This window comes from Rhizobium sp. RCC_161_2, from assembly GCF_041355235.1.
Taxonomy (GTDB): Bacteria; Pseudomonadota; Alphaproteobacteria; order Rhizobiales; family Rhizobiaceae; genus Rhizobium.
In genome coordinates, this window is the sequence record NZ_JBFUPL010000002.1 from 681,027 (window position 1) to 769,019 (window position 87,993).

Below are 87,993 nucleotides of genomic sequence, written 5' to 3' on the forward strand. Positions count from 1 at the left end.
GCGTGAATCATCAGCCTTGATCGAAATCCAATAGGTGCCGCCGCGCCGGAAAAATGTGTTGAACCCGTAAGCGCCATTGCGCTCCCATACCCAACCCGCTGCGCCCATCGTTACCAGCAATATCAAGATAGAAATGGCGATAGAAAACTTAAATCTAAAAGACATAGCGACCATCCAAAAAATCACGAAATTTATCGGTTGCAGTACTGACCGATGTAGATCGATATTTATTGAGAAATGGCGATAATTGGGGCGCGAATGGCGAATTCTGCTGGAATAATAATTCTCTAATATTGCAGCATTCAGCGCCTACAGGGTCTTTTACTGCCTAAGGCGCCTTGGCTGCATCCGTAACACGCAGCTGGACACGGCGGTTGCCCTGCCAGTGGTCAGCGCCGAGCGTGCCGGCGACGTGGATCTGTGATCCGCGCGACGACATCAGGAGCTCGCCGAGTGGTGTCTCTGCGGCGCGGAAGGCGATGCCGTCGAGGCGGCCGCCGTCCTGTGCTTCCAGCGTGATCTTGATGTGCGACTGGCCGACGAGGCGCGAATCGCGCAGGCGATGGCTCGGCAGGGCGAAGATCGGCTGTGGATGGCCGGAACCATAGGGACCGGCGGTTTCGAGCTGGTCGATCAGATCCACGGTCGCGCCGCTGGCGCCGAGCGCGCCGTCGATCTTCAGCGTTTCGTTGGCGACGAGGCCGGGCACCTGCCTCTCCGCCTTCTCGGTGAAGAAGGCACGCAGTTTCCCGAGATTGCCGCGCTCGACCGTCAGGCCCGCCGCCATGGCGTGGCCGCCGCCCTTGACCAGCAGACCGGCATCGACGGCGGCGCGCACCATGCGGCCCATGTCGAAGCCATTGATCGAGCGTCCGGAACCCGTGCCCTTGCCGTTGGGATCAAAGGCAATCGCGAAGGCCGGGCGGCGGAACTTGTCCTTCAGCCGCGAGGCGATCAGGCCGACAATGCCCGGATGCCAATTCTCGCGCGCCGTGACGATGATCGAGGCGCCGTCGCCATTGCCGTATTCCGCCAGCGCCTCGGCTTCCGCCTCCTGCAGCATGGCGGCTTCCATGGCCTGGCGCTCACGGTTCAGCTCGTCCAGCTTCTCGGCGATCGTCTCGGCTTCGCTGCTATCCTCGAGTGTCAGCAAGCGCGCGCCAAGCGCCGCATCGCCGATTCGCCCGCCGGCATTGATGCGTGGACCGATCAGGAAGCCGAAATGATAGGGCGTCACAGGGCCGCCGAGCCCCGCCTTCCGGAAGAGTGCCGCAAGGCCGGGATTGCCCTGATGACGGGCTGCGATCAGGCCCTTGACGACATAAGCGCGATTGAGCCCCTTCAGCGGCACGACATCGCAGACCGTCGCCAGCGCGACGATATCAAGCCAGGCCAGCAGATCGATGGAGCGGACGCGGGCATCGCCTGCCTCGCGCAGCTGCCGCAAGGCGGCGACCAGAACGAGAAAGACGACCCCCGCGGCGCAGAGATGCCCCTGCCCCGACAGATCGTCCTCGCGATTCGGATTGACCAGCGCATGGCAGTGCGGCAGCTCATGCGCAACCTGATGGTGGTCGATGACGACGACGTCGATATTGCGGGCTTTCGCCGCCTCCAGCGATTCGAAGCTGGTGGAGCCGCAGTCGACGGTGACGATCAGCGTCGCGCCGTTGTCGATGAGCTGATTGATGGCGGCAGGGTTGGGGCCGTAGCCTTCGAAGATGCGGTCGGGAATATAGATGCTGGCCGGCACGCCGAAATGGGTGAGAAAGCGGTAGAGCAACGCGGAAGACGCGGCGCCATCGACGTCGTAGTCGCCGAAGATCGCGACGGTCTCTCCAGTCTTGACGGCACGCAGCAGGCGCCCGGCTGCTTTTTCGCAATCGGTCAGCAAATAGGGATCCGGCATCAGGCTGCGGATGGTCGGATCGAGAAACGCCATGGCCTCGTCGACGCCGACGCCGCGGCCGGCAAGGACGCGGGCGATCAGATCCGGTAGACCGTGGGTCTGGGCCATGGCCAGCGCCCGGTTCTGGCCGGCCTGGTCGAGCCGGGAGACCCAGCGATTGCCGGACACGGAGCGTTCGACGCCCAGAAATGCCCGCTGCACAGGATCTGCCGGTTGTTCCACCATGTCTCCCAGAATTGAGCGGTCCCGCTCCGCTTTACCGGAACGAGCCGCGTGTCTGATTATTCCTTCGGCCGCTCGATGCGGATGACCTGCGGCTCGCCGACGAGATAGCCCTCGGTCTTGATCGCGGCGACTGCCTTGCGCACCGAATCCTCCATCGTCGCATGGGTGACGAGGATGATCGTCTGGTGATGGGACGGCGACAGGTGCTGTGTCGAGCGCTGCACGATCGATTCCAGCGAAATGTTGTTTTCCGCCATGCGGGTCGCAACGCTGGCGAAAACGCCGGTGCGATCGAGAACGGTCAGACGGATGAAATAGCCGCCCTCATGGCTCTGCATCTGCGCCTTGCGATAGGGCTCCAGCGCCTTGGCCGGGTGGCCGAGCACCGGCACGCGCTGCGCACCCGGCTGGCTCTTGGCGATATCGGCGATATCACCGAGCACGGAGGAAGCTGTCGCATTGCCGCCGGCGCCTGGGCCGACCATCAGCAATTCGCCGAGGATGTCGGATTCGATCGCCACCGCATTGGTGACGCCATCGACCTGGGCAATGACCGAATCGAGCGGCACCATCGTCGGATGGACGCGCTGTTCGATGCCGGTCTCGGTGCGCTGGGCGACACCGAGCAGCTTGATGCGGTAACCGAGGTCGGCAGCCGCGCGGATATCCTCGATGGAGATGTTGGTGATCCCCTCGAGATAGATGTCGTCGGCCGCGATGCGATTGCCGAAGGCGAGCGTCGTCAGGATGGCGAGCTTGTGGGCGGTGTCATTGCCTTCGATGTCGAAGGCCGGATCGGCTTCGGCATAGCCGAGACGCTGGGCTTCCTTGAGGCAATCGGCAAAGGACAGGCCTTCCTTCTCCATCCGGGTCAGGATGTAGTTGCAGGTGCCGTTCATGATGCCATAGACGCGCGAAATCGTGTTGCCGGTCAGGGATTCGCGCAGCGCCTTGATGACGGGAATGCCGCCAGCAACCGCCGCTTCGAAGTTGAGCAGCGCGCCCTTCTCTTCGGCAATCGTGGCAAGCTCGACGCCGTGATAGGCGAGCAGCGCCTTGTTGGCGGTGACGACGTGCAGGCCACGCGCAAGTGCCGCGCGCACGGCGGCGTTGGCAGCCCCTTCGGAGCCGCCGATCAACTCGACGAACACATCGATATCGGCCTTCTGCGCCAGATCGACCGGGCCACCGAACCATTCGATATCGGTGAGGTCGATGCCGCGATCCTTGGTGCGATCGCGCGCCGTGACGGCGACAATCTTGATCGGGCGACCGCAGGTGACGGCAAGCTCGTTGGCGCGGCTCTGAATGATACGAACGAGCGAGGCACCAACGGTGCCCAAGCCCGCAACGCCGATTTTGAGGGCATCTGCCATGGATAGTTCCTGATCAATGTCTTGGGGCACGGCAGCCGTGGAAACGGCTGCCGTGAAAAAATTAAGAACGATGAGCGTTCAGCGAAACCACATTATGCATGGTCTCATCCGCAGTCGAGAGGAAGCGCTTCAGATTGCGCGCCGCCTGACGGATGCGATGCTCGTTCTCGACGAGCGCGATACGAACGTAATCGTCGCCCATTTCGCCGAAGCCGATGCCCGGTGCGACTGCGATATCGGCCTTTTCGACCAGAAGCTTGGAGAACTCCAGCGAGCCGAGATGGCGGAACTTCTCCGGGATCTTCGCCCAGGCGAACATAGTTGCGGCCGGCGGCGGCACCTCGAAGCCAGCCTTGCCGAAGCTGTCGACCAGCACGTCGCGACGACGCTTGTAGATGCTGCGCACTTCCGCGATGTCGGAACCGTCACCGTTCAACGCATGGGTTGCTGCCACCTGGATCGGCGTGAAGGCGCCGTAATCGAGGTAGGACTTTACCCGCGTCAAGGCGGCGATGAGGCGCTCATTGCCAACCGCAAAGCCCATGCGCCAGCCGGGCATGGAGAAAGTCTTCGACATCGAGGTGAACTCGACGGTGACGTCCATCGCGCCCGGCACTTCGAGAACCGACGGCGGCGGGGTATCGTCGAAATAGATCTCCGAATAGGCGAGATCCGACAGCACGATGATGTCGTGCTTCTTGGCGAAGGCGACGACTTCCTTGTAGAAATCGAGCGTCGCGACATAGGCCGTCGGATTGGATGGGTAGTTGATGATCAGCGCCAGCGGCTTCGGGATCGAGTGGCGCACGGCGCGCTCGAGCGGCGGGAAGAAGCTGTCGTCCGGCTCGACCTGCATCGAGCGGATGACGCCGCCTGCCATCAGAAAGCCGAAGGCATGGATCGGATAGGTCGGGTTCGGGCAGAGGATAACGTCGCCGGGCGCCGTGATTGCCTGCGCCATATTGGCAAAGCCTTCCTTGGAGCCGAGGGTGGCGACCACCTGCGTATCCGGATTGAGCTTGACGCCGAAACGGCGGGCATAATAGGCGGCCTGCGCGCGGCGCAGACCGGGAATGCCCTTGGAGGAAGAATAGCGATGCGTGCGCGGGTCCTGGACCACTTCGCACAGCTTGTCGACGATCGCCTTGGGGGTCGGAAGGTCCGGATTGCCCATGCCGAGGTCGATGATGTCGGCCCCGCCCGCTCGCGCGCTGGCCTTCAAACGGTTGACCTGTTCGAAGACGTAAGGCGGCAAACGCCGGACTTTATGAAACTCTTCCATTTATTTCCCCATGGGACAGCGGCCCTTGCAACCGCAATGAAGTTCGTCGATCTCCCGGTGACCCGCGACACGAACTCCGGAATCGCGGCACCGCACTCAAGCTGACACGAAGGATACGGTGAATCTTGGGCGGTGACGAACGCAAAGCGTTCTCAACCAGGAAGAAACATCGAAATTCGGCCTATCCGAACGCTTTGCGTCCAAATCGCCTGAAACGCAAGGCTAATTCTGCGTCTGGCCGGGCTGCGCGCCCTGTTGCTGAATTTCCGACAGCGTATCCTGGCCGTGTTCGGCGGCAAGCTTGCGCATGTCGGCAACGCGCTTCTGGTATTCGGCCTCCGAAATCGTGCCGGCCTTGCGCTGCGCGCCGAGTGCTGTCAGCTGCTTGCCGATGTCGGATGCCTGCTGGTCGTTGATCTGGACATTCGCCGCGGTCGGCGGAGCGTTGAAGGAGGGATAGCCATCCTTATAATGCTGCTGCGTGCTGCCCTCATCGACGGGCTTGCCATCGACGGATCTCACCACCACGGCTTGCGGCGCCTGCTTGCGCTTGGCAAAGGCCGCCTTCTCCTCAGGGGTCGAGCAACCGGCGAGCGCCAGCGCGAGAATGCCGAACAAAGCACCGCTAAGTACGGAATACCGGTTTAGTCTTGCCACCATGCCGCCGCCCATATTGTCGTCCTGCCCTATTCCCTTGCTGTGGGATGCGACTGTTAAATTTGTCGCAGCGGCAAAGCAAGAGCAGGGTTGCGTTTCATTCGACTTGTATTCCTTTTCCCGCAAGATGTACAAATGGAAAACAAAAGAGATTTGCCGCCGGGAGGATGATGCGTGACCGACAGCAAGCGGGATAAAAGTGAAGGCAACGGCGCCTTTCCCGGTTTCGATCCGAAATCGGTCGAACCCTATATCGTCAGGGATCCTGAGGCGATGGCCGTGAACTTTGCCCGCGCGCTGGAAAACCTCGGCAAGGCCGCCTCCGCTTGGCTTGCACCGCGAGAACGCGGCGAAAAGGTCGATACCGTCGCCGACCCGGTTACCGATATGGTCAAGACGCTCTCCAAGATCGGCGAATACTGGCTTTCCGATCCTCGCCGGACGCTGGAGGCGCAAACCTATCTGCTGTCTGGCTATTTCGGCCTGTGGACGAAAACCATGCAGCGCCTCAGTGGCGATTCGCCTGCCGTGGCTGAAGCCGAGCCGATCAAGGACAAGCGCTTTGCCGACGAGGACTGGCAGAAGAACCCCTTCTTCGACTTTCTGCGTCAGACCTATCTGCTGACCGCCGGCTGGGCGGAGAAGCTGGTCACCGACGCCGAGGGGCTGGACGAGCACACGCGCCATAAGGCTGCGTTCTACACCAGACAGATCACCGCGGCGCTGTCGCCGGCCAATTTCATCGCCACCAATCCGCAGCTCTACCGGGAAACGGTCGCCTCCAATGCGGAGAACCTGGTGCGCGGCATGAAGATGTTTGCCGAGGACATCAGCGCCGGCCAAGGCGAACTGCGCGTGCGCCAGACCGACATGACGAAGTTCGTCGTCGGACGCGATATGGCGCTGACGCCGGGCAAAGTGATCGCGCAAAGCGATGTCTGCCAGGTCATCCAATATGACCCGGCAACGGAGAAGGTGCTGAAACGACCCCTGTTGATCTGCCCGCCCTGGATCAACAAATTCTACATTCTCGATCTCAATCCGCAGAAATCCTTCATCAAATGGTGCGTCGAACAGGGTCACACCGTCTTCGTCATTTCCTGGGTGAACCCGGATCGCCGCCACGCAGCCAAGGACTGGACGTCCTATGCGCGCGAAGGCATCGACTTCGCGCTGGAGACCGTCGAGAAGGCGACCGGCGAGACGGAAGTCAACGCCGTGGGATATTGCGTCGGCGGCACGCTGCTCGCTGCCACGCTCGCCCTGCATGCCAAGGAAAAGAACAAGCGCATCCGCACGGTGACATTCCTGACGACCCAGGTCGATTTCACCTTTGCCGGCGACCTTAAGATCTTCGTCGACGAGGAGCAGATCGAGGCGCTGGAAGAGCAGATGAACGCAATCGGCTATCTCGAAGGCTCGAAGATGGCGGCGGCTTTCAACATGCTGCGCGCCTCGGAGCTGATCTGGCCCTACTTCGTCAACAGCTATCTGAAGGGCCAGGATCCCCTGCCCTTCGATCTCCTGTTCTGGAACGCGGATTCCACGCGAATGGCCGCCGCTAACCATTCGTTTTATCTACGCAATTGCTATCTCGACAATGCGCTCAGCCAGGGCAAGATGGTGCTCGACGGCAAAAAGCTGTCGCTGAAGGACGTCAAGATCCCCGTCTATAATCTGGCGACGCGCGAGGATCATATCGCGCCGGCCAAATCCGTCTTCGTCGGCAGTCACTTCTTCGGCGGGCCGGTGGAATTCGTCGTGACCGGCTCCGGCCATATCGCCGGCGTCGTCAACCCTCCGGACAAGCACAAATACCAGTTCTGGACCGGCGGTCCGATCAAGGGCGAATACGATCAATGGCTGACAGAGGCTCAGGAAACCCCCGGTTCCTGGTGGCCGCACTGGCATGCCTGGATCCTCAAGCAGGACAGCCGCATGACCGATGCCCGCAAGCCTGGCGGCGCTGCCCTCAATGCTCTCGAGGAAGCACCCGGCAGCTTCGTGATGGAGCGCGCCTGAGCGGCATACCCATGCTCTTCAACCCGCCCCTCGTTCCCGCGCGGCTGATCGCCCGCTACAAGCGCTTTCTCTTCGACGCCGAGCTGGAGAGCGGCGGGATCATCACCGGTTCCTGCCCGAATACCGGCTCGATGCAGGGCCTGACGACGCCTGGGTCCCGGATCTGGCTGTCGGAGCACGACAGTCCAAAGCGGAAATACCGCCATGTCTTCGAGTTGATCGAGGCGGATGGCACCACGGTCGGGGTCAACACCGCGATGCCGAACCGCACGGCGGCGGAAGCCATTGCGCTTGGCCAAATCTCCGATCTCGGCGACTATACGACGGTGCGGCGCGAGCAGAATTACGGCCGCAATTCGCGCATCGACCTGCTCTTGACCGAGCCGCTCAGGACAACCACCTATGTCGAAGTCAAGAACGTGCATTTCATGCGCGAGCCGGGTCTTGCCGAATTTCCCGATACGGTCACGGCGCGTGGCGCCAAGCACCTTGAAGAACTGGGCGATATGGCGGATGCGGGGCACCGCGCCGTCATGCTGTTCGTGATCCAACGGCACGATTGCGACCGCTTTCGCGTCTGTGGCGATCTCGATGTGGTCTACGCCAACGCGTTCCAGCGGGCCTTGAAGCGCGGTGTCGAAGTCTACGCGCTGAAATGCAGGGTCTCGCCCACGGAAATAACGCCCGCAGGGTTGATCCCGATAGACGAACCCGGCATAGCTGCATTAAATAGCAAGTATAAAATTTCTGCTGAAGGCTGATCATGGTGAACTACATTGAGGCGGCGACCGCGCCGGCGAAAAATACGGGCGCAATCCGCCTCTACGGACCGGATGCCTTTGCGGGGATGCGCAAGGCCTGCCAGCTCACCGCCCGCTGCCTCGACGAACTCGCCGCGATCGTCGCGCCCGGCGTGCCGACCGATGTCATCGATCGCTTCGTGTTCGAATTCGGCATGGACCATGGCGCCTATCCGGCGACATTGAACTATCGCGGCTACACGAAATCCTCCTGCACCTCGATCAATCATGTGGTCTGCCATGGTATCCCCAACGACAAGCCACTGCGCGACGGCGATATCGTCAATATCGATGTGACCTATGTGCTCGATGGCTGGCATGGCGATTCCAGCCGCATGTATCCGGTCGGCGAAATCAAGCGCTCCGCGGAGCGGCTGCTGGAAGTGACCTACGAATCGCTGATGCGCGGCATTGCCGCCGTACGTCCCGGCGCCCGGACCGGCGCCATCGGCGAGGCGATCCAAACCTTTGCCGAAGCGGAGCGCTGCTCCGTGGTTCGCGACTTCTGCGGCCACGGCGTCGGCAGCCTCTTCCATGATTCTCCGAACATTCTGCATTACGGCCGTGCCAGCGAAGGCCCGGAGATGCGCGAAGGCATGATCTTCACCATCGAGCCGATGATCAATCTCGGCCGGCCGCATGTGAAGGTGCTCGGCGACGGTTGGACCGCCGTCACCCGCGACCGCTCGCTCTCGGCGCAATACGAACACACCATCGGCATCACGGCCACGGGCTGCGAGATCTTCACCCTGTCGCCCGGCGGTCTCGACCGTCCCGGCCTGCCGCCGCTGCGGGCATAGTTCATGGCGAAACGCCCCGCTCCTTCCTCTGGACATGGTGACATGCCCTTCGATGGCGGCGGGGCAACGGATGAGCTTGAGGACGCATCGCTTTTCGACGAGCGACTGTTCTTTGCTCCTCAGGCCGCCAAGTCCACCCGAAGCGATAAACCGGCGAAACCGCCAAGCGCGCCAACTACGCCCGAGGCCCATTATCACGGCCATCGCGAGCGCCTGCGCAATCGGTATCGCGATAGCGGCGATACGGCGCTCGCCGATTACGAAATCCTCGAGCTGCTGCTCTTCCGACTCATTCCGCGCCGCGATACCAAGCCGATCGCCAAGGCGCTGCTTACGCGCTTCGGCACACTCGGCGGCGTCTTCGGTGCATCGACCAATCTGCTACAGGAGGTGAACGGCGTCGGCGAAGCCGTGGCGCTGGACCTGAAGCTGGTGGCAAGCGTTGCGCAGCGCATGCTGAAGAGCGAGCTGACGGGCAAACCAGTGCTCTCCTCCTGGAAGGCGCTGATCGATTATTGTCACACCGCGATGGCGCACGAGACGCGCGAACAATTCCGCATTCTGTTTCTCGACAAGCGCAACGCGCTGATCGCCGATGAGGTGCAGGGCATGGGCACGGTCGACCACACACCGGTCTATCCGCGCGAGGTGGTCAGGCGAGCGCTCGAACTCTCTGCCACGGCCGTGATTCTCGTCCACAACCATCCTTCGGGCGACCCGACGCCCTCGCGCGCGGATATCGACATGACGAAGACGATCGTCGACACCGCCCGCCCCCTGGGTATCGCCATTCACGATCATATTATCATCGGCAAGAGCGGCCATGTCAGTTTCAAGGCCTTGCGATTGTTCTAAATCGCCTCAATTTTTCATAAGAATATACATCAGAATATTATTACATACTATTGTTTATAATCACATTTCGTCACGCAAATAGCGTCGACTGGATGGCGCGGAAAAGGGCGTCAACACGATCACAGATAGGATCGGACGGGAGCGCCTTGCCTGTGAAATCAAACCGAGAAGATCCTCGAATGGATACAGCCGATTTATGAGCGCCGTGCCTGGTCGATGGTGGATCAAAATCGAGTCACCGCAGAGTCGAACTCCGCCGTGTGCCTATACGGGATCACGGGCTCTACGCTGGCGGAAAGATACGTCATCTGTGGCACAGCGAACCAGGGCAAGTAGCCGGCGAGACATGCTCCTTCCGATGTATGGTCTTCCCACAATACGCCTGTGACTGCGTTCGACTTAGCGACGGGATCGACTGCACCTTTGCGTTGACTGATTCTGCCCTGGAAGATGCTCGCCCGTAAACTTGCCTTCACCTGTCGAAAGCCTCGCATGCCGTGTGGAATACGGTGAAATCCGCATTGTTGCTAATATACAACATATGATTGAATAATGATTTCATAATGCTCCATCTTAAGAATTTTCGAAAATAGAAAATTGCCTTTCAAGTCGCTTCCGATAGTACTGTTATCGAGTTGAGGGGCGTCAGCCAAAATATGGGCCGACAAGTACAAGAGCAACTTCCTGCTTTTTTGCAGTGGAGCGCGCTCGGTCTTTGGGTTGGGCAAATGAAAAGCGAAGAGAAGCTGGACACTGGACCTGCCGGAAGTGAACCGCGGCTTGGGGGCGAAGGTTTAATCTCGCGAAATGACCTGGTCAGAGTTCAGATGCATTGGATAATGCAGATGGCGGGACTGACCTCTAAAGTAGCCACGAAGTCAATAAGTGCCATCGCATACGCTCATACGTTGCTGTTCAAGATCGCGCTGCTTACTACTTTATTCTGCATTGGTTTCTCGCTGGCAACTCCGGGCATGGCTTACGCTGCTTGCTCCACCTTTAATTTCCCCGATGCGCATACGACGCCTTCAACAAGCCCAATGCTCGCTGGAAGTTCGATTAACGTCAACATCGGCTCTCAGTGCGATGCCTTTGGCCTTAATCCCATTACCGACCCAAGCGTAACCTCTCCGCAGCATGGCTCGATAAGCGCCTTCAACGCCTCTGCCGGGACGTTCACCTACACAAACAATGGCGACGGAGCCACCAGCGACCACTTCATCCTGGTAGATGCGAGCGGAAATCCTTTCACAATCAACGTAGCCATTGCGTCAAGCGTGGCGCCACCCGTTAGCGGTCCAGTCAGCCTGATTGTGAACTACGGCAGCAGTGCAAATCCGGTTACGCTAAACCTGTCGGGAGGAGCCGCTTCGTCCGTAGCCGTTGCGACCCAAGCGTCGCACGGAACCGCTTCGGCCAGCGGCACTTCAATCACCTATACCCCGACATCAGGCTATGCCGGCGCGGATAGTTTCACCTATACCGCGACCAATGCCGGCGGGACGTCCGCTCCGGCAACGGTGACGATAACCGTCAACGCTCCAACAATCTCGGTTAGCCCATCGACACTGCCAGCTGGGGCTGTCGGGTCTGCCTATAGCCAGACCGTCAGTACCGCCGGCGGCGCCGCCCCCTATACTTATTCGCTTACCGCCGGCGCTCTTCCGGCCGGTTTGAGCCTGTCGACGACGACCGGCGCACTCTCCGGCACGCCAACGGCAGGAGGCACGTTCAATTTTACCATCAGATCGACGGATAGCTCGACCGGAACAGGCGCGCCATTCTCCGGTTCCAGGGCCTACAGCCTGACCATTGCGGCGCCGACGATCACGATAGCACCGACGACCCTGCCGGCTGCGACCGTTGCGGCTGCCTACAGCCAGACCGTCACGGCATCCGGCGGCACCAATTCCTATAGTTTTGCGATCACCGCCGGTGCCCTCCCCGCAGGTCTCACCTTGTCTTCGGCCGGCACTCTGACCGGTACGCCAACGGCAGGGGGCACCTTCAACTTCACCGTCACTGCAACGGACAGCTCCACCGGGGCTGGACCATTCACCGGTTCAAGAGCTTACAGTTTGAGTGTTTCCGCGCCGACGATCACGATCGCGCCGACGACCCTGCCAAACGGCACGGCCGGAACCGCCTATAGTCAAACAGTCACAGCCTCGGGAGGCACCGGTTCCTACACCTATGCGATTACGGCCGGCACCCTACCAACTGGCCTGACGTTTTCCTCGGGCGGCACCCTCTCGGGCACGCCGACGGCCTCCGGAACGTTCAACTTCACTGTCACGACGACGGACAGTTCCACGGGTACAGGTCCCTTTACGGGCACGCAAACCTATAGCGTGGTAATTTCCGCACCGACGATCACGGTCGCACCGGCAACGCTGCCGGCCGGCACAGCCGGAACCGCCTATAGCCAGACCATCACGGCCTCGGGCGGCACCGGCCCTTATAGCTATAGCCTGTCGTCTGGCGCCCTTCCCGTTGGCGTGTCGTTTTCCTCGGCCGGCGTGCTCTCCGGTACACCGACGACGTCCGGGACCTTCAACTTCACCGTCGTCGCGACGGACGATAACGCGTTTACCGGCTCCAGAGCCTATAGCGTAACCATCGGCGCGCCGACGATCACGATCGCACCGGCAACGCTGCCGGCGGCGACCGTAGCCTCGGCCTACAGCCAGACCATCGCGGCTTCGGACGGCACCGCTCCCTATAGCTACGCGATCAGCGCCGGCGCCCTGCCGGCCGGCCTTACCCTATCGTCAGCCGGCACCCTTTCCGGAACGCCGACGGCATCGGGCACATTCAACTTCACCGTCACCGCGACGGACAGCTCGACCGGAACCGGCGCCCCATTCACCGGCTCCAGGGCCTACAGCCTGGCGGTGAGTGTCCAGCCTCCGATCGCGGGCAGTGTTACCGCAACGGTTGCCGCCAACTCATCGAACAATCCGATCACCCTCGACGTCACCGGTGGAGCTGCGACCTCGGTCGCGATCGCAACTGGAGCCGGGCATGGAACGGCGACCGCATCGGGAACCTCGATCACCTATACGCCGACGCCGGGCTATGCCGGCGCGGACAGCTTTACCTATACCGCAACGAATGCCTCCGGCACGTCTGTGCCGGCAACGGTCAGCATAACGGTTTCCGCGCCGACGATCTCACTCGGCCCGTCCTCTCTGCCCGCGGGTACGGTCGCGACCGCCTATAGCCAAACAGTCACGGCCTCGGGCGGCACCAGCCCCTATAGCTATGGTGTTACCGCGGGTGCCTTGCCGCCCGGCCTGACGCTCTCATCCACGGGCGCCCTTTCCGGCACCCCGACGGCGGCGGGCACGTTCAATTTCACTATCGCCGCGACAGATAGCTCGACGGGGACGGGACCATTCACCGGGTCCAGAGCCTACAGCGTGGCAATCAGCGTCCAGCCTCCGATCGCGGGCAGTGTTGCGGCAACGGTTGCGCCGAATTCGTCGAGCAATCCCATCACGCTCAATATCACGGGCGGAGCAGCGGCCTCGGTTGCGATCGCGACCGGAGCCGGGCATGGAACGGCAACCGCCTCAGGCACATCGATCACCTATACACCGACGCCAGGCTATGCCGGCTCAGACAGCTTCACCTATACCGCAACGAACGCTTCCGGGACGTCGGCGCCGGCAACGGTCAACGTGACGGTATCCGCGCCGACGATCTCGCTCAGCCCATCCACATTGCCGTCTGGTTCGGTTGCCACTGCCTACAGCCAGACCGTCACGGCATCCGGCGGCACCAGCGCCTACACCTATGCTGTCACTGCCGGCGCACTTCCAACGGGCCTGACGCTGTCGTCCGCGGGCGCTCTCTCCGGCACGCCAACAGCAGGCGGTACGTTCAACTTCACCGTCACGGCAACCGACAGCTCGACCGGGACGGGACCGTTCACAGGGTCCAGGGCCTATAGCCTGGTCGTTGCCGCCCCAACGATCTCGATCTCGCCTGCAACGCTTCCGGGCGTCGCGTTGAACAGTGCCTACAGCCAGACAGTCACGGCCTCGGGAGGTCTGGCTCCTTATAGTTTCTCGGTCACCGCAGGCGCACTTCCGGCCGGTTTGACACTGTCATCGGCCGGTACGCTATCCGGAACCCCGACGGCGGCGGGCACCTTCAACTTCACCGTCACTGCGACAGACAGCTCGACGGGTACGGGACCGTTCACCGCGTCCAGAGCTTATAGCCTGGTGGTGACGGCCCATCCGCCGATCGCGGGTAATGTTACTGCAACCGTTGCGCCGAATTCGTCGAACAATCCCATCACCCTCAACATCACGGGCGGGGCTGCAACTTCGGTTGCTGTTGGCACGCCGGCGAGCCACGGCACTGCAACTGCCTCGGGCACCACCATCACCTATACACCGACACCAGGTTATAGTGGTTCGGACAGCTTCACCTACACCGCCGCCAATGCCGACGGCACGTCGGCGCCTGCGACGGTCAGCGTAGCGGTATCCGCACTGACGATCTCACTCGGTCCATCCTTTCTACCAGCGGGCACGGCGAGCACAGCCTACAGCCAGACCATCACCGCATCCGGTGGCACCAGCCCCTATAGCTACGCGATCACCGCCGGTGCCTTGCCGGCTGGCCTCACTCTATCGCCAGCCGGAACCCTCTCCGGTACGCCGACGGCGGCAGGCACGTTCGACTTCACCGTCACCGCGACGGACAGTTCGACGGGCGCGGGACCGTTCACCGGGTCCAGAGCTTATAGCCTGATCGTGAACGCCCAGCCCACTGTTGCGGGCGGTGTTACGGTGACGGTTGCGCCGAATTCGTCGAACAATCCCATTACCCTCAACATCACGGGTGGGACTGCGACCTCGGTTGCTGTCGGCACGCAAGCGAGCCATGGGACGGCGACCGCATCGGGCACGTCGATCACCTATACGCCAACACCAGGTTATGCCGGCTCGGACAGCTTCACCTATACCGCCAGCAATGCCGCCGGCACGTCTGCGCCGGCAACGGTCAGCGTGACGGTATCCGCACCGACGATCTCACTCGGCCCATCCTCCCTGCCGGCGGGCGTTGCCGGGGCAACCTATAGCCAGACCATCACGGCCTCAGGCGGCACCAGCCCCTATAGCTATAGCATTACCGCAGGCGCTTTGCCGGCCGGTCTCACACTGTCATCCGCAGGCACTCTCTCCGGAACGCCGACGGCAGGAGGCGCCTTCAACTTCACCGTCAAGGCCACGGACAATTCAACCGGAACGGGCGCCCCGTTTACCGCCTCCAAAGCCTACAGCCTGACGATTGCCGCACCGTCGATCACAATCAGCCCGTCCGCATTACCGTCTGGGTCGGTTGCGGCGGCCTACAGCCAGACCATCACAGCCTCGGGCGGCGTCGGCTCCTATAGCTATGCGGTTACGGCGGGGGCACTTCCGGCCGGTCTGACGCTGTCCTCAGCCGGTATTCTTTCCGGCACGCCAACTGCGGGCGGGACCTTCAACGTCACCATCACGGCGACGGACAGTCTCTCGTTCACCGGCTCGCAGGCCTACAGCGTAACCATCGGCGCGCCGACGATCACGATAGCACCGGCAACACTGCCGGCTGCGACCGTAGCCTCGGCCTACAGCCAGACCATCGCGGCTTCGGGCGGCACCGCTCCCTATAGCTACGCGATCAGCGCCGGCGTCCTGCCGGCCGGCCTTACCCTGTCGTCAGCCGGCACCCTTTCCGGAACGCCGACGGCATCGGGCACATTCAACTTCACCGTCACGGCAACCGACAGCTCGACCGGGACGGGACCGTTCACCGGTTCGCGCGCCTACAGCCTGGTGGTCAGCGCCCAACCTCCTATCGCGGGCAATGTCACGGCAACGGTTGCGCCGAATTCGTCGAGCAATCCCATCACGCTCAATATCACGGGCGGAGCAGCGGCCTCGGTTGCGATCGCGACCGGAGCCGGGCATGGAACGGCGACCGCCTCAGGCACATCGATCACCTATACGCCGACGCCGGGCTATGCCGGCGCGGACAGCTTCACCTATACCGCAACGAATGCCTCCGGCACGTCTGTGCCGGCAACCGTCAGCATAACGGTTTCCGCGCCGACCATCGCGATAGCGCCGGCAACGCTACCGGCTGCAACCATAGCTGCTGCCTATAGTCAATCCATCACAGCATCCGGCGGCACTAGCCCGTACACCTATACGGTCACTGCCGGCAGTCTTCCCGCCGGTTTGGCTCTCTCATCCGCGGGTATCCTGTCGGGCACGCCAACCTCGGCGGGCTCGTTCAACTTCACTGTCACGGCGACGGACAGCTCGACCGGCTCCGGACCATTCACCGGTTTGCGCGCCTATAGCCTGGCGGTCAGCGGCCAACCTCCTATCGCCGGCAATGTTACGGCAACGGTTGCGCCGAATTCGTCGAACAATCCGATCACGCTCAATATCACAGGTGGGGCTGCGATTTCGGTTGCTGTCGGCACACAGGCAAGCCATGGGACGGCGACCGCATCGGGTACGTCGATCACTTATAGGCCGACACCAGGTTATGCCGGATCGGACAGTTTCACCTATACCGCAACGAACGCTTCCGGCACCTCCGCACCGGCAACGGTCAGCGTAACGGTTTCCACGCCGACGATCTCGCTCAGCCCATCCACATTGCCGTCTGGGTCGGTTGCCGCCGCCTACAGTCAATCCATCACGGCGTCCGGCAGCACCGGCCCCTACACCTATGCGGTTACCGCCGGCGCACTTCCGACCGGTTTGACGCTCTCATCCGCGGGCGCCCTGTCCGGCACGCCAACTTCGGCCGGCTCGTTTAACTTCACCGTCACCGCGACGGACAGCTCGACCGGGGCCGGCGCGCCGTTCACCGGGTCCAGGGCCTATAGCCTGACTGTTACCGCACCGACGATCACGATAGCGCCGGCAACGCTTCCGGCTGCTGCCGTTGCTGCGGCCTACAGCCAGACCATTACGGCGTCCGGCGGCACCGGCGCCTACACCTATGCGGTCACTGCTGGCGCACTTCCGGCCGGTCTGACACTCTCGTCAGCGGGTGCTCTGTCCGGCACCCCGACGGCGGCGGGCACCTTCAACTTCACCGTCACCGCAACCGACAGCTCGGCCGGTTCGGGACCATTCACGGGGTCGCGCGCCTATAGTCTGGCGGTCAGCGCCCAGCCTCCGGTCGCGGGCAATGTTGCAGCAACCGTTGCCGCCAATTCATCGAACAACCCCATTACCCTCAACATCACGGGTGGAGCAGCGATTTCGGTTGCGATCGCAACCGGAGCCGGCCATGGGACGGCGACCGCCTCGGGAACATCGATCACCTACACGCCGACGCCAGGCTATAGCGGTTCGGACAGCTTCAGCTATACCGCCACAAACGCCTCCGGCACGTCTGCACCGGCAACGGTGACGATTACGGTCACTCCGCCGACACTTTCATTGTCGCCGGCGAGCGGCGCCTTGTCGGCCGGCATGGTCGGCACGGCGTATAATCAGACCGTGACCGCTTCGGGTGGAACCAGCCCCTATAGCTACAGCGCCACCGGCACGCTGCCGGCCGGGCTGACGCTTAACCATTCGACGGGTGCGATCACCGGTACGCCAACGACGACGGGCAATTACAGCTTCTCCGTCACAGCGACCGACGCCAACAACGTTACCATCTCGGCGGCCTATACGATCGCGATTGCACCGCCGCCAGCGACCTTCGTGTTCAGTCCGTCCGGCGGGGCTCTGGCCGACGCCATGGCGGGTGAAGCCTACAGCCAGCAGATCTCGGCAACCGGCGGAACCGGCGTCAAGATCTACAGCCTGGCCTCCGGCAGCCTGCCGAACGGCATGGTGCTCAATATCTCGACCGGTCAGCTGACCGGTCCCCTCGCAAGCGGCACGCAAGGGGACTACAGCTTTACAATCGGGGTCCGCGACAGCAATGGCGCAACCGGCACGGCCTCCTATACGCTGAAGGTGAAGACCCAATCCGTCACCGTTCAGGATCAGGTCGTCAACGTGCCGGGCGGATCGACGCCGGCCGACGTCTATCTCAATCGCGGTGCGACAGGCGGTCCTTTCACCAACGCCATCCTCGCCTTTGTGGAACCTGCCAATGCCGGCACGGCGACGATCATCCGGGGTCAACTGGCGCAGGCAGGACCTGCCACGGCCCCCGCCGGCTGGTATCTCCACTATACGATGAACCCGGGCTATTCCGGACAAGTCCGTGTCGGCTTCAAGCTCGTCAGCGCGCTCGGCACCTCGAACACCGGCACGATCACCTATAATATCAGCTATGACGCCGGCAAAGTTGCCGAGGATATCGACAGGCTGGTGCACGACTTCGTGCAATCTAGGCAGAACATGATCGCCAACACGATCGAGGTGCCGGGCCTTCTCCAGCGCCGGCAGATGCAGAAGGCGACCGATCCCATCACCGCACGCATGATGCCGTCGGAAGAGGGCATGACGCTCGGTTTCTCCACCAGCCTGACACAAATGCGTGCGGCCGGTGGCGATCCGGATGCGGCCTCGGCGCCGTTGAACGTCTGGATCGACGGCGCATACCTCGCCCATAGCGACAAGAGCAAGGACGACCGCACCAACAAATGGGGCAGCTTCGCCATGGTCAGCATGGGCGCGGACTATCTGCTCTCCGACAAGGCGCTGATCGGCCTTTCCTTCCACTATGACCGCATGACCGACCCGACCGACGAGGATGCCGAGCTGACCGGCAATGGCTGGCTTGCCGGACCCTATGCCTCGCTGGAGATCGGCAAGGGCGTATTCTGGAACGGCAGCCTGCGCTACGGCGGCTCGAACAACACTATCGACACCCAATTCTGGGACGGCACGTTCAAGACGACACGCTGGATGGCCGACACCTCGATCGAAGGAGAATGGTATCTCGACGAGGCGACAACGCTCTCGCCCAAATTGCGGGCGATCTATTTCTCGGAAAAGGTCGACGATTACAGCGTCAAGAACAGCGCCGGCGATACAATCGACATAGACGGCTTCAACGAGGATCAGTTCCGCGTCAGCTTAGGTGCGGAAATCGCCCGGTCATTCATGCTGGAGAACGGCACCAGGCTGACGCCGAAGCTTGGGCTCACCGGCGGTTTCTCCGCCCTCGACGGCGACGGCGCCTTCGGTGCGGTCAAGGTCGGGCTGAGCATGCAGACCACAAACTTCTGGATGCTCGACACCAGCATCCTCTTCAATATCGAAGGCGATGGCCAAAAATCCGTCGGTGCGAAAGTCGCCGCATCGAAGAAGTTTTAGAAGATGCCTCAGAGCTCCGCCGGGTCGATCAAATCATGGCGGAGCGAGTTGAGCGGACCGGCTCAGCTCCCCGATATTCGGTGTGAATGGATTGTCCTGCTCGCCATGAGAAGGGTCTCCCGCGCCCTTCGGTGAAAACCTTCCGATCTGATCACGATGGAGCATCGCGCTAGGCAAGCATTTAGGGAGTGCTGATTGAATAGATTATGCTCGCGACGATGAACAATGAACCTATATACGGGACGATTGGCCATCCCCGATTGTACAACCCGATCACATCGAAGAGCCCCGGAGCATCTTCGTCTCTGTGTTTAAATTTCAGCAACCACTTAACCGAATGATATTTTATTGTTTTTCTAATTTTTCTCAACCAATCAGCAATTCTTGGTTTTTTTAAAAATTGTAAGAACTAGCTACGAACTTTTATACCTAAGATGGTCAAATTTGTTCTTGATTTTAGCGTACTGATTGTATGATGATGTAATTTAAGATAATTAGAATATTCAGGAGCATGGTATGTCAGAAGTCTTTCTCGGCCAGATTATGCTTGCAGGATTTTCGTTTGCGCCCAAGGGCTTTGCCCAGTGCAACGGCCAGATTCTTCCCATTAGCCAGAACCAGGCCTTGTTCTCATTGTTGGGCACCATTTACGGCGGAAATGGACAGACGACTTTTGCCTTGCCCAATATGCAGAGCCGCACGCCAGTCGGATTTGGGGCGTCTTCCGATTCCGCGTGGCAGCCTACGCCTTACCTGATGGGTGAAACCGGCGGCGTCGAAACCGTGACGCTGCTCACGCAGCAATTGCCCCAGCACATTCATCTGGCGACCGGAACGACCAGCAACGGCACTATCCGCAATCCGGGCAATGCGCTCTATGGGACCAACAGCGCCAATATCTACGGTGCGTCCGGTGGCGCCCAGGTTGTGCTGTCGAGCCAGACCGTAACACCAGCCGGCAACGGCCAGCCTCATGACAATATGCAGCCTTACGACGTGATAAATTATTGCATTGCGCTGTCCGGAATTTATCCGTCCCGCGGCTGATCATCTCTTATCAACCTATTGTTCGGAGGATCAACGATGAGTACTCCCTATGTCGGAGAAATCCGGTTGTTCGGCTTTTCCCGGGTGCCCACCGGGTGGCTGCCCTGCAACAATTCTTTACAACCGATTTCCGAATATGAAGTACTGTTCATGCTGATCGGGACGACGTATGGCGGCGATGGACAAACCACGTTTGCGACCCCCAATCTTAGTGGACGCGTACCGATGCATCAGGGCACCGGGCCAGGCTTGTCGACCTATGTGATCGGTCAATCCGCCGGTAGCGAAAACATCACGCTTCTGCCCACACAAATGCCGGCACACACACATCCGTATCTTGCCACCACAGGCCCCGCGAACGCTACAGCCGTAAGCTTGTCCGTCGAGCTCGCTGCAATTACCGGGGATACGATGTACGCCACGGACATTAGCGGCGCCACCCCGATCAGAACATCGCAGGCTGCAACACAGACAGCCGGGTCGACGATCATGCATGACAATACGATGCCGACGCTGACGGTGCAGTATTGCATCGCATATGCCGGTATCTTTCCCACGCAGAGCTGAACCGCGCCTCATCCATCAAGGACATTGCTATGACACAACCTTTTCTTGGCGAGATCCAACTGTTCGGTTTCAACTTCCCTCCCCAGGGTTGGGCGTCATGTAGCGGTACGACGCTCCCGATCCAGCAGAACAGCGCGCTGTTTTCTCTGCTCGGCACCCAGTATGGCGGCAATGGCACTACAACATTCCAGTTGCCCAACTTTGCCAACCGTGCTGGTTGCAACCAAGGTCAAGGCGCGGGTCTGACACGACGATCTATCGGCGAAACCTTTGGCAGCAACGCCATAACGCTGACGCAGGCGGAGATGCCGGCACATATGCATTCCTTGACCATCTATAATCAGGGCGACTCCTCCAAGCGCGCTGCCTCGCCCAGTGCCGGCGACGCGCTGAGCGTGCCGAATTCGAGCAGTCCGTTTCTCCCCAATGCCCAACCAAACACGCAGTTTGCACAAAACGTTATCGGCGTTGGAGGTGGGAGCCAGCCGCATGAAAACCGTCAGCCCTATCTCGCGGTCAACTTCAGCATCGCGCTGAACGGCGTATATCCATCCTTCGGCTGATGACCGGCGCAGTGACAGGCCAGCTACCGGATTTTCCTGCTCGAGCAGGTCACGATCAGGTCTGCGTTCCTGCATGCATCCTGCGTCCCGCAACGCTGGACGATCTTCCATTTCTACGCCGGCTTTACCATTCGTTCCGGAAGGATGAACTGGCTCAGATACCGTGGTCGCAAGACGAAAAACAGGCATTTCTGGACCAGCAATTTAATCTCCAGCATCGCTATTACATTGCCGCCTTCCCGCAAACGGACTTCCTGATCATCGAGAAGGACGGCATCCAGATCGGCCGCCTTTACATCGATATCGGCGCGGATATCTGGCATATTATCGATATCGGCTTTCTACCCGAATGGCGCCGTCTGGGCCTGGGCTCCGCGACACTGAAAGCCATTCAAGATGCGGCAACCGCCGGGAATAACCGGGGGATCGTCCTGCATGTCGATCGAAACAACAGACGCGCATATGACCTTTATCGGGCCTTGGGATTCAATGACATTGAATCCACTGATACCCACATACGCATGGAATGGCTCTCGCACCAGCTCCTGTCGGAACTGAGGAGTGAATCGTCAGGCGTCAATTGAAGACTGCCTGATAGATGATCCCGTCCTTGTCTCTGGCGACCGGCACCAGGAAGATGTCGAGAATTCCAAGTGTGGCGTTGTTCAGCCTGTAAATCTGTTGTGGCAACAGAACTTTTGAGCCACTGCGGAACAGCAATGAAAATGGCGCTCTCATCATTCCCGTGAAACCCTGTTCGGGCAAGGGCCGCGCCTCGGTCAGCGTCAGAACAAGGGACCCTGTCCCCATATCGATCTCGAACCCCTCCCCGACAGAGCGGGCGAAATGATCCAGCGTTACAATCGCCATCCCAACCCCAATTGCTTGTTCACGCCCCGATCGCATGACTTTATGAGTCATGTCTTTAATTCAAGTCTATCAAGAGATAGGGGAGAAGCAAGCAGCCACTCCCCGAGACCAGTGTCTCCGCAGCGGATTTCCAATGCTGCCGAGGATGAGGTCCAACCACCTGGGAGACCAGGATGTCCTCGTCCCGCCCTTCGACAGGTTTTCAAACCGGATCAGCCGCCACAGCTTGACGCCTGACGGCTGACCATATCCAAACTCCCGGCAATCCTGGAAGGCTCAGGTCTTCAGGGCCTTCAGAAGATAATCGAACTGCCACTTCACGATCGTCTTTTCCCTGGCGGTCCCGGCGACAGCCAACTGTCCGCAGGAGGCCGCTTGAACCAGTGCGGCACCGGTGTTCATGTAGACGCAGGCAAGAATTGCCTCGATCGCCGCGACTTTCGTTCCATCAACAGATGAGGCTCGGCCGTTCAGCATCAACACCTTGAATCGTTCGAGCTCATCGACGAGTCTTGTCAAGATTTTTGAGCTGCCGCCGGGATACTTCTTCAATTCTTCAATGGTCTCAACAGCAACGCCATAGGCCTCAGCATTGGGCTTCAGCACATCGACAACATCATTGGCAAAATCAACCGCGACGAGAAACGCGGTCTGACTGGGTACGATATTGGCAAGGCCCACGAAACGGACGACATCTGCCTTGTTGACATTCGCGGGAGCCGCAGTGAGGACATCGAGAGCAGTTGCCTTGGTCTTTCCATTGAAGATCTTGACCAACTCAGGCCCCGGGATGGCGCCACAAGAGATACTCCGTGCTGCGGTGACGATATCAATCCACGGTAGTTCGACGGCTTTTTTCGCGTTAAGTCGCCGCTCGATGGAGGCTGAGAAGTCAACCTCAACCACCGCTGCATTACTTGTAGCCAGCCCGATTGCGAAATAAGCCGTGACGGAACTGCCGGAACTAGGAAAGGAAACGACATTCACATAACCGTCGTCCGTTTCCTGAGCACTATAATTGCTCATCCCGGGGCCGGACATATTAAGCCCACCGGAATTTGCGCCGGTGTAGGGAATATCGAAGTTGATCGTCAGATATGTCTGATTATCGCTGAAGTAATAGACGACCGAGCCCTGGGTTCCCGTGGCCGAGCCTTTGGCCCCTTCGGCATAGAAGGTGGCGGTCTGACCACTGGCAATCTGAGTGGGAGGATTGTTGCCCCACTTTCCCCAGGAAAGATTGTTAGAATTCAAGGTCAGTATACCACTGGTCGTGTTTTTCACATTCATGTGGCATTGCATATTCTCAGACATGATTGCCTCCTCGTGTGTGAATCAATCGCCTCAGGACTGAACCCGGTTTCTCCGATCGGAGCGGCGCTCTTCCGTCGGTATGCGGAAACGTTTTTTCATGCGCCATGCCGGAAATGATCAGGTTGTATTGGCTGCCATCTGGTCTGCGAGCCTGCCCAGACTGGAGCGCCCGAGAATGTCACTTAAGGGAAACTCTCGTCCCCAGCGCTCCGCCAGGAGAAGCTGCAGTTCAACAGCCATGAGTGAATCGATGCCCTTACGCGCCAACACGTCTTGCTCGGTAAACGTAGAGACAGGCAGGCCGGAAATCTGCGCGGCGCAATCAGCAAGATCCTTAAATGCCAGCCGATAGCGTTCCGCCACACTGAGAGTGGCCCGTTCTTTTGGGGAGATGACAGCTGCCTGCTTCAACCGGCGATCATCCGGAAGCAGGGACTGAAACATCCAGACTTGCCGCCGGTGGCTCTGCGCAAACTTGGCCCAGTCGATGCCGGCGCAATACAGCATGCTTTGCGGGCGGCTGACGAGATCCGCCAGAAGAAGCCTCCCCTCCTCCGGTGTGATGGGCAACAACCCATGAAGAGCGAAAAACTGCGCGAGACGATCGCTTGCCGCCATGCCGACGGACCATGGCCCCCAACCGATACTGAGAGCCGGAATGCCCCGCATCTCAAGTTGCCGGACAAATGCGTCCAGATAGCAGTTCGCAGCCGCATAAGCCGATTGACCATAGGCCGGAAACAGACCGGAAACCGAGGAATGCACCAGACATAGATCGAGTTTGGCATCGTCGGAATAGACGGCATCAAGGGCGTCGATCACGTTCAACAGGCCCAGAACCTTCGCGCCGAAAACATGGTCGAAATCGCGCTGACGCGTTTCTCGAAGCGGACGGTCGGAAATCGCACCGGCGGCGTGAACGATGCCCCGAATGGCGGGAAATCCTGCCTCCGATAAGCTGGCCAAAGCGATCCTGCAGGCCTCAGCGTCCGCAAGGTCGAACCCCAACGGCAACACCCTGACGCCTCGGGCCTCAAGCTCATCCAGCCAATCGATCCGTTCACGCAACACTGGATCGGTCTCCTGCTTCCAGGTGGAGCGCGGTGGCAATGGCGTCTGCCCGAACAGCACCAGGAACCGAGCACCGCGATCGACCAGATACTCCGCGCTCGACCAGCCGAGCGCGCCGAAGGCGCCCGTTACGAGATAACTCGCATCGCGCCGCAGCCAAACCGGACCTCCGCCTTCCGTTGCCGGTGCTCGAACGAGATCGGGCGTCCACCAAAGGCCTTCACGACGCAGGAACTGGGTCTGTGCCGGCCGCGTGTTCACAAGATTGAGAAGCGCTTGCGACCAACTGCCAATGTCCGTGTCTTCAAGATCGACCAGTCCCCGCCACATACCATCGCCTTCGGCATCGATCAGGGTTCGACCAAGCCCCCACAATGCGGCCTGGACCGGATCGGCAGCCGCCGGTCCATGGGCGCCGCGCGTGATCAGCCAAAACTCGGATCCGCCTGCAGCCCTCTCCGCCTGCTCGGCGCAATGCCGTCCGAAAAGTGCCAAGGCCTGGAGTTGTTCGATCGGCCCGAGGGTCCGCCAGTCGAGAGCCTGGAAATCCACCACCGCCAGGGGTTCGGCCGCGTCGGACGTCTGGAGCCGCCGATAGGCATCGACAACGGACACGGCGGCATCCGCCAGAAGGACATTCTCCCCACGCCCGGCCAAATACGCGCCGAACGCCGCGGCCACACCGCCGCGATCTCTCCAGATCAGCCACCGTCTTGGCTTGACGGCAAGCAAAGGGAAAGCACGGTCGTCCACCGGCTTCCATTCAAGAGAGACGACGAGATCCCTTGGTTGTTGTCCGCCACGAAGAGCAGACGGTACAGGCACTGTTTGAGCGGTAACGGCACTGAGCCGAACAATGAGCGCACCACCAGCGGCGCGAATCTCGAGGTCGGCAACAGATTCACAGGCATCGCGCCTGACAAGGACGGCTCTAGCCGTAAGGGGAAAATCGGCGTCACTAACGGCACGATCAAGGGTTACGTCGGCGATCGAAACCGGAAGGCGCTCGCGCCTTTCCTCCAACCCCTCCTTGTGCCGAGAGGCAAGCTCCAGGGCCAGCATGACCTGCAATCCGGCATCCAGAACCGCAGGCGGAATAAAACACCCCTCGACCGCCATCCCATCAATCAATCCGACAGCGCCGGCAGGTCCGATCCTGACCCAGCGCAAACGTCGAAAGGCCGGACCATAGTCAAATCCGAGAGCGGCCAGATTCTTGTAAAATTCGTTTGCGTCCTGTCTCACCTCGTCCGGGCTCCCGTCGAGTTGAGACGACCGTTCTTCACCTGGATCACTGTTGAGGATGCGTGGACGCAGCGCAACGCAGTGCGCTTCGGCCACCAGAGCGCCCTGCCCACTCCAGATGCTTACCATCCCGCTCTTTTTATCGAGCCGAGTCGTCAGCCGGGCATCGGCCTCACCTGAGAGGATGACGCCACGATGCAGGCGCAGACGCGACAGGCCAACCGTTCCGTCCGGCATGGATTGCCGCAGCGCCGCATGCATCATCTCGATAAAAGCAGCCATCGGCATTCGTGGCTGCCCCAGAACAACATGATCCGTAAGCGCAAAGGAAATCAGATCGGCCTCATCGACATCCCAGACATCAGGAGTTTCCGACCGCGCATATCCAAGGAAAGCAGAAGCTGGCACTGCAAGTCGCAGATGCTGTTTTTCGCTGCTTTCCGCCCAATAGCGGGCTTTGCGCCATTGGAATCCCGGAAGAGGTGCCGGCATGGATCCCGGCTCTGCAGGACTGCCGAGCAACGCCGACCAGTCCGGCTGCGCAGCGCCACTGACCTGAACCCGGCCCAGGCATTCCGCGAATGCCAATGTCTCGGAATAGTGACGGCGCAGCGTGCGGATCAGGCTGATTTTTGAAGATCCCAACGTTTCCTGCATATAGGCGGAGAGAACCGGATGGGCGCTGATTTCCAGCACGGCACATGTATCCTCCGACACCAACTGGCGGAAGGCCGGAAGAAAGGCCACTTTTTCGCGCAGGTTACGCCACCAGTATTCGCCGAACTCAAGCGCCTCCACTGTTTCGAGCAATCCCCCGGTTACGGTGGAATAGAGAGGCAGGCGCATGGAGCTGAAGCGAAGATCTTTGATGGCAGCGCGAAACTCCGCCTCCAGTTGCTCCGTCAAAGCGCTGTGATAAGGCACATCGACATCGAGCATCCGCGCATGGATGCCTTCCCGTCGGAGGTCCTCCAGCAGCGCGGCAATCTCCAGATTATCGCCCGATACCGTAACCGCGGAGGGGCTGTTGATTGCTGCGAGGCACACGCCCCGAGCCTGTGCGAGTGGAGCAACCACCTCCTCGCCAGCGCTGACAGCCGCCATGCCGCCGCGGCCGGAGAGTTTTCCAAGCAAACGGGCCCGATGGAAGATCAGCGTGATGGCCGTCTCCAGATCGATCGCTCCGGCTATGTGAAAAGCGGCGATTTCGCCGACGCTGTGCCCACAAACTCCCCCGTCGGGATGCAGCCCAAAGGACATCAGCAAGCGGGCAAGAGCGATCTGAAAGAACAGATTGATAGGCTGCGCCAGGCGGGCCGGCAACCCATCTGCGTCCCCCGGATAGGCAGCGACTTCGGCAAGAAGCGACTGTCCTGCCACCCGCCGATAGAGACTGTCGCATTCTTCAATAACCTCAGCGAACACGGGAAAGGCTGCCGCAAGTGCGGTTCCCATCCCACGCCATTGCGGCCCCATGCCGGAAAAGACCCAAGCGGTCCCGCTCGCCGCGACGTCCCGCGCGCCCTGGATCCAGGCCCGGGCCTCGGGACGATGGCAATAGTCCCGTAGCCGTGCGATCAGCTCGTCACGGGTTTCAGCAGCAATGGCGAGGCCGTAACCGCTCCAATCACGCTGGTAGACCATAGCCGAGCATGCCGCCGCGGCATCGAACTGTTCGGATTGTGCCTCGAGAAAATCGGCAAAGGCACTGGCCTGCAGCGGAAGATGCTCTTTTGTCGGCCCGGACAGAAGTGCAACAAGCGGCAATTTCCCCCGTGGGGCAGGCTGTAAGCGCGAGGGTCGGTATGGCGAAGGAGCACGCCGCGCTGGCGCCGGACCAAGAATGACATGGGCATTCGTACCGCCGAAACCGAAAGCACTGACGCTTGCATAGGGCTGATCATTCGGCCACTCGGTCGTCTCCAGCGGCAGTCGCAGACCCAGATCGTCCAAGGACAGATCCTCCGGGCTGCGCTCCCAGTGCAAATGACGCGGAATCATGCGCCGCCGCATACTCAGGACCGATTTTATCAGTCCGGAGATCCCTGCGGCCGCCTCGGCATGACCCATGTTGGTTTTGACCGAGCCGACCAATAGCGGCCCCTTGCGACGCTGACGCCCCAAGGTCTTGCTGAGGGCAAGAAGCTCGGCCCGATCTCCCGCTTTGGTTCCCGTCCCGTGGGCTTCGGCAAAACCAATGGCATCCGGGGAAAGACCCGATCGATCCAGGTTGCCGGCAATCAGGGCCGTCTGCGCATCGGCACTGGGGAATGTGACACCAACCGATCCGCCATTCTGGTTGACCGCGGTTGCCTCGATGACGGCGAGCACCGGCCATCCCTCCGCAAGAGCTCGCTCAAGGGGTGCTAGCAGCGTCAGACCAACCGCTTCGGAACGAACGTAGCCGTTGGCCCGATGATCGAAAGCCCGGCAACGACCGTCCGGCGAGAGGAAACCGCCTCGGCTTTCCAACGCTGTGTAGTAGGGCGAAAGCTGCAGCTGCACCCCGCCAGCAAAGGCCAGCTCGCTCTCGCCGGCGGCTAGGCTGTTGACCGCCAGGTGGAGCGCGACCAGCGACGACGAACACGCCGTGTCGACCGTCATGCTTGGGCCTGTGAGCCGCCAGCAATAGGACAACCGATTGGATAGAAGCGTCTGGGTTACCCCCGTCGCACTGTGAACCGTCGAAACCGTGTTTTCGCGGTCGCCCAACTGCAGCAACAAATAGTCCTGCGTAAAGGCGCCGACAAAAACGCCGACAGGACGTCCAGCCCAATGGGAAGGCCGAAACCCTGCGCCTTCCCAACAGCGCTGCGCCGCCTCTAGCAACAGCCGCTGAGAGGGGTCCATAGTCTGGGCTTCGCGGGGAGATATTCCGAATGCGACTGGATCGAACAGATCGATCTGATCCAGGAAGCCTCCCCATGAGGATATATGCGTCACCCCCCGTGCTGCGCCGGCGTGATGATAACGTTCGGCTCGCCAGCGACTGGCAGGGACCGGTTGTATCAGATCGCGCCCCTGCACAAGGGCCGTCCAAAGCGCTTCCAAGTCACCAGCCTCGCCAGGAAAGCGTCCGTCCATGGCGATAATGGCGATCTTTGGCATGACGGCATCCTCTAAGGCTCGACCAAGAATGTCGACGCCAATAGCAACGCATCAGCCTCAGCATCCTCATCCCCTCCCGCCGTCGTCGTGGTGGTTACCACCGTATTGGTGGTCACGGACTTGGCTCCTGTGGGTGCCACCACAGTCGGCGGCACAGTTGGCGTCGCGCCGTCGGCGGGGACCGGGAGGCCGTTTTCTGCTACAAGATTTTCTGTTTGCCGCGCCTGGGACTGGACCGAGTTTACCGGACCAACAACACTGGAATTCGAGGTACCGGGAGCGGGTGGCTTCGGATCAATGAGGCCTTCAGGGTCGCTAGCACGATTACTGGAATTCTCGAGGTCGTCGGCTGAACGAGAATTCCGATTTTCAACATTCTCCCGATTTTCGACATTGTCGTTATTCTGGTCACCATTTTGTTCGGCGCGCTGATTGTTTTCAACTCGGGACGAAGCGTTATCATTTTGATCGCCGTTAAGGTTGGGCCGCAGCGGTGACGGGCGTTCAACTATTGCCTCCGGCTCCGACACGTTCGCGGCGCTTCTCGCATTCGCATAAGCTTCTCCGATGTTGATGGCGCCACAGATGGTCCCGACAACACCTCCGCCAATTCCAAGCGAGACAGCCAATGTGTTATGCTTGTACGCGGTTGATACCCCAGCTGCGATAGCAGTACCCCCCGCCGCCATCCAGCACACCCCTCCGGCCACACCGATCGGGACATGTCCGCTGGGATCGATATAGCTTGCGGGACTATTGAAGACATATGCATTGTCGTTCAACGCGTCCTGCCGCAAGGGCGACCCAGCCAATCTGTCGTCAGCGCGATTGAAGCGCCCGTAGATCGGATGGAAGCTGCGGCTTCCCATCCAGTAGAGGCCCGTATAGCTATCCAGCTCCTTGCCAGTATAGAGATAATAGGGCGAATTCACTCCGCCGGTGGCAGTAACCTCTCCCAACGGCGAGTAGGCGAAGCTTGATACCGGCGTGCCCGACGCATCCGATGTCAGAAGCGTACTGAACTGATCGTCTGTGTGGAGATAGACTTGGCCACCTTGACTGGCGCTGCTTCCCCATTGTGCGAAAGCCATTTGCCGGGCGGAAAGTGTCTTGATCGGGGATGATGTCCCGTTGGCGATGACATCCATATACCAGGGCGATACGTAAATCTTACGCGACCCGTCAGGCATGATCGATGCGATATGCCGCCCGGCATAATCATAGCTGTAACCGGCGCCTACCTGATCTCCGGTCTTCAGAGCATTGGTCATTTGGCCGCGTATATCGAACGCCATGGTCATAGCAGACTGCCCGGAAGGCGCAAGCGTGGTCATATTTCCCATCGTGTCGTAGGCTGCGGTAAAGCCGTTCGTGCCGACAGCGGAAAGAGCCTTGCTCCCTGAATAGGTATAGGAGCTTCCCTGATAGCCGGTCATGTTGCCGGCATCGTCATATGAAAAATCAGTCGTGTTGCCCGTCGTGGCATCGGTGACGCCTGCCAGGCGCAACCCGGAATATTCATAGGAAAAAAGGGATTTCGGTTGGCCGTTGGTCGTATCATCGACCGCCAGCAACTGGCCCAGCTTGTTCCATCCGAAGCCGCGCCCGAGCAAAACGGACTTGCTCGCATCGGTGACGGTCAAAGCAAGGATCGTTTGATCGATGCTGCGGGTATAGTTTGTCGTGACGCCGTTGCCATATGCCACGGTGTTGGCCGCTCCCGTCGCCGAATAGTTCGAGAAAGTCGCCGAGGCCCCGTTTGCGAGGCTGACTGTTGAAAGCCGCGACCCCGAAAAGGTATTGGTGATCACGCTGCTATCGGGATTGGTAACCTGGGTAAGTCGCCCCAGCGGATCGTAGACTTGCTCAGTATTATAAGCGCTCGCAACGCCTGCGACCTGCAGCTTCGTCTGGGCCAGCTTGCCGTAGGCCGTGTAGGAATAGCCGTATTGGCTCTGAACTGTTTTGGCACTGTCCTGAAGCGAAGCACTGGTCAGATGGTTCTGGCCAAAGGCGACCGTTGGATCATCATAAGTATAGGACCGTTGGTGGCCGTCGGAATCGATTGTCGTCAGGGGACGGCCGATCCGGTCGTAGGAATAGGTGAAGCTTCCGTTCGGCTGCGTCTGGCTTCCGAGAAATCCGGATGTCAGATAGGAGCTTGTCGTGGTTCCGCTTGTGGGATCCGTTTGCGTGATCACGCGGCCAAGCGAATCATAGCCCATGTTGTAATTCAGCGTCGTGCCATTCTGCGTGACCGGAGATGTAAGGCCGGTCTGCTGCCCGATCAGATTATATTGGAACGTCGCCTGGCTAGCGATCCCCTGGAAGGCGGTGGCTACCGGAAGCGACCTGTTCTTGGCATAGGCATAGTCGACCGTCACGGCGTTAGCATATGGCGTCCCCGCCGCCGAGGTGGTCACGACCTGCGAGCCGGTGGTGGTCGCGGTATAGCCCTTTGTCGTTGCGACCTGGTCGGTACCGTTTGCACCGAATGGCTGCGTCGTTTGCAGCGGCCGTCCCAGGACATCATATTCATTGGCGACAAACTGCGCCGTATCTCCCTTGAAATAGGGAACCGCGGCCATTTTTATCTTGTTGCGCTCGGCATAGGCGAACGCACCTATGATTGTCTGGGTCTCGCCCGGATTGGCCATGACACCGACACTTCTGCGTCCCAACCCATCAAATGACCAGCCGCCCGACACAGTGTTGCGTTCGGAGCCCGTCGGCCAGTCAGTGAGCTGGCTAAGGTTCACGACGGGAAGTACCTCTTTGAACCAGACATGGGAATAAGCTCTCAGCGTCAACACGTTATTCGAAGGCGCTTGACCCACGACAAACGATGAGGCGCATGGCGTATCGAAATTGCCGGTCGTCCGGTTATCCGGATATGGCCCTTGTTCTGCGGATAACCGTCCAAAGTCGTCGAAGCAGGTGACCCTGGTGACATTGTTGGGATCGGTGGAAACCGAGACCTTGCCGAAACGAGGATCATAACCGTATTGCCACGTCAGCGAATGAGACGAACTCGTCGTGGTCGTCTTGATGACAGGATAGGTTTCGTAAGTGGTATCATAGGTGGTTGTCGTCACGGCGCCGGCGGGCGTCGTCGCAGTCAGCTGGTTTCCGAAACCGTCATAGGTATAGTTGTTGGTGAGAAAGATGTTGTTCTGATCGTCCCAGCTTCCCGATGAAAGAGGATTGTAGTTCGCGTCGTACGTCGTGCTCGACAGAGAGAAATCTGTTCCGTTCTTGAATTGACTGATCGTGGTTAGATCGTTGCCCGACGAGATTTTCACATATGTCGGAACCCCCAAATGCCATTTGGTGGTATCGTTGATATAGGCCCCAAGCGTATAGACGACCTTCGAAGGGTCGACTGGATTGCTGCTGGCATCGACCAGATTCTGCTCTGCCTTGACTGTGACATTGCCATAGTCGTCATAGCTGTAGGCCGTGCCGATCTGATGCGCAATCGAGCACTGATTATAGGCAATCTTCTGATTTTCGCTCTTGTTGATCAACCAAATCGGCGTCGCCTGCTGCGAGCTGCTGGTGGCTGTCTGGACCTTCTGATAGCTGCTTGCCCTGCCAGCGAAAGGCGTTCCGTCCGTGCCACAGGTGGTGCCGCTTCGATCGTAAACCGTTGAACCCGCACTCTTACCCGTGAAGGGAAAGACCTGAAGGTAGGAATGAACCTTACGTCGATCGCCTGAGCCATTATCGACCACGGTTTTTGCAAATCCCATCCAGCCGCGTCCGCTGGTGTCGAAAAGCCCATTCTGATAGGAAAACTGGCTTACGTAGTCGAATGCGAGGGCCCTCGGCACCTCCGGATTATCCTTCACCTCCATAGAACTGACGACATGATAGAAGCCGCCAAGCTGTGCCGCCGATCGGAATGTCGAGACGCTGCCACCTTGCTGGATCGGAGGATAATTCTGGAATTGGCTAAGAGCAGTCGGCTTCGTCTCCTGGTAGACCGCCGCATCGGACAGCGGCGCATAGGAGATATTGTAGCTGCCACCGGCGGAACGCAGCGCACCCGTCATCATGTCGGGCATCGGACCACCGGCAATACCCACATAAACGTTAGTATCGCCAATTCCGACCATATCCGTCAGCCCATCGGCATTGGCGTCACCCATAAGGCGGGTTGTCGTCGTTGCCCCTCCGCCACCGGTATTTGGCCAGGGCAATGAGTTGTTGTTCCAGACGTTGTCGATGAAGCCGTGGCCATTGGAAATCGACGCGATGACACCGTTTACCGTAACCCCGACAAGGTCGGCCAGACCATCACCGTTGACATCGGCCAACATGCGTTGGTTAGAAGCGCTCCAGTTGCCTCCTGCGAAGGTGGTGTTCCAGACCTCGGTGTTGTCGAAGCCGGCTCCCGTCGACAAGGTCACATAGACCTTGTCGCAAAAGGCGATGATGTCGGACAGGCCGTCGCCGTTGACGTCGGAGATCATGATCGGCGTCGTCGCGGTGACCGGTTGCTTTTGGCATAGGGCGCCGTAGTTCTGAGTTCCCCAGCCGCTCGTGTCAAAGCTCGAGCCCGTTGAAAGTGCCACTTGAATAGCCTGATTGTTGCCGATAACGATCAGATCGGCACTTCCATCGCCGTTCATATCCGTCAGCTTGGAATTGCCGCCGGATACGCCGAAGCCGGTGATCCATGGTTGCTGGGCCGAAAATGTCCCGTCACCCGCTCCCAGCGCCACCCAGGCTGTCCCATTCTTGACGCCAACGATATCCATGATGTGATCACCATTGACGTCACCGAGCATCACCGGATCATTTGCCGTCCACCCCTGGGACGAGCTGAAATAGGGAAGCGTGGAGCCAGTCATGTTGAAACTCGTCCCGTCGGATAGGGCCGAAACCACGCCTGTGCTCGAGAATGCGACGATATCGGCAAGACCGTCGCCATTGATGTCGGCGACCATTCTCTGGCTGGTCGACCAGCCTTGACTGGCCGAAAAATTGTTTATCCATTGTGTCGGAGCGCTGAATGACGAGGCGCTGCCCAGCGAGACCTGCACTCCACTGGAAGAGCTGAAGCCGACGATATCGAGAAAGCCGTCGCCGTTGGCGTCAGCGACCGTGAACGGCGCCGATGTGCCATTCCAACCCTGGGCCTTGCTGAACGCATTGGCGAGCCAGTCTTGCTTGCCGCCCGTATAGGCAAGTGCCCCATCGCTGTAGGTGAATGTCGTCGGCGACAGCGGCACGGCCGAAGTCAACGAGTAGCGGGCAACCGATATCAGCCGCGAGCGATTGGTCGCTGCGCTGGTGTCATAGGTCAACCGATAGTCGCTGACGAGGCTCTCGCCCACGAAGGTCTGTATATGACTGACGCGGGCGCTCATCAGCACGACCGAACCGCCGATATATATGCGCTGCGCTTCCGGATTTGCCTCATAGGTGAACCGGACGAAGCGATCGGCCTGATGCGATCCATTGGCCGTATAGGCAATCTGCAGCGGATAAGCCCGATAGTCGGAATTTCCGCTCTGAAGCGGATCGGTCGTGTAACTGAAATCGATGATGTTGCCATTGGCATCGGTCTTGCGGTTGATGGCCCAGGACCGCACATCATCTCGGTCTTGAGCAAGGATGCGACTGTCGCTGGTGTCGCCAAATTCCATCACGCTGCCGTCCGAGGCCTGCACGGAAAAGGACTGGGGCCCGCTTCCTGCGGTGCCGCTCGCCGTCGCGATCTGCCAGCTCTCGAGTTCGGTCCGGTAGACGCTGCCGACCGCACCATAATCCCCGTTGGTCACAATGAGACGCTGTCCCTGAAGCGCAAAGCGGTCATTGCTGTTATAGGCTATCGTACCGTTCACCCCGTCGATCGCAGCGATCCGTTTGGTGCGTTCAATGGTCGGCAATCCAGCGAGCGCCCAGCCAACACCGACTATACCACTCTGCTGCTGGCTATTGTAAGTAATTGCAATTTTGGGCTGTGATCCGTTGATCCCAGGCGGCAGTTCGATCGGAACGCTAAAGTTGAAGGCGCCATTCTGATCGACGTTCGTCTTCTCCCTCATTGTACCAGGTACCGAGGATTGCGCCGTAGCCGGCATATAGCTGGCGAGCCCGAACGTCAATGACATTAGACCCGAAATCACTAGCCGGATCAGATATATACGATATGAATTTCTCTTTCGAAGGGGGAGTTTTAGGCCAATATGCGAATCGCTTTTGATTGCGGATTTGAGCATCTCATCCCCCCAAAGCGCGTGCTTCATTCAATTTAATATATAATATTACTAATATTAGATACAGACATGAATGTCAATAATCATATTCTATCGTCGGATGTAATTTTCTTAATCTCTTCACACCCGGCTTATCGGCACGCGCGCCAAGCCAAACCACCCACAATAACGTGGCCTAGCCGCGCGGATTGCGCTGCATCGCACTGTCGCCGACGCACGGATTGGATATTGATTGCTCTATCTCGGAATTGGCTGCTGACAAGATTGGAACTTACGAATTTCAACTTCGATTCAGAAAGTTCGCCACCATGCCGCCTACTGGTGACAACAGTCCGCAGGCACCACCCGCCCCTTGGGTATTGCCGTTCACGATCATATTATCATCGGCAAGAACCGCCACATCAGCCTCAGACGCTGCGATTGTTCTAAATCGCTCGTCTCAGCACAAGAAAATACTCATATCATTTTATTTTATTTGACGTTTTCCTTGTGAATAGCGCCACCGGATGCTGACTGCACCCTTCCATCTCGAATCCACGATCTCCGTCTGCGTTTTTCAGGTAGGCGTCAGGATGATCTGACAAAAGGACAATGCCTCCAGATCGGCATGCCTGCCGAAGGAAGCCGTTGTTTTGATTGCGCCTTATCATTCCTGGTTCGACGCTCACGGAGATTACATGCTGAAGACCTCATCGCCGCTTATTCGTCGCTTGCGCCGTATTGGCCGCGGTGTGACCCTCGCACTCTCCCCCTTCGCGCTGATAGCCGGCGGCTTCTACGCCCATATGCTCTGGACGACGAACTTCCATCCGGTCATCGCGGGCGAGGTCTACCGCTCATCGCAGCCGTCGGCGTCGACAATTGCCGAATTGCAGAAGCAATATGGCATCAAGACCATCATCAACCTGCGCGGCAACAATACCGGCCACGCCTGGTATGACAGCGAAGTCGCCCAGGCCAAGGAACTGAATATCGATCACATCGATTTCCGCATGTCCTCCGCCCACGAACTGACGCAGGCCCAGGCCGCCCAATTGGTCGAGATCATGCGCAACGCGCCGAAGCCGCTGTTGATCCACTGCCAGGCGGGTTCAGATCGCACCGGACTGGCTTCGGCCCTCTATCTCGCCGCGATTGCCAAGACCGGCGAAGCGACCGCGGAGAGCCAGATGTCGATCATTTACGGGCACCTGCCGTTTTCCTTTACCCGCGCCTATGCGATGGATCGGACGTTTGAAAAGCTGGAGCCGTGGCTCGGCCTTTCAAACTCCTGAGTATCGGGCCTTTCCCGTTAGATAATCTGTAACATTGAGCAGCTACCGGTTGACGGACAGCATGTTGCATTGCGACATTGATTCCGTAATCAAACATCCGAGGCTTCCCGATGGACCAATTCGATCTCCTCGTCGTGGGTAGCGGCCCTGCCGGCCGCAGAGGCGCTATTCAAGCCGCCAAGCTCGGCAAGAAGGTGCTTGTGATTGAACAGGGCAAGCGTGTGGGCGGCGTTTCCGTTCACACCGGCACCATTCCGTCAAAGACGTTGCGCGAGACCGCACTCAACCTCTCCGGCTGGCGCGAGCGCGGCTTCTATGGCCGCGCCTATAGGGTCAAGCAGGAGATCAGCGCCGAGGACCTGCGCCGCCGCCTGCTGATCACGCTTGATCATGAAGTCGAGGTGCTGGAGCATCAGTTCGCCCGCAATCGCGTGCAGCACATTCGCGGCAAAGCGAGTTTTGTCGATTCCCAGACCATGCAGGTCGTCAAGGACGATGGCGAAGTCATTCATGTCACCGGCACCAGCATCCTGCTTGCGGTCGGCACCAAGCCATTCCGTCCGGACTACATGCCCTTCGACAACAAGACCGTTCTCGACAGTGACGAGCTGCTGGAGATCGAGACGCTGCCCCGCTCGATGGTCGTCATCGGCGCCGGCGTCATCGGCATCGAATATGCGACGATCTTCAGCGCGCTCGACACGCAGGTGACGCTGATCGATCCGAAATCAACCATGCTCGACTTCATCGACAAGGAGATCGTCGAGGATTTCATCTACCAGCTTCGCGACCGCAACATGAAGCTGCTGCTCGGCCAGAAAGCCGAGAAGGTCGTCCGCCAGGACGGCAAGGTGGAGCTGACGCTCGACAATGGCCGCCGCCTTGTTACCGACATGGTGCTGTTTGCCGCCGGCCGCATGGGCGCGACCGATACGCTGAACCTTGCCGCCGCCGGTCTCGAGGCCGACAGCCGCGGCCGCCTGAGCGTCAATCCGGAAACCTTCGCCACCAACGTGCCGCATATTTTCGCGGCAGGCGACGTCGTCGGCTTCCCGAGCCTTGCCTCCACCTCGATGGAACAGGGCCGCATTGCCGCCCGCGTCGCCGTCGGCGCCATCGCCAAGGAGCCGCCGAAATACTTCCCCTATGGCATCTACGCCGTGCCGGAGATCTCCACCTGCGGCCTCTCCGAGGAAGAGGTCAAGGAACGCCACATTCCCTATGAATGTGGCATCGCCCGTTTCCGCGAAACATCGCGCGGCCATATCATGGGCCTCGACACCGGCCTCCTAAAGCTGATCTTCTCCCTAAAGACCCGCCGCCTGCTCGGCGTCCACATCGTCGGCGAAGGGGCGACCGAACTCGTCCATATCGGCCAGGCCGTGCTGAACCTCAAAGGCACGGTCGAATATTTCGTCGAAAACACCTTCAACTACCCGACGCTTGCCGAAGCCTACAAGATTGCCGGCCTGGATGCTTGGAACCGGATGGGTGATATCAAGTCGGAGCTTTGAGAGGGGTTGCGGAAATTGCAGGGTAGCCCTCTCCCCGTTTTACGGGGAGAGGGAGTTTTTCTTTTCCCTTATCAACTCAACAGAAAAGGCCCCGCCGCGAACGGCAGGGCCTGATTTCATTGCAAAATAGAACCGATTATTCGGCGCTGTCTTCAGCAGCCTTCTTCTTCGGAGCAGCCTTCTTCTTCGGAGCGGCGGCTTCTTCGCCTTCGGCAGCGGCTTCCGTTGCTTCGGCCTTGGCAGCCTTCTTCTTCGGAGCAGCCTTCTTTGCAGCCGGCTTGTCTTCGGATTCGTCGTCAGCCAGCAGTGCTTCCTTGGAAACGGTCTTGTCGGTGACGTCGACTTCGGTCAGCAGGTGGTCGATGACCTTTTCTTCGAAGATCGGCGCGCGCAGGTTGGCGGAAGCGCCAGGCGTGTTGCGGAAGAAGTCCAGGATTTCCTTTTCCTGGCCCGGGAACTGCTGGAGCTGAGCGTAGAGCGCGCGCTGCAGTTCGTCTTCGCTGACTTCGACGCCGGCCTTTTCGCCGATTTCGGAGAGAACGAGGCCGAGGCGAACGCGGCGTTCAGCCAGCTTGCGGTACTCTTCGCGAGCCTTTTCTTCCGTCGTGTCTTCGTCTTCGAAGGTCTTGCCCGATTCGGCGAGATCGGTCTGGATCTGGCGCCAGATACTGGCGAATTCGGCATCGACCAGCTTCTGCGGCGTGTCGAACTGGTACATCTCGTCGAGCTGGTCGAGGATCTGACGCTTGACCTTCTGGCGGGTAACCGAGCCGTACTGGCTTTCGATCTGGCCGCGAACGATTTCCTTCAGACGGTCAGCCGATTCGAGGCCGAGCTTGGAGGCGAGTTCGTCATTGATTTCGACTTCGCCGGGAGCTGCGACTTCCTTGACGGTGATGTCGAAGGTGGCTTCCTTGCCGGCTAGATTCTTGGCCGGGTATTCAGCCGGGAACGTCACGGTGATGGTCTTCTCGTCGCCAGCCTTGACGCCGACGAGCTGCTCTTCGAAGCCCGGGATGAAGCGGTTGGAGCCGAGAACCAGCTGGGAATCTTCGTCCTTGCCGCCGTCGAAGGCAACGCCGTCGACTTTGCCGAGGTAGTCGATGGTGACGCGGTCGCCGTCGGCGGCCTTGCCCTTCTTGGCTTCGTAGCTGCGAGCGCTTTCAGCGATCTTCAGGATCTGCTCGGTGACTTCGTCTTCGCCGATCTCGGCGACTTCGCGGGTGACCTTGACGCCCTTGACCGACTTCAGTTCGATCGCCGGGATAACTTCGTAGGAGAGCGTGAATTCGAAATCGGCTTCAGCGGCGAGGATCTTTTCAGCCTCGTCCTTGTCTTCCGTCATGGCGACTTCCGGCTGTGTTGCCGACTTTTCGCCGCGCTCGGTCAGGATTGCCGGCGGCTGGTCACGAACGATCTCGTTGACGAGGTCGGCCATGATCGACTTGCCGTAGACCTTCTTCAGATGCGCGACCGGCACCTTGCCCGGACGGAAGCCGTTGATACGGACCTTGTCCTTGACCTCGGCCAGGCGCTCGTTCATCCGGCCTTCCATGTCCTTGGCGGGGATGACCACCTTGATTTCGCGCTTCAGCCCTTCAGCGAGCGTTTCGATAACCTGCATTGTCCTACCTTCATTCATGGCGGCCGTGCCCAGACAGCCGTTCGTTTCAGTGAGCACGACGCCGGAAAATCCCGAGCGTGGCTTGGATGCAATTCCTTGTCATTCTGCTAGAGCACCGCGCGTTCGAACGAACGCGCAAAGGCCGCTCTACCTCTTTGAATCCGGAACATCTTATCCGCTTTCAATTTGAAAACGGGATGTTCCAGGCAGAATGGCGCTTCCAACAGCGGGCCAGGAGACAGGCCGTTAAGCCTCTCCCGTCCACAAGGCAGCCTTGGTGCGGGTAGAGAGACTTGAACTCCCACGCCTTGCGGCACCAGAACCTAAATCTGGCGTGTCTACCAATTTCACCATACCCGCGTTCCCAAAACCGCATGGCAATGCCTGCTCATGGGGCCTTCCGGAGCGCGGCGTCTCTATATCACCCGTTTCAAACCACGCAAAGGAAAAATGACGGTTCCACGACCGTCCGCAAAGGTTGTTCGGTTTTATAGTGCAAGCCGGTCAATAAAGCGGCTCTTCATACAGCGGTTCGCCGTCGAGAAGCAGGCTTCTGATGTGGGCAGCGCCATCGGACGAGATCCGGGCCGCGATGGCGACGCGACCGTCATTGCGTGCACTCTCGATATCGCGCCCCTGGCCTTCGGGCACGTAATAGCGCTCAATGCCATAGGTGACCCCGATCATCGCTTGCGACGGATCGGTCGGCTCGCCATCGAAAACATAACCGACGAAAGGCAGGCTTTTGAGCACGACCGTGTCAGGCTTCGGATCGAGCGCTGCGAATGATGATTCGACAATGCCCCAGTAACCGTCGTCCTGCTTCTTCAGGCGAACAGACAGGATCGGAGCATTCACGCCCTTCTTCGGCGGGCCGTCGACCAGCGTCGAGACGGGAACCCGTGAAATGTCGTAGTTCAAGGTAACGTAGTCGCCCCGCAGAAGATCGCGTGGATCGACAGGCGCGGTTTTCAGGAGGACCTCGACACCGCTTCGCAGCCCCCAGGCCCTCTCACCGACCATATAGCCGAGCACGGCGGTCTGCAGGGCGGCAACGATGATCGCGGCGATCCACATGCGACGCGTGAAATTGCCTCCAGCGGCTTTCGTGTCAGCGATCAATGTCATGCCTTGTCCCCCTGCCCGTCACCATGGGAAAATCGCCGCTCCAGCCGGATGACCAGCCAGGCGGCAATCGCAACCAACACGCCGCTGACCAGGAAAAAGCCCGACGTACCGATGATCGAGCCGACCGTTTCGCTGGCGAGATAGAGGATCTCGCAGGCAAAGACGAAATAGGCGAGATAACGCAGGGCACCATTGTCGCGACCACCGAGAATGATCGCGATGATCGCGCTTGCCAACGTTATGAAGGCGAGCACGACGAGCGGCAGCTTGTTTTGAACCCAGATGTCATTCTCAAAAAAACCGCCGGCAATCTCTCCGTGGATCGCCAGGAGGCCGATGGCGGCAATGAGGAAGGCGTAGAAGGCAGGTGCCGCGCCAGCAGTCCGGGCAATCCGCGCCAGGGGTGAAACCGGAAGACTGACCGCCAGAAAGACAATCAAGCCGGCGGCAGCCAGCAGGACGGCAGCCTGCAAACTCTCATATTGCGCGAAAACCCATGTCAGCCAGCCGACGAGCACGATATAGGCGAGATGCCGCACACGGGGCGCATCGACGTATCGCACAAGAGCGATAATGATCGCTGCCATGATCGGCGGTACCCAGGGCATGACACCGTACCACTCACCAGAGTGATCCGAGAGATAGAAGCCGCAGAAGCCCCAGGCGAGAAAACCGGCAAGAGCTGCCTGGGCAGACGAACGAAACAGCGCCGTGGCAATAGCTGCTGCCGCGAACCAGACGATCATCATCGTCAGCACATCGCCGGATATATTGTACATCTGTCCGACCAGCGACATGGCGCCGCCGAAGGTCATCGTCCCAAGAATCAGCAGTGCTGTCGCAACAATCGAGCGTCCGCGCGTCAACAAATACGCGCCGCCAAGATAAAAGGCCCAGATGAGCGCCACGAGCCCAAGGAAGCGAACGATCCTTGGAATCGCTTCCCAATTCGAGGCAACGAAGAGCAGGATCGCCGCACCGACCAAGAGCGCCGCCATGACGGCCAGCACGCGACCGGCGCTGAAGCTTGCGGGCCGGCTGTCATATTCGCCGAGGATTGCCGAGGCCGCCGGCGCGTCGACCAGCCCTTTGTCGACCCAGATCTTCAGATCACGCTCAAGCCTACCCCGATACATCGCGCGCTCCCGACTGCGATTCCCTTACCACAACGTGTCCCATCCCATAATGGAATGCAACCGAGGCCACATGCCCGCATTCCACCCCTTAAAAATTGTCGGCGAGCTGTATCATATTAATGCAGCATTAAGACTCCATTCGCCATTATGCCCAGTGGCGGTTCAATGCCCGACAAAGACATGCGCAATCAACATGCCTCCCATGAAATTATTGCGTTGCACAAATTCAAAAGTCATACTATTTATATCTGACAAGGGACGGCGGTGGCACGCCGCTTCGGCGAAAGCTGGAAAGAGCCTGGGGAATGATTTTCCCATAAGGAATTCGGAGCCGCACACTCCTCCTCCCAGTGCGCTCCGATAGATTGACGACACTCCTCCTCCCAGTCGTCAATCACCACAAATGACGCCCACCGCATCCTCCTCCCGCGGTGGGCGTTATTTTTTTACCCCGATTAAATCGTTTAATCCCCTGAAGATCATCAGTTCTCGCCTGCGTGTCATTTTTTATCGTAACGATGCAAGGCAAGCTGACGCGAGAGCAACAAGAAGCGAGATTTTCGTCGACCCGCCCTCAGCGATCTTTTCGACACAATACGGCTCGAAAGAGATTAAGGATCATGGCAGGACGCGGACAATATCCGGGCAATTGCCCACCAACCGGGCGTAAGTATTTATATTTGGTCGAATAAATGATTCGAGAGCCACCATCACACCGCCGTGATGTGCCCATAAAGCAGCCATCATCTTAGGCAGAACGCTCTTGAGGGTTGCGCTTTATGCATAGGTGACATGAAGCATTCGCGCTTTTAGTTTTCGCGCCGCAGCATATATTTAAATCCATTAGATCGAGGTCGGAACCATTCGCGGAACCGCCGATCTCCAAACCTTCGAAAGGGAATTACGATGAACCTGACCCGCTCCTTCAACAACTGGCGCAAGTATCGTCAGACCGTTACCGAACTCGGCCGCATGAGCACCCGCGAACTGCACGACCTCGGCATCGACCGTTCTGACATCCATCGCGTAGCTCGCGAAGCCACCGGCCGCTAATCGCCGGACTGGCTTCGCCCAACAGCGACAGCCTCACAACGCCCGTTGCGGACAACCGCGACGGGCGTTCTTTTTGCGCGCTATTCGCACCTGCACAATTGGCAGGCTGCTTCCAAGCCATTCGCCACGCGCATGCCGGATAAAATTTAGGCGCTGATGGCTTTTTAGGCGTCACATTGCACAAATGCATAGCAGATGCTTTTTATTCGCACTGCAAAATCAGCGCCCTTATGTATATATGTATCTCAAGCGCTGAGGCGGCAATCGCGCCGCTCGCAACTGACTACTTGAGGACAAGACCATGAACCCGATTCGCATTGCCAAGAACTGGATCAGCTACCGCCGCACTCTGAACGAGCTTGGCAACCTTTCCAGCCAGACCCTGTCGGATATCGGCGTTAGCCGCTACGAAATCCGCAACATCGCTTCCCGTTCTTTCCGTTAATCACAACGGACTGAACGGACTGCCTCAAGACGGCGCCTTTCGGCGCCGTTTTTGATTCCGGGCCTTGCGTAAAGCAATTGGATCATCGGCCTGCCCGTGATAATGACGCGCCCATGACAAAGACCAGCTCCTTTTCTCCCATCCATGTAATCGGCGGCGGCCTTGCCGGCTCCGAAGCCGCCTGGCAGATCGCCCGCGCCGGCGTACCGGTCATCCTGCATGAAATGCGTGGCGTGCGCGGCACCGAGGCGCACAAGACCGACGATCTCGCGGAACTCGTTTGTTCCAATTCATTCCGCTCCGACGATGCGACCAGCAATGCGGTGGGCGTCATCCATGCGGAAATGCGCCTGGCGGGTTCGTTGATCATGACCTGCGCCGACAAGCACCAGGTTCCGGCCGGCGGCGCGTTGGCAGTGGACCGCGACGGGTTTGCGGCGGCGGTCACGCAAGCGGTCGAAAGTCATCCGCTAATCACCGTGGTGCGCGAAGAAATCGAGGGCCTGCCGCCCAGCGAATGGGATCAGGCGATCATCGCCACCGGCCCGCTGACGGCACCTGGGCTTGCCAGCGCCATTCAGGCCGAGACCGGCGCGGATGCGCTTGCCTTTTTCGACGCCATCGCGCCGATCGTCTATCGCGACAGCATCAATATGGACATCTGCTGGTATCAGTCCCGCTACGACAAGGTCGGGCCGGGCGGCACCGGCAAGGACTATATCAACTGCCCGATGGACGAAGCCCAATACAGTGCCTTCCTCGACGCGCTGATCGCCGGCGATGCCGTCGGCTTCAAGGAGTGGGAAGGCACGCCCTATTTCGACGGCTGCCTGCCTATCGAGGTCATGGCCGAGCGCGGACGCGAGACGCTGCGTCACGGACCGATGAAGCCGATGGGCCTGACCAATGCCCATAACCCGACCGTCAAGGCCTATGCCGTGGTGCAGCTGCGCCAGGACAATGCGCTCGGCACGCTCTACAACATGGTCGGCTTCCAGACGAAGCTGAAATATGGCGCACAGGCCGAGATCTTCCGGCTGATCCCGGGCCTTGAGAATGCCGAATTCGCGCGCCTCGGCGGCCTGCACCGCAACACCTATATCAATTCACCAACCCTGCTCGATCGCTCGCTAACACTGAAGTCCCGGCCGGGCCTGCGTTTCGCCGGCCAGATCACCGGCTGCGAGGGCTATGTCGAGAGCGCCAGCATCGGCCTGCTCGCCGGTCGCTTCGCCGCCGCTGAGCGCAAGGGCGAGGCACCGTCCGTACCGCCGGCCACGACGGCGTTGGGCTCGCTGCTGAGCCATATCACCGGCGGCCATATCGTGTCCGACGAAGAGCCCGGCAAGCGCTCCTTCCAGCCGATGAACATCAATTTCGGGCTATTCCCGGAGCTGGAACCTGGTTCGATCGTCAAGCCAGAAGGCGTCAAGCGCTTCCGCGGCAAGGATAAGACGATCATGAAGCGACAACTGATCGCCAAGCGGGCGCTTACCGATTGCGCGGCATGGCTCGGCGTTCAAGCACCAGTCTTCCCGTCGCCTGCGGTCGCCGAGAGCGCCTAAAGCCTTCTCAAGCCTTTGCCGTCGGCATCATTGTCGACGGCTTGGGATTTTCGCCAGCGACATAATTGCCGAGCAGCCAGAGCGACACTTCGGCCGCCTCCGCGGGCGTCACGAATTCAAACGTGCCGTTGTGATGCGGGGCATCGAGGAAATCGATCGTCAAGCCACGGCCGCTCCCCGAATCCTTGGCGCGTGCCCTGCCCGGCTCGATCAGATGAACGCTGTAGTGATTGCGCAGGCTGCGCATGAAACCGGCCTTGTCGTCATGCAGGCGCACGAACACCGCCTGGCCATTGGCCGTCGTTTGCAGTTGCCGGATCGCTTCCGTCGGAAAGGCGCGCCCGAATTCGAGAATGGCAAGACCAGTATCGTGCAAACCGTCTTCCTTATTCTGCGACGTCATGCGCGCTATAAAGAAGGCAAAGAAGACGACGATCGCAAAGAGTGTGCACCAGACGATAATGCCCATGGCGGCTTCTCCAGGAATACGGGCGGCAGTTCGGCAATCTCCATAAACCTCGAGACTTGCGCGAACTTGGTCGATTTCAGATTTTCTTCGTCATGGCAGCAAGCGCCATACGCATCTGCCGGCGCCATTGCGGCGGCTGGAAGGCTTGATCGAACACCCCGACACCCAGCTTCTGCGCGCGTTTCAGCACCGGTTCAGCCAGAACTACCGGCAGGAAGGCTGGAAATACCGCTGGCGCAATAGGGCCAGCTGCCCTTGCCTTCGCCAGATGCTCGCGCCCGAGACCGGCGAAAGCTTCGATGGCCGCCGATATCCGCACCTTGTCCTCACCGGCGAGGAACGTGTCGCGATCGAGACCGGTCGCCGTCAGGATTTCCAGCGGCAGATAAAGCTGCCCGCGACGACGGTGCAGCGGCATAAGCAGCAGCAGTCCGGCAATCGCCTGCGCCACCCCGGCATGGCCCGCGGCATCAGCGGAACGACGGGCGTCGTCCGCCGACAATACCAGGCTTGCAAGCTGGATCAGCGCAGAGGCAGTCTCGCCGGCATAGCCTTCCAGCGTGCCGCGCGTTTCCATCGGATCGTCGTAGAGATCGAAAATGTGCGCATCGATCATGTCGATCAGCGTCTGCGTTGGCAGGCGGTATTGGTCGATCGTTGTGAGCAGTTCAGCGGCGACCGGATTGGCCGCGCTCGATCCATGCGCCTGCCCTTCGAGCAGATCGCGCCAATATTGCATGCGTACCTCGCCCGGCAGCGGCTCATGCACAAGATCGCGGATGCGCGCCAGTTCGGCGTTGAAGGCATAGAGTGCTGCAAGAGCGCCGCGCTTGTCCTCCGGCGCCAGAAGGCAGGCGAGATAGCGGTCGCGATCGGTGTCGCGAAGCGTCGCCAGGCAAAGATCCTGGTTGCTACGGGGCGCAGCGTCTGTCGTCATGCTTGGCCGATCTCTGGTCAAACGGCGATCAGCGCCGCGGCCACGGCGCGCGACTCAGCCAACATGATGTTGAAGGTGCGTACCGCCGCCCCCGTGCTCATCGGATCGGAGGAAATCTGCCTGGCACGCAGCGCCGTCTTCAATTCCGCCGGCAGCGGGCGCAGCTCCGTACCGGTGCCGACCAGAAGCACTTCGATCTGAGCGGCTTCGTCGAGCACCCTCTGAAAATGCGCCGGCGTCAGCGCATCCTCCATCGTCATGTCCCAACCATAGATGCCGGAGGGCAGGCAAAGCAGCGAGCCGCGATGCGACATGTCCGCAAAGCGAAAGCCGCCATTGCCGTAAGCGTCGATCGGCGCGCGGCCGGGAAAATGCGCGCTTCGGATTTCTATACCTTTTGCCACTCTGTCACACCGCTGGTTTTTCTGATTGCATGTCGCTCCCTGCCTGACCCTTGCTTTCGCCGCCGGCCTGGAACTTGTCCGGGCGCAGCTTGAAGACGATCAGGACCGGCGCCGCAATATAGATCGACGAGAAAGTGCCGACCGCAACGCCGAAGAGCAGGACGAAGGTGAAGGAGCGGATCACCTCGCCGCCGAATATATAGAGCGCAAACAGCGCCAACAACGTCGTTGCCGATGTCAGAACCGTGCGCGACAAGGTCTGATTGATCGAGGCATCGATCAGGATCGGCAACGGCATCTGTGAGTAACGCTTGAGATTCTCGCGCATACGATCATAGACCACGACCGTGTCGTTCAGCGAATAGCCGACGATGGTCAGCAGTGCCGCAATGCCGGTCATGTTGAATTCCATGCCCGTCAGCACGAAGAGGCCGAGCGTCAGGATCACATCATGCAGCGTCGCGATGATCGCGCCGACTGCAAACTGCCATTCGAACCGAAGCCAGATATAAATGAGGATCGCCACCAGCGCCGCCAGAACGGCGAGCGACGCTGTCCTGGTGATCTCGCCGGAAACCGAGGGGCCAACCACTTCAACGCGGGAGAAGTCGTAATCCTTGCTCAGTTCATCGCGAACAAGGGTCAGGGCGGATTGTTCGGCATTCTCGCCGCCCTCCTGCGCATGCACCCGGATCACCGCCCCTAGCCGGTCATCCAGCCGCTCGACCTGAACATCACCCGGAATAGTCTGCTGCAAACGCGCCTGAATATCGGCGATGTCGGCAACGCCTTGCTTGGCGCGCACCTCGATGATCGAACCACCGGTGAAATCGATGCCCAGATGCATGCCGACCGCCGCGAAGGCGAGCAAGGTCGCCACGGACAATGCCGCCGATACCGTGAACGTATAGCGGCGGATGCCCATGAAGCGGATATTGGCGCCATCAAAGATGCCGCTGCGAACACCGGCCAGCAGCACGCGCGGCTTGCGATGCGAAATCCAGGCATTGACGAGCGACCGCGTGACGAAGCAGGCGGTAAAGAAAGTGGTGAAAACGCCGACGATCAGCGTCGCCGCGAAACCCCGCACCGCGCCGCTGCTGACATAAAACAGGATGGCAGCAATCATGAGCACGGTGAAGTTGGCATCCGCAACGGTGGACACTGCCCTGTTGAAGCCATGGCGCAATGCGTCGACGAGAAGATGGGTCTTCTTCTCTTCCTCACGGACGCGCTCGTAGATCAAGACGTTGGCATCGAGCGCGATCCCGATGATCAGCACAATGGCGGCAATGCCCGGTAGCGTCAGCGTGATACCGAACACCCCCATGACCGCCAGGACCATGACGATATTGATGATGAGCGCGATCGTCGCGGCGACGCCGAGCAGCCCATAAAAGCCGATCATCAGCGCCGCGACGAAGATAGCTGCAATGATACAGGCGATGACGGCGGAGCGCATCGTTTCGCCGCCGAGACCGGGCTCGATGGTCCGCTCCTCGACAGTGGTCAGCGTCGCCGGCAGCGGCCCGGATTTCAGCATGACGGACAGGTCCTGCGCACCCTGGGCCGTGAAATCGCCGGGAATATTGATATCGCCGGTGGTGATCGCGTTTTTCAGCGAAGCGGACGAAATGACCTGGCCATCAAGCACCACCACAATGATCTTGCCGAGATTGGCGGCCGTTGCCTGGGCGAAACGGCTGGTCGCCTCCGGCGTCAGCCTGACAGAGACATTACCGTCGTTATTCTGGGTATTCGACACCGCCGCGGCATCGGCAAAGTCGATATTCGAAAGAAGGGGCTGCTTTTGCAGAAGATAGCCGGCCGGCGGATCATCCTCGGAAAACACCACCTCGGAACCTGCGGGCGGACGGCCGTTCATAGCGTCCTGCACCGACATCGATGGATCGACCAGGCGAAAGCTGAGTTCGGCGGGCTGGTTCAGAAGGTTCTTCAGGCGCTGCGGATCGCCCAGACCCGGCACCTGGATCACAATACGGTCAGCATTCTGCCGGCGGATCAGCGGTTCGCCGACGTCAAGTTGCGCGATGCGATTGCGGATGATCTTGAGCGACCGGGTCATGGCGGCAGACAGACCGTCTTTGATGCCGGCGTCGGTGATATCAATGGTAAGCGCGCCATTGTCGCCCTGCGACAAGGTCGCTTCCGGCTTGCCGGAAACCGCATCGGTGATCGGCTTCAAGGCATTCACAGCAGCCTGCACCCGGGCAGGATCATTAATGCGCAACTGGACCTTCTGACCGGTGCCCGTCAAACCAGAATAGGGAATATTGACTGTGCGCAGTCTGGCGCTGATATCGCCGACGACAGTCTCCAACCGGTTTCTGACGACGTCATCACGCTCGATCTTGAGCATGATATGCGAGCCGCCCTTGAGATCGAGCCCAAGCTCCACCTTTCGTTGCGCAAACCAGTTCGGGAAAGACGCGAGCCGCTGGCCGTCAAGCAGATTGGGCACGACAAGGACAACGCTCAAGAGAACGGCGAACCAAATCAGGACGGTCTTCCACCAGGAGACGTGCAGCATCGCTCTCTCGAGTTTGGGCTTTTCCTACTGCGCTCCGCATGCACCGAAACACGCCAAGGACACAGTAACACCTTGAATTTGCGCATAATCGCTTCCAAAAGTCGATTCCGATTTTCGAAGCCATGCGCAAGAAAGGCGGGTCTTCTGGCCCGCCCTCTCAACTCAAGTCCTTATGCGGCGTCAGCCTTGACCGGTTCGCCCTTGACGCGCACTTCCGAAATGGCGCTGCGAACGACGCGGATCTTGACGCCCTCGGCGATTTCCACTTCCAGTTCCTTGTCGTCGACAACCTTGGTGACCTTGCCGACGATGCCGCCGCCCGTGACGACCTGATCGCCGCGGCGAATGTTCTTCAGGATTTCGTCACGCTTCTTCGCCTGCGCGCGCTGCGGACGGATGAGGAGGAAATACCAAACGACCATCAGCGGCACGAACAGGATGATCATTTCAAAGCCCGAACCGCCGAAGACGCTCGCGGCTGAATCTGTTGCGCTCTGCGCATATGCGTTGGTGACAAACATCGAAAACTCCCTTGAACTCCTTGCGGGAACGGGCCCCGCGTCAGGTGGCCGGAATATAGTTGCGATCATAGCGATTGCAACAAAAACAGCCGCTAACCGTACCGTTTTCCCGGCCTCTTAGCCTTTCAGCCCCAGAGGGAGCATGATACCCGACAGAACGAGGTGCATTTTACAACTTTCTTGACTAACGTTCTGGAGGAAAATCGGTGATCGAGAACCAAAACGCCCTGATCCTTGCGGAAGTCCGCCGTCTCGCCGACGCGCTCGAACGCCTTGCCGGCCCGCCGCCGGCTGTCAACGACTGGAGCGCCGCCGACTGTTTCGTCTGGTCCCCTACCCGGCTACATTTACAACCGGTTTCCCGGCCGAACCGCGTGGCGCTGACCCTCATTCGCGGCGTCGATCATGTCCGTGATATCCTCCACGAGAACACGCTGCGCTTCGCCGAGGGCTTCGCCGCCAACAATGTCCTGCTCTGGGGCGCGCGCGGCATGGGCAAATCCTCGCTCGTCAAGGCCGTGCATGAGGACGTGCGCCGCGCCACTGGCATTTCGCTGAAGCTGATCGAAGTGCACCGCGAGGATATTTCCTCGCTGCCCGTGCTGCTGGATATGCTGAAAACCGCACCGCATCGCATCATCCTCTTCTGCGACGACCTCTCCTTCGATCATGACGACACCGCCTACAAGTCTCTGAAGGCGGCTCTCGATGGCGGCGTCGAAGGGCGGCCGGACAATGTGCTGTTCTACGCGACATCCAATCGCCGACACCTGCTCCCGCGCAACATGATGGAGAACGAGCAGTCCACGGCTATCAATCCGTCGGAAGCCGTCGAGGAAAAGGTATCGCTCTCCGACCGCTTCGGCCTCTGGCTCGGCTTCCACAAATGCAGCCAGGAAGACTATCTGCAGATGATCGATGCCTACGCCGATCACTTCAAGCTCAGCCTCGACCGCGCCCAGATGCACCATGAAGCACTGGAATGGGCCACTACCCGTGGCGCACGTTCCGGGCGCGTGGCCTGGCAATATATCCAGGACCTGGCCGGCCGGCAGAGGATCGTGCTCGAGCGGGACTGATCGCGGTTCCCTGAGCCTCAAACGACAAAAAGCCCGGTGGTGACCGGGCTTTTTGCAGACTCCTTGAGACGCACTACCTATTCAAGGAAGGTCATTGGGTTGACCGGGGCCGAATTCTTGCGGACTTCGAAGTGAAGCTGGGGCTGCTTGACGTCGCCGCTCATGCCGGAGGTGGCAAGCGTCTGGCCACGCTGAACCTTCTGGCCGCGCGCGACGCTGAGAGCGTCAGCATGGCCGTAGACCGTGACCGTGCCGTCGTCGTGGCGCACGAGAACCGTGTTGCCAAGTTCCTTCAGACCGTTGCCGGCATAGATGACGACGCCGTTTTCGGCAGCCTTGATCGGTGTGCCCTCGGGAACCGAGATATCGATACCGTCGTTGCGGCTGCCGTTGACGTTGGAGCCGTAGCCGGCGATGACCGCACCACGAACCGGCCAGCGATATTTGCCGATACCTGTTGCTTCCGGCGCGTCGGCGGAGACGTCGGATTTGGTCGCGGCGTCGCTGACGGACTGCGTCGGCGCAGCACTTGCAACAGCCTGCGGCTTGGCCGCATCCGGTGCGGCGTCAGCAGCAGCCTTGGGCGCTGCTTTTGCTGCCGTTTCAGCAGCAGCAGCCTTTGCGTTCGCCTTCGCAGGCGCCTCGGCGACTTCCTTCTGTTCGGCGAGCGACTTCGCGGCAGATTTCTGCGGCTCGATGGAGGCAGTCTTGATCGAATCTGCGCCACCAGCAACACCATGCGGCAGCTTCAGGGCCTGTCCGACACGGACGCCCTCACCCGACTTCATGCGGTTTGCCTGCTTCAGTTCTTCGACACTGACGCCAGTGTTGCGGGCAATCTTGGCGAGCGAGTCACCCGGCTTGACGACATAGGTTCCGTCGCCCTTCGGCAACGGGCCCTTGCCATTGCCGGCTGCGAGCTTGCCGGGGTCGGCGAGCCCAGCCTGCGACTTGCCCCGCAACTGGCCATTGGCCGGCAGCACGACAGCGTCCTGCTCGGGAGCCTTGGCCGGACCCGGCATCTTGCCACCGCGCGAAAGATCGGTCGCTTCCGAAGCAACCTTTGCCGGGCTCGAAACCCCTGCGCCGTTCATGGTCGGGATAATGATCTGTTGGCCGGGCTGGGCGCCGGCACTGGTTCTCAAGCCGTTGGCACGCAGGATTTCCTTTGCCGGAACACCGTAACGACGCGACAGGAGATCGATGTTTTCGCCCTGTTGCAGGGTCACGCTCGGAGCGTTGACGGTCGTCCAGCCCAAAGAGGTTGTCGAAACGGAAGCCGTCTTCAGCGTACCGGCCGACATCGAATCCGGAGCCAGACCCGGCTCAGTGCGGGACGCCGCCGTCCTGCCATGCGACGATGGGAAGGGCTGCGCGGCCATCTGATTTTCGGAGCTGGGGACGCCACGCGAGCGACCGGGCGCGGCCGAAGCTGTTGGGGCAGCCAGATCGGACCGCTGGATCGCAACCGGAGCGGTCGATGCGCGGGCGCTGGAATAAGAAGGATTGTAGCCGGCCGGTGAGTTCGGATAGGTCCGCGCCGCAGGTGCGTTCTGCCGCGAATAATCCTGCTGCTGATTATAGCCGCCGCCCTGGGCAACATCGGCCCTCGGCACGGCGCTATCATCGAGGTTGCTCATCCCGCCACGATTGATGGAACCTGTCGTCGTCCGATCCGGCGAGCCTGCAAAAAGGCCGCCGAAGCGCGTCGTGTCTGAACTGCAAGCTGTCGCGGTGCTCGCCAGGAGAATGGCCACCAGGACTTTCCCTGCCGATTTACCGAAGTTTGAAGAAAGACTGAAACTCATGACTCGACCCACTTGAGACGCAACTGTTTATGGGTCGATTAAAGCGCGTTAATCTTACCATGCGGTTAAAGCACTGGCACCACATGTGTTTTTTTGAGGAATTGCTAACCATAGAAAATGAATTCGCCGCGCATGCGGAATGCGCGGCGGCTATCGATCCAAATTTGGTCTTAAAGATAAGAGGCGAGCATTGGCACGATCGGCTGATACGGAACCTCGAAGAGTTCCTCGCGCTCGAAGCGGCTGCCGGTCTTGGTGAGGCGCACCATGCGGCATTCCGTCTCCGAAAGCATCAGCGGCGCGATCATCGATCCGCCCGATACCAGTTGTTCGGCATAGAAGCGCGGCATGGCAGTGAAAGCCGACGTCACCAGGATCCGATCGAAGGTGCCCTCGCCCGGCAGGCCGACGCTGCCGTCCGCCTGGCGGATGATGACGTTGCGCAGGCCAAGCGCATCCATGCGCTGCTGCGCACCCGTCGTCAGGGTCTTGTAGCGATCGACCGTCAGCACCCGCTCGACGATACGCGCCATGACGGCGGCTGTGAAGCCGCTGCCGGTCCCGATTTCGAGAACGCGGTGGCCCGGCTTGATCTTCAAACTGTGCAGAATGCGGACCACGAGATCGATGCCCTCCATGAAGGCACCGCATTCGATCGGGATCGTCCGGCTGGAATAGGCGTCATCGGTAAATTGCAGCGGCACGAACGGCAGGCGCGGCGTCTGCTCGACGGCCGTCATCAGATCGATGTCCAATATGCCTTCGGCCCGCAGTCGCAGCACAACGGCTGCGAAGCCTTCCTTCTCGACCAAACGAGGTGTCAATCCGCTACTCCATGCCCGAGCGCCCGCGCCACGCGGTCTTGCACCGAATAATCCGTCAAATCGAGTTTCAAAGGAGTTACCGAAATACGATTTTGTTTCAGTGCGTGGATATCCGTGCCGGGGCGAAAGATGCCGCTGCGCTCGCCGAAGCGCAGCCAGTAGTAGGGAAAACCGCGTCCGTCGGCGCGCTCGTCGACCTGCAGATTGAAGGCGAGATTGCCCTGTGCCGTCACTTCGGTGCCGGAGACTTCGTCCGGCCGGCAGTTCGGGAAATTCAGATTGAGGAAGGTGCCATCCGGCAGGTCGATGTCGATAAGCTTGCCGAGGAGCGCCGGCGCATGCGCTTCGACCACCTCCCAGGGAACGACGCGGGTGCCATTCTCATACACATAGGCCTGACTCAGCGCAAAGGAACGCACGCCCTGCAGCGTGCCCTCGATCGCGCCGGCGATAGTTCCGGAATAGGTGACATCATCGGCGACGTTGGAGCCGGAATTAACGCCCGACAGGACCAGATCAGGCTTGATGTCCATGACCTGGCGGATGCCCATGATGACGCAATCCGTCGGGGTGCCGCGCAGCGCATAATGCTTGTCGGAGACCTTGCGCAGGCGCAGCGGCTCGGAAAGGCTCAGCGAATGGGCAAGCCCGCTCTGATCCGTCTCCGGCGCAACGATCCACACATCGTCCGACATGGTGCGGGCGATACGCTCCAACGCTGCCAGCCCTTCGGCGTGAATGCCGTCGTCATTGGTCAGAAGTATCCGCATCGCCCCACCAGTAAATTATGCTGCTTTTTCGATCCTCGTCAGACCACCCATATATGGCAGCAGTGCGTCCGGCACAGTCACCGAACCATCATCATTGAGATAATTCTCAAGAACGGCGATCAGGCAGCGGCCGACCGCGGTGCCGGAGCCGTTGAGCGTGTGCACGAATTTCGTGCCCTTGTCGTCCTTGCCGCGATAGCGCGCATTCATGCGCCGGGCCTGGAAATCGCCGCAGACCGAGCAGGAGGAGATTTCGCGATAAGTATCCTGCCCCGGCAGCCAGACTTCAAGATCATAGGTCTTACGGGCACCGAAGCCCATATCGCCGGTCGACAGCGTCATGACACGATAGTGCAGGCCGAGACGCTTCAATACTTCCTCGGCGCAGGCGGTCATGCGCTCATGCTCGGCAATCGAGCTTTCGGCATCGGTGATCGACACGAGCTCGCATTTCCAGAACTGGTGCTGACGCAGCATGCCGCGCGTATCGCGCCCGGCGGAACCCGCTTCCGAGCGGAAGGACGGCGTCAGCGCCGTGAAACGCAGCGGCAGCTTCTCCTGGTCGAGGATATCGCCGGAAACAAGGTTGGTGAGCGTCACTTCGGCGGTCGGGATCAGCCAGTGGCCACCCGTGGTCCTGAACGAATCCTCGGCAAATTTCGGCAACTGGCCGGTGCCGAACATCGCCTCGTCGCGCACCATCAGCGGCGAGCTGACTTCGGTATAGCCGTGCTCGCTGGTATGCAGGTCGAGCATGAACTGTCCGAGCGCCCGTTCCAGGCGCGCGAGCTGCGAGGTCAACACGGTAAAGCGCGAACCGGAGAGCTTGGCTGCCCGTTCGAAATCCATGTAGCCGAGCGCTTCGCCGATTTCGTAATGCTCTTTCGGCTTGTGGTTCCAGGTCGGCTTGGCACCCCAGGAATGCTTGACGACATTGTCGTGCTCATCCTTGCCGACCGGCACGTCATCAAGCGGAATATTGGGAATGCGCGACAGGGCGTCGTTGAGCTCGGCCGTCAGCACGCGCTCTTCCTCTTCCGCAGCCGGAAGCGACGTCTTGATGTCGGCGACTTCGCCCTTCAGCTTCTCGGCAAGCTCGGTGTTCTTCTGCGCCATGGCCGCGCCGATCTCTTTCGAAGCGGTATTACGGCGGGACTGCATATCCTGAACGGACTGGATGATGGAGCGGCGCTTCTCGTCGAGCGCGATGAGGCCTTGCGACAAAGGCTCGGCACCGCGCTTGGCAAGCGCTGCATCCAAAACCTCGGCATTCTCACGAATCCATTTAATATCAAGCATCGTCGTTCCAGGTCGTTAGACATGACTACAGCTCCGACCGAGATTTCGGTCGGAGATCGAATTGGCAAACCCTTATGGAAGGACGTTTCCGATCCGCCGCTCAGACACTATCCGTCTTGGCGACATCGGAATTCTCGTCATTCTCCTCAGCCGTCTGCCGGGCACGCTGGCGTTCCACGAGTCGCGCCGCGTAGATGGAAATCTCGTAGAGAATGATCGTCGGCACTGCAAGGCCGATCTGGGACATCGGATCCGGAGGCGTCAGCACGGCGGCAACGATGAAGGCGAAGACGATCGCGAATTTGCGTTTTTCCGCCAGCCAGGTCGATGTCAGCAGACCCACGCGCGCAAGCAGCGTGGTGATGACGGGCAACTGGAAAACGAGACCGAAGGAGAAGACCAGCGTCATGATCAGGCTCAGATATTCAGAGACCTTCGGCAACAGCGCAATGCCCACCTGACCGTCTGCCGGCACCTGCTGCATCTTCAGGAAGAACCACATGACCATGGGAGCGAAGAAGAAGTAAACCAGCGCCGCGCCCAACAGAAACAGAATGGGCGACGCAATTAGGAACGGCAGGAAGGCGCCGCGCTCATTCTTGTAGAGACCGGGCGCCACGAACTTGTAGATCTGCGCGGCGATGACCGGGAAAGCGATGACCAGCGCGCCGAACATGGCGACCTTCACCTGCGTGAAGAAGAATTCCTGTGGCGCGGTGTAGATCAGCTCGGCCTTGGAGACGTCGAGATGGGCCCAGACAACGGCCCATTTATAGGGGTAGACCAGATAGTTGAAGAGATGCTTGGCAACGGCGAAGCAAGCAATAAAGGCGATGAAGAACGTCACCAGTGACCAGATCAGCCGCGTGCGCAGTTCCATGAGGTGTTCGATAAGCGGCTGCGGCTTATCGTCAATATCACCCGTCATGCCTTGTCCTTCGTTTTAGGCGTTGTCTTGGCAGCCGTTGCGGCCTTGGCGACCGTTACACGCTTTTTTGGGGCCGCGGCGACGGGAGCCTCGGTGGTAACCGCAGCGACCTTGCGCGGCGCACGCTTCGGCTTTTCCGCGACGACTGGCGTTGCGACCACCGCAGCAGCGATCTCATCCGTCTTGGCGGCCACCTTTGCTCGCGGCTTGCGCACGACCTTCGGCTTTACGGGTGCTTCCTGAGTGGCGACAGCCGGTGCAGGCGCGACCACCGAAGAAGCTCCGCTTATCGCGGGAGCAACTGGCAGCGTTTCCGGCAGTCCCATTGCTGGCTCGGAAACCGATTCAGCGGGGGTCGAGGTTGCGGCAGGCTTGTCCGACGTCGTCGAACGCTGCAGATCCGCCTTGATATCGTTGCCCATCTGCCGCAACGGGTTCATTGCTTCGCGCAACGAGTTGACCGGATTGAGCTTCTGGGCATCGGAAATCGTCTGGCGCACATCGTCCAACTCCGCCTCGCGCATCGCTTCATCGAATTGCGAACGGAACTCACCTGCCATTTTCCGGGCACGCGCCGTCATCTTGCCGATCGTCCGTAGCGTCGCCGGCAGTTCCTTCGGGCCAATGACCACAAGCGCCACCACAGCGATAATCAGCAGCTCGGACCAGCCTATATCGAACATAAAAAGGCTCCTGGGCCGACAGCGAGCATTTCAGCCCCCGACGTACCCGACATGATTACTTCGATTCGTCGGCCTTGTGTTCGACGGTGCGGGACGAGGTCGTCTGCGCCGGCGGCGTGGTCTCTTCGTCGTCGTTCATGCCTTTTTTGAAGCTCTTGATGCCCTTGGCGACGTCACCCATCAGCTCCGGGATCTTTCCACGGCCGAACAACAACAGCGCGATGGCCAGGACGATCAGCCAGTGCCATATGCTTAGAGAACCCATTGCGATAACTCCGATTTCAGTGTCTTCCCGATGTAAGACGTTTGTGAATGTTTTTCAAACACCAAAATGTACTGCATCGACGCTTATGGGGATAGCGAGCGACAATGCAATACCTAAACGTCTCCCAGCCGGAGAATGACCTCCATATTCGCATCCGCTAGTGGCGAAACCGAGGCCTGGGCAATTGTTTGGAAAAAAGCTTTACAGGCCACCAAGCAGCTCAAAACATGTCGAGAGTGCCGATTGTGGGCTCAATCGTCCGAAGCGCCGCCCGGCGCCAGGAGGCCGAGCTCCTCCAGATCCATCTGCGTGATCGGATCCTCGTCCTCGGTCAATTCATCGCTCATCAGCGGTGACGGCACGTTGAAATTGGCGGGGATACGGCCGGAAAGCAGTCCCGCCCCTTTCAATTCTTCAAGACCGGGCAGATCCCGCAACTCTTCCAGACCAAAATGATCGAGGAAATCCCTTGTCGTGCCCAGCGTCACCGGTCGGCCAGGCGTGCGCCGGCGGCCGCGAAAACGAACCCAGCCGGCCTCCATCAGCACATCGAGCGTCCCCTTGGAGGTCTGCACGCCCCTGATGTCCTCGATCTCGGCGCGGGTCACCGGCTGGTGATAGGCGATGATCGCCAGGACTTCGAGGGCGGCGCGCGACAGCTTCCGGGCCTCATTGTCATCACGGCGGATAACGAAGGAAAGATCGGCGGCCGTGCGAAAGGCCCAGGCGCCGTCGACCTGGACGAGATTGACGCCCCGCATTGCGTAATCTGCCTTCAGCCGCTGCATGATGGAATTGATATCGACGCCCAGTGCCACGCGCTCGGCGATAAAGCTCTCGGATACCGGCTGGGCGGAGGCAAAGACCAGTGCTTCGGCGATGCGTTCCGCTTCGCGCAAAGCGCGCTCATCGATCGCCGGCGCCCCTGGCGTGGCCGCATCATCATTCACATGCTGATCCTTATAATGACCACTCACACCCGCACCTATTCCGCAGCCTCAAGCTCATCGACATCGTGCTTCGGCCCGCGCCGCATGTAGAGCGGCTGGAATGCGCCCTCCTGACGAATTTCCAGCTTGCCCTCGCGCGCGAGCTCCAGCGAGGCAGCAAAGGCGCTGGCGATGGCGGTGACGCGCTCGCTGGGACTGGTCATATAGCGCAGCAGATAGTGTTCCAGGGCTGTCCAGTCGGTAATCTCGCCGATCATCCGGTTGAGGATCGTACGGGCATCACCCAACGACCAGACCAGGCGTCGCTCGATGGTCACTTGCGTAACTGCCTGACGTTGGCGCAGGCCGGCATAGGCGGTCAGAAGATCGTAGAGGCTGGCATCATAAGCGGACCGTCGCCGATCCGGAATATGCTCCGGCGCACCGCGTACGAAGATATCGCGACCGAGACGGTTGCGGTTGACGAGACCCGTCGCCGCATCGCGCATGGCTTCGAGGCGCTTCAGGCGGAAGGCGAGCGTCGCCGCCATTTCCTCGCCGCTCGGGCCGTCTTCCTTGCTCTGCTGCGGAATGAGCAGCTTCGACTTCAGATAGGCAAGCCAGGCAGCCATGACGAGATAATCGGCCGCAAGCTCGATCCGGATTCGCCGGGCGGTATCGATGAACAACAAATATTGCTCAACCAGCGCCAGCACGGAGATGCGTGACAGATCGACCTTCTGGGTGCGGGCAAGATGCAGCAACAGGTCGAGCGGGCCTTCGAAACCGGCGATATCGACAAGCATAGTGGGCTCGTGCATGCCACGCTCGGTACCATTGTCCTGCCACAGCTTGTCCATCGGCGCTGCCGCCTGTTGGCTCTTTTCCGTGCCGCTCACCTTGTTCACCCGTCAGATCCTCGGAGTTCGGTCTACGCCACCGCAAACATTGCATCAAATTCGGCGCGAATCGAAACTTCATCCGCGCCATCATTATAGCCGAAAGCCGCTTCCACCGCTTTCGCCCGCTCCAGTGCGGCACCGCTCAGGACCGGCACGTTACGCACCACCTGCTGCATCTCGTCCATGACGCCGTTGCAATGCAGCACGATATCGCATCCGCCGGCAACAATATTCGCGGCCCGCTCGCCGATCGTGCCAGCCAGCGCATTCATCGAGCTATCATCCGAGAGAAGCAAGCCCTTGAAGCCGATATGGCCGCGGACGATCTCCTCGATGACCTTGCGCGAGGTCGTCGCCGGATTGGCGGGATCGATGTGGGTAAAGACGACATGGCAGGTCATCGCCATCAGCTCGTCCTTGAGTGCGACGAAGGGGGGAAAATCATGGGCTTCCAGTTCGGCGCGGGATACGGTCACGACCGGCAATTCGTGATGGGAATCGGCAAAGCCGCGGCCATGGCCGGGCATATGCTTCATCACCGGCAGGACGCCGCCGGCCTTGAGCCCCTCGGCGGCGGCACGGCCCATCTCGGTCACTGTGACAGGATCACCGCCATAGGCGCGGTTGCCGATAACATTGCTCGACCCTTCGACCGGCACGTCGAGCACCGGCAGGCAATCGGCATTGATGCCGAACTTCAGAAGATCGAAGGCATGGAGCCTCGACATCAGCCAGGCCGCGCGCAGGCCCTGCTCGCGGTTTTGACGATAGATATCGCCCAGCGCCTGGCCAGAGGGATAATGCGGCAGGATCGGCGGACGGATGCGCTGCACCCTGCCGCCTTCCTGGTCGATGAAAACCGGCGCATCGCGACCGACGCTATCGCGCAGGGACGCGACGAGATCGGCAATCTGCGCCGGTTCGGAAATGTTGCGTCCGAAAAGGATGAACCCCCATGGCTGTTCCGCCTGATAGAAGGAGTGCTCTTCGGGTGTGATGGAATGGCCGCTACAGCCGAGGATCATGGATTTTGATTCGGTCATGTCCGAATCATAGCGGCCGCTTCGCGAAATGCGAAGCACGTCAAGACGAGATACATAAAAAGAAGCCGGTTCAAAGGAAAACGGCGGGCTTTCGCCCGCCGTTTTCAGCTGATGTCAGGTGCTTTGATCTCTTATTTCGAGATCAGGCAGGTGCCGCCTGCGGCGCGTAGGCGTACGCAGAGGTCGGCAGCATCGTCCTTGGAACCGGCGACGACGCGGACGCGATAGTACGTCCCCTTGCCGGCAATATCGGCCTTGCGGATTTCGAGCGGATGGCCGCCGATAACGCTGGCGAACTTGGTCTTCAGGTTTGCCTGCGACCGCTGTGCTTCGGCCTCGGAAGGCAGCGAAGCGATCTGCACGCCGTAGGCGCCCCCAGCGCTTGCCGACGCGACCGGAGCTGCCTGCGTTGCGGCCGGGCTTGCCGAAGCAACCTGCTGCGGCTTTGGCTGGGCCTGTGCCGGATGGGCGGCAACGCTCTCGGTTGCCGCAGCCGTCGGCTTGGCGGGCTGCTGTGCCGGCCGCGTGGTCGGAACCGGGGCCGTCTTGACGACACGGATCGGGGTGCTTTCGGCACTGGCAGCATCGTTATCGGCGGGTGCCGGCTGCGATGCCTGCGTATCCGTGGTCGCCGGGCGAAGATCGGCGGAAGCGACCTGGCTGTCGGTTGCCGGCTTGGCCGGGGTGGTCTTTGGCGCCAAAGCCGGAGCCGCTGCCGTCGTGGTCTTGTCGACAGCCGGCTCTTCGCGGGCAACCAGCGAGCCGTCCGGCTTGACGATCATCGTGCGTACCTTGCGCGGCGAGACCGACGGAACCTGTCCATCGTCATTGGCGGCCACATCGGCACTATCGCCATTCTGGCTCGGCAGCAGCCTCGGATCCTGGGTTTCGCCGACCGGCGTCGGCGTGACCTGGTCGGCACTGCCGTCATCGGGCGAAACCGATTCGGGGATCAACGTCTTCTGGACGACATCCACCGGCTGCTCGTTGGAGGACACCAGCTGCTTCTGCTTCGGTGCGGCGGTGCCGTCACCGGCGACGCGGTCATAGACGGCCTTGTCCTGATTTGGAACCACGGTGCCGCCCGGATTTTCCGGAGCAACCTTGACCGGATCAGCATCGGCCGTGATCACGCGCGGCTCACCAGAGAAGCTCGAAATCGGCGAGCCGTGACGAACCCATCCGTAGACCCCATAGGCACCAAGACCGAAAACCGCGATGAGAGCGGCGGCGGTCGCGATGCCACGGAACGAGCGCACCGGACGCCGAACGGCCTGCACCGCCGGATTCAGCGTCATGCGAGCGACATTCTCGACAGGATTGGATGCTTCGCGATAGCTGCGGCGGAAATCTTCTTCCAGAGCCCGCTCGAATTCGTCGAACTCTTCGACAGGCTGCCTAGCGGCTGCGGAAGCAGGCTGAGCAGCTGCATTCTTGGACCAGGAGGCAGCAGCCACAGCAGCACCGCCGAGAGCGGCGGCGGCTGCGGGCTTGATCGGCTCGGGAGCAGCTTCCTTGGCGGGCGTGCCGAACATGCTCGCCATTTCAGCATCGATATCGAAATCATATTCCGAGGGAACCGCGATCGGCGCTTCCGGCTCGACAGGCGGCAGGTTCGGAACATGCGAGCCCTCGAAGGTCTCGACACGATCTTCCGTATCGGAGATTTCCGATGGGTCGAAAGGCAAAGCCTGATCGATATCAAGCGTCGGCGCGGCCTTTGCAGCGATCGGCGCGGCCGCAACGACGGGCGCCTGAACCGGCTCCGGCCGTGAGGTCTCTGCGACGAACGGCACGGCAGCGGCAGCCACTGGAGCGGCCGGAGCCGGCACGACGGGTGTAGCCCTGGAGACAATCGGCACGGGCTGTGGTGCTACGGCCGGCGCGAGCGTCGGCGGCGTAACAGAAGCAGACATCTTCGCTTCGGCGAAATCAAGCTCGGCGAGCTCCATCTCGATATCAGCGAGATCGAATTCGAAGTCCTCACCAGTGAAGGGGTCTTCATCTCCCAACGCGATCGGCTTCGGCTCCTCACGCTGCAAGGCGGCGGTGGCCACCGGAGCGACGAAAGCGTCGACAGCCGGCTTTGCGGGCTGCGAGGTGAAAATATCAAAATCCGGCTCAACCTTCGCCGCCGGCTCACTGCCTCTGGCGGGGACGGGATAGCGGTCGACATCGGCCAGCAGATCGTCGATCTCCGCGGAAAGAGCCGCCGCGTCAAAGCTTGTTGGCGTGACCGGTTCCGGCGCCTTGGCGACCGGCTGAACCGCGACGGGCTCGACACTCCGAGCATCCCCCATCGTCGGCAATTCAAAATCGAGCGCCTCAATGATGGGCTGCTCTTGAGCGACCGGGGCAGCCACGGGAGCCGGGACGACCAGCGTTGCCTGTGTGGACGGAGGCGCCACGGTAAAATTCGCAATCGGCAAACGCACCGTGGCCGCAGCGTGCTGCGGCGTCGGCTTGACGACCGGCGGGGCAACAGGTTGCGGGACCGGCTGTGGAGCTGGGGCGGCCTGCAATGCCGGCGCGATCGACATTTCAAGTTCGTCGATCAGGTCGCGTGCACCGATGGTCGGCTTGATTGCCGGCGCGGGCTGCTGCAATTCGACAGGCTGAGGTTCGGTGATCGCCGGCTCGGCGGGACGCGACAGCTCGGCCTCACCCGCGAAGGGCTGATCTTCCGGCAAGACCGGAATGTCATTCGCAGGACTCAAACGAGGCGCATCATAGCGCTCGAATTCCCGGAGGAGTTCATCTTCGAGATCGAAGGCCGGCTCTTGCCGCTGAGCCGCAGGTGCCGCCTGGGCGGCAGGCCGCGGCTCGAAACCGACGATGCGGGCGAGTTCGGCAAGCGGATCATCATCCGCAAAGAACCCGTCGTTTCCGCTTGCGCGATACGCCAACTGTTTTTCTGCCATCACCCAATCCACTCGCAAACGCTACAGTTAAATGCCAGTGTAATGTGGGCAAACGGTGACGTTTATCGCATTTCATCCGGTGCGGCGGTCCCGGTTATACCAAGACCCGACTTCAAAACCGACGCGACAGCGTGCACCAGCCCAAGTCTGGCAATGCTCAATTCTCGGTTCTTATCGTTAACAAATCGTAATTCAGGTAAATCTTTACCTTTGTTCCAATGTCCGTGGAAGGAACTTGCCAGATCGTAAAGATAAAAGGCGATGCGATGAGGCTCCTGAGCCTGCGCCGCAGCTTCGATGATTCGCGGGAATTCCGCAATCTTCGCGATAAGCTGCAACTCGGCCGGATCGGAGATCACACCGCCGACTGCCTTCGCCAGATCGAGCGAGGCAATATCGAGATCCGGAAAGGCTTCCTGGGCCTGCCGGAAGACCGACATGCAGCGCGCATGCGCATATTGTACGTAGAAGACCGGATTGTCCTTGGACTGTTCGGTGACCTTGGCGAAGTCGAAATCCAGCGGCTCCGAGCTCTTGCGATAGAGCATCATGAACCGCACGGAATCGCGGCCGACCTCGTCGACCACTTCGCGCAGCGTGACGAAATCACCGGAACGCTTCGACATCTTCACCGGTTCGCCATTGCGGAACAGCTTGACCAGCTGGCACAGCAGCACGGTGAGCTTCGCCTTGCCTTCCGAGACGCCGCGCGCAACAGCTTCCAGCCGCTTGACGTAGCCGCCATGATCGGCGCCGAGAATATAGATCATCTCGTTGAAGCCACGGTCGTACTTGTTCTTGAAGTAGGCGACGTCGGCGGCGAAGTACGTGTAGGAGCCGTCCGACTTGATCAGCGGGCGGTCGATATCATCCCCCACTTCCGTCGAACGGAAGAGTGTCTGCTCGCGATCCTCCCAATCCTCCGGCAACTGTCCCTTCGGTGGCGGCAGCGCGCCCTTATAGACATAGCCTTTGAAGGTCAGGTCGTTGATCGCGGTGCGGATCAGGGCCGCGCCGTTGGCGTGCAGCGTCCGCTCCGAGAAGAAGACGTCGTGATGGACGTTCAGCGCCTCCAGATCGGCGCGGATCATCACCATCATCGCGTCGATGGCGCGTTCCCTGATAATCGGCAGCCACTGCTCTTCCGGCATGCCGCGAAGCTTGGTTCCGAATTCCTTGGCCAGCGACTCGCCGACCGGAACCAGATAGTCGCCGGGATAGAGGCCGGCCGGGATTTCGCCGACCTGTTCGCCGAGCGCTTCGCGGTAGCGAATGAAGACAGACCGCGCCAGCACGTCGATCTGCGAGCCGGCGTCGTTGATATAATATTCCTTGGTGACGTCGTAAGCGGCGAAACCGAGCAGGTTCGCCAGCGTGTCGCCGACAACGGCACCACGGCAATGGCCGACATGCATCGGCCCCGTCGGATTGGCGGAGACATATTCGACATTGACCTTCTGCCCGGCGCCGACCGTCGAGCGGCCGAAGTTCTCGCCTTCGGAGATCATCGTCGCCAGCAGGCGCTGCCAATAACCGACAGACAGGCGAATATTGATGAAGCCGGGACCAGCCGCCGAAACCTCGGCAACATCAGCGTCTTCCTTCAATTTCGCGATGATGATTTCAGCGAAAGCGCGCGGGTTCATACCGAGCGGCTTCGACAGCACCATGGCCGCATTCGTAGCGACATCGCCATGACTGGCGTCTCGCGGCGGCTCCACGCCGATACGTCCGAAGTCGAGTTCGGATCGCTTTTCCCGCACAATATCAATTTGCTCGAGAGCGTTCTTAATTCTTACTTCGAAGTCGGTGAAAAGGTTCATCATAGTGTCCACGCATAGCTTGGGCGGGCCCTCTCGGCCCACGCCGCCGCTGCCTACCGCAAATCGGGAGTCTGGTCAAACAGACGCCTGTGGGCGCTGATGGCATAGGTATCGGTCATGCCGGCCAGATAGTCCCCCACATGGCGCGCCTTGGCGGCGACGGCAAGGCCGGCGATATGGTCAACCCAATAATGGCTCTGCATCTCCTTGGGATTGTCCATATAGGCACGGAACAGATCGGTGACGATCTGCGCGGCGCCGGTGCGGATACGCATGATATCCGGATGGCGGTAGATGCGCTTGAAGAGCATCTGCTTGATCAGTCTGTCCGTCTCCGCCATTTCGGGAGAAAAGGTGGCAATGACGCGACCGGCAGCGCGGATATCGGCAACGCTGCCCGGTCTGACCTCGCTCAGCGCCTGCTGGGCAACGGAGATGACGTCCTCCACCATGCGCGTGATCTGGCGGCGCATGATCTCATGCGTGAAGCGGCTCGCCTCCAGATGCGGATAGCGTGCCCTCACCTCGGCCATCAACTCCGAGAGAAACGGTATCTCTTCCAGCATGTCGAAGGTCAGATAGCCCGAGCGCAGGCCATCGTCGATGTCATGGGTGTTGTAGGCGATATCGTCGGCGATCGCCGCGACCTGCGCTTCCAGGCTGGCATAGGTGGCAATCTCCAGATCGTGGATTTCGCAATAGTCGAGGATCGGCTGCGGTACCGGGCCACGCGTATCCTTGCCATCCGGCGTCAGCAGCGGGCCATTGTGCTTGACCAGCCCCTCCAACGTTTCCCAGGTGAGGTTCAAGCCATCGAATTCGGCATAGCGTCGCTCGAGTTTCGTCACGATGCGCAAGGACTGCGCATTATGGTCGAAACCGCCATAGGGAAGCAGCATCTCGTGCAGAGCATCCTCGCCGGTATGACCGAACGGAGTGTGGCCGAAGTCGTGCACGAGCGCCACGCCTTCGGCCAGATCCTCGTCGAGCTTCAAGGCGCGCGCCAAGGCACGGGCGACCTGCGCCACTTCGATCGTATGCGTCAGGCGTGTGCGGTAATGATCGCCGTCCTGCGCGATGAAAACCTGCGTCTTATGCTTCAACCGCCGAAAAGCGGTCGTGTGCACGATGCGGTCGCGGTCGCGCTGGAAATCGGAGCGCGTCGGGCTCGATCCCTCATCGTAGAGTCGTCCGCGCGATGTCCAGGGATCGCTCGCATAGACCGCCTTCTCGCCATAACCGAAACCCAATGCATGCCTGTCGATCGTCATCATCCATCCATTCCGGCATCAGCCCATTGACGCCGCTTCGTCGCCTTCATACCTATACCGAACACAAACAGCAAAATGGTGCATGGCTCAACCGTAAAACCATAGCTGTCACCCGCCCCACTTTCATGATAAAGGCTATTGATATCAGCCGTTTGAAAGTGGAACGGCCCATTGGTTCTCTCCGGATCTTGACCCCGGCAGGAGGAAAGCATGACTGAGACGAGTGTAACCCTATCGGACGCAGCGGCAAAGCGAATCGCCGCGATCGTCAGCGCCGAGGCGGGCAAGCGGGCGCTTCGCGTTGCTGTCGAAGGCGGCGGCTGTTCGGGCTTCTCTTATAAGTTCGATCTGGCCGAAGGCCCGCAAGACGATGATATCATTGTCGAAAAAGGCAATGCCACCGTGTTGATCGACCAATTGTCGCTGGTCTATATGGCCGGCTCCGAGATCGATTTCGTCGACAACCTGCTCGGCCAGTCCTTTCAGATAAAGAATCCGAATGCGGTCGCAAGCTGCGGATGCGGAACAAGTTTTTCGATCTGACGCTCCCGCTTTTCCACAGATTGATCGCCGGCCGGAAGCCCTCGCTCCCGGCCGGTTTTCATTTCGACGTGGTCAAGGCCGATTGCCGCAGATAAAAGAAGGCGAAGCAGAGGAGCCGCCCGTCATGAAGATCGCCACCTGGAACATCAACGGCGTCAAAGCGCGTATCGAAAACCTCTGCCAATGGCTGAAGGACTCCGATCCCGATATTGCCTGCCTGCAGGAGATCAAGACGGTCGACGAAGGCTTTCCGCGCCTGGAGATCGAGGCGCTCGGCTATCACGTCGAGACGCATGGGCAAAAGGGTTTCAACGGCGTCGCGATCCTCTCCAAGACGAAGCCCGACGAAGTGACGCGTGGCCTGCCTGGCGACGACAGCGACGAACAGGCCCGCTTCATCGAAGCGGTGTTCTCCGTGCCGGACCATGGCGCTTTGCGTGTCTGCTGCCTTTACCTGCCGAACGGCAATCCCATCGACACGGAAAAATATCCCTACAAGCTCGCCTGGATGGAACGCCTGCGGAAATTCGCGGCCGACAGGCTTGCCCTGGAAGAGCCGATCATCCTTGCCGGCGACTATAATGTCATCCCGGAGCCGCATGACTGCTTCGATCCGAAGGTCTGGGAGAATGACGCGCTGTTCCTGCCGAAGACCCGCCAGGCATTCCGCCAGCTCGAACATCTCGGCTTTACCGATGCGGTGCGTGCCACGACGGATGCGGTCAAATTATATTCGTTCTGGGATTATCAGGCCGGCGCATGGCCGAAGAACAACGGCATCCGCATCGATCACTTGATGCTGTCGCCGGAAGCGGCCGATCGCCTGACCTCCACGGCCATCGAGAAACATGTGCGCGCCTGGGAAAAGCCGTCGGACCACGTTCCGGTGATCGCGCATCTCGATTTTCAGAATTAGCGCAGGGTCAACATCGCGCGCCCGGCGACAATCGGTCTGATTTAAAGACCTTTACTCGGCGCCGGCGACATCCAGTTGATGCGACATGGAGACGGCAACACGGCGGTCGTTCTCATTCGCGACCGAGAAGGCCTGCTCCTGCAGGTCTTCCATCCAGCCGCAGTCCTTCGGCTTGCACTTGTCGAGTGCCGCCGTCATGAAGGCGAGGCCGCGGACGGTCTGGCCTTCCTGGAATAGAACATTGCCAAAAACGGCCATGGCGCCGGGATGGCCGCTCTTGCGGGCCTGATTCAGCCACTTCTTGGCCTGCTGCACGTTGGGCGAACCGCCCTCGCCCGACAGCATCATCTGCGCGAGCTGGAACTGCGCTTCGGGAACGCCGAAGGTCGAGGCAACCTGGAAATAGAGCTGACGCGCCTGATTGAGATCGGTCTTGACCGGGCTGTTCTGAATGCCGGTCTTGTAATAATTGGCGAGCGCAAGCAGCGCATTGATGAAGAAACCGGTATCTTCGGAGCCGGGCTCCACACCCTGCTGGGCGATCTCGCTATAGATCTTAAAGGCCTCGAAATCATCCTGCGTCACGCCATCGCCATCGGCATACATATTGGCCAGCGCCCAGCGCGAACCGGTATGGCCTTTCTCGGCTGCGTAACGATAGGCTTCGACGGCCTCTTCCTTCTGGCCGTTCTTGTAGGCGCGAAAGCCGAATTTGAAGAGATCGAAAGGACCGGATTCCTTGGTGACGCCGGCATTGATATCGAATGCCCGGCACTGGCCTGTCAGGACCACGAAGGTGGCAAGCGACAGGCTGAGTAACATTACTCTCGCTGATATGAACTCGGACTTAAACATAACAGTCGACTTCTCTCGCTCCATCCGCATTCGTCACGGCAACCCCATCTGCGCCGCAAGGTCTGCGAATGTATTCCCTACCAGCGCGCGAACCAGCGAAGCCTCCCGTCAAGGAGGTTCGCGCGACATCGGCCAAATGCCGTTTGCCACATTTGCGAGCATAATTCGAAATTATGTCCAAACGAGCATTCTTGCCGCTGCGTTCGCACGTCGCTGCCGAAACAGCACGCCATTCCACTGCTCCAAAAGAGAGGCTTGAGAACGAATGATTTTCGGATTCCCCCGAGAAATAAAGCCATTCCGGGCGCATCGAAAACGTCAACGTTCCGATCGCGGATTGCTCATTCTGCCGAAGTGAAAACTGACCCATCAACCGTTTACACACTCTCTACGAGGCTTGCCCCTGTGCCCGTATAATCGCTGCTCCCCATTTGTGGCGGGAAATGGACAATTTAGGCATCGGACATGCGCTCGTAAGCTGTTGAAATAGAGTGTTGCGGATTCATCACAAAGAGATTGCAGATCTTGCAGGTTTGTTAACCATGAAGCCGATATGCGGGACTGTTTTGTGTGTCACATCTACAAATGACTTTGCGCTGAACTTCATATGGAAACGCCGCGAGACCAAAAAGGACTCGCGGCGCGGGAATCACCTGAAGTAACGATAATAAGCTCTTGAAACTTACTTCAGTTCAATCGGTTAGGATCAGAAGCTCACCTTCATCGACGTCGACAGAGCGGCTACGAGGTCGTTGCCGTAGCTGTAGTTGACGTCATTGCCGAAGGTAAGTCCGTTATACTTGACCTGGCCGGATTTGCCGCTGGTCAGCAAGCCAAGCGCGCCGCCGAAGGTGAACTGGACATGTTCGGTTGCCTTGTAGTTGACGCCGGCTCCGAGCGTCCAGGTATCGGAGTTCATACCGTAACCCTGGCTGGTGCCGCGATCCCAAGTCAAGCTGAGCGCGCCGCTCCATTTGTCATTGAACTTATGCCCGATACCACCGGAAATCGTCCAGCCGTCGCGATAGAGCAGGTCAAGCGAGGTGAGTTCGGTCGCGCCACCCGGACGGCAGGAAATGCCGCGCGTGGAGGTCGGGCAAAGCGCGATGCTCTGCAGAAGGCTCCAGTTGGTCCACTTGACCGACCCGAAGGCCAGCCAGTCCGGAGCGATACCGGTCTGCACTTTCCATTCCAGCGAATCCGGCGCATCGGCCGAGCCGAAGACGGACGTAGTCTTGCCGAAGAATGCACGGATCGGCGGCAGCTCCGTCAGATCGACCGTGCCCTTGAGGTTGTCGTACCTGACGCGGCTGTTATAGACGAGGCTGGTACGGAAAGCATATTCCTCGATCTCATAGGCAAGACCAGCGCGCCAGCCCCAACCGTGGCCGTCGACGTCCAGCGAACCGACACCGTCATAGACGGCGGAAAGCGGAGCGGGAATGGCCGAGACCAGGCGGGACTTGTAGCCGGTGACCTCCTGGTAGAAACCGCCGCCGATCAAACGCAGTTGACCCGGACCGGCATCGAACTTGTAGGAGCATGTCGCCGCATAATTATGCGTGCGCAGCTTGGTCTCGATTTCATTGTTGGCACCGGCCCAGTTCAGGCCCGGATTGCTATGACCGCCGAACGGTTCGGAATAGTCAGCCATGCAATCGAGGTCATCGGTGATGCCGATCTTGAAGCCGATATACGGGATGGCATAGTTCTCGGTGACATCGGTGGAACTACTGCGCCCGTTGAGATTGCCGTCAGCCGCAATGGTATCCTTGGCATTCTTGAACTTGCGACCGGGCATGACATAAGTCACACCGGACTCGAAAGCGTAACGACCCTTGTCGAAGAGCAGATCGATATCGTAACCGCCGCGATCAAGCCCACCCGCGAATGCGGCGCTTGCAAACGACGATGTGATAACGAGTGCGAACGCACCCTTCAACGCAATACGAAATGCCATTGTGTCTCCCCCACTTGTGCATCTATGTGTCTGATTGTTGCGACGATCATCCGAATTGGCAATGCACCGCTGATCCTCCAAAAGCTCGCGACATAGTGACTGATTTACGTAAGAAAATGAGCTACATGCTCCATTACGGTTCGCGTTAGATATTTTTTTCTTCTTCAAAAACATTTTATGCCCCACATAGATTAATATTCTCTACTGAAACAATTCTGTTACAATCTGACAACAGTTTCGCTTTTCGAGAAAGCTATCGATTTAGGGGTAATTGTTTTTACCTGTGCGAAGCTGGCGATCGGCGAGATCGGCTGTTTTGATGATTCCGTCGAATCGATGGCGCAATAAAAAAGGGCACGCGACCTTCGTCCGCGTGCCCCTTTTATTTGGATTATTTGTGATTTCAGCCGGCTTCGCTAACCCTTGCGAGAGCGACCTTCAGGCTAGCAAGCTGCCCCTGGAGTTCATCCAGACGCTCGCGCTCGGCGGCAACCACATCCGGATTGGCATTAGCGACGAACTTCTCGTTCGACAGCTTGCCGACGATGCGGGCCATTTCCTGCTCGTTCTTGGCGATCCCCTTCTCCAGACGAGCCTTCTCGACGGACAGATCGATCAGACTGCCGAGCGGCAGGCAGGCGGTCGCTTCGCCGACGACGATCTGCGCCGCACCCTTTGGCGCGGTATCGGAAAGCGATATTTCCTCGACGCGGGCCAGCCGCTTGATCGCCGCATCATGGCGGAACAGACGTTCCCGGGTGAGGCTGTTGGCGCCGACGATCACCAGCGGCGCGGTAGCAGCCGGCGGCACGTTCATTTCCGAGCGAACGGAGCGCAGGCCCGAAACCAGGTCGATCAGCCAGTTGATCTCGTCAGCCGCGACGTCGTCGGCATAGGACGGCGCCGGCCAATCGGCGTGGCAGAGCAGACCGTCGCGTTCCTTACCCTCACCTGCCGTATGCGCCCACAGCTCTTCGGTCATGAAGGGCATGAAGGGATGCAGCAGCTTGTAGGTCTCTTCGAGAACGTAAGCTGCGCAGGATTGCGCTTCCGCCTTGGCGTTCTCATCATCGCCGCTGAAGATCGGCTTCAGGAGTTCAAGATACCAGTCGCAGAACTGGTTCCAGATGAAGCGATAAAGCGTGCCGGCGGCATCGTTGAAGCGATAGGCTTCAATCGCCTCGGTGACGTCACGTTCTGTCCGAGCAAGTTCGGTCAGGATCCATCGATTGATGGTGAGCTCGGCTGCTTCCGGCACGAAATGCGGATCGCTCTTGGCACCGTTCATCTCGGCAAAGCGCGTGGCGTTCCACAGCTTGGTGCCGAAATTGCGGTAGCCGGCGATGCGGGCCGGATCGAGCTTCACGTCGCGGCCCTGGGCGGCCATGATCGCCAGCGTGAAACGCAGGGAATCGGCGCCGTACTGGTCGATCAATTCGAGCGGATCGATGACGTTGCCCTTGGACTTCGACATCTTCTGCCCGTTTTTGTCGCGGACCAGGGCGTGAACATAGACCGTGTTGAAGGGCTCGACCGGATCGCCGTTCTCGTCCTTCATGAAATGCAGGCCCATCATCATCATGCGGGCGACCCAGAAGAAGATAATGTCAAAGCCGGTGACAAGCACGTTGGTCGGATAATAGCGTGCCAGTTCCGGCGTCTCATCCGGCCAGCCGAGCGTCGAGAACGGCCAGAGCGCCGACGAAAACCAGGTGTCGAGCACGTCTTCGTCGCGCGTCAGGATTTCGCCCGGCTTGAAGTTTTCCAGCAGGTCCTCGACATAGGCCTTCATCGGGCCCTCATGCGACAGATAGTGCTGGATCGCTGCCTGCAGCGCTTCTTCCTCGCTCTTTTCGACGAAGACCTGACCGTCCGGCCCATACCAAGCCGGAATCTGATGGCCCCACCAGAGCTGACGGGAAACGCACCAGGGCTGGATGTTTTCCATCCAGTCGTAGTAGGTCTTGTCCCAGCTCTTCGGAACGAGCTTGGTGCGGCCTTCGCGAACGGAGGCGATCGCCGGCTCCGCGAGCGTCTTGGCATCGACATACCATTGCTCGGTCAGGCGCGGCTCGATCGGAACGCCGCCACGGTCGCCATGCGGGACCATATGCTTATGCGGCTCGATCTTGTCGAGCAGGCCGGCCTCTTCGAAGATGCGGACGATGATCTTGCGCGCTTCGAAACGATCCGTGCCTTCCAGCTCATCCCAGGCGCCGTGCAAGGCTGCGGGATTGTCCAGACCTTCGAGGAAATCCTCGTTGTCCTTGATGGTGATGGCGGCTTCCGGCGTCAGAATGTTGACGACGCGCAGACCCCGGCGCTTGCCGACATCGAAGTCGTTGAAATCATGCGCGGGCGTCATCTTGACGGCGCCGGTACCAGCGGTCGGATCCGGATATTCGTCGGCGACGATCGGGATGCGGCGGCCGACGATCGGCAGAATGACATGCTTGCCGACGATCGCCTTGTAGCGCTCGTCGTCCGGATTGACGGCAATGCCGGTGTCACCCAGCATCGTCTCCGGACGAGTGGTGGCAACGACCAGATAGTCGCGCGTTTCCCACTCCGTCGCCTTGCCTTCCTCGTCGAAGGCAATCGGATGCTGATAGGTGACGCCTTCTTCCAGCGGGTAGCGCAGGTGCCAAAGGTGGCCGTTGATCTCGTGCTGCTCGACTTCGATATCCGAAATCGCCGTCAGCATCTTCGGGTCCCAGTTGACCAGCCGCTTGTCGCGATAGATCAGACCTTCCTTGTAAAGCGTGACGAAGACTTCAAGAACGGCTTTCGACAGGCCCTCGTCCATGGTGAAGCGTTCGCGAGACCAGTCACAGGAGGCGCCAAGACGCTTAAGCTGATTGAAGATCAGCCCGCCGGACTCTTCCTTCCACTCCCAGACCTTGTCGATAAAGGCCTCGCGACCCATGACATGACGATTAGGCTGCTGCCTTTCGGCAAGACGCCGCTCGACCACCATCTGCGTGGCGATGCCGGCATGGTCCATGCCCGGCTGCCACAGCACATCCCTGCCGCGCATGCGCTCGAACCGCACCATGATGTCCTGCAGCGCGTTGTTCAGCGCATGGCCCATGTGCAGCGAACCGGTGACGTTCGGCGGCGGGATGACGATGGTGAAGGTTTCAGCGCCAGGCTTGGCGTTCACACCGGCGCGAAAGGCGTCGGCCTCATCCCATTTCTGGGCGATCTTCGGTTCGACTGCGGCGGAATCATAGGTTTTGTCGAGCATTTTAGGACCGGATCTCTAGGGTTCGGTGATGCGGGTTGTAAATAGGATGGTCGCGGGCAAGTCAATAAAAAAGCCGCCCCGGAAGCCGGAGCGGCGGATCCTCTACCCGAAGCTCAGGCTGTCAGCGGCGCGGGCCGCGGGCCACTCGTTCGATTTCTTCACGCACGAGACGTTCAACCAGCGTCGGCAGGTTGTCGTCCAGCCAATCCTGCAGCATCGGTCGCAGCATCTCCTCGGCGATCTCATCCAGTGACCGGCGCTCGCTACCGTCGATCGCGGCGGCAAGCTCGCTAAAGGACCGTGCAACCTGCGCACCGGCAGCCTCGGACATCAATGAAGACGAGAGTTCGGCCTGGACTTGCGGCAGAAAACGATCAGCGGTGGCCGCTGCCGGCTGTTGTGGCGGCGGATTGAAAACGGGCGTTTCGACCGGTTCGGCTGCGTGAGCGACGGCGGCTGGGCGCTCTTCCGCCTGTTCCGGTTCGGCTTGCGCTTCGACCTTTGCTGCATGCAAGGCAGCCTCGGCGAGAAGTGCCGCCGTCGGCGCGGTTACGGCCGATGCCGGCGCTTCAGTGACGGTATTACGCAGCGGCACGCCAGCAAGCGGCTCGACCCGGGCTTCGGCGAGGCGCGCGACCATGGCCGGCGGCAACTCGCGCGGCTGCGGTGCTTCACGGCCCGGGTTCAGCTGCGCGGCATTGCGCTCGGAAGCGGCGCGGACACGCGCGGCGACATCGGCAAGCGACAGCGTGCGACCTAGCGCTTCCGGCTCGCGCATCGGCACCTGCGAATTGGCGGCAACGAAACGCGGTTCGGGATCCGTGGCTGTGGTCGGCGATACATTAGCCAAAGCCAGGTCAGCGGCGGCGAATTCTTCATCGACCGTCAGGTGGATATCGTCATCACGCTCATCGTCGGCGGTGGTGTAGACAGCAGGCAGGGATGGCGAAATGGAGTTGGCGGCGCCGGGCTCGTTGCTCTCGATAATCCGGCGGATGGACGCCAGGATCTCTTCCATGGATGGTTCACGCACTACACTTGGCTGAGCCATATTCATCCCCGTTTTCCCAGATACAACGACCGGAATCCCGTCAAAGGAGCGCCCGAATCAGCGCCACCCTAGAATACTACCCTTGGGAAAAAAATCACCGCGAAAGCACTAAGCCCGCTGATGCACAGTTTTGTTACGGTCGGCGCGAATCGCGTGCGATTGCCAATTTCATTACTGGAGAGCCCAACGAAAAACGGGCGCCTGAAGCGCCCGTCTCAAAAGGATCATTCGACCATACTGCCGATCAGAACACGAATTCCTTGGCCTTGGCAAAGCCCGGCAGCGGCTTGATCGACGCATTGAAGAAGACGTTTTCCGAAAGGGCGCCGCGCTCGCGCATGAAGACGGTGGCGCAGGCAGCGTGGCCATAACCCAGCACTACGATCAAACGGCCGCCTTCGCCAAGCTGGTCGAGCAGTGCCTGCGGCACTTCCTGAACCGAACCATCGACGAAAATGACATCATAGGCGCCGCTGGCGGCATAGCCCTTTTCCAGCTCGCCGGTGACGACGGTGACATTGTCATGGCCGAGTGCTGCGAGATTGGCCTTTGCCGTCGCGGCCAGTGTCTCGTCGGATTCGAGCGCTACAACCTTGCCGGCCAGGATCGACAGGAGTGCTGAGACGTAACCCGTGCCGCAACCGACATCGAGAACCTTGTCTTCCTTGCTGATCGCGCCGAGCTGCAGGAGCTTTGCCAAAGGCGAAGCCTCCATCAGGAAGCGCGCCGGCGTACCGGAAGCCGCCGGACAGACCTCGATATCATTGTCGATATAGGCCAGGAGCTTCGACTTCTCCGGCACGAAATTCTCGCGCGGCACCGTCAGAAACGCATTCAACACGGAATGGGAGGTGACATCCGTCGTGCGGATCTGGTTCTCGACCATCTTCACGCGTGCTGCTTCGAAATCCATCATATCCTCTCGCGCCCGAAGGGCTAAGCCGGTTTTGCTTTTATGCTCTGCGTGTCTTAATCGTGTGCAGCTGCGCTTTCAAGGCGTTGCTGCGGCAGACGCAGAGATTCATGACGATGCGTCGCGCCGCAACAACAGCGGCTTTCGGGAAACACGGATCAGACCGCTCTTTTTTATTGATAGCAGCAATATTTCCTCAAATGCTTTGCCGCGACCTCCGGCTCGTGAAAAGGCCCCAACAGAGGCCAATCGACAAGTTATTTAATCATCCGCCTCGATAGGTCTTGCACTCTCCTGAGATTCGTTCTAAACGCCCGCCATCACTCGCCTTTACTAAATCGGATGGCCTCGTGGCGGAGTGGTTACGCAGAGGACTGCAAATCCTTGCATCCCGGTTCGATTCCGGGCGAGGCCTCCATTTATTTCCCATGATGAAATCAGCTGTTATGCGATAATTAGGCCGGCAAATTTGCTGGCTTCATGTTGTGGTCTGCCATCAATGGGGTGATCCGGGTTTGATGTTTGCGCATGCTGGGTCTGAGCTTCGAGTTGAAGCTCTTGCAATAGGTGTTTTCCCAGGGCTGCCCGGCATGACGTAAGCCGTTTTGGCAGCGACCATTGCAATCCATTCCCTGAGCACCGTGGCAATGAATTCCGGGCCGTCATCGGAACCAAAGCGAGCCGGCGCCGTTTTTAGCAGGCAGTTTTGCGCCACCCAATCAGGAGAATACCATGGCCGACATCTCGGTGGACAGAGACATCAACGCTCAAATCGAAGACCTTCGCAACCAGGTCAGCAAGCTTTCGTCGCAGCTGGCAGACAGGATTGATGTCGCCGCGGAGCGCGCCGATGAAGCCCTTTCATCCGCTAAGGCGAAGGTTTCCAGCGTAACCGATCAAGCACGATCGGAAGGCAAGAACGTCATTAAGGCCGCCAAAGAAAATCCAACGGCAACGGGCTCCGTTCTCGTGACTACCGCTCTCCTCGGCGTCTTCGCCGGCATCTTAATCGGTAGGCTCTCAAACTGAACCTTCCTCAAAGAAAGCCCGACCAGCCGTTATGCCGATCGGGCTGATCAGTATGACGGGTCTGGTTTCTGCTCAGGCATACTGCCTCTGCCGCTGCTTCAAGGTCCAACTTTGGCTTTCGTCGTCGTCACGATCCTCTGCGGGGAGGAATGAGGTGCCTAGTCGCAACTCGAGGATCGTATCTTGCTATCCCGCCCTCCTCGAACGAAACCGCCTCGCCAGACAAAATGAATCGGCCTATGAGACGAACGATAAGCATCCACAAGTTCGAGGATTTCCGGTGACACACAGAAAATGGAGCAAGGCGGTCACGATCGCTCTCGAGAAACCGGAAGAGTGGGTGACCATCGATACGACTCAAGCGGCAAGCTGGGCGCTTATCGAGGATTGGCCGCTTGAGGAGGCGACCGCGCTGGATCACGCCTTGTCTGTCTGCTCCGACGTGATCAGCGGTAAGCGCACTCCCGAGGATGCTCGGCTGGCGTTCATTGCTGCGGTCAAGGAAGCGAAGATCCCGATGAAGGACGACTGAGGCCATCTTGCGATCCCGGAACTTTCCATCGACCCACATGTTATTGGTGCGGAGGAGTTGGTCTCATGAAAAATCAAATGTGGGCTAAGCCGGTTGTTGTCGAAACTCGTAAGACCGGCGAGAGAATTGGAATCGGTAGCACCGAGCACGCCTCGAAATTCATGCTGAACGAATGGCCGACGCTGGAAGACGGACAGGCGTTCAGGGCTGCCAAGCAAGCAATGCTGGATGCCGTTGAAGGCAAGATAGATTCCGAACGGGCCAGACAAGCATTCCTTGCTGCGCTTGAAGAAGGCGACGTCTATGTGTTTGAAAAGTGAGATCATGCAACTCCCCTGATCTGCCGGTATTCAGCATCAAGTAATTCTCGAAAGGATCAGCCAGCCCAGCGGTTTCCATCGCCTGAGCGCGGGTGATCAGCGAAAGCTCATCCGCCCGCGCAGTCGCGATTCGAAGAGTTCGGACCGAGCCGGAGCGGCTGGCGATTCTTCTTGTCGGCCGCTCCGTTACCCTTGGCCGGTAACGTCTTCTGGATGAGGAGCAACGTCGGCGTCATGTCTGATCCCGTCGGCGAAATTTGAGGCGCGTACCGGGGAGCTGCTGAGCCGTGACGCTGCCTGCTTGGCTGACGCGAACGCCTTGGTATCGTTATCTAACGAATGCAGTGCGGCAATCAAATTCGGAACAATCACGCTGACGACGACGTTGAGATACCTGCAGATGAAGAGGAGTATTCTTATGCGTCACGTTATAGGCTTCGCGAAGAAGGTTACGGAACAACCGTTCCACCTTGTTGAGACTGACAGTCAGGTACCTCAGTTCACTGTTGGCCAGGCCGTGAAAATTGAACCATCCGATAACTGGCTTCAGATTTACCAAATCGGAACGCGGGTCTATCCAAACGAGCTATACACAACCGTCATCGTCGGGGACCTATCGCCCGCCGGAGCTCTCAGCGATGGCGAAAATTGGTCTGGCGCTCCTGACTGGGATAAGGGGCCGTGACCTCCTACGCCGTCCCTTTCGCGTTGTTTCCATCCGAAGCTTTAATTGCTCTGGCCCGCTTCACGTTCGCGCCGGCGGTTCTGCTCATCCAGCCTTGTCGTTGAGGCGACAAGGGGTGACGAGACATCAGAGCCATGTAATCTCGTGGCGCTCGCAATGGATGTCACCAACGCTGAACCCATGAGATTGCCCGATTCCATCGACATCCCCTTCCCACACCCCTTCCTCAGGTTACAGATACGCCCCCTCCGCAACCACCGGAAAGCCTATAAAGCCAGCCAAACCAGTGATTTGCGTCATTTTTGCAACAAAGATTTTTTTCGAGTAGTGTACATATAGTTCGTCAATCTTAGTAACTTGCCAAATCAGCGAAGCAGGTTCACCAAATAGTTCGTGAAGCTTACTACTTCGCACCTACTGATAGGGAACATGAACGGGATGGGGTCGGGCACGTCGTTTTCTGGCGTGATATCTCATGCCCAATCAGGAACAGATTGGAGTTATTATGAACATCAAGAGCCTTCTTCTTGGCTCCGCTGCCGCGCTGGCAGCAGCAAGTGGTGCACACGCGGCGGACGCTATCGTCGCCGCCGAGCCGGAGCCGCTCGAATACGTTCGCATCTGCGATGCCTACGGTCCAGGCTACTTCTTCATTCCAGGCACCGAAACCTGCCTCAAGGTTGGCGGCAAGGTCCGTACGGAAGGTGAATGGTATAATGCCTATAACCGCGCCAGCAGCCAAGGCACGCTCTGGCACACCCGCGCAGAGTTGAACGTCGATACTGCAACGGATACCGAATATGGTCCGCTGAAGACCGAGACCATTGTCCGCTGGGACTGGAACGACGGCGGCTCGACGAGCACGAACCTGCTGTGGTCGTATATCAGTCTCGGTGGCTTCACCGTCGGTAAAAAAGACTCGGCCTATAACCTTTACATCGGTTACGCCGGCGACGTCATCAACGACGACGTGATCTATGACGGCCCGTACGAACTCAACCAGATCACCTACAACTATGATGCCGGCAACGGCTTCACGGCTGTGGTCTCGGTCGAAGACAGCAACTCCAGCGGCTCCGGCGCATCCTATGGCGCAAGCTGGTGGACGGATGACAAGGAAAACCACTACGCTCCGGACGTCGTTGCCGGTGCTGGCTACAAGGCTGGCGCATGGTCCTTCAAGGTCGTCGGTGGTTATGACTCGATCGTTGAAGAAGGCGCCATCAAGGCTCGTGTCGATGCCGACTTCGGTGCTTTCTCGGCCTTCTTGATGGGCGGCTACAATACGGACGGCGACAAGCTGAACAAGTATGCCGGCACCAACCAGGACGTCTCCGCTTGCACGGCGCCGAACGGCACCGTCAATGCCTCCAAGTGCGGCTGGGGTGATTGGGCAGTTTGGGGTGGTGTTGGCGTTCCGTTCAACGACAAGCTGAAGTGGAACGTTCAGCTCGCCTACACCGACTCGAAGATCTTCGAAGCAACGACGAACCTGAAGTTCAATCCGGTCAAGGACCTGCTGGTCGAGCCGGAACTGACCTATGTTCACTACGACTATGCCAAGGACGATACGGTTTCCGGTATCCTCCGCTTCGAGCGCAACTTCTGACCTGATCTGACTTGACCTCCGATCAGAGAAGAGAGGGGCCTGGCTTTCCCTGCCAGGCCCCTTTTCTATGCCTGATCCGAACCTGCCGGCCGCGGCGGCCGATTGCACCATTCCCCGGCTGCCGCAAATCCTCGCGCCACAATCGCATTGCGTGTTTCCGTTGGAACCATATCAACCCTAAAGTGGAACATTACCGCGTTCGCAGCGTTTACTCACCGAAAAGGGATATGATTCAAATAAGGAGTTGGTGCTTTGAGAAAATTTGCTTCGATTGCCCTGGCCGCGTCACTCACTGTCGGAACAGTGCTGGCCGCCATGGTGCCGGCAACGGCGATGCCGTTGACCAATTCACCCTCGGCGAGCGCTTCCGGCATCGTTCTGATTCAGGAGCGTGGATCGCGGCGCTATCTGGACAACGATCGCGGACGGCGGGAGTATTGGCGTGAGCGTCGCCATGACCGCCGCGATTGGCGAGAGAGCCGAGATCGCCGCGACCGCCGCTGGGATCGTCGCCGCCATTGGGATGACGACCGGCGCGACTACCGTCCACGCCGCGGCGGCGTCATCTTCGAAATCCGCCCGTGATCCAGGATACAGGTATGACGGATTTCGCTAGCGATTGATCGATAGGACGACGATCGCGAGTGCAACCTCCCTCAATACCCTAGAAACATTCCGGCCGCTGTCGAATTCCTATCGACAGCGGCCGGTTTCGTTTGCCGCCGGTAAGCGCCACCGGCGTACATGCTGATTGCCGAATTAACGGCAGACGCGTTCCTTGCGAATGACCCAATGGCCGTGAACCTTGTGCTTCACCGTCTTCACGAAGCAATCATGATGATGATGACGATGCATCGGAGCAGCCTGAGACGGAGTGCTGACGGCGGCGAAGGATGCCAGGGCAACGGCGGAAGCGAGAATCAGGTTTTTCATGTCGAACCTCTAAAGCATTGGGGGATTATGCTGCGCGATTGCGCCCGCCCTTGATGCGCCGATTCGGATTAACGGTACATGAATGTATCCTCACGTTTTCGAGAGCGGTTATACCCCTGAGATCGAAGGTGCCGGAATGACGGAGATCAACACCGTCGGCGAGGATGCCGGCGGCTTATTTCGCCCATGTGACCTGCATCTGGAGATCTCTGAAATATGGAAATCTACTTCCGGCGGCGATCCCGCAATGCATCGATTAATCGGTGCACCTTCTCGGTCGCGTAAACGATATCTTCCCTGGGCAGATGCACGGTGATCTCGATCTCTTGCCATCGCCCGCCTTGATCTTTTGCATAGCGGACGGCGGCTTTGAGGGAATTGAATTCAACGGCAGGAGCGCCGGCAATCCAGAACTGCACGGTGCATTTCGCTTCACCATAGTCTGAAAGGGCTTTGAGTGGGTCTAGGGCCATGCCGCGAGCTTTACACCGTTGGCGGTTCGTTGGCTACCGCGGATGAAACCGCTGGCTTCTTCCTGTTATGGTGGAGCGATCAGCCGTCACCGATCTGGCCGAACGTCAATTATGCACAGGCTAAAAGGAAGTCTAAAAGCGGGAAGAGAAAGAGGCGAAATAAGTGCCTGCTACCGAAAATATCAAGATAACAGGCACCTAAGTCTGAAAATGGCTCCCCGGGCCGGATTCGAACCGGCGACCTGTCGATTAACAGTCGAATGCTCTACCGCTGAGCTACCAGGGAATACCGCTTGGCGCGGTGTGAGTGGGCTAATACAAATGCTTTCCCGATTTGCCAAGCGATTTTTTCAAAAAAGTTCATTTCCCTTGTATTATTTTGTCGCTTTACCATCTCCTGTGGATGACCAATCCAGACGGAACCACAGAAAATAGCGGTCGCAACGAGGGCAAAAAGGCCCGTCGTTTCGGCATAGACCCCGGCACAGGCGAGCTTGTCATAGGCTCCATCCGCATTCCGCTCCCGCGGTCGCGGCTCGCACGCGTCGGCCTCGGCGTCGCGTTGATTTTCGGCGGACTGCTCGGCTTCTTACCCATACTAGGTTTCTGGATGCTGCCGCTTGGCTTCGTCGTGCTGTCGCATGACCTGCCGCTGGTGCGTCGCTGGCGCCGACGCTTTGCCGTATGGTGGACGAGACGCCGCCGTCCGGCGAATTAATCCCCGCTTTCCTATTTTGAAGGCAGAGCCTTGGCCGGATTACCGACCACGGTTGCGCCCGCCTCCACGCTCCTGGTAACCACCGCACCTGCCCCGACGATCGCGCCATCGCCGATCGTCACGCCGCCGAGGATGATGGCACCGCCACCGATCCAGACAGCCTTGCCGATCTCGACCGGCCGCGCGAGTTCCAGCCCGGTGCGCCGTAGCACTGGATCCCTGTGATGTTCCGGGCAATAGATCTGGACGCCCGGTCCGAGCATGCTGCCTTCGCCGATGCGCACCGCTGCGCTGTCGAGAATGGTGCAGCCGGCATTCAAATAGACCCTTGGGCCGAGCCAGATATTGATGCCGTAGGAGCAGTGAAACGGCGCCTCGATGAACACGCCCTCGCCGGCGCCGGCAAAAAGCGTCGATAGCGCCGGGCCGAAATTGCCGCGCTGGACGGGCGGCATCATATTGTGCTGATGCACGGCATTGCGGGCAGCCGCGCGCAGACCCTCCAGCTCGGGATCGAGGCAGCAATACCATTCGCCCGCCCCCATCTTCTGTCGCTCGCTCTGATCCATAGATTCGCTCCCCAACGCTTCCGTCTTTCTATCCGCCTGATCATGCATCAAGGCACGGCTAGCCGGCAAGGAAAGCCCGCCAGCGCCATCGACATTCTCCGATCGCCCATATCAGCGGGCCGAGCATGATCAGGGCAAGTATAGCCATGATCAGGAACAGCTCCTTCATCATATAGCACACGATCCCCACAAGACATGGGGTCGACGACGCATGTGCATCCCGTTCGAGATCAGCAATATTAGACAAACATCAAGTTACGCCTGCCGCACCAACTGCCTTGTCCTTCCGATTCATCCGCAACAGGTCTTCGAAAGCGCTTGTAGAGACGAAAAACTGCCGTGGAGCGGGAGATTCGCACCCACAACAAACTGTCACACAGCATGTCTATAACGCCGCTACCGCGGGCTTGCCCAAGACCACCGGTTCCAAGCTTTCAAGAGGGAAATAGGATTATGTCGACACTTAAAAACTGCATTTCGGCTGCCGCCGCCGGTGTCATGAGCTTAGCGCTGGCCCTGCCTGCTGCTGCTGCTCCGACCAAGTTCGAGTTCTGGTACGGCCTGTCGGGCGACCTGGCGCGCGTCGTTGATACGATGTGCAAGAACTTTAATGACTCGCAGAAGGACTATGAAGTCTCCTGCGTCAGCCAGGGCAGCTATGACGCCACTCTGCAGAACACCATTGCCGCCTTCCGCGCCGGCAAGCAGCCGGCAGTCGTTCAGGTTTACGACGCCGGCACCGCGACCATGATGCTTTCCGGCGCCTATTATCCCGCCGGCAAGCTGATGTCCGAAAATGGCTACAAGATCGACTGGAACGACTATTTCCCCGGCATCGCCCGCTACTACGCAACGTCGAAGGGCGAGCTGCTCTCCTTCCCGTTCAACTCTTCGACCGCCCTGCTCTACTGGAACAAGGACGCCTTCGCCAAAATCGGCAAGACTGCCGCTCCGAAGACCTGGGAAGAAGCCGCCGAAGACATGAAGGCGCTCAAGGGTGCCGGCTATGATTGCCCGATGGCCATCAATATCTCCGGCAACGAAAGCTGGCAGCTGATGGAGCAGTTTTCGGCGCTCCACAACCAGCCGATCGCCACCAAGAACAACGGCTATGACGGCCTCGATGCGCGCCTGACCGTCAACAAGACCTCGTTCGTCAAATACGTCACCGACCTCAAGAGCTGGTACGATCAGGGCCTCATCAAGATCAAGTCCAAGGATCTCGGCCAGGATATGGTTCAGGCCTTTGCATCGGGCGATTGCCAGATGATCATGACCTCCGTCGGCGACCACGGCACGGTCGGCAAGACGCAGAAGGCCGGCATGAGCTGGGATGTCGCCGAGCTTCCGGTCTACGCGGGCACCGAGCGCAAGAACTCCCTCGTCGGCGGCGCTTCGCTCTGGGTTCTCTCCGGCAAGTCGGCTGACGAATACAAGGGTGCTGCTGCGTTCCTGAACTTCATCCACGACCCCAAGACCGCTCTGTTCTGGTCGACCAACACCGGCTACATCCCGGTCACGAATTCCGGCTTTCAGTTCATGAAGTCCTCCGGCTTCTATGACAAGGCTCCCTACAAGGGCCGTGAAGTCGCCATCGCCAGCCTGACCGCCTCTGAGCCGACACCGATCACCCGCGGCATCCGTCTCGGCAACTTCACGCAGATCCGCGCTGAATTCGGCAACCAGATGCAGGCGATCTTCGCAAACAAGGTCGGCGTCCAGGAAGGCATCGACAATCTGGTCAAGAATAGCGACGCCGTTCTCGAGCGCTTCGAAGCCACCTACAAGGGCAAGCAGCTCCCGTAAGCCGCAAGCCGCGACAGATAGCGTCCGCCGGGATCCCCCGGCGGACGTTTGTCATGATCGAGAATGGCATCAGACCAAAGCCGGAAGAAGCAATGGAAAAGCGTACGACGTTCAGCAAGTGGAGTATCGGCATCCTGTTCGCAGTGCCGCAGCTGCTCCTCATCTTCACCTTCTTCTATTGGCCGGCCGGCCAGGCGATCTACTGGTCGCTGACGCTGCAGCAGCCCTGGGGCGGCGGCAATATCTGGGTCGGACTCGACAATTTCAGATCGATTCTTGCCAGTGCCGATTACTGGAACTCGGTCACGATCAGCATCACTTTCGCTGCCATCAGCACCAGCATCGCCATGGGCGTCGCGTTGGTACTTGCAGCGCTGACCGACCGGCAGCTTCGGGGATCTAAATTCTACAGCGTCGTGCTCATCTGGCCCTACGGCATCGCAGCTCCCGCATCGGCGATGGCCTTCCGCTTCATCCTGGCACCGGAAGCCGGCCTTATATCCGTGGTCAACCAGTGGTGGCCAGGGATATGGGACCCGGGCCTCAACGGCGCCGACGCGATGGCTTGCATCATCGCCGCCTACTCGTGGAAGTATATCGGCTATAGCTTCATCTTTTTCCTTGCCGCCTTCCAGGCCATTCCGCGCTCGTTGATCGAAGCGGCTGCCATGGACGGCTCCAGCGTGCTGCGCCGCTTCTGGGATATCCAGTTCCCGTTGATCACGCCGACGATCTTCTTCCTGCTGGTCATCAACATCACCGAGAGTTTCCAGGATTCGTTCGGTATCGTCGACATCATGACATCAGGCGGGCCGCACAACTCGACCAACCTCATGGTCTACAAGATAATTTCCGACGGCTTCAAAGGCCTCGATTATTCCGGCGCGGCGGCGCAGAGCATCATCCTGATGCTGCTGATCATCGTGCTCACCATTTTCCAGTTCCGCTTCATCGAGCGGCGCGTTCATTATCGTTGAGGCTGACATGGTCGAGCGCACCCCAATCCTGAATTTTCTCACCCATGTGATCCTCTTCCTCGGCTTTGTCGTGGCAGCAGCGCCGATTGTCATCGTGGCGATCGCTGCTTCCCACAATATGGCCGACGTCAATCAGGTGCCGATGTCGTTGATCCCCGGTACCGATTTCTGGGCCAACATGAAGACGGCCTGGACCACCGCCGATCTCGGCCCGAAGCTGCTGAACAGCCTGATCTTCGCCAGCGGCGTGGCGGCGGGCAAGGTGATCCTTTCGGCACTCACCGCCTTTTCGCTGGTCTATTTCCGTTTTCCCGGCCGTAACGTCATCTTCTGGCTGGTCTTTGTGACGCTGATGCTGCCGCTGGAAGTACGTGCAGTGCCGACCTACGCGGTCGTCTCCAATGCGCTGTCGCCATACCAGGCGATCCTCGACGTCACTGGCATCAGCTGGCTCATCGAGAAGGTTACGGGCATTCAGGTGTCGCTGAACCTGGGACTGCTCAATTCCTATCCCGGCCTGATCCTGCCCCTGGTCGCAACGGCAACCGGTACGTTCCTCTACCGCCAGTTCTTCCTAACGATACCGGACGAACTGACCGAGGCCGCGCGCATGGACGGCGCCGGATCGCTGCGCTTCTTCATCGACATCCTGTTGCCGCTGTCGCGCACCAATATGGCGGCACTCGGCACCATCATGTTCCTCTGGGCCTGGAACCAGTATCTGTGGCCGTTGCTGGTCACCACCGATCCGGCGCATGCAACCGCGGTAACCGAACTCAAACAGCTTATCCCGAATGTAGGCGGCGGCCTTCCCGAGTGGCATATCGCCATGGCCGGCACGCTGATCGTCATGCTGCCGCCGCTCCTCGTGGTCGCCCTGATGCAGCGCTGGTTCGTCCGCGGCCTCATCGCCACCGAGAAGTGATCGAAGCCTGCCGCGCCTCATTTGTAGGCGCGGCAGTTAGCGACGCGGGCGGTGTTAACGAAATCAAATCCGCCGCCTTGTTGACATCAGCGCTGCCGTCGTCGGATCGCTGCATGTCCAGGCCCTATCCCCCGATGACAAAGCGTCTCAAATAGAGGCACCGACTTAAGGGCAACGGCGTTTCGCTGAGGCGGCCGGCGATGGGTGCCCTGCCGATGTTCGATTAGTACAATTATTTGCTTGAAAAATGCATTGTGACGCTCCTCTGTTGCCGGCATTTTTCCCTGACTCAATCGGGTGGAGAGGATGATTGGGGAGTCGTCAAGCTTCAGCTAGCTGCATGTTTTCGCCGTGATCTCGCCACGCGCCCCATAAGCGCGGCGGTTTCCGTGACGAAACGAAGCAGCATGCGCGAAATTTCCAAAGCGAACACCGGCATTCGCTGGGGCGACAAATCCGGCCGTGCGAGCGCATCGAAATTGCAAGGAGGAGGATGCAATGAGACTTTGGCAATTGATCACGGCGAATGCAGTGCTTGTCTTGAGCGCAGGGATTTGCGCTGCTCAAGACATGCCGACACCGGAAGAAGCGCATTGCATGGCTCTGCGGGGGATGTTGATTTCTCCGGACAAGATCGGGGAGCCGGCTCGTCGGGCCGTCGTCTATTCCGCCGATCTCGTCAAAGGCGACCAAGCCGCCGGCAATGGTTTCTGCAAGGTGCTTGGCGGGATCGAACCCGTTGATCCCAAGGCGCCGAACATCAATTTCCAAATCAATCTGCCGCTGACCTGGAACGACAAGATTATCCAGTATGGCGGCGGAGGCTATGACGGAACCTTGATCGAAGCGGTCAAGAACGTTTCCTTCGGATCTGACGCGGTCCAGACGCCTCTGCAGCGCGGCTATGTTACCTTCGGCAGCGACAGCGGCCATCAGTCGCCGTCGGTGCTCGACGGCAAATTCCTCCTGAACGATGAGGCCTTGGCCAATTTCGGCGGGTTGCAAATCAAGAAGACCCACGATGTCGCAATGACGGTAGTCGCCGACTATTATGGCAAGAAACCGCAGAAGATCTATATTCAAGGCAATTCGCAAGGCGGACATGAATCCCTGATTGCGATCCAGCGCTGGCCAGCCGACTACGATGGCGCCATCGTTACCCATCCAGCCAACCCCTTTTCGGCGTTGCAGCTTTCCGGCAATCATCTCGCAAAGGCTTTCTACCGGAAGGGCGGCTATCTGAGCCCTGCCAAAGTCGAGCTGCTCAATTCTGAGGTCACCAGGGCATGCGACAAGCTCGACGGTGTCGAAGACGGCCTCATCTCGAATACCGCCGCCTGTGACACGACCTTCAAGGTGGAAGACCTTCGTTGCGGAAGCGGAAAGGATGAAGGCGACACATGCCTTTCAGACGCCCAGATCGAGGTGCTGAAAACGATCAACACGTGTTGATTTCCACTGAGAGCTGACCCGGCACAGCCTGATATTTCCATTGAGAATTGACCCATGTTTCAACCGTCCCT

At 59.5% G+C, this 87,993-nt stretch carries 65 protein-coding genes, 3 tRNA genes and 1 pseudogene (1 of these 69 cut by a window edge); 28 read left to right on the forward strand and 41 right to left on the reverse strand.

Annotated elements, in window-relative coordinates; genetic code table 11:
- From AB6803_RS07475 to AB6803_RS07495, 5 genes are all read right to left on the reverse strand, one after another.
- Positions 1–165: the beginning of a phosphodiester glycosidase family protein gene (locus tag AB6803_RS07475; protein ID WP_371108262.1), read on the reverse strand. 813 nt of this gene lie to the left of the window's left edge; only the first 165 of its 978 coding nucleotides appear in the window; the start codon lies at positions 163–165; the stop codon falls past the left edge of the window.
- 163 nt (positions 166–328) lie between these two features.
- Positions 329–2,134 carry a single-stranded-DNA-specific exonuclease RecJ gene (gene recJ / locus AB6803_RS07480; RefSeq protein WP_371108263.1) on the reverse strand — a complete coding sequence of 602 codons (1,806 nt, stop codon included), beginning with the start codon at positions 2,132–2,134 and terminating at the stop codon, positions 329–331.
- A 56-nt stretch (positions 2,135–2,190) separates the two neighbouring features.
- Entirely contained in the window at positions 2,191–3,510 is a 1,320-nt protein-coding gene (locus AB6803_RS07485) for a homoserine dehydrogenase (protein WP_371108264.1), read from the reverse strand.
- A 61-nt stretch (positions 3,511–3,571) separates the two neighbouring features.
- Positions 3,572–4,792, reverse strand: coding sequence for an LL-diaminopimelate aminotransferase (locus AB6803_RS07490; protein WP_007690997.1), 1,221 nt, complete (start codon positions 4,790–4,792; stop codon positions 3,572–3,574).
- Between the two features lie 222 nt (positions 4,793–5,014).
- Complete coding sequence (locus tag AB6803_RS07495) at positions 5,015–5,464, reverse strand: hypothetical protein (protein WP_371108265.1); 450 nt, start codon at positions 5,462–5,464, stop codon at positions 5,015–5,017.
- 159 nt (positions 5,465–5,623) lie between these two features.
- On the opposite strand from AB6803_RS07495, the gene AB6803_RS07500 reads away from it, so the two are divergent.
- The 9 genes from AB6803_RS07500 to AB6803_RS07540 all read left to right on the forward strand — a co-directional run bounded on the left by AB6803_RS07500 (position 5,624) and on the right by AB6803_RS07540 (position 21,992).
- Positions 5,624–7,471, forward strand: coding sequence for a PHA/PHB synthase family protein (locus AB6803_RS07500; RefSeq protein ID WP_371108266.1), 1,848 nt, complete (start codon positions 5,624–5,626; stop codon positions 7,469–7,471).
- An 11-nt stretch (positions 7,472–7,482) separates the two neighbouring features.
- Positions 7,483–8,232: a DNA/RNA nuclease SfsA gene (gene sfsA / locus AB6803_RS07505; RefSeq protein WP_371108267.1), complete on the forward strand. Its 750-nt coding sequence runs from the start codon at positions 7,483–7,485 to the stop codon at positions 8,230–8,232.
- Between the two features lie 2 nt (positions 8,233–8,234).
- Positions 8,235–9,071 carry a type I methionyl aminopeptidase gene (map, locus tag AB6803_RS07510; RefSeq protein ID WP_371108268.1) on the forward strand — a complete coding sequence of 279 codons (837 nt, stop codon included), beginning with the start codon at positions 8,235–8,237 and terminating at the stop codon, positions 9,069–9,071.
- A 3-nt stretch (positions 9,072–9,074) separates the two neighbouring features.
- Positions 9,075–9,926 (forward strand): DNA repair protein RadC, encoded by an 852-nt coding sequence (gene radC, locus AB6803_RS07515; RefSeq protein ID WP_371108269.1) that lies wholly within the window; start codon positions 9,075–9,077, stop codon positions 9,924–9,926.
- A 1,277-nt stretch (positions 9,927–11,203) separates the two neighbouring features.
- Entirely contained in the window at positions 11,204–19,231 is an 8,028-nt protein-coding gene (locus AB6803_RS07520; RefSeq protein ID WP_371108270.1) for a putative Ig domain-containing protein, read from the forward strand.
- Positions 19,232–19,747: 516 nt separating this feature from the next.
- Positions 19,748–20,278: a phage tail protein gene (locus AB6803_RS07525; protein WP_371108271.1), complete on the forward strand. Its 531-nt coding sequence runs from the start codon at positions 19,748–19,750 to the stop codon at positions 20,276–20,278.
- 36 nt (positions 20,279–20,314) lie between these two features.
- Positions 20,315–20,845 carry a phage tail protein gene (locus tag AB6803_RS07530; protein ID WP_371108272.1) on the forward strand — a complete coding sequence of 177 codons (531 nt, stop codon included), beginning with the start codon at positions 20,315–20,317 and terminating at the stop codon, positions 20,843–20,845.
- A 29-nt stretch (positions 20,846–20,874) separates the two neighbouring features.
- Complete coding sequence (locus tag AB6803_RS07535; RefSeq protein WP_371108273.1) at positions 20,875–21,408, forward strand: phage tail protein; 534 nt, start codon at positions 20,875–20,877, stop codon at positions 21,406–21,408.
- Positions 21,408–21,992, forward strand: coding sequence for an N-acetyltransferase family protein (locus AB6803_RS07540; RefSeq protein WP_371108274.1), 585 nt, complete (start codon positions 21,408–21,410; stop codon positions 21,990–21,992). Before AB6803_RS07535 ends, AB6803_RS07540 begins: the two co-directional genes overlap by 1 nt.
- Here AB6803_RS07540 and AB6803_RS07545 read toward each other — a convergent pair.
- From AB6803_RS07545 to AB6803_RS07560, 4 genes are all read right to left on the reverse strand, one after another.
- A complete protein-coding gene (locus AB6803_RS07545; protein ID WP_371108275.1) occupies positions 21,985–22,329 on the reverse strand; it encodes a hypothetical protein in 345 nt (114 codons plus the stop codon). The two genes, AB6803_RS07540 and AB6803_RS07545, sit on opposite strands and share 8 nt — an antisense overlap.
- A 225-nt stretch (positions 22,330–22,554) precedes the next feature.
- A complete protein-coding gene (locus AB6803_RS07550; protein ID WP_371108276.1) occupies positions 22,555–23,592 on the reverse strand; it encodes a hypothetical protein in 1,038 nt (345 codons plus the stop codon).
- A gap of 117 nt (positions 23,593–23,709) precedes the next feature.
- On the reverse strand, positions 23,710–29,016 hold the full coding sequence (locus AB6803_RS07555) for an SDR family NAD(P)-dependent oxidoreductase (protein ID WP_371108277.1): 5,307 nt from the start codon (positions 29,014–29,016) through the stop codon (positions 23,710–23,712).
- A gap of 11 nt (positions 29,017–29,027) precedes the next feature.
- Positions 29,028–35,072, reverse strand: a complete 6,045-nt coding sequence (locus tag AB6803_RS07560) for an FG-GAP-like repeat-containing protein (RefSeq protein ID WP_371108278.1) — start codon at positions 35,070–35,072, stop codon at positions 29,028–29,030.
- Between the two features lie 848 nt (positions 35,073–35,920).
- Here AB6803_RS07560 and AB6803_RS07565 point away from each other — a divergent pair.
- Together AB6803_RS07565 and sthA are read left to right on the forward strand one after the other, a co-directional pair.
- The gene (locus AB6803_RS07565; RefSeq protein WP_371108279.1) at positions 35,921–36,517 is read left to right on the forward strand and encodes a dual specificity protein phosphatase family protein; all 597 of its coding nucleotides are present in this window, start codon (positions 35,921–35,923) and stop codon (positions 36,515–36,517) included.
- A gap of 110 nt (positions 36,518–36,627) precedes the next feature.
- Positions 36,628–38,031, forward strand: a complete 1,404-nt coding sequence (gene sthA / locus AB6803_RS07570) for a Si-specific NAD(P)(+) transhydrogenase (protein ID WP_371108280.1) — start codon at positions 36,628–36,630, stop codon at positions 38,029–38,031.
- Between the two features lie 136 nt (positions 38,032–38,167).
- On the opposite strand, the gene tig is transcribed toward sthA, so the two are convergent.
- From tig to AB6803_RS07590, 4 genes are all read right to left on the reverse strand, one after another.
- Positions 38,168–39,655 (reverse strand): trigger factor, encoded by a 1,488-nt coding sequence (tig, locus tag AB6803_RS07575; protein ID WP_371108281.1) that lies wholly within the window; start codon positions 39,653–39,655, stop codon positions 38,168–38,170.
- Between the two features lie 275 nt (positions 39,656–39,930).
- Positions 39,931–40,015: transfer RNA gene (locus tag AB6803_RS07580), tRNA-Leu, on the reverse strand.
- 144 nt (positions 40,016–40,159) lie between these two features.
- A complete protein-coding gene (locus AB6803_RS07585; RefSeq protein ID WP_371108282.1) occupies positions 40,160–40,783 on the reverse strand; it encodes a GDYXXLXY domain-containing protein in 624 nt (207 codons plus the stop codon).
- On the reverse strand, positions 40,780–41,919 hold the full coding sequence (locus tag AB6803_RS07590) for a DUF2157 domain-containing protein (RefSeq protein ID WP_371108283.1): 1,140 nt from the start codon (positions 41,917–41,919) through the stop codon (positions 40,780–40,782). Before AB6803_RS07590 ends, AB6803_RS07585 begins: the two co-directional genes overlap by 4 nt.
- A gap of 906 nt (positions 41,920–42,825) precedes the next feature.
- Here AB6803_RS07590 and AB6803_RS07595 point away from each other — a divergent pair.
- From AB6803_RS07595 to trmFO, 3 genes are all read left to right on the forward strand, one after another.
- Positions 42,826–42,972: a DUF1127 domain-containing protein gene (locus AB6803_RS07595; protein WP_007690983.1), complete on the forward strand. Its 147-nt coding sequence runs from the start codon at positions 42,826–42,828 to the stop codon at positions 42,970–42,972.
- Positions 42,973–43,273: 301 nt separating this feature from the next.
- Entirely contained in the window at positions 43,274–43,417 is a 144-nt protein-coding gene (locus AB6803_RS07600) for a DUF1127 domain-containing protein (protein ID WP_007690982.1), read from the forward strand.
- A gap of 113 nt (positions 43,418–43,530) precedes the next feature.
- Complete coding sequence (gene trmFO, locus AB6803_RS07605; RefSeq protein WP_371108284.1) at positions 43,531–44,982, forward strand: methylenetetrahydrofolate--tRNA-(uracil(54)-C(5))-methyltransferase (FADH(2)-oxidizing) TrmFO; 1,452 nt, start codon at positions 43,531–43,533, stop codon at positions 44,980–44,982.
- A 7-nt stretch (positions 44,983–44,989) separates the two neighbouring features.
- On the opposite strand, the gene AB6803_RS07610 is transcribed toward trmFO, so the two are convergent.
- The 5 genes from AB6803_RS07610 to yajC form a co-directional block, all read right to left on the reverse strand.
- Entirely contained in the window at positions 44,990–45,451 is a 462-nt protein-coding gene (locus AB6803_RS07610) for a hypothetical protein (protein ID WP_371108285.1), read from the reverse strand.
- A 76-nt stretch (positions 45,452–45,527) separates the two neighbouring features.
- Positions 45,528–46,388, reverse strand: a complete 861-nt coding sequence (locus tag AB6803_RS07615; protein ID WP_371108286.1) for a phytoene/squalene synthase family protein — start codon at positions 46,386–46,388, stop codon at positions 45,528–45,530.
- 17 nt (positions 46,389–46,405) lie between these two features.
- Positions 46,406–46,792: an Mth938-like domain-containing protein gene (locus AB6803_RS07620; protein WP_371108287.1), complete on the reverse strand. Its 387-nt coding sequence runs from the start codon at positions 46,790–46,792 to the stop codon at positions 46,406–46,408.
- 4 nt (positions 46,793–46,796) lie between these two features.
- Positions 46,797–49,343 (reverse strand): protein translocase subunit SecDF, encoded by a 2,547-nt coding sequence (secDF, locus tag AB6803_RS07625; RefSeq protein ID WP_371108288.1) that lies wholly within the window; start codon positions 49,341–49,343, stop codon positions 46,797–46,799.
- 170 nt (positions 49,344–49,513) lie between these two features.
- Positions 49,514–49,864, reverse strand: coding sequence for a preprotein translocase subunit YajC (yajC, locus tag AB6803_RS07630; RefSeq protein ID WP_007690971.1), 351 nt, complete (start codon positions 49,862–49,864; stop codon positions 49,514–49,516).
- Between the two features lie 206 nt (positions 49,865–50,070).
- Here yajC and AB6803_RS07635 point away from each other — a divergent pair, with 206 nt between their 5' ends.
- Positions 50,071–50,943, forward strand: a complete 873-nt coding sequence (locus AB6803_RS07635; RefSeq protein WP_371108289.1) for an ATP-binding protein — start codon at positions 50,071–50,073, stop codon at positions 50,941–50,943.
- Between the two features lie 77 nt (positions 50,944–51,020).
- Here the strand turns inward: AB6803_RS07635 and AB6803_RS07640 are convergent, their stop codons facing one another.
- From AB6803_RS07640 to AB6803_RS07700, 13 genes are all read right to left on the reverse strand, one after another.
- Positions 51,021–52,751, reverse strand: a complete 1,731-nt coding sequence (locus tag AB6803_RS07640; RefSeq protein ID WP_371108290.1) for a peptidoglycan DD-metalloendopeptidase family protein — start codon at positions 52,749–52,751, stop codon at positions 51,021–51,023.
- A 170-nt stretch (positions 52,752–52,921) separates the two neighbouring features.
- Complete coding sequence (locus AB6803_RS07645) at positions 52,922–53,575, reverse strand: protein-L-isoaspartate(D-aspartate) O-methyltransferase (RefSeq protein ID WP_371108291.1); 654 nt, start codon at positions 53,573–53,575, stop codon at positions 52,922–52,924.
- A complete protein-coding gene (gene surE / locus AB6803_RS07650; protein WP_371108292.1) occupies positions 53,572–54,345 on the reverse strand; it encodes a 5'/3'-nucleotidase SurE in 774 nt (257 codons plus the stop codon). Before surE ends, AB6803_RS07645 begins: the two co-directional genes overlap by 4 nt.
- Positions 54,346–54,360: 15 nt before the next feature.
- Positions 54,361–55,644, reverse strand: coding sequence for a serine--tRNA ligase (gene serS, locus AB6803_RS07655; RefSeq protein ID WP_371108293.1), 1,284 nt, complete (start codon positions 55,642–55,644; stop codon positions 54,361–54,363).
- Positions 55,645–55,744: 100 nt separating this feature from the next.
- Complete coding sequence (gene tatC / locus AB6803_RS07660; protein ID WP_371108294.1) at positions 55,745–56,572, reverse strand: twin-arginine translocase subunit TatC; 828 nt, start codon at positions 56,570–56,572, stop codon at positions 55,745–55,747.
- A complete protein-coding gene (gene tatB, locus AB6803_RS07665) occupies positions 56,569–57,255 on the reverse strand; it encodes a Sec-independent protein translocase protein TatB (RefSeq protein WP_371108295.1) in 687 nt (228 codons plus the stop codon). Before tatB ends, tatC begins: the two co-directional genes overlap by 4 nt.
- Positions 57,256–57,310: 55 nt before the next feature.
- Positions 57,311–57,520, reverse strand: coding sequence for a twin-arginine translocase TatA/TatE family subunit (locus AB6803_RS07670; protein ID WP_371108296.1), 210 nt, complete (start codon positions 57,518–57,520; stop codon positions 57,311–57,313).
- A gap of 251 nt (positions 57,521–57,771) precedes the next feature.
- Positions 57,772–58,470 (reverse strand): SMC-Scp complex subunit ScpB, encoded by a 699-nt coding sequence (scpB, locus tag AB6803_RS07675; protein WP_371108297.1) that lies wholly within the window; start codon positions 58,468–58,470, stop codon positions 57,772–57,774.
- Positions 58,471–58,505: 35 nt separating this feature from the next.
- The gene (locus tag AB6803_RS07680) at positions 58,506–59,357 is read right to left on the reverse strand and encodes a ScpA family protein (RefSeq protein ID WP_371108298.1); all 852 of its coding nucleotides are present in this window, start codon (positions 59,355–59,357) and stop codon (positions 58,506–58,508) included.
- 23 nt (positions 59,358–59,380) lie between these two features.
- Entirely contained in the window at positions 59,381–60,394 is a 1,014-nt protein-coding gene (nagZ, locus tag AB6803_RS07685) for a beta-N-acetylhexosaminidase (RefSeq protein WP_371108299.1), read from the reverse strand.
- 131 nt (positions 60,395–60,525) lie between these two features.
- Positions 60,526–63,315, reverse strand: coding sequence for an SPOR domain-containing protein (locus AB6803_RS07690; protein WP_371108300.1), 2,790 nt, complete (start codon positions 63,313–63,315; stop codon positions 60,526–60,528).
- 62 nt (positions 63,316–63,377) lie between these two features.
- Positions 63,378–65,138: an arginine--tRNA ligase gene (gene argS, locus AB6803_RS07695; RefSeq protein WP_371108301.1), complete on the reverse strand. Its 1,761-nt coding sequence runs from the start codon at positions 65,136–65,138 to the stop codon at positions 63,378–63,380.
- A gap of 53 nt (positions 65,139–65,191) precedes the next feature.
- Positions 65,192–66,409: a deoxyguanosinetriphosphate triphosphohydrolase gene (locus tag AB6803_RS07700; RefSeq protein WP_371108351.1), complete on the reverse strand. Its 1,218-nt coding sequence runs from the start codon at positions 66,407–66,409 to the stop codon at positions 65,192–65,194.
- Positions 66,410–66,619: 210 nt separating this feature from the next.
- Between AB6803_RS07700 and erpA the strand changes: the two genes are divergently transcribed.
- Entirely contained in the window at positions 66,620–66,952 is a 333-nt protein-coding gene (gene erpA, locus AB6803_RS07705) for an iron-sulfur cluster insertion protein ErpA (RefSeq protein ID WP_007690938.1), read from the forward strand.
- Positions 66,953–67,076: 124 nt separating this feature from the next.
- Complete coding sequence (gene xth / locus AB6803_RS07710; RefSeq protein WP_371108302.1) at positions 67,077–67,868, forward strand: exodeoxyribonuclease III; 792 nt, start codon at positions 67,077–67,079, stop codon at positions 67,866–67,868.
- 51 nt (positions 67,869–67,919) lie between these two features.
- Here the strand turns inward: xth and exoR are convergent, their stop codons facing one another.
- The 5 genes from exoR to AB6803_RS07735 form a co-directional block, all read right to left on the reverse strand.
- Positions 67,920–68,723, reverse strand: coding sequence for an exopolysaccharide production regulator ExoR (gene exoR / locus AB6803_RS07715; RefSeq protein WP_371108303.1), 804 nt, complete (start codon positions 68,721–68,723; stop codon positions 67,920–67,922).
- A gap of 706 nt (positions 68,724–69,429) precedes the next feature.
- Positions 69,430–70,683: an OmpP1/FadL family transporter gene (locus AB6803_RS07720; protein ID WP_371108304.1), complete on the reverse strand. Its 1,254-nt coding sequence runs from the start codon at positions 70,681–70,683 to the stop codon at positions 69,430–69,432.
- 403 nt (positions 70,684–71,086) lie between these two features.
- Complete coding sequence (locus tag AB6803_RS07725; protein ID WP_371108305.1) at positions 71,087–73,930, reverse strand: valine--tRNA ligase; 2,844 nt, start codon at positions 73,928–73,930, stop codon at positions 71,087–71,089.
- Positions 73,931–74,051: 121 nt separating this feature from the next.
- Positions 74,052–74,981, reverse strand: coding sequence for a DUF2497 domain-containing protein (locus AB6803_RS07730; protein WP_371108306.1), 930 nt, complete (start codon positions 74,979–74,981; stop codon positions 74,052–74,054).
- Between the two features lie 244 nt (positions 74,982–75,225).
- Positions 75,226–75,897, reverse strand: a complete 672-nt coding sequence (locus tag AB6803_RS07735; RefSeq protein WP_371108307.1) for a protein-L-isoaspartate O-methyltransferase — start codon at positions 75,895–75,897, stop codon at positions 75,226–75,228.
- 341 nt (positions 75,898–76,238) lie between these two features.
- On the opposite strand from AB6803_RS07735, the gene AB6803_RS07740 reads away from it, so the two are divergent.
- A tRNA-Cys gene (locus AB6803_RS07740) sits at positions 76,239–76,312 on the forward strand.
- Positions 76,313–76,421: 109 nt separating this feature from the next.
- On the opposite strand, the pseudogene AB6803_RS07745 reads toward AB6803_RS07740, so the two are convergent.
- Positions 76,422–76,564, reverse strand: a pseudogene (locus AB6803_RS07745) (IS3 family transposase); the annotation flags it as partial.
- Positions 76,565–76,626: 62 nt separating this feature from the next.
- Between AB6803_RS07745 and AB6803_RS07750 the strand changes: the two are divergent.
- From AB6803_RS07750 to AB6803_RS07770, 5 genes are all read left to right on the forward strand, one after another.
- A complete protein-coding gene (locus AB6803_RS07750; protein ID WP_371108308.1) occupies positions 76,627–76,923 on the forward strand; it encodes a hypothetical protein in 297 nt (98 codons plus the stop codon).
- A 280-nt stretch (positions 76,924–77,203) separates the two neighbouring features.
- Positions 77,204–77,455, forward strand: coding sequence for a DUF982 domain-containing protein (locus AB6803_RS07755; RefSeq protein ID WP_371108309.1), 252 nt, complete (start codon positions 77,204–77,206; stop codon positions 77,453–77,455).
- A 65-nt stretch (positions 77,456–77,520) separates the two neighbouring features.
- Positions 77,521–77,775, forward strand: a complete 255-nt coding sequence (locus tag AB6803_RS07760) for a DUF982 domain-containing protein (protein ID WP_371108310.1) — start codon at positions 77,521–77,523, stop codon at positions 77,773–77,775.
- 1,190 nt (positions 77,776–78,965) lie between these two features.
- Positions 78,966–80,069, forward strand: coding sequence for a porin (locus AB6803_RS07765; protein ID WP_371108311.1), 1,104 nt, complete (start codon positions 78,966–78,968; stop codon positions 80,067–80,069).
- 252 nt (positions 80,070–80,321) lie between these two features.
- Positions 80,322–80,654, forward strand: a complete 333-nt coding sequence (locus AB6803_RS07770) for a hypothetical protein (protein WP_371108312.1) — start codon at positions 80,322–80,324, stop codon at positions 80,652–80,654.
- A 174-nt stretch (positions 80,655–80,828) separates the two neighbouring features.
- Here the strand turns inward: AB6803_RS07770 and AB6803_RS07775 are convergent, their stop codons facing one another.
- The 3 genes from AB6803_RS07775 to AB6803_RS07785 form a co-directional block, all read right to left on the reverse strand.
- Positions 80,829–81,002, reverse strand: coding sequence for a hypothetical protein (locus AB6803_RS07775; RefSeq protein ID WP_371108313.1), 174 nt, complete (start codon positions 81,000–81,002; stop codon positions 80,829–80,831).
- A 224-nt stretch (positions 81,003–81,226) separates the two neighbouring features.
- A complete protein-coding gene (locus AB6803_RS07780; RefSeq protein ID WP_371108314.1) occupies positions 81,227–81,475 on the reverse strand; it encodes a hypothetical protein in 249 nt (82 codons plus the stop codon).
- A gap of 211 nt (positions 81,476–81,686) precedes the next feature.
- Positions 81,687–81,761, reverse strand: a tRNA-Asn gene (locus AB6803_RS07785).
- A gap of 117 nt (positions 81,762–81,878) precedes the next feature.
- Here AB6803_RS07785 and AB6803_RS07790 point away from each other — a divergent pair.
- Entirely contained in the window at positions 81,879–82,193 is a 315-nt protein-coding gene (locus tag AB6803_RS07790; protein ID WP_371108315.1) for a hypothetical protein, read from the forward strand.
- A gap of 11 nt (positions 82,194–82,204) precedes the next feature.
- On the opposite strand, the gene AB6803_RS07795 is transcribed toward AB6803_RS07790, so the two are convergent.
- Positions 82,205–82,762 (reverse strand): sugar O-acetyltransferase, encoded by a 558-nt coding sequence (locus AB6803_RS07795; protein WP_371108316.1) that lies wholly within the window; start codon positions 82,760–82,762, stop codon positions 82,205–82,207.
- 453 nt (positions 82,763–83,215) lie between these two features.
- Here AB6803_RS07795 and AB6803_RS07800 point away from each other — a divergent pair, with 453 nt between their 5' ends.
- The 4 genes from AB6803_RS07800 (at position 83,216) to AB6803_RS07815 (ending at position 87,922) form a co-directional block, all read left to right on the forward strand.
- Positions 83,216–84,568 carry an extracellular solute-binding protein gene (locus AB6803_RS07800; protein WP_371108317.1) on the forward strand — a complete coding sequence of 451 codons (1,353 nt, stop codon included), beginning with the start codon at positions 83,216–83,218 and terminating at the stop codon, positions 84,566–84,568.
- Positions 84,569–84,660: 92 nt separating this feature from the next.
- Positions 84,661–85,545 carry a carbohydrate ABC transporter permease gene (locus AB6803_RS07805; protein ID WP_371108318.1) on the forward strand — a complete coding sequence of 295 codons (885 nt, stop codon included), beginning with the start codon at positions 84,661–84,663 and terminating at the stop codon, positions 85,543–85,545.
- Between the two features lie 7 nt (positions 85,546–85,552).
- Positions 85,553–86,470 (forward strand): ABC transporter permease subunit, encoded by a 918-nt coding sequence (locus AB6803_RS07810; RefSeq protein WP_371108319.1) that lies wholly within the window; start codon positions 85,553–85,555, stop codon positions 86,468–86,470.
- A gap of 498 nt (positions 86,471–86,968) precedes the next feature.
- The gene (locus tag AB6803_RS07815) at positions 86,969–87,922 is read left to right on the forward strand and encodes a tannase/feruloyl esterase family alpha/beta hydrolase (protein WP_371108320.1); all 954 of its coding nucleotides are present in this window, start codon (positions 86,969–86,971) and stop codon (positions 87,920–87,922) included.
- The last annotated feature ends 71 nt before the right edge of the window (positions 87,923–87,993 follow it).

Coding starts and splice junctions, on each gene's coding strand:
- AB6803_RS07585 (WP_371108282.1), bottom strand. CDS start 40,783: ATGACATTGATCGCTGACACGAAAGCCGCTGGAGGCAATTTCACGCGT.
- sfsA (WP_371108267.1), top strand. CDS start 7,483: ATGCTCTTCAACCCGCCCCTCGTTCCCGCGCGGCTGATCGCCCGCTAC.
- AB6803_RS07560 (WP_371108278.1), bottom strand. CDS start 35,072: ATGAGGGAGAAGACGAACGTCGATCAGAATGGCGCCTTCAACTTTAGC.
- xth (WP_371108302.1), top strand. CDS start 67,077: ATGAAGATCGCCACCTGGAACATCAACGGCGTCAAAGCGCGTATCGAA.
- secDF (WP_371108288.1), bottom strand. CDS start 49,343: ATGCTGCACGTCTCCTGGTGGAAGACCGTCCTGATTTGGTTCGCCGTT.
- AB6803_RS07700 (WP_371108351.1), bottom strand. CDS start 66,409: ATGACGATCGACAGGCATGCATTGGGTTTCGGTTATGGCGAGAAGGCG.
- sthA (WP_371108280.1), top strand. CDS start 36,628: ATGGACCAATTCGATCTCCTCGTCGTGGGTAGCGGCCCTGCCGGCCGC.
- AB6803_RS07600 (WP_007690982.1), top strand. CDS start 43,274: ATGAACCCGATTCGCATTGCCAAGAACTGGATCAGCTACCGCCGCACT.
- AB6803_RS07530 (WP_371108272.1), top strand. CDS start 20,315: ATGAGTACTCCCTATGTCGGAGAAATCCGGTTGTTCGGCTTTTCCCGG.
- nagZ (WP_371108299.1), bottom strand. CDS start 60,394: ATGACCGAATCAAAATCCATGATCCTCGGCTGTAGCGGCCATTCCATC.
- AB6803_RS07795 (WP_371108316.1), bottom strand. CDS start 82,762: ATGGATCAGAGCGAGCGACAGAAGATGGGGGCGGGCGAATGGTATTGC.
- AB6803_RS07595 (WP_007690983.1), top strand. CDS start 42,826: ATGAACCTGACCCGCTCCTTCAACAACTGGCGCAAGTATCGTCAGACC.
- serS (WP_371108293.1), bottom strand. CDS start 55,644: ATGCTTGATATTAAATGGATTCGTGAGAATGCCGAGGTTTTGGATGCA.
- yajC (WP_007690971.1), bottom strand. CDS start 49,864: ATGTTTGTCACCAACGCATATGCGCAGAGCGCAACAGATTCAGCCGCG.
- AB6803_RS07730 (WP_371108306.1), bottom strand. CDS start 74,981: ATGGCTCAGCCAAGTGTAGTGCGTGAACCATCCATGGAAGAGATCCTG.
- tatB (WP_371108295.1), bottom strand. CDS start 57,255: ATGTTCGATATAGGCTGGTCCGAGCTGCTGATTATCGCTGTGGTGGCG.
- AB6803_RS07555 (WP_371108277.1), bottom strand. CDS start 29,016: ATGCCAAAGATCGCCATTATCGCCATGGACGGACGCTTTCCTGGCGAG.
- AB6803_RS07525 (WP_371108271.1), top strand. CDS start 19,748: ATGTCAGAAGTCTTTCTCGGCCAGATTATGCTTGCAGGATTTTCGTTT.
- AB6803_RS07640 (WP_371108290.1), bottom strand. CDS start 52,751: ATGAGTTTCAGTCTTTCTTCAAACTTCGGTAAATCGGCAGGGAAAGTC.
- radC (WP_371108269.1), top strand. CDS start 9,075: ATGGCGAAACGCCCCGCTCCTTCCTCTGGACATGGTGACATGCCCTTC.
- AB6803_RS07775 (WP_371108313.1), bottom strand. CDS start 81,002: ATGAAAAACCTGATTCTCGCTTCCGCCGTTGCCCTGGCATCCTTCGCC.
- AB6803_RS07760 (WP_371108310.1), top strand. CDS start 77,521: ATGAAAAATCAAATGTGGGCTAAGCCGGTTGTTGTCGAAACTCGTAAG.
- AB6803_RS07540 (WP_371108274.1), top strand. CDS start 21,408: ATGACCGGCGCAGTGACAGGCCAGCTACCGGATTTTCCTGCTCGAGCA.
- AB6803_RS07550 (WP_371108276.1), bottom strand. CDS start 23,592: ATGTCTGAGAATATGCAATGCCACATGAATGTGAAAAACACGACCAGT.
- erpA (WP_007690938.1), top strand. CDS start 66,620: ATGACTGAGACGAGTGTAACCCTATCGGACGCAGCGGCAAAGCGAATC.
- AB6803_RS07735 (WP_371108307.1), bottom strand. CDS start 75,897: ATGATGGATTTCGAAGCAGCACGCGTGAAGATGGTCGAGAACCAGATC.
- argS (WP_371108301.1), bottom strand. CDS start 65,138: ATGAACCTTTTCACCGACTTCGAAGTAAGAATTAAGAACGCTCTCGAG.
- AB6803_RS07535 (WP_371108273.1), top strand. CDS start 20,875: ATGACACAACCTTTTCTTGGCGAGATCCAACTGTTCGGTTTCAACTTC.
- AB6803_RS07545 (WP_371108275.1), bottom strand. CDS start 22,329: ATGACTCATAAAGTCATGCGATCGGGGCGTGAACAAGCAATTGGGGTT.
- AB6803_RS07810 (WP_371108319.1), top strand. CDS start 85,553: ATGGTCGAGCGCACCCCAATCCTGAATTTTCTCACCCATGTGATCCTC.
- AB6803_RS07690 (WP_371108300.1), bottom strand. CDS start 63,315: ATGGCAGAAAAACAGTTGGCGTATCGCGCAAGCGGAAACGACGGGTTC.
- tatC (WP_371108294.1), bottom strand. CDS start 56,572: ATGACGGGTGATATTGACGATAAGCCGCAGCCGCTTATCGAACACCTC.
- AB6803_RS07490 (WP_007690997.1), bottom strand. CDS start 4,792: ATGGAAGAGTTTCATAAAGTCCGGCGTTTGCCGCCTTACGTCTTCGAA.
- AB6803_RS07750 (WP_371108308.1), top strand. CDS start 76,627: ATGGCCGACATCTCGGTGGACAGAGACATCAACGCTCAAATCGAAGAC.
- AB6803_RS07590 (WP_371108283.1), bottom strand. CDS start 41,919: ATGTATCGGGGTAGGCTTGAGCGTGATCTGAAGATCTGGGTCGACAAA.
- AB6803_RS07790 (WP_371108315.1), top strand. CDS start 81,879: ATGACCAATCCAGACGGAACCACAGAAAATAGCGGTCGCAACGAGGGC.
- AB6803_RS07765 (WP_371108311.1), top strand. CDS start 78,966: ATGAACATCAAGAGCCTTCTTCTTGGCTCCGCTGCCGCGCTGGCAGCA.
- AB6803_RS07610 (WP_371108285.1), bottom strand. CDS start 45,451: ATGGGCATTATCGTCTGGTGCACACTCTTTGCGATCGTCGTCTTCTTT.
- AB6803_RS07805 (WP_371108318.1), top strand. CDS start 84,661: ATGGAAAAGCGTACGACGTTCAGCAAGTGGAGTATCGGCATCCTGTTC.
- map (WP_371108268.1), top strand. CDS start 8,235: ATGGTGAACTACATTGAGGCGGCGACCGCGCCGGCGAAAAATACGGGC.
- trmFO (WP_371108284.1), top strand. CDS start 43,531: ATGACAAAGACCAGCTCCTTTTCTCCCATCCATGTAATCGGCGGCGGC.
- AB6803_RS07615 (WP_371108286.1), bottom strand. CDS start 46,388: ATGACGACAGACGCTGCGCCCCGTAGCAACCAGGATCTTTGCCTGGCG.
- AB6803_RS07725 (WP_371108305.1), bottom strand. CDS start 73,930: ATGCTCGACAAAACCTATGATTCCGCCGCAGTCGAACCGAAGATCGCC.
- surE (WP_371108292.1), bottom strand. CDS start 54,345: ATGCGGATACTTCTGACCAATGACGACGGCATTCACGCCGAAGGGCTG.
- AB6803_RS07815 (WP_371108320.1), top strand. CDS start 86,969: ATGAGACTTTGGCAATTGATCACGGCGAATGCAGTGCTTGTCTTGAGC.
- AB6803_RS07495 (WP_371108265.1), bottom strand. CDS start 5,464: ATGGGCGGCGGCATGGTGGCAAGACTAAACCGGTATTCCGTACTTAGC.
- AB6803_RS07720 (WP_371108304.1), bottom strand. CDS start 70,683: ATGGCATTTCGTATTGCGTTGAAGGGTGCGTTCGCACTCGTTATCACA.
- exoR (WP_371108303.1), bottom strand. CDS start 68,723: ATGTTTAAGTCCGAGTTCATATCAGCGAGAGTAATGTTACTCAGCCTG.
- AB6803_RS07800 (WP_371108317.1), top strand. CDS start 83,216: ATGTCGACACTTAAAAACTGCATTTCGGCTGCCGCCGCCGGTGTCATG.
- AB6803_RS07780 (WP_371108314.1), bottom strand. CDS start 81,475: ATGGCCCTAGACCCACTCAAAGCCCTTTCAGACTATGGTGAAGCGAAA.
- recJ (WP_371108263.1), bottom strand. CDS start 2,134: ATGGTGGAACAACCGGCAGATCCTGTGCAGCGGGCATTTCTGGGCGTC.
- AB6803_RS07670 (WP_371108296.1), bottom strand. CDS start 57,520: ATGGGTTCTCTAAGCATATGGCACTGGCTGATCGTCCTGGCCATCGCG.
- tig (WP_371108281.1), bottom strand. CDS start 39,655: ATGCAGGTTATCGAAACGCTCGCTGAAGGGCTGAAGCGCGAAATCAAG.
- AB6803_RS07565 (WP_371108279.1), top strand. CDS start 35,921: ATGCTGAAGACCTCATCGCCGCTTATTCGTCGCTTGCGCCGTATTGGC.
- AB6803_RS07485 (WP_371108264.1), bottom strand. CDS start 3,510: ATGGCAGATGCCCTCAAAATCGGCGTTGCGGGCTTGGGCACCGTTGGT.